The organism is Photobacterium toruni (genome assembly GCF_024529955.1).
GTDB classification, from domain to species: Bacteria; Pseudomonadota; Gammaproteobacteria; order Enterobacterales; family Vibrionaceae; genus Photobacterium; species Photobacterium toruni.
Genome location: NZ_AP024855.1, coordinates 57672 through 173014, shown reverse-complemented (window position 1 = coordinate 173014; position 115343 = coordinate 57672). Strand labels below are relative to the sequence as shown.

Below are 115343 nucleotides of genomic sequence, written 5' to 3'. Positions count from 1 at the left end.
AAGTCATTGTTTCTGAATAAGTAAATAATTCACTAAGCCACCTATTCAACACTAATAATCAAACAAAGCATTATAACACTTTGTTATATCAACACGTCAGTCATTAATCTATTGACCGCAACTACCTAAAAGAGAACTACGTGAATAAAACTAATATTATTTTATTTAGTGTCGCGCTATTACCGACGCTTGCATTTGCACAATCACCACAAGGTAATACCACCAACCAATCATTCAGCAAAGCTAAAAAAATCATGCAGAAGCAGATTTATACTAATCCTGTTGATATGAAAACTATTTATTGCGGTGCAAATTTTAATAATAAGAAATACGTAACATTACCATCAGGTTTTACTACTGACGTATATAAAAAACGAATTAAACGTTGGGAAGCAGAGCATGTCGTACCTGCGGAGAACTTTGGTCGCTCATTTAGTGAATGGCGTGATGGGGCAAAAGTTTGTGTGGATAGCAAAGGTAAGTCATTTAAAGGTCGTAAGTGTGCTGAAAAAGCTAATGCTGAATATCGTTTAATGCAATCCGATCTTTATAACTTATATCCAGCGGTAGGTGCAGTTAACGCTGCTCGTCAGAACTACAATTATGTAATGTTGCCTAAAACAGCCAGTAAAGATTACCGCTCATTTGGTAGCTGTGACATGATCATTGATAAGAAAGATCATGATGCTCAACCACCAAAGCGCGCTCGTGGTGTTATCGCACGTACTTACATGTATTTTGAAGCAGTATATCCAAGCTACAAAATGAGTCGTCAGCAGCGTCAATTAATGACAGCATGGGATAAACAATACCCTGTATCAAAATGGGAGTGTGAACGTGCTGCTAAAATTCAAAAAATTCAAGGTAATGTTGATCCTATCTTAGCTTCACGTTGTAAAAACATCGGCTAATACTAGCTTTATACCATCCTATAAAAATCCATATTTCACGATGTGGATTTTTTATTTGCTCTATGCAATCTCACAATAGTACATCCAAAAAAAGAATGACATCATCACAAATAGAAGGGTTCACAATGTCTGAATCATATTCATTTAGCCATCACCCCTCATTTTTTTGTTTGTGCGAGCAGTTAAAGCTTAGAGAGTTTAAGACTGTATATTTTTATCATTATCTTAAAATTGTTAACGATTAGCAGTACTCGTAACGCTAATGTTGTGATTTTAGTGAGCTTATCGACCACAGATAGCACCAATAACAAGCGTAAGTTATCAAAAGCAAACTAAACTCTATTAATATTTCATTATTTGCAGCCTTATATGCTACGCTATAACGGTAACGAGCTAGAAATACAATAGCATTAACCGTTAAGTTAATTAACCTGTTGTAATGATATATAATTTAATTGTAGTCACACAGCAGATAACATCATTTATTGGAGTACCATTTATTAATGAGCAGCAATCGTAGAACCCAGAACCAATTAGCAACACTTACAAAAAAACTTTCTAAGTTACAAGCTATGTCTAAGTCTACTAGAGATGGTGCAAGTAAAGCACGTTACACTGCTGATATTGAAAAGATTGAAATAGAGCTTAGTAAGCTTAAAGCGACTGAAGAATAGAATCTTTCTATTTATGACGTTTGGCCTGCTGCTATTTCTACAATAGTAGTAGGCTAGTCGGTTATTATAAGCAAAATCCCGCTATTACAATCTAGAACACTAATAACGACTCCCCATACCAAAGCGGTTTGACATATCATCATCGATTCGACCACCTTTCCATCCACCGTAAGCCAGTAGGTTGAGTACATCTTGTCCTGTGTAATCATTATCGTCAAAGAAATCGTGTGATACATCATTACGTATTGATTTCAGAGTAGGGTTTTGTGCAAGATTAATATCTTGCGGATCAACATACAAAGCGACTGCAATTTGTTGCTGACGAGCACTACACTCACTGGTACTTGCTGTAATTTGACCTAAAGAGAAAAAATCGCGACTGCCATAGCCTTTTATCAACCTTGCAGAAAGTAACTTAATAACTTTTTTAATACGACGACGCTGAATAACTCTAAGCAAAGAGATCTCCTTCATAAAACCAATCAATGAGCTGTCATATTACCATGTAATCAAACGCAGATTCTGATCACTATAATTTTAGCTTTGCAGGAAAGAGACACTTTACCTTGGGAGCTACACGATTCTGTCAGTGCGCATTATGTACCTTATGTTAAATACGATCTCGGTAATTAATACTCTTTGTTTGATTATTTAGTTTGTTGATTAATAATGTATAAATACACCTTCTCGTGATTTTGCTTTGTGTGTTTAACTAGGTTATCTATTTACCATAAATATTTTGTCTCATTACACTTTGCTCAGTGCTTAAAGTTCGTCTTAATTGTATAAACGAATATTTAACCGCATTATTAATAATCACACTAGTCGTTACAATAAAGATCATTCTATTCATCATTAAATTGGGTATATTGATAGTTCAATCTGTATAGAGACAATACAACAATGACAAACTCGCCTTTAACGACACCGAAGAAAACAATTGGCTTAACCAGTGACAATATTGCCGGTGTTTCACCTCAAATATTACAGCACTTAATTGAATTTAGTGCTGGCGATGCGACACCTTATGGTAATGATGAGTTATCGTTACAACTGGATCGTAAGATGAGCGCATTGTTTGAAACTGAGGTTTCTGTGATTTTAGTGCCTACAGGAACTGCGGCTAACAGCTTATGTTTAGCTGCAATGTCTCCTGCTTGGGGGGCGGTACTTTGTCATCCTAATAGCCATATTAATAATGATGAATGTGGCGCTCCAGAGTTTTTCAGTAATGGCGTTAAGTTACTGGCTATCGATGGTGATGATTGTAAGATCGATCCGGCAAAGCTTATCCAACGTGCAACCTTAAAAATTGGTGATGTGCATACAGTACAACCAGCCGTTGTTAGTGTGACGCAAGCAACGGAAACAGGAAGCGTTTATACACTAGATGAACTTCGTGCTATTGGTGATGTGTGTAAAAGCCATAATTTAAAATACCATATGGATGGCGCACGTTTTGCTAATGCTATTGATGCGTTAGGTTGTACGCCTGCAGAAATGACCTGGAAGGCAGGTGTTGATGCCCTTTCTTTTGGTGCCACAAAAAATGGTGCTTTTGGTGTCGAGGTTATTGTCTTATTTGATACGAGCCTAAAAAATGAGATTGAATACCGTCGCAAACGTGCAGGCCACTTAATGTCTAAGATGCGCTTTCTATCAACGCAAATAGACGCTTATATCAGTGATAATTTATGGCTCAAAAATGCACAACATGCGAATGCAATGGCAACGAAGTTACGCAACGGCATTATGACTATTGACGGTGTTGAACTACTACATCCATCAAAAACTAATATTGTATTCTGCAAAATGTCACCAGTGACGATTGCTACCTTACATGAACATGGCTTTGAATTTTTGGCTAATCGCTGGGGTGAAGGTGTCGCCCGTTTAGTGACTAACTTTGCAACAAATCCTGACGATATTGATACTTTTATTGATGTTTTAAGCCGCAGTGATAAATAATAAATCACTATAAAACAATATGATAAAAGAATAGCAGCAATCACTCAACCGATTGCTGCTTTTATTTATTATGCTTTACCTTGAATAATACGGGTAAGTTTGGGCGCAATGAGTAATGTAAATAGTGCTATAGCTGCGGTGACATACCCTATTTCACCAAAGACTTCAGCATAAAGCATGAGAGTTTGGTTTGGATCTATAATTCCTTCGGGAGCGGCGGTTAAACTGGCAACCCAACCCGCTAAAATAGCAGCTGTAGCTGACGTTAAAAACCACATTCCCATCGCAAATCCCATCATTCGTTGTGGTACTAACTGTGCTATCATCGCTAACCCCAATCCTGATACTAATAACTCCCCTAGCGACTGTAATAAATAGCTCGCTACTAACCAATTTGAATTGACTATTCCTTGTGAATTAGCAAACCCTGTTGAGAATTTTAGAATTAAGAACGCTAAACTACATAGCACCATCCCAAATGCAAACTTAAATGGCATTGCAAATCGTTCACCTAGTTTATTGTAAAGCACAGCAAGTAACGGACTCGCGATCATGATCCAAAATGGATTTAATGCTTGGAATTGTTCAGGCTCTACTTTAAACCCTAATAAATCATGGCTGACATTATGAATAGCAAAAAAATTAAGTGACGTTGGCATTTGAAAATACAGCGCAAAGAAAACAATACCTTGTAGCATTAAAATAAAAGCCACAAACATTTTCGCTCTTTCAAGCCCTTGAGTTTTAAATGCTTCTTTAAAATAAATAACAACAATAGTTATTCCAATAACGACCAAAATAGCATGCGCATAGAATAAATGTTGTAATAAAAAAGCACTTAGAAAGCTCAATACTACCGTTGCAACTACAACCATAAAATAATAGCGTTTATTTACAGGCTGCATATCAGGTTTAGAACCAATATTCTTAACGATTCGCCCCATCACCATAAAGTTAATCATAGTGATCAATAATCCAATGGCACTGACACCAAAAGCCATGCCATACCCCATCTTTTCTGCAATCCAAGGGCTTAATAACATTGAAAAAAATGATCCCAGATTAATAGCCATATAATACATGGTAAACGCCCCATCAAGGCGCGGATCATTTTCTTCATAAGACTTTGCAAGTAAACTTGATGGATTGGCTTTAAATAGACCATTACCCATGGTGATAAAACCCATCGCTATATAGATGAGTTCTTTTCCACCGAACTCACCTGCGGCAGATACCCCTAATAAAGAGTAACCAATTGTTAGCACTAACGCCCCAAGTGTAATTGTCCGCTTAGTACCAAGAATTTTATCCCCAACCCATCCACCAATAGCGACTGAACCAAAGATTAAAGCAGAAAAGGCACCAAATAGTGTAAATGACTCGGCTTCCGACATGCCAAGAATATTAACCATGTATACAGTAAGAATGGCCTGCATACCGTAGAAACCAAACCGCTCCCAAAACTCAACTGAAAAAATGAGATAAAATGGTTTAGGTTGTTTAAATACATTCACATCTGACATGCAGTATTCCTTGATCAGTCGCAATTGTTTTAATACTAGTCGTTATATTTCAATCTTGGTAAGTTGCTGTGGTTCAAAAATTAGACATTATAAGAGATAGTCAGTTTATTTTAATAATTACATGTAAATTAACACCACTATTAAGTATCTCTAAATATATAATTAAAAAAATCAAAATATTATCGTAAAAGTAAAACAAAAAGTTATTTTTTAAATTTCATCGTATAAGATTCATAATAAATATCTTATTCTAAATAAATTAGAATTATTTTTTGGCTATTAAAAAAAGCGGTGATTAATATGGGGCATTATTGTTAATAATAACCATTTGACAACATAATTAACACGTTACGATAGCTTTACAGTTTAATTTTAGCTGCATTTATAAGATTATAAGCACATTGTATACAGTGCGTTTTTCTCTCATAACCATTAGCATTTGAGTTGGAGATAAATATTATGAGAGGTCAACATATCTCTTATTGTAAAAATAATATTGAGCCATTATATTTTAAAAAAAATAATATAACAGATATTGCACTCGTTACTGAAGGTGGTGGTCAGCGAGGAATATTTACAGCAGGCGTTTTAGATGCTTTTATTGAAAATGATTTTAATCCATTCTCATTATTAATCGGCACATCAGCAGGATCTTTAAACATTGCATCCTACATTTGCCAGCAACATAGACATGCCTATCGTGTTATTACTGAAATAACTACCACTCATGAGTTTTTTAGCTATTCTAAATTATTTACTGCTCGTGGCGGAATGAATCTTGATTGGTTAATAAAGCAAACTCAAACCAATTTAAAACTAGATTGGCAAACGGGTCGTAAAAACATGGTGAATCGTACAGTGTTAGCAACGGCATCAGGATTAGATAATAATCAAGCCGGATTTTTTAATCTCAATGCTAATGATTGGGACCAAAAATTAAAAGCATCTTGCGCTATTCCGCTATTAAATCGTCAACCAATTTATACAAATCATCATTATTGGGTTGATGGCGGTTTACATGCTCCAATTCCAGCAAAAGCAGCCTATGATCGTGGTTATAAAAATATTGTCGTCATTCGTACCAACCCCATTGGTACTGCGGCAAATCATCAATGGCTTAAAACACTTAAACGGGGATTAACGCATACTAAAGCTGCATCATTAATTGATATGTTGTTGTTACATGAACAAAAATATAATGAAAATGAGCATTTTATAAATAACCCTCCTGATGATGTGAATATTTATGAAATTTACCCACATAAACAATTAGAATCAAAACTTATTGGAAGTGACTTAACAGAACTAAATAATGATTATGAATTAGGCCATCAAATGGGATTATATTTTTTAAAAACCATGACGAGTTTTTGTCATACATCTAACGTAAAAAAAGAATCAACTGTTGCTTCTTTATAGATAAGAATAAGATTATAAATAAACTACTAGATAACCGAATAATTTCATTGTGTATTTATCTGACGTTCAAAAATAAAATGAAAAAATAGGCAGTAACATGACGTATTACTGCCTAAAAAAAGTGGCTAAATTTTATACATTCGTATTCAAATCGTGATTAACCGCCAGCTAATTTAACCGTATGACCTTTCTTTTCAAGATGCGCTTTGATTACATCACGCTTATCACCTTGAATTTCAATTTTTCCATCTTTCACTGAACCACCACAACCACAGACTTTTTTTAATTCCGCAGCAATCAGTTTTAATTGGGTATCTTCAACATCAAGTCCAGAAACAATACAAACACCCTTGCCTTTGCGCCCTTTTGTTTCACGCTGAATACGAACAATACCGTCACCTTGTGGGCGTACTGGTTGTACTTTTTCTTCTTTAATTCGACCGGTTTCGGTTGAGAAAACTAAACGACTATTATCACTCATTGTGCAATCTATCTCACTTGGTTGCTTGATTGTGTGAATACCATTAAAAGTTAGCACATCAATCTTGCTAAATACTCATGAAGCAATACTATCAATAAATGGTACTCTAACGGAACATCTTATGATTCGTAATGTGATTTTTGATTTTGGCGCCGTGATGTTTGAGTGGAATCCACTCCAAATTGTGAATAGTTTTACTGTATCACAACGAGAACGAGAAATATTACTGCGTGATGTACTCCAACATCCTGATTGGCTATCACTTGATCGCGGTACAATGCTTATTGCAGAAGTGATCCCTAAATTTTCAGCTCGTACTCAAATCTCACCCCAGCGGATAGAAGATTTTATTATCCACATTCAACTTAGCCTGACAAAAATACACCAAACTGAAACATTGTTCCATAAATTAACCCACCACCCCTATTCCCTTTATTACCTTACCAATATGAGCAGTGCTTTTTTTGATACTCTTTATGAAAAACATCATTTCATCTCATTTTTTGATGGCGGATTAGTTTCAGGAAAAGAGTTGGTAATGAAGCCAGAACAAGAAATATTCATGAGGTTATGTGAACGCTATCAATTAATGCCACAAGAAAGTTTATTTATTGATGATAATAGTGAAAATATTAAAATAGCATCTACGCTAGGTTTTAATACTGTTCAATTTGACCAAACACAAACTTGTTTTCACCAGATAGAAAAACAACTGTTAAGATATTAAATTAAACTTATTCACTAAAATTTACATAAAATTAAACATTGTTATCGCTACTCGGTCTATCATCTATGGATAAGTACCAATAATATCAGGAGATTATGTGAAAAAAATTTTTCTTTCTACCCTCTTAGTTGTAGCAGCAACGGTATCATCAATGACCTATGCCGCCAACGAATGTAATGGGAAATACATTGTAGGTCCAATTGAAACTATTCATGTTAAAGATCTTAATATGGATTTTAAAGCGCGTATTGATACCGGTGCAAATACAACATCTATTAATGCTTATGATTTACATGTCATTGATGGTAATAACAATCCGGAAAATAACAAAGCCAGTTGGAACCAAAATTTAGGGAAAATGATCAGTTTCAAAACAGAAAATGCTCAAGGACAAGAAGAAACACACACAGGTAAAATAATTAAAATCAGTAAGATACGAAACGCACAAGGTGTTGAACGTCGTTATGCTGTTGTTATGGATTTAGTTTGGAATGGTAAGAGCCATGCCATTCCGGTCAATTTACGTGATCGTAAAAAATTAGTGTATAAATTGTTGATTGGTCGTAATTGGTTAGATGGTCGCTATTTAGTTGATGTTTCAAAGCATGATGACGACGATTAATCTTTTAATAAAAATGTAATAAATAAAGCAGTGCCTGTCATCAATAGGCACTGTTTTTTAAAATACGACCACTTTATCTAAATATTTCTTAATTGAAATTAGATCACCCTTGACTAACTGGCCTCGCACAAAGGCATACCATTGATTATCTTTACCATTATCATTTTTTAAAATAATCCCTCGATACTGTTCAGTGCGAACAGCTACTGATGGCTTCATTACTTGCTGAGAAGAATTAAACCTTTCAGGTGATATAAAGGCATTCGTATCGCACCACCAGTCAATACTCTTTTTTATATTGGTTATCATTCCTTTCACTGTTTGCCCATTGATAGTGGCTTTCCAGTCTGAAGTGAGTCCCGTACTATTTTCAATAACGTAACCACGATGAAAAAGACGTTTTTTTATTGTCATATCCCCTACCTTATTAAAGTCGTAGTTTCTTTAATAATCATTATCTTAACTGCACATATAATAATAATTCTTCTTTTGTGAAGCTAGCTTTTTGTAATTATTCTTTTGTTTTTCGATGATCGTTGCTATTATTTAAGCATATAAAGTTATAGTGCATTAGGTGTTACAGTGGCAAAGAAAATTACCGTTATTGAAGATGAAACACTACGTAATGCAAGTCTTGCTGACTTTTCAACCATTGCTGAGTCTATTACTGTTTGGCAACGCTTGACGCATCAACAGTATGCTAAAAATACGCTGGTTGCGTTTAAAAATGATTGGAATAATTTTTTGCTTTTCTGTTCACAACACAACGCTTCAGCATTACCCGCATCAGCGGATATTGTGCACCGTTATATAGAAAAAATGGCGCAGACTCGAAAATTAGCCAGCCTTAAACGTTACATTGTCACTATTGGTTTGGTTCATCGCTGTCATGCGCTACCAAACCCGTGTTTAAGTAACGAAATAAAACTCGCTATGCATAAACAACGTCTTGATAAACATGATGATTACACCAATGCTCATGGCTTTCGCGATAATCATTTACATGAACTGCTTGAGTCTTTTATACGCTCAACTAAGGCAAAAGATGTACGAGATATGGCTATTTGGGCAATGACCTTTGAAGCCATGTTAAAACGATCTGAAGTAACGGCATTAACCATTAACGATATTGAAGTCACCCCTGATGGTTTAATCACACTTTCAGTTAATGATACTTTAATTGCGTTAAGTGATGTCGCCTCTCAAGCGGTCAACCGTTGGCTAACATTATCGATGATAGATAGCGGTTTCGTTTTTCGCCGAATAGATAGACATAATAATATTGGCGATAACCCTCTCGACCACTCATCTATCTACCGAATATTTAGACGTGCAAGCCAAGAGCTGGAACTTCCGACTGATGTCATATTTTCAGGCCAGTCTCCTCGTGTTGGTGCGAGCCAAGATTTAGCAGATGCTGGACTTTCTATTCATCAGATACAGCATCAAGGTCGCTGGCGAAGTCCTGCCATGCCCGCTCAATATATTGGTCAACGGGCTAAACGTGATAGCACGTTGAAGAAATTTGCCAATAAAAATAATAAATAAAATAGCTGATATAAAAAAACCAACCCTAATATGCTTTCTTATTGAAAGTGTATAGAGGTTGGCTTAATAACCGCTAACTTAATATTTATTTAACTGCGTTTTTAATCGCTTTTTCAATAAAATCAGTAAAGCTATGTCCGTGATTTTCTAACATTTTAGGGAACATTGAAATTGGAGTCATACCAGGGAATGTATTGATTTCATTTAATAAAATCTCATCATCTTCACTTAAAAAGAAATCAATACGTGATAAATCTTTAAGCTTCATTTGCTCAAACGCTTTACGTGCATAATGCTGAATAGCTTCAATTTGTTCTGCTGTTAAATTATGAGCTTCAACTTGCGTGGTTGATAAACTATCAGTGCTATATTTCTCTTCGTAGCTATAAAACTTATCATCAGGGCATGATACTTCACCCGGTTTGGTAATAATTAATTGGTCACCAAATTGATAAGCAGCAACTTCAAGTTCACGCGGTTTAATGGTCTTTTCAATTAAGACTTGGTTTGAATAACCAAATGCATTATTTACAGCAGTACGTAATTCTTCTGCATTTGTAACGCTATAACAACCAACAGATGAGCCTTGACATGCCGCTTTAACAAACACTTTACCCCATTTGTTTAATGCGGCTAATGCTTGTTGATGGGCATCTTCTGTATTTTCACTTAAGAAAACATAAGGTGTATTTGGAATATTTAACGCATCAAACCATAACTTGGTGGTAATTTTATTAAAGCAGTTGGTACTAGCTTCAGCACCACAGCCCAAATAAGGCAAACCTGCTAAATCAAACAGTGATTGTAAGTCTCCGGTTTCACCAGGAAAGCCATGCACACAAGGGATCACGTAATCAATTGTAACGGGTTGCTCACCATCAACAGATAATGTTTTATCTAAGTTTAATTCACAACATTGTTGATTTTCATTTAACCAACCTTCATTTTTTGTCATTTCGACACGTGTATAGCTAACACCATCAATCGTTTTTAATTGTTGTTCAATGAAATTTGCTGATACAAGAGAAACTTCATGCTCAGCGCTGCCGCCGCCGCATAATAATAAAACGTGGATAGAACTCATTATCGTTCCTTAATTAGACCAATCACAATACAATGCAGATTACAAAACCTTGACACATTACCAAGATCAAAAAGAATAAGGCATTCACTGCTGAATATAGTAATCAAAAAAGTAATGTGAATGTACCCTCTATCTCATCATATTGTGATTTATTTTAAAATCATGTCAGGTTTATACTGCAAACGGTGAATTAACCACCATTTATATACGACTTATCACTGATATTATTGTAATTGCTTCAATTGTGGCGAACCTGTATGTTCAATATCATAAAAATTCCGCACAAATGCACCATTTTGTTGTAAAGCTTCAGGTAACAATGCCAATGCTGCTTTCGCTTGCTCATGATCAGAGTAATGGCCTAATAATAAAGTATAAACCTGACTGCCATTGATCATTTTCTTATTCAGCCAACCTGGTTGCTGACTGTCTAATAATGATAATAATGTTACTAATGATTGCTCATCTCTTGATGCTGTGACTTGAACACTATAACCGTGCATATCAACTGTTTGGTAGCCATTATCCGCAATAGGCGTATTAACAGTCGATTCAGTGGCAATAGGTTCATTAACTGCAGCTTGAGTATCCACTGTAGTTTGATCATCAACGGTTATATCATTGGACAACACTATTGATTCAGGTGCATCGATAGCCGTTTCATCACTTGCCGCGACGACTGCCGTAGGTACTGTCGTTTCATTGTCTGCATTAGTTGCTGCATTAATCACTGACTCAATAGCTGCTGCATCAATCTCATGGATAGCATTCACAGTAGGCTCTTCGGTTATAGCATTAACATCTATTATGGTGTTCACCGCGGGCTCCGCGGTTATAGCATTAACGTCTGTATCGGTATTAACAGCTGACTCTGTGGAGTTTTCTACTGTTGCTGTTGGTTTATCTTCAATAACCTGCTCACTTACAGCAATTGAATCTATCGACTGATAAAGAGGCTCTGTCTTAACTGATGGATCTAATTCAGCAACAACTGTTGGCTCAACAAACGTCTCAGTCGATGTTGTGCTACTGATAGTTTCAATCGGCACCTGTAATGGTGTTTTAGGAGGCATCAATTGAGCACAACCCACCAAGCTCGATAACAGACTCAATGTAATGATTTTTTTCATTTTATTCTCTCTTATTCCATAGTCGAACAGTCAGTGTGCTAATGATAAAAACAATTGAATGACATATAGTTAGTCGTAGTTTGCCGCAGCTTTTAATTACAATCAAACAGATCATAACGATAGAACCATCGAAAAGTATTTATGTTACCATGATCACGACAAATAGGGTTTTTCTAACAATAATATGAACCCTATGTTTATTCTTTTTCTGCTGCTACCGAGGAGCCTCAATGGCTGATCCACATATTAAATGCGAACTTGATATTCTTGATAAACTGACAGTTATCCTATATCGCACTGCATTCACTCTTGCCGCTATTATCATGATGGTAATTGGTACAGAACCCCATGCTGCAACCCCTTTTCTTATCGTCGTTGCTTTATTGGCATCAACAACTGTTCATATTTATGACAAGCGTTTTCGCTGGCTAATTCAAGGCGCAGGGTTATTTGCTGCGATCTGGTTTATTGCTGGACTCTGGCAACCACTAGCCTTAGGCGCTGCTTTGTTTGTTTTTAGCGCGCTTTCGATAAAAGAATACTTCTGTTTTCAAGTAAAAATACTTTTATTAACTCCGCTTGCTTTAGCGGGATTTTGGTTTTGCTTAATCTTTAATGTGATGAATATTGCGATTGGATTAGCAATGGTCGGTGCAGCATTACTGGCCTTTGCTGCTTTTAGTAAATGGCGCATGCCACTGCATTTTGATATTGGCGATAAAAGTCGTTACCAAGTGTAAAGTATAATAGGTTTTCTATTCCACCAGCTTATTATCCACCAGCAAAAGAGATCATTTGATCTCTTTTTTATTATCTACTGCTTACGTGCATATTTTTGTTTATACATTGCTTCATCGGCTTTCTTCAAAGCACTTTCAATACAATCATTCACATCAACAATGCCATAAGAAAAGCTTAAATATAGATCTTTTGCTAAAAAATAAGCCTCAATATTATCTCTAATTATTTCAATGCGTTGCTGCACTGCATTTAATGAAGAACTATCAAGCAATAATACAAATTCATCGCCACCAAAACGTACTATCACATCACGCTCACGTAACATCCTCTGTATACTTTGAGAAAAATCTTGTAAAACCTCATCACCTTTATTATGACCATGTATATCGTTAATTAATTTAAAGCCATCAAGATCAATGAATACCAATGTTTGATAAGCACTCGCATACGTTGATTTTAAATAACTTTTTTGATAACACCCCGTTAACGTATCAATATGAATACTATCGTTCGCTTCATAAACACTACAAATAATAAATACTTGATCGAAATGGGTTATTTTCTGTCGATATGTGTGGAAAAACTGCTTACCATTTTCAGTCTCGACGGTCTCATTTGATACAATAAAGCAAGTGTCACTGTTAAGTAATTCATTATCTAAATCAAGACACGTACGATAATCAGGAAACTTTTCACAAGCTTGTGCAGCAGTATAATCAACAAGATCAACACCTAAATAATTAATATGTTTCTCATTATTATAAATAGCATTACCGTCACTATCACGCATAATCACTAATGCATTACATGTATTGAGTAAAGATGAAACTAATAAGAAATGAGGGCTACTCTTACGTTCAAGCAACTCATTATAATTTTTATTAATTCGACATTGCTCACTATAAACATCAAAAAAATTAGGGCTTATTCCTATAATATTATAACGATCAATTTTAATAAGATGATTAATAGCCGCTTTAATCGCTTGCGGATTAGGGGCTCGATTCATCTCATAAATGGCCTGATCAAGTACATTACAAAATGATGGATTATCTACCTTACAAATATCTAGATTTGTCTTTGTTGGCTTAATATGTCCAATATCAAGCGGCTTTGAAAAATAAAAACCTTGATAAGTCATATCTCCTAATTGCTTTAGTAAATTTAATTGTTCAAATGTCTCAACACCTTCAACAATAATATGTTTACCAAGCACTTTAGCTATCTTTTCATACTTTGTTTTAACTAATGAATAAGCAACGTAACTCTGACTAATATTCTTAATTAGCTTTCGATCTAATTTTATATATTCAATATCAAGATGCAGAAATAATTCACTGTTAGCATAGCCTTTTCCATAATCATCCAATGCAAATTGAACATTCTTAGCTTTCAATTGCTTAATTGCGGCTTGAATACGCGCAAAATCGTTGGTTGTATCATGTCGAGTCAGCTCTAAAACAATATTTTTTTCATGCTCAAAGATTTTCTTACATGCTTCAATAAATTCATCATCTAATAGACTTGCTATAGATATATTAATTGCCAATTGTGTCTTTTCAGGATTAGGCAATAGTGATCGTTGCTTAATAATAGACTCAATAATAGCTAAATCAAACTCAACATGGTCTGTAATACTTTCAATATAGTGTTCGATTTCGAGGTGAGAGATTCTAAGCAGTGCTTCATAAGACGATATCTCACCATTGTAATAACGAGGCTGAAATTTAAAATAACAATTTGATAACATCATTTATTCTTTTTATCGTTTTTTTGGAGAATAATCGAAAACATAATTAATCTCTAATGGAATTTACAACTAATTTAAACCTATTCTAAGAAAGCTTTATACATGCTATTTAGGAATCTTAAATACTAATATCTGTATCAATACCCTTTCAAGATGAAATAAACCCTATTTTAAAAATAGATAGGATCTACATCACTTAATAAATAATTTATCAAATAATTCATCCTCTTTTTTAGATCACATTATGACAATAAAAAAATCAGCGCTGTCATATTTAGAGATAAAGTATCAATATTATAAATATAGGAATGACTATCTTATGAGTAATATGGCTGCTTTTTTTAAACCAACCAGTATCGCAGTGATTGGCGCATCAAATGATCCACACCGTATCGGCTATATCGTTGTCAGTAATCTCTTATCTGGTTGCTTTAATGGTCCTATTATTCCAGTTACACCTAAGTATACCTCTGTTGCAGGAATTCTGGCTTATCACAACATTGAAGCAATGCCTATAATGCCAGACATTGCAATCGTGTGCACTCGCGCAGAGCTGATACCAGAGATAGTTAATCAATTAGGACAAAAAGGCGTTAAGGCGGTGATTGTTATGGCCGCAGGTATGATTCCGTCAACAAACAACAAAGGAGGCATTAACCACCAGCAACAAATGCTTACTAATGCTCAACGCTATAATATGCGCATTATTGGTCCTAATAGCCTCGGGCTTATCTTACCTTGGCTTAACCTTAATGCGTCAGTCTCTCCTATTGCAGCAAATAAAGGTAATATCGCGTTTATTTCACAATCAGCAGCCGTCTGTACCACAATCCTTGACTGGGCGCATAATAAGCAAATAGGCTTTTCTACCTTTATCTCATTAGGAGATGGCTGTGATATTAATTTTGATGAGCTACTTGATATATTAAGCCAAGATACAAAAACAGATGCTATCTTACTTTATATTGATAATATTAAAGATGCTCGACAGTTCATTTCCGCAGCCCGCGCAGCTGCACGTAATCGTCGAATCTTAGTCTTAAAAAGTGGTCGCACCAACATGGGACAATCAACAACATTATTGCCCTTAACTAATGCGGATAGTGTTGATGAAGTTTACGATGCCGCCATTCGACGTTCAGGTATGTTACGAGTGCATACAACGCATGATTTATTTGCCGCAGTTGAGACACTCGCACATTCAGTACCATTACGCGGTGAGCGATTGGCTATTCTCTCGAATGGTGCAGGCCCTGCTATTATGGCTGTCGATGCATTATCTGATCGCAGTGGCAAATTAGCACAATTAAGTACTGAAACAATAGCAAAGTTAGCTCAAGTCTTACCCGCTTATTGGCCACACACTAACCCAATAGATATAATGGGTGATGCTAATACAGTCCGTTACCAACAAGTCATTAATATTCTGCTTGATAGTGATGATTTCGATGCCCTGCTTATCATTCATAGTCCTTCAGCTATTGCCACTAGTACCCACACAGCACAGATAGTTATTGATACCATCCACCAGCACTCTCGCAGTCAACGATTTAATATTCTAACTACTTGGTCGAGTGAAAATAATGCTACCGATGCTCAAACTCTTTTTACTCAAGCCTGTTTACCCACTTATCGTACACCTGAAAGTGCGATCTCAGCTTTCATGCATTTAGTCGAATACCGTCGTAACCAACGCCAATTAATTGAAACTCCCGTATCAATGGGTGAAATTATGGCTGATCCTCATTATGTTCGTCAGGAAATCCAACGTTTACTGGCGCTAAAGATATACCATCTTGAGACTCATGAAGTACGCCCGTTATTTGAAAGCTATGGTTTTACGACGCTTCCAACTTGGATAGCCTCTGATGCAGCTGAAGCAGTTTATATTGCTGAACAAATTGGATATCCCGTTGCTGTTAAATTACGCTCTCCCGATATTCGCCATAAATCAGATATCCATGGCGTTGTGTTATATCTGCGTAATGCCAATGAAGTCGCTAATGCCGCTGATGCTATTCTATCCCGCGTTGCTTTACATTATCCAAGCGCTCGTATTGATGGCTTATTGATTCAACGAATGGCCAATCGCTCTGGTGCACAAGAATTACGTATTGGTGTTCATCTCGATCCCGTCTTTGGACCTGTGATCATGCTTGGTGAAGAAACGATCCATTGGAATATTGAACGTGATGCTGTTGTTGCATTACCACCGCTAAATATGGCGTTAGCCCGTTATATGGTGATCAATGCATTAAAGCGTCACAAAATAAAACAGCGTAGTAGCTTAGAGAAGATCGCTATTCCTGCGCTGTGCCGATTTTTAGTCACTATTTCACAAATGATCATTGATTGTCCTGATATAAAAGCCTTAGATATCCACCCCCTACTAATATCAGGTGATGAGCTAACGATTATTGATGCCTCGATGGACATTGCCGCGTTTAACGGTGATATTCAACAGCGGTTAGCGATTCGTCCTTACCCTAAAGAATATGAACAACAATGTCAGCTTAAAGATGGCACACCAATATTGCTTCGTCCCATACTTCCAGAAGATGAGCCTATTCATAAAGCCTTTATTAACCAAGTATCAGAAGACGATCTTTATAAACGTTTTTTCTCAGATATTGGAGAGTTAAACCATGAGGCATTAGCAAAGTTTACCCAAATAGACTATGACCGTGAGATGGCCTTTGTCGCTATTTATGATGACATGATTATCGGTGTAGCAAGAGCATTATCAGATGCCAACAATAACGATGCTGAGTTTGCAATTTTAGTTCGTTCGGATTTAAAAGGCGCTGGTTTAGGCGGTATTTTAATGGTTAAGTTAATCGATTATGCTAAACAACGTGGCCTACGTACCTTAACAGGAATGACCATGCCAACCAATCGCGGAATGATCACCTTAGCGCAAAAAATGGGGTTTAAGATTGATGTGCAATTAGCCGATGGTGTCGTTGATATGCAGTTATTATTAAAATGATCGCCCCAATATAAAACAACATGCAGTGAACCATAAATAGTTATTAATAAGGTGTTTTAATGCTTTTACAGCGTTACATTTTGTCTCATCCGCTATAATTATCATTTATGATACAGCTATAGCAGTAATGAGGTGGCAACGTGCATAGATATTATTTCACTTTTAATCAGGCTATTGATGCAATCTCTTCACATTTATCATTATTAATAAGAAGACTTATATATAGCCTCCTTTGGCTGACAATCTCTTGCTTTAGTTATGCTGGTACAGAACAACCTACAGGTGGCAGTTATGGTTTAGCATTAGATCCTGTTCCTACCGTGAATTTTGTTTTCATTACGCCAATTAACACACAACAGCAGCAAGCAAAAGACATTGTTCAACACTCATCGATTCTTGCAACCATTAAGCAGCTAAGCCAAACTCGCTATATTTTCGCCCCCAGCTTAGAGATCGTTTTTGGATGCACTAAAGGCCCTAATTTCAATTCATCCCAACAAGAAATCCAAATCCCCTATCAATATATTACTCAGCTCTTACAACATATAACAAAAACAGGCGCTTATACGACCCAACAACAACGTTATCAAGCAACAACGGATGCACTCTTGCTAACATTACTGCATGAGATCGGCCATGCTTATATTCTTGATCGTGCAATCCCCATATTAGGCAATAATGAAACCATGGTTGATAACTTCGTGACGGTATTACTATTGAATGATATTGAGCGAGGCGATGAAATTGCCATTAATAGTTATCAACTGTTTAGTGCGAGTAAACTAAATGGTACCCCTTTAAGTGATAACCATTTTATTCAGCAGCATAGCCTTAGCCAGCAGCGTTATCAGCATATTTTGTGTTTAGTATACGGCAGCAATCCCACCCGTTACCAACACCTATTTGACTCATACCCCCTCGCACAACGTCAGCAGCAACAACGCCAATGTAATGATATTTACTCAACCACAGAACAAGGTTGGCTTTATTATTTAAGCGATTAAAAAACAATAAAGTGAATATAAATTCAAAACAAAAGATGTAACACCGTAAATTTCGCAACGATACGCATACTTAATCAGTTTTACGCGTAATTATATAAAATTATTGATAGTTATAATCCACGAATAATAAAATCTGGTATATGTTTAAAGATGAGATTTGTGTTTATCCTTTAAATGCATGGTTTATTACTGAACTTAACTTATTCTGTTATCAATAGGTAAACTATCGTTGTGAAATCAACCACAGGCAAGATCGAGCCATTACCACCCGCAAAAGCTAAAAAATCGCGATTACGTAGTAACAGTACCAAAGTCGGTTTATCGTTATTGGGGTTCGTATTTCTAATACCTATAGTGGGATTAATATGGCTTAATATCCATGGTGTAACAATCACTGGAGTGAAAGGACTACATTATGATAATGGTATACAAGCAGAACAAATTTCATTACGTCTTTTTAATTACCATGTCACTTTTCATCAGCTCTCTTTGCAGCACCAGATTGATCCTGACAACCAGCTAGATACTGGAAGCTATCGACTGTTTGCTAAAAAATACGACATTGAGTTAGCCCCTAAAATAACAACCCTATTAGCAACACAAGGTATTTATCTACGCTATATTCACTTCTTTGATGCTACTTTTAGGTTTGTTGATTTCTCATCCCCATTAACAATTAATGCTAGAGCACGTAAAGTAACAGCCTCTGCTGCACACAGCGATGGTAAAGAATCAGCAGCGACACAAATTATAGAGCAGGTTGATGTTACCATTACCAATACACCCCATTTGGTGATCTCAGGGCATTCAAATAAAGGTAAATTAAACGTCTTTTTTCCACATGATCAACCCTCGCCGCATTACCCAATACGGTTTGTTAACAGTCACTTTTCTATTGCTTGGCAAGATAAGCAAACCCCAATCTCTGTTACTATTGCATCGCTTCATCCTCAATGGAAAACACTTAATAGCACCTTATCTGAACAAGTCATTACTAAATTATCCTTAGCGTTTGATCTTAAAAACAGTTTACCAACCATGAAACTAACGGCTAATACCGTCAAACTGGAACAACCAAGATATTTACCTGACTTCGTGAATCGTACTGACATCGATAATAAAGGATTCCATCTAGGACAAACCATTGCTAACCTTGCTCGCCTACCGATAAAAAAGCTTAAACTAAAATCACTCACTTACGGCGACTTATTAATTGATGCTAAAGTGATTTTAAAAACGCCACTAAACACCATCACAACACCGCCAGTAGATCTTGAGCACACAAAACCACACCACAAAATAGCAACTGAAAAAGCAAGGAAGAAAATAGAACAGCAGGCTAAAAATTTAAATATTGCAACAGACAATAAAACTAAAGCGAGATTTATTATAAAAGGAAACGCGCTGGCCCCTAATCCATATCAACTTGATGTTAATATCTATCACCTTTCAAAAACAAATGCGCGGGCTCATACTATTATGACTCGTAGTGATGGTAATAATCTTAACTGCGATATTAAAATAATTTTCCATCAACCATTACCACAATATTTAAATTGCAATGCTAACTTTAAAAATACTAAAGAATTTACCGATCGTTTAGGGCTTAAAGATGTTCCTAATGCTCAAATAAAGGGACCTTTACGCTTTTATGCTAAACAAGTGCTGAGCAATGAATCAACGACTGCAAACCAAATGGTGATGAATAATAAAATTGTAGATGCTCATTACTTAATAGGTATTGAATTACCCCCCTCTTTTACTATTGAGCTGAATAAATACGCCTTTGAAGCCCCTTTTTTTAAGGCTAAATATAAAAATCCTCATCAACATCATACGCCAAAGCATATTGCTAATATTCAAATGAACAGTGACGGTAAAATAAACTTCAACCTCAGTTATCAAAACACATTATTGAAAATGGCTCTCAGTGATAAGGATGAGACGATCAGTTTTAAAAATGCGAATACAAACTCTGAATTTAATTTTTTTATTGATGAACTCAATTGTTTATATCCCAACCTTCAATGCCATATTAACGCCAATATCAAGGCTAATATCAATACATTGCAACCGGTCATCAAGAGTAAAATTGACAGCGTAAGTTTTAACTCAAACATAAAAGCGACATGGGCTAATAATTATTTAATTACCCAACTACAACAGGCACACTTTCAAGCAAATACACTGTTTTTCCATGGCAGTCCTACCTTAACCAACAATAAGATCAGCAATATTGATTTCAATATAAATCAATTAATGGGCATTATTGAGAAAAAAGAAGACCGCTTAAACTTAATGGTTTATCAACCTAAAAACACTCAAGCACAATTAAGTGCTCAATTATCGACACGCCACCAGCCAGAGAAAATAGCACTAAAAGCAGACTATCGTGCCAAACTAAACATTGCCGTCAATAAGTTATTATTACGTCATGAGATATTATTCAATAACGCTTCTCAAGCAACATCTATTACACCATTAATATTCTCAAGTCAGTTTAATATCACAATCGACGATGCTCAGCGTAACGATAAACAACGCTTTCCATCAGCCAACCTTGAGGGGCAATTCAATGTAACGTCCCAAAAACTACAAGCGAAAGCCACATTAACTAACCGTCACGATGATATTTTAGTAAAGCTCAGCCTTAAGACTGATTTAGCAACCCAAAAGACCCATGTAAAATTACACCGTAACACAATAACCTTCACTAACACTCGTCACCTAAAAAAGCATTACTTTCCAGAACTGCCTTTGCCATTTGATATAACTGACGGCAGCATTACTATCAGTGCCGCATTCGTTATTGACCATGATAATCAATTAACAGGAACCACGAACATCTCTACCGATCAGCTTTCTGGCAATTATGATAATATTGATATTATGCAGCTAGATAGTAGAGCCTCGCTCGCGTTTTCTCCTAAAGGGATCCGTACACTGCATCCTATTGCTTTATTTGCCCACCAGCTTAATGCTGGAATAACATTGACTAAACCCAGTTTGATCATGGATGTGAATACTCAAACAAACCACTACACATTACATCGAATGGCCACTTATGTATTAGGTGGCAGTTTAAGTGCTCATCGTATTAACCTTACTCATTTACCTACATCTGCATTCATTCCAATTACCGTTTTTGGTATTAAAATCAATGAAATCGTCAATCTCATTGATCTTGATGGCATTGAATTTACTGGGATCCTTGATGGTACGATTCCCATTGCTATTGTTAATGGAAAAATAGCAATTCAAGATGGTGTGCTTCATTCTCGCCATCCAGGGGGTATCCTACGTTACATCGCAGGATCGATGCTTGATAAAAATATCAAAGCGACAGATCATCAAAGCCCATTAATGGTAAGTGAGATACTTAAAAATTATCATTATCATACTTTAGCCATGAAAGTTAACTATGCTAAAGATGGCGTGTTAAAAACTCAATCTCATTTCAAGGGATATAATCCTGATTTTCAGTACGGCCGCCCAATCAATATAAACGTAATGATTGAAGATAATGTGCTTGAGATTATCAAAACAATAAACATACTCAATGCATCCAATATCGAAAGAAAAATTAGTGAGTATTTTAACCACCAATAGTATTTAAGGTTATTAATATGAATAGGTTACAACAAGCACTCTCACTATCAGGTTGTTATAGCGGCATCTTTTTCGTTGCTATACTCTTACTCAAAGGGTGCACACCAACCATACAAGTTGCGACATCAGATAAACCGATTGAGATTAATCTTAATGTTAAAATTGAACATGAAATTAAAATAAAGGTTGATAACGATATAGAACAGTTATTTGATAACAAAACTGTATTTTAATCATCATAACAACTCGCCATTAAGGTTATCGTCCTATGAAAGCTATAATCCTAAAAAAAAGACTCCTTAGTTATGGGCTATTACTCTGTTTATTTTCACCTTCAGCATTAGCAATTACATTACAACAAGCGAAACAACAAGGGCTTGTAGGTGAAGCTAATAATGGCTTAATTGCCGCGATTAAACCAAACAATAATACGACTATTAATCAGCTTATAATCTCTGTAAACAACCATCGCCAAAAAACATATCAAGCTATCAGCCAATCACATTCAGTATCACTTAATACTATAAAATTACGGGCATACCATAAGGCAATAGAAAAAACACAATCAGGGCATTTTTATCAAGACAGTCGTGGCTCATGGAAAATGAAAAAATAATAACCACACATTAAATTACTCTTAACCCGTGTTTAAAAATATTTAACTAAACGAAATAGAATGTCATAGGTATAATTCGAAAAATTATAAACAACCTGATGTCAACTATATAATATGACGTTAAATCAAAAGATTAAAAATTTAAAACCCGTAGATATCATATTTACAATTACCGCAATTATCTGTTTAGCTCCTTTCATTAGTTCACCCATCGCTTTAATTCTTGGCTTTACGTTAGCCAGTTTAGGGTTAGTTCCTACTCAATTTAATCTCGCAGCATTAACCAAAAAACTTTTGTCGTACTCCATTATTGGTTTAGGGTTTGGGATTAATTTAAATGAAGCCATTGAAGCTAGCCGCCAAGGACTTGGACTGATTATCTCTTCAATTTTCTTTACGTTATTTTTAGGATGGATCGCAACCCACTTTTTAAAACTTGATAAAAAAACTGGTCATTTAATCGCAGCCGGTACGGCTATTTGTGGCGGTAGTGCCATCGCCGCAGTATCACCTGCGATTAATGCTCGCGATGACCAAACCTCACTCGCTCTCGCTACTGTGTTTGTACTAAATGCTGTGGCTCTGTTTCTTTTCCCTGCGGTTGGTCACTTATTAGAAATGAGTCAACATGCCTTTGGTACTTGGGCAGCCATTGCTATTCATGACACATCATCGGTTGTGGGTGCTGCCGGATCTTATGGTGATGATGCATTAAAAACAGCAACAACGTTAAAACTCGCTCGTGCTCTATGGATCATTCCGGTTGCTTTTGGCAGCGCATTAATGTTTAAAGGTGACAGTAAGAAAATCACTATTCCTTACTTTATCGTTTTTTATTGCTTAGCGATTTTAATTGCACATTTTATTCCGCAATTTCATTCAACTTATATACTGATTTTTGATGCATCAAAGCGTTTATTAGTGGTGTGTCTATTCTTAATCGGATCAGGTATTACCGTTAATAAATTACGCAATGCCGGACACAAACCATTGCTACTCGGGGTTGTGCTTTGGTTAGCAATTGGTACGGCATCATTAACTTACATTGAGCTATTTCTGTAACTGATATTATAAAATAGTCCTTTATAGCGACATAAAAAAACCTCTATTCTTCAATATTCAACATGAAGATATAGAGGTTTTTTATTAAGCTACTTTATTTTTTATAAGGCGCTACTGCACTTTAATAAACACGATTACAAGACAAAACTTGCAAAAATAAAGCCAAAGATAATACTAAATACCATACTTAATAAGCCAGGTATCATAAAACTATGGTTAAAGATGTAACTACCGATCTTGGTTGTTCCTGTACGGTCAAAATCAATTGAGGCAATAATTGGACCATAGTTAGGAATAAAGAAGTAACCATTAACCGCAACAAACGTCGCAATAATCACTTCAGGTGGCAGACCAAGTGTAATGCCGACAGGAACTAACACCGCCGTTGTTGCTCCCTGACTATTCACCATCACAGATAATGCGAATAAAGCAAATGCAAAAGTCCATGGTGCAACTTCTACTAAGCCAGATACCGCTTCTTTCACCATTTCACTGTGACCTGCAATAAACGTATCACCTAACCATGCGATACCAAAGATAGCTACAATCGCACGCATACCTGCATGAAACACAGATCCTTGTGTAATTGCATTACCATCAGGCTTACAAATTAAGATAATCAATGCTGCAATAGCTAACATCACGATCTCAATCGTATGTGCCATACCCATCGCTGATCCATTGAAATTAGGACGTAATGATGGAAATGCGCCCATAATAACAACCGCCAAAGCACCAAATAAGAATAAACCAACCGCTTTCTTTGCTTCTGGCTTAATCACAATCTCTTCTACTTTTACTTCTTGTTCCATTTCTTGACGGAAAGCAGGATCTTGCATACGGCGTTGATATTCTGGATCGTCTTTTAAATCTTTACCTATTTTATTAACGACAACACATGCAAGTGCTAGGCCACAGAATGTACCGGGAATTGTTACCATTAATACATCAGCTAATGTAATACCTTGAGGCTCAAGGAATGCAACTAAAGCAACAACCGCAGCGGCAATAGGACTAGCAACAATCGCAAACTGAGAAGCAATAACGGCCATACCTAATGGACGTTCAGGACGAATACCACTACGGCGACTTACTTCCGCAATAACAGGTAATACCGAATAAGCAACGTGACCAGTACCGGCTAAAAAGGTAAACATATAAGTCACTAACGGTGCAATAAAGGTAATATGACGTGGATTTTTACGAAGAATATTTGACGCTATTTTAATTAAGTATTCAAGACCACCAGCCGCTTGCATTGCAGCCGCTGCCGCAACAACAGCCATGATCATTAACATTACATCAATTGGTGGGCTGGTGGGTTGCAGACCAAAAACAAAACTTAAAATCGCAAGACCGATACCACCCATTACACCCAAACCAATACCACCGATTCGAGCACCCACTAAAATACACACTAGTACAATCAAAAATTCTACAATAAACACATTTATACTCCCTAATAACAGCGTTTATATTACTGAGCAATATTCAGTAAAAATTCGTGCTGATAATAAAGTTTATATAGGAGCAATAATTAGCTATTAATCACATTTATTAAATTTTGTATCAATAAGTGTATTTTTATAAAAAGTTTATCCGTTTTTGTTCTCAATAAGACTTTAAATAGATAACAACACGTTAATAAATAGTTAAAATTAATGATGCTTTTTTTACTGTGGCAATTTGAGTGACTATTAATAATTCATCTTCATTACTGTTTTTTTGTAATCAAAGGCTCTCTTATTTTTAACCATAAAACAAACAATAAAAGAGAAAATGCCATTAAGTCACATAACGCACTGGTAAGTCCCGATGTAAATAATGAAATAGTCATTAGTAATATAGTGATAATGACACTTATAATTTGTCGTTTACGATCACTCATTCTAAGTAAATAGACTTTCATAATAACGATCCTTGCTCAACATTGATTGTTTCTAATATGTTAACCAAGCATTGTGATTTTAAAAATACCATTTACCTCTATGAAAGAGTAAAAAAGTCTATAACCCTATGATCTCACTAATTACGAAAGCCAACATAATGTATTCTCATTTAGCATGGCTAGTTTGTTCAAAAAACACACATGTAACCATTAAAGCGTAATTATCATACCAATATCTTGTCATTTTTCGCTACAATACACCCAAGTATAAAGACATTTATTCATCGTGATATTTACGTTATTACCTTTATAGTAATTGATATCATATTGATAAATCATTACATATTTTTCGGAGAAAACAATGGCATCTCGTACGCTAAAAGCAGCAGTTGTCTTAGGTCTATTTGCATTATCTGGTTGCGCTTCATCTGACAGCCCTTGTGATACAGGTTACCTATTACCATCAAAACTTGATAATGAAAACCTTCAATGCCAACAACAAGCCGCTGCAACTGTTGCCCCAGAAACAACAATAACTAGCGAACCCGTTGTTGATAGTGACTACATTAACAATGACAACTCTCACCTTGCTGATGAGGAGTCAATGACCAATGATCAAGCATTTGGTGATATTAACCCCTCACATTTTACCATTCAAATTTTAGCATTAAGTGAAGAGCGTAACCTACGTGGTTATCTTCAGCCGATCACGGGTGATCAACCAATTTGGGTTAACTGGAAACACGCATTAGGCCGTAACTGGTATGCCGTTACTTACGGTAATTTCGCAACTCGTGAACAAGCAAAACAAGCAATTCAAACATTACCAACTAATGTTCAAGCACAAGGTCCATTTGTATTAAGTTTTGCCGCAGTTAAAGCAGATAAAGAAGGTCAAGTGTACCAATTACGTTAATCGTACTACGGCACTAAATACTACAACTTATACTGTAGCCAAAAAAAACCAGACACTCAGTCTGGTTTTTTTATTTCATCCTATTTATTAATAATTAAGCTTATTAATAAATCAACAATTATTGATCGTCTTGACTCACATCAGTATTGCGTTTTTTCTTAGGGATAAAGACATCATTACCCACCGCTTGGTTTTCGTAAAAACGCTTATCAACTCTCTTTTTCGCTTTAGGTGCTTGAGTTCGTTTCGCCGTACCTGTTGCGTTGGTTGTTGTTTTCTTAACAATTTTCTTTTTCGGTGCAGGCTTAAGACCTTTAAACTTACCGACTAGACCTTCAATCGTTGTGAATTCAATCTTTTGTTTTAAGAATGCTTCAACGGCTTTAAAGCTCTTCCAGTCTTTTGGTCCAACTAATGATACAGCATCACCTTTATTACCCGCACGACCAGTACGACCTACACGGTGAACATATTCTTCAGCATGTTTTGGCATATCAAAGTTAATGACTAATGATACGCTATCAATATCAAGGCCACGAGATGCGATATCTGTAGTCACAAGGATCTTATGACAATTACGCTCAAACTGACTCATAATGCTATTACGTTGCGTTTGATTCAGATTACCACTTAGTGCAACGGCTTTTAGTTTACGTTCGTTCAGCTCAGCGGTTAAACGATCAGTATCAGCACGCGTTGCAGTGAAAATAATAACTTGATTGTAATCTTCTACTTCTAACACTTTATCTAATAATGCTTGTTTGTGATCTAAGTGATCACACAAAATAAAGCGTTGTGTAATATCGGTATGCTCTTCTGCTGAGTGACCAATTGAAATGCGCTTAGGGTTATCCAACATTTCAGATGCCATATCAAGCACATCAACATGATCCATCGTTGCAGAGAACATTAATGTTTGACGACGACGGTGATTTGCAGCTTCGTTAATACGACGTAGTTGCGGCTCAAAACCAAGATCAAGCATACGGTCGGCTTCATCAAGAATAAGCATTTCTAAACCGTCAAGGTGTGTACTACGGTGCTCTAGGTGATCCGCAAAACGACCAGGTGTTGCAACTACAAACATTGGGTCATTACGTAATGCTTTTACTTGGTCGTTAAAGTTTTCACCACCAACGATCAATGTACCATCGTAAGGCGTACCTGCATTAAGCGTACGTAATTGTGCAAAAATTTGTTTCGCTAACTCACGGGTTGGTGTCAAAATCAAAACACGTGGATCACGACGAGTAAATGGCTTACTGCGGTACATACGTTGCATCGCAGGTAATAAAAATGCCAGAGTTTTACCGGAACCCGTTTTCGACGACGCCAAAATATCTTTGCCTGCAATAGCAACAGGGACTGCCGTTTGTTGAATTTCGGTTGCTCGATCAAACGCCAAATGATTTAGTTTCTTTAGTAGGCGTGGGTCTAAGCCAAGATCTTTAAAATGCAAAATGATGCTCCGGTAAAAACAACTCAATCTATGAGTGTATACTGTCAAATATGATGTATATCACAATATTGTGAAAACATTAGCTGGAAATTATAACACAAACCAATTTTAAAAAACCTAAAATAAGTCATCACATTGACGTTAACATATTGATAATCATTCTTGCTATATATGCTGCAAAAACGTATCAAAACCCCAAATAGTTTGTTGATAGCAGCTAAAAGGAAGCATTAGTGTGTCATTCCTTTGTCAGGTTTCAATATATAAAAAACCCAACAAATACTGTTGGGTTTTTAAAATAGTCTATTTATATAACTAAATATTACTCTGCGTCTGGGTAACCATTAGGGTTAGTTGACTGCCAACGCCATGTATCTTGTGTCATATCGTCTAGAGTCAGTTTAGCTTCCCAATGCAATTCAGCTTTTGCTTTTGCAGGATCTGCCCAACATTCCGCAATATCACCCGCACGACGTGGTGCTATCTTATATGGAATTTCAACACCTGAAGCGATTTCAAATGCTTTTGCCATTTGCAATACACTATTACCGTTACCAGTGCCAAGGTTGTAAATGTGTAAACCCGCTTGACGACCTTTGTGCGTTAATGCCGCAAGGTGACCATCAGCAAGATCAACCACGTGAATGTAATCACGAACACCGGTACCATCAACTGTTGGGTAGTCGTCACCGAAAACAGATAAAAACTCACGACGACCAACTGCTACTTGAGAAATAAATGGCATTAGGTTGTTAGGAATGCCCTGTGGATCTTCGCCCATAGTACCTGATTTATGTGAACCTACTGGGTTGAAGTAACGCAATAATGTTACGCTCATTTCAGGATATGCATATTGAATATCAGCAAGACACTCTTCAACCATTAGCTTACTACGACCATATGGGTTAGTTGCACTGGTTGGAAAGTCTTCAGTAATCGGCACAGATGCAGGATCGCCATAAACAGTTGCTGATGAACTAAAGATAATTGCATTCACACCTGCTGTGCGCATCGCTTCAACAAGTACTAACGTTCCACTTACATTATTATCATAATATTCAAGTGGTTTTTCTACTGACTCACCAACGGCTTTAAGGCCTGCAAAGTGAATCACAGCATCAATTTCATTTTCAGCAAAAACACTGTCTAAAAATTCACGATCACGGATATCGCCTTTATAGAAGGCTGGCGTTACACCGGTTAAGTTCTCAATGCGCTTTAATACTGTTTCTTTACTGTTATACAAATTATCAACAATAATCGGGGTCATACCCGCTTCAATCATTTGTACACAAGTATGACTACCAATGTAGCCCATGCCACCAGTAACTAATACACGCATGATGTCTCCTAGTCGTTAATACGTAGTTTTAATCTAAATATTAATACATATCCGTATAGTAATAACACGATATTGTATAAAAATTCATTATCTTGAAATATTATGCTATCAATTGCTGTCTTTAGCAATCTATTGATTCACATGACATTTAATTTTGACATAATGTTAGCTGAAAAGACAAAGACGCATATCACAGTTTTATATTTCAGTTGCCATAAAATAGCTTTAACCATTATAAATAAAACATTGTATAATTGAAAAGAATTACAATCAGTTGAGTAAGCTATGAAACGATTTTTACATTATTCTATCCTGTTTTGGGCATTTCTTGTCATGACTACGGGTTGCGAGGTTGTACGTTGGAAAACAACACATGATCAGGCTTCTTTAGAAAAAGAAGGATTCAGTAAGCATAAAATGATGCTTCGAGAAGGTGGTCAGTTAACCTATTGGGAAGGAGGACAAGGAGAGCCGCTACTACTATTACATGGTTTTGGTGGTACGGCAGCCGCTACATGGAAAGCTGAAATGCTACAGCTGAGTAAAAAATACTATGTTATTGCGCCAGATTTGCTCTGGTTTGGTGAATCATATAGTGATAATACTGCCCAATTATCGACTCAAACGAATGCTATTTGGCAATTAATAGATAAATTACAGCTTAATAAAATTAATGTCGCAGGTATTTCTTATGGTGGCTTTATCACCTATGACATGATGCTAACACCTGAGCGAATAAATAAAGCAGTGATTATCGCCAGCCCTGGTCCACAATTTAATGATAAAGATTTGCATGACTTAGTTAAACGCGCAGGTATTCGATCACCTGAAGAATTATTTGTTCCTAATAATGGTGATGATGTTAAACGCCTTTATGACAATGTTTTTATAAATAAAAAATTTATTCCTGATTTTATTGCAAACCAAATCTACCTTGATTATTTTTCGGAGTGGAAACCCCAACGAACTCAATTAATTCAAACATTACCTAATGATAGAGATCGAATTCAGCAATATGACCCTAAAAAATTACCTCAAGCACTCATAATATGGGGACAAAATGATCAAATATTCCCACTCAATAACGGCATTAAATTAAGTCAATATATTCAATCTCCAATCATTGTTCTACCAAATACGGCACACGGTATTACCAATGAAAAACCTAACGTAACGGCTGATTTAATTGATAATTTTTTATCCTCACTATGACTATCATATAGTCATTACAAAAAAGAGAAGCCAAAGCTTCTCTTTTTTTATTATTGCGACTTTTGCTGTAAATAAACAAAGATTTCGTCTTTTAATAACAGTTTTTCTTTTTTGAGCCGCTCTATAAGCGTCTCATCAAAGCCATTAGCCGATGTCATAACATTAATTTTATCATCTAACTCATTATGCTTTTTAAATAGACGATCAAAGTGCACATCATGACCTTTTAGTGATATTATTAAGCTTCTATACTCTGGATACATTGTCACCTCTCTTCATTTTTAAACACCATTTACCTTTAACTAATCTGAATAATTATTCATAGCAATAGATCTGGTTTTTAATCATTTAAGCTAAACAATCAGTCTTATTCCATATAACAAAACATAAATCATAAACTTTTATACTTATGTATCATTTAGTTACATCTAATACTGTTTATTCCCTGTTCATCAAAAGATAGCAACATCTCTTTTAAAGATATTATTTTACATTAAAGTAGAAAAATAATTAGACATCAATCACAATACTGATATGCTTCCAAAAAAACACTCGATCTCTTGTATTTATCTTAATGTTGTTATAAAGGTTTTTTTTATATCATGGCTACATTGATTAAAAGCACTCAGCTACAAGCAACAAACTTTGCCTATATTGAACTTAGTGAGAAAACATTAAAAAAACAACTTTCTTTGTTATTTCCTTTTGCTGGTGCTATCTGTGCCATTATTGCTTTTACTTATTTTGTCTCACAGCAAGACCATTATTTTACTATTGTTGGTATAGTTGGCATGGTGTTATGTTATATTTTAGCGGCATTAAATCGAACCCTCTTCTCGGCAACTATTCTTTTTTGGATCTTTTTAATTGCAACAACTCTCGTATGTTCTAGTGGTTTTTATTTTACTGGTGCACGCCATATCAGTAATACTATCGGCTTAACTATTCCACTATTAAGCTTTTTTGCATTAAAAATTAAAACCGCTACCTGGTATAGTGGTATTTTTGGCTTGATCTATATTGTGCTAAGCGTATCTGAAATAGCCGACAAACATATACAGATTTCTTCTGCCCTTCAAAATATTTGTGCTTATTCTATTATTTTTGTGATGGCATTTTTATTATCTCGTCATCGATACGATGCTATTTTGCAAGTTAAAAAAACCACGACTAATGATTTTCTGACTGGGCTATTAAACCGCGAAGGGCTATTACCTTTTTATCAAACCGAATCAGCTCGATGTAAGCGTTACCGTCGAGATATTTCGATGCTATTAATCAATATTGATAAATTCAGAGATGTTAATGATCGCTTCGGCCTTGATGCTGGAGATAAGACTCTGATGATGGCTGCAAAATGCCTCCGTGAAATTTGTGACAAAAATATACATATTGCACGTTTGAGTAGCCAAGAGTTTTGTATCATTATTCCTGATGCAAATATTCAAGCAGCAGAACAATTTGCAATTAAAATTCGAGATGAAATTAGTCAATGGATCTTAGAATTAACGACGGGGCATCAAATAAAGATCAGCGTTAGTATTGGTATTACTAATATTGAATATCAAGATTTTAGATACGATTATATCAAAGCAGAAAGTGCATTGATGCGAGCCAAAAGCTGGGGTTCAAATCAAATAGCAACCAATGAATAGAGAATAATAATGAGCATAATAAAACACTATCAATGGAAATGTTTTAGTATTGAAGAGCAACCACACTTGCTTCCCGATGGTCGAGAAATACCTTATACCAGTATAAAACATCCAGGCGCGGTGGTTATTGTTCCTATTGATCATAACGGTGATCTGGTACTTGTTCATCAATATCGTCCCGCGGTAAGCCAATGGTTATTTGAGTTCCCTGCAGGTACCATTGAAACCGAAGAAGATATTTTCATTTGTGCGCAACGAGAATTAGCAGAAGAGACAAACTTAGCCGCAAGTCAATGGCAGCCTATAGGTCAGTTACTGCCTGTACCTAGCTTTTGTGATGAAATACAATACCTCTATGTGGCTAAAGAGCTATCAGCAACTCAGGGTGAACTTGATGATGACGAAATCATTAATGTAGTTACTCTATCTGTTGCTGAAGTAGAACAAAAAATTGCCGCTAACCAAATTCAAGATAACAAAACATTAGCCGCTTTTCTAAAAGCACGTATTCTTGGTTTTATTTAAATTAAACGCCAATAATCATAAACATGTTACGGTATTTAAGAATAAAAATCGTAACATGTAGAACATCGCTCATATCTGAAAAATTACTATTCATACAAATATATCGCGTTAAGCTTCATTTCAGTTTATAAAAACATTTTTAAAAGATGGTATATCGTGTCTTTCTTACTCGCTTTAATATTTTCTCTTTCATCAAACCTCGATAATTTTGTTATTGGCCTTAGTTATGGTGTGAAAAATGAAAGAATTCCTTTTACCGCTAATGCAATAATTGCTTTTATAACAGCGTTAATTACCTTTATTTCAATGCTAGGTGGTAAGTTAATAACTCAACTGATTCCTAATTATGTATCAAATGAATTAGGCTCAGTGATTTTTATTTTAATGGGCGCTTGGTTCATTGGCTGCGATCTTCTAAAAAAACAACAACAGCAACAAAAACAACGCACCGTACTTAATTTTAAAGGGGCGGTCATGTTAGGTTTATTATTGTCGATTAATAATGTTGGCGTAGGTATTTTAGGTAGTATTACCCACTTAGACATTACACTGGTTGTTATGCTTACTTTTACCACGGGTATGTTCTTAACATATGTCGGTAATCATATTGGTCATAGTGTTATTGGCAACATTGTTGGAAAATATAATGATCTGATTTCAGGTAGTTTACTTATTCTTTTAGGTATTTTATCGCTATTATTTAAATTTTAAGTGTGTTTGATTTATCTATAAACCCAATAAAAGCCCAGTCATTAACTGGGCAATATAAATCACAAATCATGGCAGCTGCACATTAATTTGCCAACGCTTAAGCGGCTCCATTTGATTAATGCCCTCTCGCCCCCAACGATCAATACTGTCAATAACCATCACATTGACATCTTTTGGCAATAATGCCTGTTGAAATACTGTTAATTTCTTCGTTGTTAATAACCACAAGCTATCATCGTCAGCCAATAACGCGCTTAATTTTTGCTTATCTTTGTCTGTCCACTCTAATGCTGGTGTCGTTAAACGATCGACAACAAACAGTTGGTTACCTGATGCAAAATCTTCAAGCTCCTTAGAAAGTAAGATGACCGAATCAATACCAGCCTCAATTAGCATTTGTTGTTGATCATTAATTAACGAGCGAACATCCCCCATTAATTGCTGCTGATTCTTTTCTATTTGTTGCGCTTTTTCAGGCCATAAACGTTGTAAATCATCGCTGACAATTGCCGCCATACGACTAAGATTAGTTGGATTTAACCATGAATAGATTGAGGTTGAACCATCTTCTAAACGCAATGCCGCGACACCTTGTGCGCGAGGAGAAATCGCTTGAGATGCATCAATCTCGACGATGTTAATATTACCTTGTCGAGCATGAGCATAGAGCGGATCTTGCGGCCAAATAGCCCCTAATGTGATCACAGTTTGCGCTTTCTTGCTCGCCTCTTTTGTTACCACGTCACCTTTTGAAGCAAACCAATTCGGTAACCGTGATACACCATAACGTTTAGGCGGTAAATATTCCGTCGTTAGCCCTGTATTATATGTTAGCTCTGTTGCTAGCATATAAGTTACAGGGGTTGCGGTTAAAATATCTTGCGCATGAACGGCGCAGGTATAACTCCACCCTGCGGTAAGCATTGCAACAACGCATAGTGATTCTCTCAGAAAACGTATTGGTTGTTGCTGAATATATCTCATGGGGATTCCTTAAAAAATACAGCGACTACCCTTTACGAATAATGCGGTAACAAGTGGCCGTTAAAAAGAAAATAGCAGCAACAATAATAATCGCAGCGCCCGAAGGTACAGGAAGTTTAAGCTCCATTGGTAATACCGTACCAACAACACAACTGATGGTAGCCAATAACGCTGATAGCAATACAAAACTGCCCATATTTTTAGTTAATAGGCGAGCTGTAGCCCCAGGAATAAGCAATAAAGCACCAACTAACACAGCACCGACAATCTTAACCGAGGCTATAGTGACCAGCGTAATCATCATCACAAACAAATAGTCATAAAAGTTGGTTTTATAACCGCGAACACGCGCTATATCAGGACTAATACAAGTTAATAAAATGCGGTTAAAAGTCGGTATTAACAGCACAATAATCAAGCTACAGCTTATTGCTAATACCCATAGATCTTGATCAGTAACCGTAAGAATCGAGCCAAACAGTACATTTTCTAGCATGTGAATATTAATTTTACGGGCTACATACATTAATAATGCCGCGCCTACTGCTAATGCCAAGGCAAGAAACACACCAACGAGCGTATCGTAAGGCACATTGGTTCGATTACGAACAAAATGCAGTAACAGGGCAAAAATCATGCAAAAACTAAATAAACCAATGAAAGGATTTTCAGGCGGCTCACCTAATAACACCCCTAATGCGATCCCTGTTAATGCCGCGTGACCAACAGCTTCAGAGAAAAAAGCCAATCGCTTGGCAATCACTAATGTCCCTAGCCCGCCTAATAATGGACCTAATAACAATGCAGCGACAATAGCATTCACCATAAAGGCGTATGAAAAACTGTCACTTAGAAAACCCGCATCAACACCTAGTTGTGCCCAATGACGTAATAACTCCATTACGCGATCTCATGTTGCTTTGCCGCAATCGGCACATGACTATAGTGATTAAATAATCGTTCAATTTTTTCGGGGATCAACACATCAGAATGATGACCTGAATCGACAAGAATACGATTAACAACATGCACCTGTGCATTCAAACGACGTACAGCAGTAACATCATGGTGCACTGCTAACACTGTTTTACCTTGGGCGACAAACTCATGAATTAGTGCTTCTAGATAACGTACACCTTGTTCATCCATACCCGTTGTAGGCTCATCAAGGACTAATAGATCTGGGTTATCTAATAATGCTTGGGCGAATAAAACCCGTTGTTGTTCACCACCCGATAACTGCCCCATGCGACGATCAGCACGATTCGCCATGCCAACACGTTCAAGCTGGCTTAATGCAAATAACTTATCTTGCTGACGCTTACGCCAAAATAGCGGTGAACGGGTTAAATTCAATAAAATAAAATCCATCACCGTTAACGGTAAACTTTGTTCAAACATCGCTTTTTGAGGCACATAACCGACAGAACCCGGTTTACCATTATTAGCGATATCATCCCATAAAATATCAACCTGACCTTTGAATGGTGTTAAACCTAAAATTGAACGTAATAACGATGTTTTTCCACCACCATTAGGCCCCATAACCACATGGCATTGACCTGCTTCAAAGGTATGATTGATGCTAGATAAAATCTGGTTTTCACCGTATTGCAATTCAAGGTTTGCAATCTCAATTTGAGGGCCAACACTCATGCTTGATCCTTTTTAGCAGCAAATTGCATTGCTTCTACTAATGTGTCTAAATTTTGCTGCATTTCGATTTCGACTTTTTTAGCGTCATATTGACCATGCGTCATGTGTGAGAAACGGTATAACTTCACTCCAGTCGCTTTTTCTATGGTATCAACATAACGGTTAGGCATATTTAATTCATAAAACAGCACATCAATACCTGATTGCTTGATTTTCTCAATCGTGCCCTGTAACTGGCTCGCACTTGGTTCAACACCATGAGCAGGTTCAATCACCGCTGCAACATCAACACCAAATTCTTGTAATATGTAGCCGTAAGCATTATGGGTTGTGGCAACTTTCATTCCCGCGGTATTTAAGTCCCCCAGCGCTAACATTGATTTACGCTTCATTAATCGAAATTTTTTCGCATAATCACGAGCATTTTTACGGTATTGACGTGCATTGTCGGGATCAAGTTCAGCTAATTTATTGGCAATGGTATATACCTTTTGAATTGTGGTTGATAAACCAACAAAGGTATGTGGATTAACAGCGCCGTTACCAACAGACTGCCCCATAGCAGGAAGTAACGGCACATCATTATTCGCTTTAAGCACCACTAAATCATCACGGTTAGCAGCATCAATCACTTTAAGCGCAAAATCATCATGACCAATACCATTAACAACAATAACGTCCATTTGTTTTAGACGGCGTAAGTCATTTGGTTGTGGTTGATAGTTATGAGGATTAAAACCGGCATCAACTAACGGTAAAATATCAGCCTTATCGCCCACTACTGCTTTTACATAGCTATAATAAGGTTGCAGTGTGATACCAATAGTTAGTTTTTCAGCAGCAGCGCAACTAAAACTAACCAATAAAGCCGCAGCGGTTAGCGCCGTTTGAATGACTTTTTTCATAATATATTTACTTCAACGTTAGAGAAAAGAATAACCGCCAGCGATATACCAACACCTCAATGCGCTTGAGACTGCTCATTACTGTCGCTATGAAATACAATTTGTGTCCAACCATTATCGATAAGTTGCTGAGCTGTAAAATCTGCGTCTTTATTGATAACTAATGGTGTCGTGTTTCGAGAAAGTGCCAACCAAATATCAGGTTCAGGGCTATTACTGTTGAGAATGACAGACGATGCACCTTGCTTTTCAACACGAATGCCTTGATAAATAGCCCCTGTCAGATGTTGCCACTGATGACGACCTTTTCGCTCCCAGCTTTTATCTTCGATGAAAGGTGCGAGCCATAATTCAGATAATTCCGCCATATTTGGCCATCTATTTTGATTATCAAACTCACGACTATCTTGATTTATATTGCGAATTTCTTCATGAGCGAGGCGTAACTCAGCGACCATCGCTAATTCATCAGGGCTTAACTCAGTGACTGCTATTTGGTGAGCATCTAATGGTTGTGATTGGATTTTATCTTGATGAAAAGGCAATAGCCCTGCCGCGACCAATAAAATAGCAACGATAATACCGCCAACCCATTTGCCTTCTTTGCCACCATTGTCTGATGCTACAGATTGACGGATCATTTTTCGCTAATCTCAACAACGTCGACTTCAACAGGGCTTTCATGTCCAGAGTCAAATACTAAATAAAAATCAGTATCAGGTTTAACAAACTCAGCAATCGAGCGCTTATCGGTATTTACTTTAGCAATAAGATTATCGTCGTAATCATACATATTAACGCTGTAATCAACGGCTTTGCTGCCATCGCTATAGCCAGTCTCACAAGCTACTTTATCACTCTCAAACCAACAGCTCATTAATGGGAAATGCGCTTGAGCTGCAGTTGAAAATAAGCCTAATGTTAATAACGATAACTGAATAACTGATGTCTGCTTTTTCATAACAATCTCGAATCTGCCCATATTATTGATAACTGTAATAAGTGACATATAAAGGAATAATACGGCTGCCTTCTGTCAGAAAGCAGCGCGCTAGATAGTCTTACTGTAGTGATGCTTCAAAAGTGATATGCACATTAACGTTAGCAGTATCAACCATTGGGTTATTGGCGATTTCACCACGGTAATTTGCTTTCATGATATAGCGGCCCGCCGTTGCTGGTGTAAAGCTCACCATGCCATCTTTATCACTCACAACATCAATTTGTTCTTGGTGATTACGATATAGTGTTCCTTCACGGGTCACTTCAGCTACAACACCCGCTTGTGGCTTACCATTAAAGTAGAATTGAAAAGTAACAGGCTCACCTTCAATAATGTCAGCAGGATGAGTGATTGGCAGTAATTCTAAATACTTACCGGTAATTTCCATTGCTTTAGTACTTGGCTTACCAACGGTGACATACGTTTCTGCACGGGTGTAACCCACTTGCGTAATAACATCACGAGATTTTTTAGGTAACACACTATCACGTTCAACTTTATTGGCCGCAATCCATTTAACCGTATCACGACGACCTGCTTTATATTGCGTATAATAGACAGGCGTTTGATTTACTTGAACTTTATGCGTACCTTGCTCTTCAAAGTAGAAGTCAAAAATAGCACGACGCTTACCACGAATAGTAAAGTTAGGACGCTCTGTACGACCATCAGGCATCACAACTTCTGCAGTTTCCGTGCTCGCTGGCTTATCATAAACAAAGGTACCGTGTGACGCTGTAACATCAAAAGATAACCAATCGCCACCTTCCTTTGATACCGTAAAATGTGACGGTAATACCCATCGCGGATGCGCATTTGCCGATGCTGAAACAGCCAAGCCTGCAATAACAGCACATGCCAGAGAAAACGCTTTCATTTTATTATTTTTCATAATGTTACTATCACTCAAAGTTTGTAATTAAGCTGAATAGCACCGGTTTCTTCCGTTGGTGCAATAACATGGCTAAACGCGTTTTCGCCTAGCTCGATTTTTTGACGTAAGTAGTTTCGGCCACCGTGTTCACGTACAACTTCTACATAAAAGGTGTAATTGCCCTGTTCAACAGGCTGCCCTTTATCATTTAAGCCATCCCAAACGAACTTATATTCGCCCGCAGGACGTGTTGCCGATGTAACCGCATCAACTAACTCACGATCGTAACGACCGACTTTGCGCCACCAGCTACGTAAATCTTTTAACCACTCATCTTTACCAACCCACAACTGCACAGTGCGTACAGGTTTACGGTTGGCATCTTCAACCCATACAGCAACATATGGACGTGCATACATGGTGGTTTCAATCGCAGGTAGTGTAAAATTCACCTCAAGCTGAGCATTTTCAGGCACAGGTTTGGCAATCGCACTCGCCAATGGTGTTAACAATAACGCGGCTAATAATGGTTTTTTTATGACGTTAAACATGGTGATAACTAACCTTAGATAAAAGCGACAATCAAATACTGCTATGGCACAGCAAAGATATAAATCAATAAACTAATCACAGAACCGAGCCCCATCCACTTCAAAGAAGTATTGAAGGTTTTCTTTTTAGGTATTAATAAACACACGCCGGTTAATACAAACATCACCATCAATAAAGCTGTAATATCAATAAACCAACGCCAAATTTCACCACTATTACGTCCTTTATGGAGGTCATTCAGCACTGCAATTGTGCCGTAATGGGTACTTTCAATTGTGGCTTGCGCTGTTGTCATATCAATAAACACCGTGGCGTTATAACCAGGGCCTTTATAATCGAGTGAAATTTCGCCTTCTAATAATTCAGCGCCATCAACATCAGTAAATATATCAATCGCAGAAGGTGTACCACTGACATCACCATGCTTAGCAAGATAAGCGATCAAGGCTGCACGATCTGGAGCAAATGGCCCTTTATCAGAGCGCAATAAATCTGTCGGTATAATCAATTGCTGCTCAACCACATTAGGCGCTTGGCTAACAAAAAGATAAGGCCGATTTAAAGTGATCCCAGTAATGGCAAAAAATAGCACCACCAGCAGCAGTGCCATTGAAATATAAATATGTAATCGACGCGCCCATAGTTGCACTGCTTTGTTTTTTAACACCATTACTAACATCATGTATAAAGGAACTGGAATAATGATAATTTAATTGATAATCGTTCTTATTGGCATTCAATTTACATTATTTACGTTGGTTAGAAAAATGAGACAAAAGAAGGAAATTAGGTGCGAGGTGCGAGGTGCGAGGTGCGAGGTGCGAGGTGCGAGGTGCGAGGTGCGAGGTGCGAGAATAATAACGCCTATAAAAAATAAACCCCTAATAAAACATCATTAGGGGTAATTTATAAGGTTTAACATCAAACCGTATATTGCCAAATTAACTATACCACTTCAGTTATTTATTAGTACGGCACTGGCGGAAAATATCTTGTTGAGGTTTATACACAGAGGTATTTACATTCATAATACCTAGCATAGAACTAAATATATTATCTTGTGAATAATCCCCTTGCTTAGCATTCGTTGCCAAGTCTTCAAGACAAGTTAAATTTAAGTCACGATCTTGAGTAAAGCTTTTTGAAAACCACATCATCATTGGTACTGTTGTTTGGTATTTAGGTGCCAAGCTATAAGGAGTACCGTGGAGATATAATCCACCTTCACCTAAAGATTCACCATGATCTGAAATATAGAACAATGCTGTATTATATTTATCACTATAACCTTTTAATTTTTCAATCAATTGGCTGATAACATAATCAGTATATAAAATAGTATTATCATAACTGTTAACTATCTGTTCTTTGGTGCAATTTTCAATATCAGAACGCTGACAATCTGGCTTAAAGAATGCGTGATCTTGAGGGTAACGTTTATAATATGTAGGACCATGACTTCCCATTATATGTAGCGTAATAAACTTATTCCCTTTCATATTCGCTACATCTTGATCAAAGTTTTCTAATAACGCCATATCAAGGCATGATTCACCATCGCATAAAGGATTGGTAGCGCTATGACTTAAGGTTATTTTTTGAATACGATCGCCAGCACCTTTATCACCACCATCATTTTCTTTCCACAACATAGAAATACCTGCGCGATGTAGAATATCAATGAATGTATCTTGATTATAAGCGATTTCTTTTTTGTAATTACGACGATCCATTGCCGAGAACATGCAAGGAACCGATACGGCTGTAGCAGTACCACACGATGAAACATTTTTAAATGAAATCATATCATCAGGCTGAGTATATCGGTTTGTTGGACGAGGATAACCATTAGCTTGATAATTTTGGGAACGCGCGGTCTCCCCTAAAACAAATACAAATAAGGTTGGCTTACCGTTTGATGTTGCCGTAGTAACTAATTTAGCATCAGTACCAATTTCTTGGTAAGCAATCGGCTTCATGAAATAGGTTCTATCAATATATTTAATAGCTGTATATACATAAGATGGATTGATTACACGATTAAGATATTTATTATTACGACCAACAGACGCATAATCTTTATAGAAAAAAGCTGCAATTAAGACAATAACAATAATAGAAGCAATAATAGATATTACCTTATATAGTATAAAATTCTTAACAAAAGATTGTTTTTTTACTTTTACACTGATGATATATAAACAAGGAATAACACCCAAAATGGTAATAGTGATAAGACCAGATAGGCTAAAATATGATGATGCTTCACCACTGTTAGTCTCAACAATATTTTCAATCATACCATAATCAAAAATAACGCCATAATGATATGAAGCATAAGCGGTAATAGCTGAAACAAAGGTTAAAATACCAAAAAAAACACGTCCAAAATATGGCCATGCAAAAAGTTGAAAAATAATATTAAGTGCTGCAATGAGAAATATAGGTAATGATATTACAAACCCTACATTCACCATTTCTAATTTTGATAGTATCTCATAAAAGGTTTGCCATAATGGGATGTTTAAAATAAGACCAAAATACACAGCAATATAAAAAATTAAAATATTATAATTTATTTCTTTGTTGAAAAAATAGGAAGAACACTTCATTTATTTAACCTAAAATAATAATATAACCCAATGCCACTCAATGGCACTCAATGGCACGTTTTAGATGCATAAGTATACTTCTAAAATAAAACATATTAAATACTCTTATCGTCTTACTAATGATTTTTAAGCATTAAATTTTAACTTACAATAATATTTTTAATCACGCCCAAAGCACCACGATAAATACTTAATAAAAGTCATATTATTATTTTATTTTTTTACATTCTTAAAAATAAGAAAAACGAGCTCAATGGCTCGCCTTTCAGACAACTAATAATATATCCAATAATTACTCTATTCGTTAAGCACTTGCATCCATTTTACGCATTTGAGCTAAATATTTAACCCAACTTTTCGCAGCAGAAGAAGGCTTAATATTATCAGCTTGCTTCGCATGAATAATCGCTTGTTCGAGATTATTCATTTTGTAATAAACCCGTACTTTGGCCAATTCTACTTCTGCACGTTTATCTTTACGCTTAACGCGATCTAACTCAACCAACGCTTGTTTATAATCGCCTTCTTGAACTAATAATTGTGCTAATTGCCACCGATAATGATTATCTTTGGCCGCAACTTTGCTCCATAGCTTGATCGCTTTATTCCACTCGCGTGCCATTTGCCAATAGTTTGCTTGCTCTATCAATAATGTCTTATCGCTATTTGCATCCTTCAATACGGCAATTTGTTCAGCTGCGCGTTCTGGAATACCTTGTTGAGCATACAATTGAGCCAATACTTTAAGATCTTGCTGACTCAGTACAACACCTTGATACTTAGCAAGCTTTAATGTCGCTAATGCATCGGCATTTTTCCCTGTACGCATCTGAATACTGGCTAACTGCTGCCACCAAATTAACTTATTCGGTTCAAGTGCAATTAAACGATTTAACGTTGCCGAAGCCCCTTGCCAATGTTTCAATTGCAGCTGTGCACCTAGCTTAATCGATAATGGCGACATGCTATCTTTAAGGCTATAACCGTCGTAACGCTTCATTGCAGTTAGCACTTGTTGCCATTGTGATTGCTGATAATGCGCTTGCGCAATACGTAACCACAACTCAGAGCCTTTTTGCTTAGCCGGAATATTTTTAGTTAACTTATAATAATGTGGTAAAGCTTGGCTGTATTTAGCCTCAGAAAGTAGAATATCCGCTAACATACGCTCAGTAGTCCAAGCTTGATCATCTTTCAACAAACCACTGTTTACCGCTTTTGTTAGCAATTTCACTGCTTGTGATGTTTTACCTTGTTGCCAATAAAACACCCCTAACATACGCTGAACATAGGCTTTATCATACGCAGCACTTGGGTTCATTTCAGCTAAGATAGCGACAGCTTGATCAAGCTTATCATTTAATTGTAAGTTATTGGCGCGCTGTACCTTATTAGCCGTTGCTTGTGATAACTGACCACCACTTGCATAAGCATAAGATAATGGCAGTGAGGCCGATAAGGTTAACGCGATAATAAAAGCGATCTTTTTCATTATTGATTCAACCTAAATTCAAGACGTACTGTCTGCCCTTGCTGCGCCATTGCAGTACCATTAACAACTTGTGGTTGGTATTTCCACTTACGTAACGCACGAATCGCTTCTTTATCAAATAAACGTCGTGGTTTAGCATCCATAACAGCAATATCAATCGGCCTACCTTGAGTATCAATGGTGAATTTAAGCACCACATAACCTTCTTTACCCTGACGCAAAGCTCGCGAAGGATAACGTGGTTCAACCCGATAAAGTGGCATAGCTTGTTGCGATTTACCTAAACCATTTCCGATCGCTGCGGCGCTACTAAAATCAGTAAATTTAGGCGCATTAACCGCTAGACCGTGAATCGATGTATCCAAACCCAAACTTGGAATTGATGCCATCGGCATTGCAGTTGATGTTGCTGCTTGTGACTGTGATGGTTGCGCTTCAGGTGGTGGCGTCGGTGTTTCTGGTGGCGGTGGAGCAACACGCTGACGACGTTGTGGCGCTTGCTCGTGTTCTACCATCACCATATTAAACGCTAACGACGGCGAATTATCTTGTGGTTGATGATTACCGTTATCCACCATCCATGCCATTAGCGTAAACAAACTCAAAGCCATCGCCAGCGCCAATGGCAATGCCATCAATATGCGCATCATTAGCTTTTCTCCGCCGCCAGAGCTATATTCTTCACCCCTGCACCTTTTGCAGCGTCCATCACTTTAACAACCGTACCGTTATAAGCATGTTCATCTGCTTGGATCACTAATGCAGCATCTGGTTGTTCAGTTAGCATATGCTCCAGTGTTGCTTGCACACGTTCGGCATCTACCACTCGCTTATCAATGTAAATATCATTCGCTGCGGTGATCGCCACAAAAATACCAGCATCTTTTTGACTAACAACATGGCTTGCTTGAGGGCGATTAACTTCAACCCCAGATTCACGCACAAAAGAACTCGTCACAATAAAGAAAATCAACATGATGAAAACGATATCTAACATCGAGGTTAAATCTATTTGTGCATCTTCACGCACTGACGAGCGACGACTGAGTCTCATTGCTGACTCCTTAATGATTTTTCTAATTTCAACTCACGCATTTGGCACGCTTTTGCCAATCGAGCATGAATAAACATCCCTGCTAATGCGGCTACCATGCCCGCCATGGTCGGTAATGTCGCCAGTGAAATCCCTGACGCCATTAATCGAGGTTGGCTACTGCCTTGGGTTGCCATAACATCAAACACAGAGATCATACCTGTCACAGTGCCAAGCAATCCGAGCATTGGACAAATAGCCACTAACACTTTAATAAAATTAAGGTTTTTGTTTAATGCTATTTTTGCATCAGCTAACCAGCCATCACGAATGGCATGGGCATACCACGATTGATGATCGGCACGTGCCGCCCATAATGCTATCCAGTGTTGTCGTTGTTGTGGAAAGTAAAATGCAAGGTATATCACTCGCTCAAACACTAATAACCACAACACAGCAACAACCGCAGCTAACCACCATAGGATCACACCGCCTTGCGCCATAAAATGCGACAATGAAAACCACCAGCTTTGAAATATGCTGCTATCCATTAGGCTGCCTGTTCAGTTGTCATACCAGAATTTTTGATGCCATTCTTATCGTTTTTCTCGGCTTGTTCCGCGACTAAACTAATACCCTGCTTTTCAAGAATCATACGAATATTTTCAGCTTGAGAACTTAAAATATTATGCGCCAGCAACAGTGGCATTGCCGCAACTAAGCCTAATACCGTGGTAACCAATGCCATTGAAATACCACCCGCCATCACTTTTGGATCACCATTACCAAACTGAGTGATCACTTGGAAAGTTTCAATCATACCGGTAACTGTACCCAGCAGGCCAAGCATTGGTGCTAAAGCTGCAAACAGTTTTAGCATTGATAAGCCTTTCTCTAGCTCTTGTTGCTCATCGACAATTGCTTCTAACAAACGCAATTCTAACGCTTCAACACTGCGGCTTTGCTCTTTGTTATATACCGCAAGAATACGACCTAAAGGGTTATTACTCGGCTTAGAGGGTTGCTTCAGTTGCGCTTTAATCTGTTGACGGATCATCGCCAATTTTGTGCCACGGAAAATCGCAATACCGGCACCAATAGCAAGCAGCAATAGGATCACTTTACCGACTGCACCACCTGCTTGTAGGCGATCCATTAACGTTGGAGACAGTGCTAATTGCTCAAGCATCACTCCACGCGAAGGATCAACCACTAGCATTTGATTAGCTGTTGATACAAGCTGATCGTAATTTGCCAACGTTGGTGCATATTCTGGTTGTTGTAAGTAAGATGTTGCAACATGTTGAGCACCATCCCACTTTAAATACCCGTTATCGCCCACTAAACCGATGCTACCTAGACGTAATGCTTCAACGTTACTTTGCTCACCATCGCCATTGATATATGGCACGGTCACTTTGGCAATTTGGCCGCTAGCAACAATCTGATCTGTCATTGCATGCCATAAGCCTTGTAGCTGTTCCATTGAAGGTAATGCTTTAGCGGCAACAATGTCATTTACAACCGCATTATCTTGACTGTTATCAATCGCTGTTACTGCATGTTGCTGCTCGGCTTGAACTTCTTTCGCGGTTTGACGCACCACGCCAAATAGCTCACCTAAGCTGCCACTTTCTAGACGCAATTGCTGCTCTAGCGTTGATAAGTGTTGTTCATTAGTGCTAAAAGTTGTGCTTAATACTTCAGTGGCGGCTTTGAGCTTATTACGCTCAGCCACTAATGCATCATATTGTGCTTTCACTGTTTGCTGAGTATGGTTAAAACCCGCTTCACGCTGAATATTATGCTGAGTTTGTTGGCTTTGTTCTTGTTGTGCTTGTTTTACTATCGATTCTGCATTCACGGCAAATGGCATACTTGCGACACAAAGGGCAGCAACTAACGCTTTTAATTTCATATTATTTACTCTCTACGTTAGTTGGTGAACCAGAAACAGGTAAGGTAATCAAACTTGGTGCCACTTGGTTATCGGCAATTGCAAACGCTTTATCAATATTAGCGCCTTCACTTGCATCAACGGCTTGCCATTGTTTAGCTGCCGTATTCCAACTCCAGTAATGGCTACCGTTTAAACTACGAGCAACCAGCGCAATACGCCCTAAATGAAGCACGTTCACTTCAAGGATTTTATTATCTGCAAGAGTGATTTTTGCTTGGTAAACAGCAAGCTTTGTGCCGTAGTCCATTTCAATTTGGTAGGCTTCTAAAATACGACGAAATTTCTCAGCATCACTGATATCAGCTTGTGACATCATCGCTTCAAGTTTATTTACTCGTACTAACCGTGCTTGATGTTTAATGGGCTTATCGTTTTCAACAATCGTCTTTAGGCCATCAATCATTTGATACATTAATGGCACTACACCTTGACGAGTTTGCTTAATGTCTGCAATTTGCTGATCAATAGATGTTACTTCTTGCGCCTGATTTTGTACAAGTCGTACTAAGTGATCATGGTAAACGGTTAAATTCTTCACTTCTTCTTGCAGTTGTTCAATGCTGGCTTTCATTGCCAATACCGAATCGGCACTTTTATCGATTTTATTTTGACTCACCGCAGAGACAGTATTGGTCTTGTTTTCAATCGAACGGGCGTTATCGAGATTAGATGCGTTTGCACCAGTAGTGACACTAAGAATAACAATAGCAAGGCTCGTTTTAATAAAATTCATAATATTTAATCAATCGTTATCTGTAATAACCAAAAAAACAAAAAAGTAATGTAAAAAATAAAAAACACCATAAAACTGACGAACTATAAACAATAACTATTATGATTAACAGGTTATAGACCACAGCATTTCGTTTAGAAATAAGGGGAAGTAAATACTCCCCCTTGTTTATTGGTTTTGACTAGGTTTACTTATTAATATTTAAACTCAATCGTCGCCATAAAATTACGTCCCTCGCCGAGTGTTACCCCCGTCGCTCCAACATAATCTTTGCTGGTTGAGCCACCACCTGCCATATAATCTGTATCAAATAAGTTTTCTACATTTACACGCCCAACAATATCCAATTTGTCGTCATATTTATAAGTATGAGCAACACCGACATCAACACGGGTATAGCCATCTTTCTTAAAGGTATTAGCTGCATTCCCAAAGCGAGAACCTTCATAAATTACTCCAAGGTTAACATCCGTTGCTTGTGTCACGTTATATGTTGACCATACACTCGCTGCAAACTCCGGTACATCAGCAGGACGATTACCTTGATAATTTTGATCTTTGGTGTATTCAGCATCAAGGTACATTGCTGAGGCATTCATGCTTAACTTATCAGTAATGTTACCCTGTAACGCAACTTCTACACCATTATGAACACGCTCACCTGCTTGCGTTTTTTCATACCAGCCATTACCCACTTCAACATCAATAGCGGTATTTTCTTGAGTAATATTAAATACAGCAGCAGATGCAAATAAACGGTTATCAAATAATTCCCACTTCGTACCTAATTCATATTGCTTACCACGCAACGGATCTAAATGGGCACCATCGTTTACGTAATTTTTAGAACTTGATGACACCACACCTTGTGGTTCAAAACTCTCAGAATAGGCTAAATAAATTGAACCATTTTCTGCTGGATGGAAAATAGCCGCTAATTTAGGTGATACCGCTTCTTCAGCAATACCACTCTTCACTTGACGATCAAAACGTACACCAGCTAACACTTGCCAATAGTCATTAATGGTTAGCATATCTTGTGCATAGAAACCCCATGCATCATAAGATGAATTAGAAACTTTAGGTTTTTTATTTGAATAAACAGGTGCCGGTGTTGTTTGACCAGGTTTAACTTCAACAGAATCAAATGAACGCTGGAAACGATCGTAACTATAACCTAACCAGTTGGCACCAATTAATAATTGATGCTGCATACCTAAAGTATCAAATTCACCAACGAAATCAGTATAGGCAGTTTTAAATGCCCACTCATCATGACGATCACTACCACCTTGCTTAATGGTGCCATTTTCATCAAAATGACTAAAATTAGGATAGCTTTCTTTATCATTACGCACAAAATCTTGGTAGTTAAAACCAGTATTTAATGCCCATATATCAGTCAACTGCGCTTTTACATCAAAGCCCATATTCTGAACATCGTTATCAATTTTAGACCACTGTGCATCCCACACATGATCACGTCCCATAACCGGTTTACCATCAACGATATACGCACCAGAATCAACACTGCCGTTATCTTGAGTACGATCATAATGCAATGACACTGTCACGTTGTCATTTACATCATAATCAAGGAACATTCCGCCAACAAAACGATCTGTTGACGGTGTAGAACCATCACTGAATTTACGCCATGAATCGTAATCTTCTTTAGCTAAAACAACTCGGCCACGTAATGTTTGATCAGCATTCAATGATCCACTGACATCTAACACTGTGCGCGTATGATTATTTGATCCGATGTCTTGGCTAAAATTCATTTGTGTTTCATGGGTTGGCTTTTTTGATACCATATTAACTAAGCCACCGGGTGCTGATTGCCCATAAAGCAAACCCGCAGGGCCTTTCATCACTTCAACACGTTCTAATAACTCGACAGGTTGACGATAATGTGACCAATGCTGATGGCCGTCACGTAAGAAACCACTACTGCTGCCTAATTCAAAACCACGTAAAGAAAAACGTTCACGGTTACGACTTGTGCCACCCGCAGAAATACTGGCATCATTTTGTAATACTTCACCTAAGGTACTAGCGCGTTGCTCATCAATTAGCTTCTCATCAATAACGGCTACTTGTCCTGGTGTTTCTAATTGGGTCATCTCCATTCGCATTGCTGTCGAATTTGTGTCAGCTTTATAGCCATAATCACGTCCAGTGACCACCATATGCTCATCTGTATCTGTGATTTCCGCATAAGCAATAGGCGCTGATAATACCGCACCAATTAATAGTGTTAGCTGACTTTTAGAAAACATATTCCGTTATCTCCAATTACCGTATCTTTGAGAATAAAACCAATTGAATTGTGTTGTGACTAAATACTGCATTGTGAAAAGCGAACTTATATAAGCTTTAAGAATACTTAGTATCAACACTGACTGATCATTCAAATGATCTTGATTGTTTGGCACCATCACATGATGCTGGCAAACTTAAAACAGGAATATAAGTGATAACCATTACCATTTGCATTTAAATTTACATTCTTTGCATTCGTGAATTTTTTGTCAATAAATAGGATTGATAATCAATTCACAACAATTAATGGTGTTCCTCATAAGAGAAGAAGGATTGGCGTAAAAATATTCAAAATTATTCCGTACTCAATACTGTTTTTTCAAAGACATTCAAAACAAACGGGCGTATAATCCTGCCGTTTTTATTGATTTCTGCGGTATTAAAAGTGACTCAATTAAGTCTTGAAGCTATTCATCAACAACTAGAAGAACGCAATTTTATTGCCGAGAAAGTCCGTATTGTAACGGTAGAGGCAATGGATCCAGAGGCATTAGCAGCCTGCACTACAACTGAAAATGAAACATTCTATAATAGTTATATGAATGTGATTTATTGCCGTGGTGATCGCTATGTTTTGGGTTATCGCTGTAATGAAGCAACTATTATTGACCAAGCGATTATTTTTAAAGATGGTAAGTATTACGATCCTACTTTACAAGCCAATGGTGAAGGTGAATTTACCTCTTACCCATTTGCTGTATTAGCGGAATTTAAGGTCTTTGACATGATAACACATGCTAAAAACAATAAAGACTTTCCGCCTGATGTAGACTTCTTATTCACACGTAAGAAGCACTTCAGAAACGTTATTCGATAACTCTATTCGTACCCGTTACTAAGCTTTTAGTTGCGGGTATTTCTTTTTGATTTTATTACTCTATAAATTACGCTTGATTTATCATATCCCCTCGCCTTTATATAATGGCATAACGTGTTTCATAGTTGATACGTTACAAGCAAATAACCGCGTGTAATATCCATTCTGCTCAATAATTACTTGAGAATAACCATAATAAATATACTATTTTTATATATAGTTCTTTCTATAGGATATCAGTATATGGATCAGGCAAAAGGATTAAGAAATTACTTTATTGATAGTAAACGGCAGCATATTTTTATCCAACAAGAACGCGTTCGACAATTAATCATGCAAAAAAAAGGCAGTGCGAAAATCGCTGCAAGTCTGGTTGAGTTAGAAAAAGCGTGGATTGAATTTGAATATGAGAATAATCAGTAACCGTATTTTATGCATAACATAACGTCTGGTCTTTACTGGACGTTATGCTCAACGTTTTAATCTTTGCTCTACTACAAATAATTCGATGCAATTCGTCATTATCGTCAAATTTTTCTGTCTCATTATCTAATAAGCTACCTGTACGGCAGCTTAGAAAGCGAACTGTTAACGTGTAAGCGCCAATAGGTAGTTCACTGCCGCGTAGGCAGCTTTAATGACTTACAGCAGCCATTGCTTCTTTAATTTCATCAGAGTCATAACCCTTTGATGATAGGTAAGCATAAGCTTTACTTTTTTCTTTAAAGTTCGACAGATCAAACCGTTTTTTAGCTAAGACTAATTGGCAATTTTCATAAAAATCAATGTCACCAGCTTCAGTTAATTGATCAAATACTTGCTCAAGGTTGGTAATATCCACATGCTTCATTTTAAGCTCTTGCTTAATGACGGTTTTACCTTTGAGCTTACGGACTAATTTCAACACTTCTGTTTCTAAATCTGCATTCATGCCTTTAATTTTAGCTTTAGTTAATAGCGTATCAGCAGCATCATGCTCTGCAATCGCTCTTGATATATTCTGGAAACCAAAGCCACGTTTAGTAAGATCGTTGGTGATTTTTTCTTTCGTTGTTTGACTAAAGTCTTCATAACTATTTAAACGACTTTTGATCATATCAATTTCAGATACTTGTCTCTTCTCAATGATCTCGGCCAATGCTTCTTCAATAACAACAGCCGGAATACCTTTAGTTTTTAACTTCTGCTTTATATATTGCTGACCATGTTCATTAGAAAAAGCCATTTCGCAAAAATGTAATGCAAATGGAAGATCATCTTTTAAATAACCAAAGCCTTTCATTTGCTGCAATACTGTTTCGATCCAATCTTGCTGCTCCGTTTTGGCTTCTAATTTTTTTCGTAATTCATACTCGGTATGATCCCGTAAATTTAGATGATAGATAGCACTATTAATAACATTTTGAATTGTTTTTGCAGGGTATGGTTTCTTCATTTTCTCATCTTCACTATTTAATGCTAAAACGAATAGTCGCTCTTATTGTTATAACTGTTAACGCAATATAATAAATTGCGATTAATACTGCAGGCAATGCATCACGCTCAAACGCTGAACTTACCGCAAAAATACAATAACCAATAATAATCACTGGAATAATAAAGACTTTATTACTTCGTGGGTATACATTCCAGACTAAAAGTAATTTATGAATGCCAGCTAATATAAGCGGCAAGGTAATCATTAAAAACCACAACATAACTCGTCTCTTTAAAAGAAAAATACTTTTTTATTACTATAAACTTCCACTAAAATCGCTATTTTCATCTAAAAGTCCATTAATTTTATAAAAATAACCTCTTGTCAGTTGATTGTACAATGACGAATAAGAAGAGCAATTGTATGCAACTTGCATTCGAAAATCTCAAATAATGAACTAAAATAGTGTAGTAATGGGCACTGATATTTTTAAAATGAAGCGCGCATTATTAGAACAAAAATGGATCAAATAATAGCCTACAGGCGATTTATTGCACTTGTTATTATCGTTATGTGATTAATATCGCAGACGATTAACCATTTGGTAGATATAACCCATAAGCAAATCATTCAATAATGAAGGAACTACTATGAATAACGTTGCCAATCTTATTTATGACACTCTGATAGATCTATCGAATAATGCACCTGAGCGACATTCAGAAATTTGCCAAAATTTATATAACCAATTAGATCTGCCATTAGATAAGCAACTAAGCTTATACTCAAATGCTCTTGGGCCAGCAAGCTCAGGAATGCTTGAAAACCATGCAGATTTTAACAACACTTTGAATATTGCAGTCAGAGCCCTTGAGTTGTCTGAAAAATAAATACAAATTAGCGGGCTATAATATTTTGTAGACCGCTAATGTTCATTTGGAAAATAACGAATAATTTCATCATCAACCTCATCTAAATGTGTGCTAATGACAACTACAAGTCAGTCACTGTATTTATTCATTACGGGTAATAATAACTGAATACTCAATCCTTGAGGTTGACGGTTTTCAGCTCTAACTATGCCATTCATTACTGTTATTGCTTCTTTAACAATCGCTAAACCAAGACCATAACCACCCGATTGCTTATCTCGCGCCCCTTCAATACGAGTAAATGGATCAAATATTCGTTTTAAATGTTGCTCAGCAATACCTCCGCCATCATCTTCAACACTCAACTGTACAAATTTCTGCCCCTCAATAACCACCAGCGATGAGATTAACTGAATATGAGCATGCTCTCCGGCATATTTAATCGCATTTCCCAATAAATTGCTTACAGCTCGTAAAATCAGACGAGTGTCTCCCATGACAAATGGCATATTGTTATCAATATCAGTAGTAAATGTTTGTTGCTCACCTAATAATGCCTCTACATTAGGGATAGTCGTTAAACATAAGCTCTCAATATCTGTCGGTATTAAATTCGCGTTATCCGTCATATTTTGAAGTTGGTTAAACTCTAAAATTTCATTAACCAGTTGATTCATTTCTTCAGATTCACGCTCTAAGCGATCAATTAGGTGATGATGCTCTAACGCTACTTTTTTTCTAATTAAATGTAATGATAAATTATGGCGGGCTAATGGCGTGCGTAACTCATGCGATACATCTCGAATTAGTCGTCGCTGACGTTCAGATAAACGTTGAATTTTTTCTGCCATTTCATCGAAATCAGTCGCTAGTGATTTAAATTCAATGGTGTTATCACTCACTGCATTTGCAACTCTGACTGAAAAATCACCATTAGCAAGACTGCGGCTAGCCTCTTGCAATGTATTTAACGGCCGTTGTAAATATCGCGCAATAAGAAATGAAAACATCAATAAAATTAATACCGCAATCACCACTTGAATTAAGCCAAAATAAAATGAAAAATATTTTGCTGGATGTAATTGATGCGGCAGTTGCACCATTAGTTGATTGCCATCTTTTAATGGAATAGCAAAAATCGGTTGATTAACGCGTGAGTCTAAAATTGACTTTATTTCACGGGCATAACTCAATTTGAATGCAAAATGAGGGTGCATTTTTCTATCCCCCATTTCATGCTGATCTTTATCCAAAACGAATAAATAATAAGGCTGTTGCTTTTCCCATTGTCCTAATTGATGCTTATTGCCCGTATCAATAAGCTGTTGAGCTTGATCGGCCATTACTCGTATCTTTTGCTGCACCTTTTCTGGAACATGGAGCATTGTTTTAACCAACGCAATTTCAGCTAAATTTTGCAGCAATAAAATCAATAATAAACTCACTGTAAAATATGAAAAAAGCCGTACAACCAAGCCATGTTGTTGATGCAACTTATACCATTTTTTACGCAGGGAAAAGCTTTCCACGCTATAATCCTTTCATTAATGATTAACACATTCAGAATAACTATAGCCTCTACCTCGAACGGTTTTAATATGTAACTTAGACATTCCGGCTAATACAATTTTACGACGTATGTTACTGATATGCATATCAAGATTACGATCAAATGGACTTAATTCTTTTTTAAGCACTTGCTTTTGTAATTCGGCTTTTGATACTACTATGCCATCATGCTTGATTAAATAATCTAATAATTCGGCTTCTGTGCTGGTTAATGGCAAACGCGACATCGCTAGTGCCATCTTTTCTTCCCCTGAACGAATAGTATGACGCTGACGTTCAAGCCCAACACGACGTAAAATTGCACTGATTCGTGTCAGTAATTCAGGTACTTTAAATGGTTTAGTTATAAAATGATCAGCGCCCGCTTGTAAACCATCAAGCATGGTTGCTTCATCGCCCAATGCGGTTAACATCAAAATCGGCGTTGCAAACCGCTGACAGACACGACGCGCAACTTGCATACCATCTAAATTTGGTAGCATCACATCAAGTAATACTAAATCGACACCTTTATTTTGCAGATACTCAATCGCTGACTCACCACAATGAACACAACTGACATCATGACCTTCATCTTCTAGCACTTCCGTCAGTAATTCACACAACTGTACATCATCATCAACAACTAATATTTTTGACACAAAAATCATCCCAAAAGAAAACCATCGGCATAGTAATATGCTTAACCTGTCTATATCAACCCTTCTAATTACAATCTGTTAATAGCTATAAGTAGTGGAACCGTTGCTGATTGTGGTGTCAATATTTCGAGCAGATCACTGTATTTTACTTGTAAATTCTTATATGGCATATTTTTGCCATTTATCATATGAAATTCTGTCATTACATAATTACGACTGCATTCTAGAAACAAAATAGTAACATATGGACTAAGCTGAGTATTTATCTATAGCTTTATATTTTAAATATTAAACTTAATTTGAATGTAAAATACATAAAATACGCTTTCTGTTTGAACATTGAACTAAATCAATAAATTCAAAGTTATTAATATATTTTAATTAACTATATGTTGACTTTGTCAGAGGCTGCACCAAATCTAGCTTTAGCGAATTTCCCACAGAGTTATGCACAGCTTCTGTGGATAAATAGATTTTAGGGGATAAAATAATAAAACAGGGTACTATTCATTTAAAAATTCTCACTCCAATCAAAAAAAATCATTAATATGATGATTTTAAAGTAAAAAAACAAATTACGTTTATACGAGAAATTTAAAAAATAAAATAATTCGATCCTATTCTTATTTTATTTATCATTTAAAACCTCTTTTTTGTTAAACATATGTAAGTTATACATTTGTTTTTCATCTTATTCCAAAAAAGAGAATCGCTATATAAGGATCTTTTTATACCACCATAAAAATAAATGATTAACGTTAATGATTTAATCTTAAAAAAAGTAATCTCTTGTTTAAGTTATAAAAAAAATGGAAGCGAGATAAAAAATCGGCTTCCATGTTCATAATGTCTTTATCGGTGATTAATACTGCTTCAACTTACAGCTTAATTACTTATTATCTCTTATTTAGTCGGTTAAACGTCTAACAAACGCACCATAACAAAGTAATAATAAGCTAATAAAACCAAAACTACCGCCTCCATCACGATCTTTACCTATATTACAATTGTTTGCTGAAATGCTGTCATTACAGTCTTCATCACCACCGTCTGTACCACCACCGTCTGTACCACCACCGCCTGTGCCACCACCGCCTGTGCCACCACCGCCTGTGCCACCACCGTCTGTGCCACCACCGTCTGTGCCACCACCGCCTGTGCCACCACCGCCTGTGCCACCACCGTCTGTGCCTCCACCGCCTGTGCCACCACTATCTTGATCAATAATGAAATCTGGTGGCGTAATTGGATTCGCTGGCACTTTACTACTGTTATCTACAATCCAATCGGTATAGTGACCAACACGAGCATAAAAACCAGGACGTGTCATTGAGCCACATATAGGATCACCGTTAGTACCACCGCTGACTATGCCTACCTGCAACTGATTACCGTCACTATCAGTAGCAAAAATAGGGCCGCCGCTATCACCTTTACAAGCGTCAGCACCAGTAGCATCGGAAATAACAACAGGAGGCAAAGCACATAATTTAGTAAAATCTCCAAGTACAGGGTTATTAATAATTAAGCCCGGATTATTATGAGATTCAATACGCTCGTAACACAAATCTATAGGGAAAAAGCTCAGCTTTGCCTGCTTTAGAGTTGGTGATGGTTTACTTCCTTCTACTGTCGTTGCTCCCCATCCTAAGACGGTAATATTTTCAGGACGATGATCAGTTGGAATAGGATCATTAGCCACTTCCCATTCTGTTTTTAAGCGTTGCTCAATCAGCTTTGTTTGCGATAATGTTGGTAATGTTACTTCACCTAAATCATCAAATTTACGGTTTACCCGTATTAGAGCAACATCATTATCTAGTGCCGAACTAACAATTTCAGTAATCACTTGATCATTGACTGTTGTCTCTTTTATCACTGCTACCGGACTATAATCAGGATGTATAATCACATGCGTGGCTGAAAATATATGTTTTTTTTGTGGGTAGCTATTATCAAGTAACCCTGCGGTAATCGTAATATCAGATGGAGCCATCACCACTGCATTTTTACCACTCCCATTAACAACACAATGGGCTGCGGTTAATACCCACTGCTTATTGATAATCGTTGCACCACAAAATGGTTCTTCTCCTGCTTTATTATTTCGCAGTGATGCCATAAAATTTTCACTTGCAGGGGTATTATTATCAACATCATCGCCACCAACTACATACGGCGAAACAATATTTGATGATGCATATACGGGAGCGCTCATACTGACAATAATAGCTAACATCAAAGCACTGTATTTATACTGGAACATCCTTTTTCCTTTACTTAATGATAATGGCGATAGTTTACCCCTCTCATTTTTTTAGTGCTGATCGAAACTGACACACTGCGATAAGCTTCATTTTTTGATGTAACTACACAACATATTACGTCATCATTTTCATAAATGGCTGTCACCCTTTTACTTACAATAAGTGTATCTATATTGTTAAATATGAAACAACAACCAAGTAATTGCGTTAATAAAACAAAGCCGACTGGATATTAAACAGTCTGTTGTACTATAAATTTCGTGATCAGGGACATGTTTGCTTTTCTTCTGTACAATAGAACGGCATAATATTGGCACAATAAATCAATGGACAATTCCCATGACTATCGAACAAGCATTAAAAACGCGTAGTGAATCAAAATGTGAGCTATGTTCTTCTGAAAACAATCTAGCGGTATACGCTGTTCCTGCTTCTGAAGACAAGAGTGCAGGTTGTTGTGTACTTCTTTGTGATACTTGCCGTGGTCAGCTTGAAAATCCAGAAACAACTGACGAAAACCATTGGCGTTGTCTAAATGACACCATGTGGAGTCAAGTTCCTGCAGTTCAAGTTATGGTATATCGCCAGCTTAAGCGTCTTTCAACTAAAACTGATTGGGCAATGGATCTCGTTGACATGATGTACTTAGAAGATGACGTTAAAGAATGGGCTGAAAAAGGTCTTGTTGAAGAAGAACAAGCATCAATCCCAACTCGTGATGCAAACGGTGCCATCCTTCAAGCTGGTGATAGCGTAACTATCATTAAAGATCTACCAGTTAAAGGTTCAAGCATGGTTATCAAGCGTGGTACACCAGTACGTAACATCAGCTTGACTGATAACCCACTTCACATCCAAGGTCGTGCTGACGGTGTGCAAATGGTAATCATCTCAGCTTACACTAAGAAGTAATTCTTACTGTATTTGAGAATAAAGAAAGCCCCTGTTGATATTATCAGCAGGGGCTTTCTTGTATTACTTTGTTATTTATCATGCCAATCTTGTTTTCTCTTATCCCACCCGACCCACATCAACCCACGCCCAAACAGTATCGTTAACACAAAATAGCCTCGATAATATATAACTAGTTGTGTTGTCGTGAGTTTGGTTCTTTATTTATATCGGGATAACTTTCTATTTATAATAAAATTAATCAATCGTTTACCTATTTTACTATAAGGCGCATAAAAGTATTTTGTTGTACTTAATGCTGCTTGATAGGTAATCGGGCGTAATTTAGACAGCCGTTCAAAGCCATCTCGGCCATGATAATGCCCCATTCCACTATGCCCAATGCCACCAAACGGCAAGTCATCTTGAGCAACGTGTAACATAACATCATTGATAGTAACTCCGCCTGAACGTGTTTGGTTTATTACCTGCTGTTGAACAGTTTTATCATTACTAAATAGATACAGTGCTAACGGGCGCTCTCTAGCATTAATATAATCCACTGCTTGTTGTATATTTTTATAGGTTATTATTGGTAATAAAGGTCCAAAAATTTCACGTTGCATAACAGTCATTACATCTGTTGGTTGGCAAATAAGTTGTAATGGAAATTTCCGCTGTTGTGGATCAGCGGCTGATTTAGGAATTAAATTAATGACCTTGGCCCCCAGCTCAACAGCATTTTCAACGGTATCACACAAACGACTAAAAGAGAGATCATCAATGATCGAGGTGTAATCAGGATGCAGAATATCCGTAAACCGTTGTGCCATGATTGCTTGAGATTGACGAATAACTTCACTTTCTAATGCTTGTGGAACCAACAGATAATCAGGAGCAACACACGTTTGGCCACTGTTATACATTTTACCGCCTAATATGCGCGATAAAGCTAAATGTACATCATAATCATCAGCTAAAATAACGGGGGATTTACCTCCTAATTCTAACGTGACAGGCACTAAATGGGTTGCAGCAGCGGCCATCACCGCTTTCCCTGTCGTCGTCGATCCGGTAAAAATAAGATGATCAAAGGCTAACTGTGAAAAGGCAATCCCTGTCTCTCCCTCTTCTGCAACGATATAAATCTGTTCGGCACTAAAGTCATGTGCAAATAATTGTTGTAATAACTGACATAAATGTTGCGAATTTTCTGACATTTTAACCATGACACGATTACCCGCAGCAAGTGCTGCAACCATAGGTGCTATAGTTAAAAAGAGTGGATAGTTCCATGGCACAATAATGCCTACAACACCTAATGGTTGTGGAATTACACTATTTCTTGCTGGCTTAAACCATAAAGAGGTATGCCGATGCTGAGGCTTCATCCACGCCTTAACATCTTTAATTGCACCATTTATCGACTCTAAAGACGTGAAAATTTCTAATAATGCTGTTTCAGTTGTAGAACGACAACCAAAATCGGCTGTAATTGCTTGGCAAATCTGTACCTGATGCTGAGTAATTAATTGCTTTAATATTTTTAAGTTCGTAATACGTTCTTCTACCGTTGGCATCGAATGCTGCATAAAAGCATCATATTGCCGCTGCCGATATTGTTCTAATTCCGTAACCGTTGTCATTAATAAGTTCATCATACCCTTCTTATAAAAAAGGCTTATAAAACGCAGTGTTCCCTATAATACTCACAACGTTAGTATTATAAATAGCCTTCTTTATTATCATATCGAATCGTGACACAACTATAATAGATTTTAACCTCTTATCTCTAGAATTTAGGCTAAACTTTATTACGTTAAAGGATAGCATTTTTCGGAGGGATAAAATGACACAGCCAATACTTTATACACTACGTCAATGCCCTTATGCCATTCGAGCACGTCTAGGGTTACGCCTTGCTGAACAAGAGATAGACATACGTGATATTACACTTACCGATAAACCCGTTGAAATGCTCAGCATTACGCCCAAAGGTACTGTTCCACTATTAGTGTTAAATAACGGCGATTATATTGACGAAAGTTTAGCTATTATGATTTGGGCATTAAATCAAAGTGATCCACACAACTTATTATTAGCCGATAGTACACATTTATTCCCAGAGATGATAAATCTCATCGCACGAAATGATTGTAAATATATTGCAGCATTAGAACACTACAAAGCTGATATTCGCTACCATAATTCAAATAGCATCATCTACCGTAATTTATGCCAATCTTTTCTTGATGATCTTGAATTGAGATTAAATAAGCACCGCTTTTTTATCTGTGATCATCCAAGCCTTGCTGATTACGCTATTTTGCCATTTATTCGACAATTTTCTCATGTTGAACGGCAATGGTTTCGCCATGCGCCTTACCCTAAATTAAAAGCGTGGCTAGAACAGCATTATCAAGACCCTATTTTTTCACGAGTAATGGAAAAGAGATCATTATGGCAATCAACGTCTTCCACCATAACTCACTCAGACAGCATTGCACTGTCTGAGTAAAAAAAAATTATCGACTACGACTAGCAAGATACTCATCTTGAAGCATATACATACGTTTAACGTCAGTATATTGCCCGTTGATGAAGATTTCTTTAACTAAATGACCTTCTTCAATAAAACCACATTCTTCATATAAATAAATGGCTTTTTCGTTTGCAGTAGCAACATGCAAATACACTTTATGAAGATTTAAGATAGTAAATGCATAGTTCAATGCACGATTAATCAATGCTCGAGCATAACCGCATCCTTGAAAATCAGGTGCAATAATGATTTGAAATTCAGCACTGCGGTGAATGCTATTAATTTCAACTAATTCAACTAAACCAATTGACTCGTTATCATTATTTTCAGCAATAAAACGTCGCTCAGTACTGTCATGAATATGCTTACGGTAAAGTTCTTCAAGCTCATAAAATGACTCATACGGTTCTTCAAACCAATATGACATAATGGCACGGTTATTGTTTAATTGATGAATAAAACGCAAATCAGTTTGTTCTAAAGCACGAAGACGAATTTCATTATTCATTATGGTTATCCATTTCCTAAAAATACTATTTTAAATAATATACAAATAAACAAATTACGCGTTAGAAAGTATCACTAAAACATAAAAATAAAAGATCAAAAATGTAAAACTTTACGTCAAATGAATCAAACTATAATTACTTGCTCATTCTCTGTTCTAATAAATCAATGAATCGCCGCACTTTTGCTGATAAATGTTTGCGACTTGGGTAAACAACGTACACATTCACTTGTGTATTATCAAACTCAGGAAACAATATCGTTAACTCTCCACGTTGTAGTTGTGGCTCAATATAAAAAGCAGGCACATGACAAATTCCCATACCATCAACAGCCATCGCAACAGTCATCGGAGTATTGTTACATCGTAACTTTTGCAGAACTTCAACGTTAATTATTTTGCCTTCTGGATCTGAATATTGCCAACGATTTGCATGTTTTAAGTTACTGTAACAAAGACAATGATGTTGATGTAATTCAGATGGGTGCGTTGGAAAGCCATGCTGCTGTAAATATTCAGGAGATGCTACAGTATGAATTTTACAGCTAAATAATCGCTTACAAATCAAACTAGATTCGGCTAACATTGCTGAAGTACGAATAGCTAGATCATATCCATCACCAACAACATCTACAGTTTTGTCACTTAAATCAATATCTAATTGCATCTCTGGGTAACGCGTTAAAAACTCACTAAATACCTGCTGTAAGTATTGGGATCCTAGCCATACTGGACAACTTATTTTCAATGTTCCTCTAGGATTTAAACTATTTTGTGACATCAATCCTAATGCTTGCTCTGCATCCATAATTAATTGCAAACATTCTTGATAATAAACCTCTCCCTCAGGCGTTAGCGCAACTGTTCGCGTAGTACGATTTAGTAATCGAACACCTAACCGAGCCTCAAGCTTATTAATTTCTTTACTGATATATGAATTTGAATGGCCTAAAACTTCAGCAGCGGCACCAAAGCCACCACTTTTGATAACTTGAACAAAAACAACAATACCGTCAAACAATCTATTATTAGTCATATGGAAATAGTTAAAACACTTATGCGCTATTAATTATATTTAGCTACTAATATACACTTAATCCACGCAATAAGAGCATTTATTATCTAACCTTATTATTCATAACAACATAATGTACGTCACAAGGAAATCAAATGAAATTACTGACCTTAGCAGCAAGCAGCAGCCGCCAATCAATCAATAAGCATCTAGCTATGTATGCCGCATCATTAGTAACTGGGGCCGAGGTGGATATTTTAGATATTAATGATTTTGAAATGCCGCTTTATAGTATTGATCGTGAAACAGAAACCGGCATTCCAGTATTGGCGAAAGACTTCTTAAACCGTATTGCTCAAGCTGATGCCATCATTATATCATTTGCAGAACATAATGGTTCATACACTGCCGCATATAAAAACCTCTTTGATTGGGCATCACGCATCGATCCTAAAGTGTACCAAAATAAACCTATGCTACTATTAGCAACATCCCCCGGTCCTAGCGGCGCTAGCACAGTATTAACAGCGGCGGTTAACTCAGCCCCTTATTTTGCTGGTGATGTAAAAGCATCACTCTCTATCCCTAGTTTTTATGATAATTTTGATCTTGAAACGCAGCAATTAACGAATACTGAATTTCATCAAAAATTACAAACACTAGTAACTACATTATAATAATACCGTTCTAAATAAAGGCAGTATCCGATTAATAATACTGCTTTATAGCATCAAATATTGATATTAAAATAAACTTGGTTGTGAGTGATTATCAGCATTTAATGCTTCAATTGATGACACTCCATCAAAATGAACAATCCATGCCATGTTGCTACGAGGGAACTCTTTTGCAATCGATTTTTTAAGTTGTTTAAGTAAACTAACACTATTAAAAATCATTGTTTGATTATCAAAACCAAATTGATTAAATACAAAATGTTCAGCATCTTGCTTTAGTACAACAATACCACGATCTTTTTTAAACGTTCTGGCCTCTATCGCCTCTCCTGCCGCCATCGTAGGTAACGCACGTTGAACAGTTTGAAATAATTGAGATATATGAACTTTAGCCATGACTAACCGACCTTCACTAATAATCTTAAAAGTAATGGTATATCATAGAGTGTTATGATTCCTATACACCATTCAATTATAGTTAACGTAAATATAAATAAGACTTACACTGCCATTATCCTATTCATTTCCAAGTCATTAATCGCCTGTGTTACAGTTGTTATCATTACGTAGCAACGATATAATTTACAGAACTTTTTTTACGAGACTCGCTAATAATGTCACGTTTTAGCCAATTTTTTCATACACACTGGAAATTAATAAGCCTACTAATACTTGCTTTAATTACCGTATTATCTTTAACACCTCAAACTGAACTGCCTGTAGTCGCAGGAACAGATAAAACTCATCACTTTATTGCTTACGCCACATTAATATTTGCCGTCGCTTTTGTTAAACCAAAACAATGGTTCTTGATTGCTGTCTTTTTCTTTTGTTGGAGCGGTGCAATTGAGTTAATTCAACCTTATGTTAACCGCTATGGCGAATGGCTTGATCTTGCAGCAAATACCGGAGGATTAGTCTGTGGATTTATCGTTGCTAGAATAATGGCGTATCTTTGCAAAAAAGTAAGTTAACTATTAATACGAGTAATCTCTACCTAACAGTAAACATAATAATGGTTATTTACGCTTATGTTGTCTATATATAACTATATCGTCTTAATAAGACTTTTTTGACTATCTTAAACAATAAAAACAGTACCATATAGACTGATAATTCAGCATTTTTAAGTACCCAACATCATCATAATTCAATATAAGATTACTATTTTCAATACTCTAATTTATTACCACTCATAAAATTACAAAAAAAAACATTTTCAATCAAATAGTTATATCGCACCTCATACTTTTTAGATGAAAATCAAAAGCAATGCTTATGATTCGTAAACTTGTATTACATAAAAAATGCGAGCAATATCCAAAAAATTATATCTAACTGGAATGTGATGTTTCTATGTATATCGTCATAATAAAAAATGACATAACGAGACGGATACTCAGATAGCATAGTAATAGCTAATTTGTTAACTTAATGTTTTTACAATCAACAACAAAACAAATAAAGCATTACACTAAGGTAATGTGGGGAAGAAAAATGAATCCTGAAGATAAACAGTTTGCTGTTATTGGCCTTGGTCGTTTTGGTATGTCGCTGTGCGAAGAACTTAGCGAGCGTGGTGCACAAGTATTAGCGATTGATATTAATGAAACATGTGTTCGTCAAGCAGCCGATATTGCGACTCAAGCTGTTGTTGCTGACTGCTCAAATGAAGCGACCATTTCAGAACTAAAACTTGATGATTATGATTTAGTAATGGTAGCTATTGGCGATGATATTAATGCGAATATATTAACTACGCTATTATTAAAAGATGCTGGTGTAAAAACTGTCTGGGTCAAAGCCAAAGATGCCCCTCATTGTAAAATTCTTTCAAAAATTGGCGCTGATAAAATCATAAGACCAGAACTTGACATGGGCATTCGTATCGCACGCAACATGCTAGACAAACGGGTATTTGAGTTTTCAGAGCTAGGCAGTGGTATTTCACTCGCTGAAGTTGTTGTAACGGCACGTAACATGGGTAAGCCCATTTCTAAACACCCTTGTGCAAGTAGCGATCAAACACAAGTGTTGGCACTTAAGCGTGGTCCTGAAGTACGTAAGGCACCAGATATGGAAATGGAAATGCAAGTTGGTGATATCCTTATCATTACAGGTCCTGAAAATGTTCTATCAGAAACATTAAGAAAGTTATGAGTTTTATCCCTAACCGGACAATGTATGTCCCTATAAAAACAAATAAGCGCGATAAGCGATGGTCTGAGCCAAAAATTATCATTTTTAGTTTTTTGGCTATTTTGATCCCTGGCGCTATTTTACTAACGTTGCCTATTTTTTCAGTTTCAGGTCTCAGTTTTGTTGATGCGCTTTTCACAGCGACATCTGCGATTAGTGTTACTGGACTTGGTGTTGTTGATACGGGCACTCACTTTTCCACCAGTGGCAAAGTACTGCTAATGATCTTAATGCAGATTGGTGGCCTCGGGCAAATGACCTTATCTGCTGTTTTGTTATATATGTTTGGCTTACGCGTTAGTTTACGTCAACAATCGCTAACAAAAGAGCAACTCGGGCAAGAGAAATTTATTAACATTCGCCTACTTGTAAAACATATCATTATCTTTGTGATCATATGTGAATTGATCGGTACATTTTTCCTTTCATTACGCTGGGTGCCGATGATGGGATGGGATAAAGGGCTATTTACGGCTGTTTTCCATGCAATATCAGCCTTCAATAATGCCGGATTTTCACTTTTCTCTGATAACTTAACCCAATATGTTGATGATCCTTTAGTTATTATTACTATTGCAATGCTTTTTATTTTGGGTGGTTTAGGCTTTACTGTTATTTCAGATTTACAGCGTAATTTGCATCGAGGTTTTCATTTCTTATCTCTGCATTCAAAAATAATGATTATCGCAACACCTATATTATTATTCGCAGGTACGATAATGATTTGGTTACTTGAACACGATAATATGCAAACTTTGGGCAGTTTAAACACCTCAGGGCAATGGCTTGCTGCATTTTTTCAATCAGCAACAGTACGTACGGCTGGCTTTAATAGTGTCAATATTGGTGCATTTACAGAACCCGGTTTATTAGTGCTCATGTTATTAATGCTAATTGGTGCAGGTCCAACGTCTACGGGAGGGGGGATTAAAGTATCAACCTTTATTGTGGCCATTTTAGCAACTTGGTCATTTTTAAAGCAACGTGATCGTGTCGTTCTTTTTAAGCGTACTATCTCAAATCAAACAGTGACTAAATCATTAGCGATTATTGTTGTAAGCGGTATTGTATTATTAATCGCAATGTTTGCTTTAATGCTTACAGAAAAAGCACCTTTCTATGAGGTGATGTTTGAAACTATTTCAGCCTTTGCAACTGTTGGTGTCACTGCAGGGTTAACTGCAACATTATCTGAACCCGGTAAATACATCATCATTATTGTAATGATTATTGGTCGTCTTGGTCCATTAACACTGGCTTATATGTTGGCTCGTCCAAAACCAACATTACTGCGTTATCCTGAAGATAACGTTGCTACGGGTTAATGCCCACAACCGCACAGTAATTATTACTCTATAAAATAGCACTCTATAAAAAGGCGTATTTTCTAATTAAAGAAATATGCCTTTTTATTTACAACTGATCACTATCGAGGAATATCTAAGGATAAATGATCGTCAAATCCAGTCGCGACTAAATGCTCATAAGCTTGCCACACTACCGTTGGAATAACCTGTTCAGTAGAAAAACCTAATGCTGGATAATAACGAATTCGTTGTAAATCCCCTACCATCACATTTACCATATCACCGTAGCTAATCACATCATTCGCAAACTCATCAAATGTTAATGGTGGCGATGTAACCACAGCGTTCTTATTCAACCATAACTTTTCAAACGTTGCGAGCGTTCGACGTTCCATAAACGGCTTTTGAACCAAGATAAATCGCTGAGGATCAAGCTTTTTAAGAGCAAGTAATTCTCGCGTTTTTATTATATTATCACCCGTATTCGTTGCGAGAGGCTCAATATAAATACATTCACTCGGAACCCCCATTTCACGAGCAATATTCGCAAAATGTTCCGCTTCAGAACATGGAAATAGTCCCTCAGAGATCTCACCAACATTACCAGAGAACACTATATAAGGTGCATACCCTTTCAAAAAAAGTTGCGCGGCATATTCTGCAACTCGAATATCATTGCTACACAATACAAACAAGCAATCACTGTTCACTAATGGTTGATGTAGTACATGATAGTCCCAAACAATGTTAGCTGAACGATAAATTCCTAACGACATACGCAGTCCTTTTGGTATCAATCTATTATTTCTATAAGATACGCGATCTCAATAAAAAAATCATAATGCGAATCAATAATTACCAGCCTATAACCCTTTTAACAACTATAAAAAAGTGGAATAAGCCTTCACTTATTCCACTTCTTTAGTTGTACTAACTATTAACTAATTAGCGTTGCCACCATTCTGGTAAAATAGCGATACTCGTACCGTGTTGATCACTTAACCATGCTTGTTCACTTTCAATCGTTAACTGTAACTGCATCGAACGCTCAACCAATGTTTCTAAGCTTTTTAATTCTTCATCACGGATAAAGACAACTGATACATTATTTAATGCACTAATTTTAGTCTTATTCGCTTGCCACCACACAGGAGCGGCATGATCACCATAAGCATAAACAATTACTTTCTTAGCGCGATGTGATGCTTTACGAATACGTTTTTCGTCAGGTAAGCCCAACTCTACCCATAATTCAATGTCATCGACTAAGTTTTTAGTCCACAAATCAGGTTCTTCTGCAGAACTTACACCTTTAGTGAATTGTAATTCTGTATCTGCATTTAATCCCCAAGCAAGCACTCGCAGCATAAAGCGTTGTAATGTTTCTGATGGATGACAAGCAACAGTGTGCTGACCATCCAGATAAACATGGCGATCCATGTCTGCTACGTTCATGTTTACTTTATATATAGTGGCACTGATCGCCATGGGTAACCCTTTCTGTTTATTACTAAATAATAGTGCAGGTAAATAACTAATATCCTATTTACCTACACAAAAAATACCGATATAACCTTAATCAGAAAATAATGTATATAACGATATATTTTGCTGAATAAGATCTTCTTTTTGTGCTTTTGTTAATCGTTTTTTAATTCGATATTCAAATTGCATTGCATCACGTTTAGAGTTAACTTTTTGCGACCATGTTAATGTCAAAGGCCCTTTCCCCTTAAGGTATTTTGCTCCTTTTTTACTATATTGATGTTCTTCAAAACGACGACAAACATCAGTAGTAACGCCACAATAAAGCATTCCTTTATGAGTACGAATAAGATAAACAAACCAAGCCGTGGTCGACATAATAACAGGCCATAAAATAAACAGGCCCAACACATAATGTTGAGCCTATATAAACAATAAAACTGCAGTAATACAGGCAGGATAATCTACCAGTATTCATTAATAATAGAAACTACTCAGTCAATGATTCTAACATTTCTTGCAACTCAGCAAGCTGTTGCTTTAACTGTTCTACATCTTGCTCTAATACAATAATTCGCTCTTCACTCACAATACTACTCGTGGTTACAGATTTTACTGGCGAATAATTATTAATATCGATCTCACCACTGAGTAAATGCATGTAGCGGCAATCACGCTTACCTGACTCTTTAGGTAACTTAACAACATAAGGCCCATTATCTGTTGATGCTAATTTTTCAAGTACGGTTTCAGCTTCTTGTGTATCAGAAAAGTCACATAAGCGGTTAGTACGAGTACGAATTTCGCCCGCGCTTTGTGGACCTCGTAATAATAGAACAATAATTGCAGCTAATTCTTGCTTAGTAAATTGTAATGAACCGAACTCAGTATTACAAAAACGATGCTGAAACTTAGATACACGACTACCAAAACTGGATACGTCGCTTACCATACGTTTTTCTTTAAGCTCTTCAAGAGTATCAAGTACCGTAGCATCATCAAGCGCCATTACAGGCTCCCTGCTTGATTTTTGATTACATGCTGTCGTCAACGCATTAAGCGTTAAAGGATATTGATCTGGAGTAGTAATTTCTTTCTCTAGTAAACAACCAATCACTCGAGCCTGGTGTTCTGTTAACTGCATATCCATGATCATCCTCTTTATCTTACTTAGATGGCTTTCTAGCAAACGTAAGATCTCGACACTTATTACTCAATAAAAACGTTGCGACAAGGCAGTGTCAAAATACTTTAAGAAGACTAGCACATTTATCTTTGCCAGCAAGTAGTTAGCTTATAAAATATGCAAATTATAGACATAAACAACTAAATATTAGTTTTCATTATGACTAACTAAAGAATGTGAGTATTCTGCGGTTACAAATTGATCGCGTCCATTTTCTTTTGCTTGATATAATAAGGTATCAACAGCTTGATATAAATTTTCGACCAATTCCAATCCGGTAGGTACCCATGAGATAGCACCTTGACTTACCGTTAATTGATCACTAATTAATGAATCATCATGTGGTATTGCTAACCGCTGAATCATATCTTTTAAACGCTGGCACTCTTTAATTGCGCGTTTCTCATCACAATTACAAATAAGTATAATAAATTCTTCACCACCATAACGACCACAAATTTCCCCCGCCCTATTGAATGTTTTTTTCAAGTTTGATGATAATAACTTTAAACAATTATCTCCTTCTATATGTCCTTGATAATCATTAAATAATTTGAAGAAATCGACATCAAGCAGGATGATTGTTAATGGTAAATTATTACGCCCATGTAATGCTATAAACTCTTTTAATTTTTGGTCAAGATAACGACGATTAGCAAGTTTGGTTAATGGATCTTTATTAGCTTGTTCTAACAATAGCTTATTCACTTTCTGCAATTGTACAGTCGTATGTTTTAACTTCTGTCGCATTACAGCAATACGGCTCATTGCTTGCATTTTTGCAGCTAAAATAATTGAATTAACAGGCTTAACTAAATAATCATCACCACCAATATCAATTGCTTTCGCTATAATATGAGGATCATTAAGACCGCTCAAAAAGATAATCGGCACCCACTCTGGATACCGGTGTCGAAGGATATATACTGATTCAATGCCATTTTTCCCTGGCATTTCAATATCAATTAATAACAAATCAGGCTGAAAAACTGCGTAACATTCCAACAATTCAGCACCTGATGATACTGACTTAACATGATGACCAAGATTTGTTAAACATGCAGCTAAATATAATCGCTCACTAGCAACATCATCAGCAATTAAGATCCGCATCGCTCCCATATTAAATCCTTTCACGGTAGCCAACATACAATATAAAACACATTGCACTCTTCATGCCATAAATTCATATTATCAAAAAAAAAACTTAACAGCGTGATTACACCACGACTATTCACTAAAATAAATTTTATTATGACTTTTATAATCATATATTGACATTTATCAGTAGGAATATAGGATTCCTCCTCTCAAAACACAATGCGTTAGGAAAAACTATGTCTGAAATTAATAATAACGAAGAACAAATCATCGAAGAAACTGTATTTACATTAGATGATTGTTCTCCAGAACTTCGCCAAGTAGTCACATTTGAAGAAGTACCAGCAGAGTTGATTGATATGCTTGTCAACGTTTATAAGGTATCAGAGCCGACTTCACGTGAAGCATGGAACGCATTACCAGCAAGTGCACAAAATGTTTTGGATAATTTTGAGCAATTTCATTCTTTAGTTGCACTAAGCCAAAGTTACTCTGGCGTTGATTTTCTTGGTGAAATGCAAGATACAAAATTCCCAGAAGATATGGGCGCAGAAGAACAAGCTGAATACAAAGCATCAATGCTGGATAAAGTATTAGGTAATTGCGTGAAAGACATGTGTAAGCAATTGAAAAAAGCACGTCGTAATCCACCAATGAAACGTGAGTTTACTGAAATTTTTCAAAAGTAATTATTATTACACTCATTAATATGAAAGAAAGAGTGACTCACTCTTTCTTTATTTTGATCACTCATATTTGTTAGATAATGTATCGCCATTATTACTTATTTTCCGCTGTTTAATTTAAAAATTAATAACTAAAAAGACTATGCTATACACTAACTATAGTCATTAATGTTGAATGACAATTTTAATACCACTCAGTTATGTTATCATTGTTTTATAAAAATAATTAAGGTTTATAAATGGCAAATACTGAGCAAATAATATTTCAAACAAAGGTGTGCTTCATTGTCAGCCAAGGTGTACTTAAAACATCTGAATCTACGCTCAAGTTAAATTTGTCAGAACAATATATTCTTAAGCACCTAATTAAACACCACAACACACCAGTCACTAAAGATGATTTACTTAAAGTTGGCTGGCCCGATAGTATCGTTACAGAAGCATCATTATTTCAAGTAATTCGAGCATTGCGTGTCAAGCTTAATGAAAAAAACAAAGGTGATGTAATTGAAACATTACCTCGAATTGGTTATCAAATTCAAGATTTTACTCGTGAATATATTGATCTTGATGCACAAAAAACAAATATTAATAAAAAATTTATTATCTCTTTAAGTATAATAACTACCATATTATTTAGTAGTTATGTTTGGTATATGTTCCCCTCTCAAATAAAACCTACACATTTTTTAATTAAACATATAAGTATAAATTCTAATAATATTACTTTTATTAGTCATAATTTAAAACAACAAGTTGATCTAATAGGTAAAGCTAAATTTATTCTTACATCGCCTATTATTAAAAATAAAAAACTATTTTTTTACAAATCAGATCAATTCTACTCTATTGCTGGTTGTACTATTAATTTAAATACAAAGCAATGCAAACCAATGAGTGATTTCAATTACAAAATAGCCCTCAATGCATGGGGCAACTTTACACAACTGATAATTAAGAATAATAAAATATTTCATACTTACAATAATGTTGAATTACAGGAAATTCAAGAACCTTTGTCTATCGCCTACCGTTTAGACATTACCGATACTAATATAGTATTAAAAATGTCAAATATTTATATTTCACCAACAGAAAAAAATAATACTTTCGATTACTCAAAAATAAAATTTATCATGAATAAAAAAACGGGACGTTATCAGGCTTCATCACTTTCTGCAGAATCATTAATAATGATAAAAAAAGATTCTCAATTTATAACAACATTAAAAATAATGCCAAAAGTTTTTCATTGGAATTATTCAAATAATAATGAGTTTAGTAATAACGACCTTTATTATAAATATATAGTAGCAGCTCAAAAACAATTACAACTTATTTTAAGTGAAAAATCAGGTCTTTATTGGTTACATAGTGGTAAGAATAATCCATTAACATGGCTACCAACTAAATATTACAGTTAGCGCGTCATTTACTGAGCTCATGAGACACCATTAAAAATACAAATATTTTACAATAAATATCACGAAACGATCACATTATTAACCATTCCCATTTAGTATATTGACAACCAAAATAATAATACTTAAATAATGATGAAAAAAAACACAACGACAACCCTTATTGGGTGCTTACTTTGTTTACATTCAACTTTTGTGATTGCTAATGATTTAATCACACCACCAACAGATATCAAACCATATGCGGCTAAGCGCCAAGTTGTTGATAAGCTGCTTACAAATGCACTTATTGCCTTTCAGGCTCCTACTCATAGCTCTCAAGCAGATTTTACAGTACAAACACCAAACAATCTTGATATTGTGACTTCACAATTATTACAAGCGTATGAACTTGAACCTTATCGAACTGACTTACTTATATCTGCTGCAAATGCCCAAATATACAAGGGTGATGTCAATCGTGCGATTGCACTCTTTACACAAGCTCAGGCAGTCGCTCCTGATGATATTGATATTCTTTCATACCTTGCTGTATGGCAAAATTTTAAAGGTAATAATGCTGAATCTATCAAACAAATGGCTAAACTTGCCTCTCTTAATCCAGGACGTCAAGCTGATATAGAACACATTATAAATACCGTTGATCATGTTATTGCGATACCACTTAAAACAATGCCATTTAAAACTTATAGTGGCAATACCGCTATTATTTGCTTAGGTTATGCATCACATTCTGATGGGACCATGAGTGATATTCTAATTCAAAGGCTTAAGCTAACACTAGCCCTTGCAAATCAGGCACCAAAAGCCGTTATTATTGTTACAGGAGGTGTACCTAACAATCATAATACAGAAAGTAAACTGATGGCTAACTGGCTTATTAAGCATGGAATATCTCCGCATCGAATTATTGAAGATAACTATGCGCGAAGCACTGTTGAAAGTGCACTATATGTCAGTTATACATTAGCCCGTCATAAAATTGACCATGCAACAATTGTCAATTCAGCTAACTATGCTCGACACAGTCAAACTCTATTTGATATTGCCAGTTGGCAAACAGGTCCTCGCGGTATTCTTTTTGATAGTGTAAGTGTTGAAGAAAAACCATTATCAATATTAACCGTTCCCTCCAATAAAGAATTAATCAGCATATATCGTGATGCACTTCGTGTTTATGGTTTACGGAGCTACCGCTCATACCCTTTAGATCAACGCTAAAATAATCTATTTATGCTTTGAATATTAAGGTTGCCGCTTAATAAATATGACTACAACATAACATTCACTATAGAACGAACTATAATAATAAAATATTCCTATGGTTACATATCACGAATTGAATAGCCTTTTATAAGCATAAGAGACATGTATGATATGGTATGATGTAATTTATAACTCTTTCTAAATTATAACAAAACATAAGGAATGCATCATGCCACTTGATTTTATTATTAATTTACTCTCAAGCCCACAATTATACCTACTCGTATTTATTGTTATTACACTTAAATTAAGTATTATTTTTGTGCCACAAAATGAAGCATGGCTCATTGAGCGGTTTGGAAAATACCGCGCAACAAAAGAAGCTGGCTTAAATTTTATTATTCCGTTTATTGACAGTATTGGTGCCAAACGAAGCCTAAAAGAAACGGCTGTCGATGTACCTTCACAATCGGCGATCACTAAAGATAATATCAGCCTTGTAGTCGATGGTGTGCTTTATTTCCGTGTATTAGAACCTTATAAAGCAACCTATGGTGTTGATGACTATAAATTTGCTGTCACTCAACTTGCACAAACGACCATGCGTTCTGAATTAGGTAAAATGGAATTAGATAAAACATTTGAAGAGCGCGATCTTTTAAATGCAAACATTGTTGCTGCTATAAACACAGCTTCTGACCCTTGGGGCGTTCAAGTTCTACGTTATGAGATTAAAGACATTGTGCCGCCAAGCTCTGTTATGGAAGCAATGGAAGCTCAAATGAAGGCAGAACGAGAGAAAAGAGCACAAATTCTTGAGTCAGAAGGCGATCGCCAGTCAGCTATCAACGTAGCTGAAGGTAAAAAACAAGCTCAAGTATTAGCCGCAGAAGCGGATAAACAGGAACAGATTCTTCGAGCAGAAGGTGAAGCGGCGGCTATTTTGGCGGTTGCAGACGCACAAGCACAAGCATTACGTAAAATTGGTGAAGCGGCTGATACTGAACAAGGTCAAAAAGCGATTCAACTTGAATTAGCAACTAAGGCCATTGAAGCCAAAAAAGCCATCGCTAAAGAATCATCAGTTGTTTTATTACCTGAAGACTCAACCAATGCAAGCTCTATGGTTGCGCAGGGTTTATCAATTATAAACTCAATTAATAAAGCGCAGAAAAATAACGCTTAGAATAATTAAGGTGTTGTATGTTTAGCAATATCTCACAAACATTAATGGTATTGGGCTTACTTGCCCTTATCATTGAAGTACTAATACTTGGTTGCAGTACATTGGTCTTGCTATTTTTCGGCATTGCAATGCTACTCACCAGTGGTTTAATTTATATTGGAATTATTGAAGCTAACTGGATAAGCACGCTTTCAACTTTAGCCATTATAACATTATTGTTAACAATCGCTCTTTGGAAGCCCTTAAAAAAATTACAAAACAAACCAACTAAAACTGACGTAAATACTGATTTTGCCGTTATAACATTTAAACTAGAAAAAGATTTATTACCATCAGAACGCTATACCTTTAATTATTCTGGAATCCAATGGTTAATTAAATCAACTGCAACAATAGAAAAAGGCGTAAAGGTTAAAGTGGTAAAAAAAGAAGTGGGTGTTTTATGGGTTGAACCACTAGATAACACCATACTGTAAAATAAACACATAACATCTATTTACAATATAAACATATAAGCCGTTAATATTAATTGACGGCTTATTATTTTATTTTTTTGATTATATTATATTGATTAATCGACAAGTTCTGTATTTTCTAATAGCTTACAAAATTGCTGTTTAATGATTGTTTGACTAATATAAATAACATTAATAGTATCATTAGAATATGTATAAGCTAACCGAAAGACAGCATCTTTAGCCGCAATAATCTTATACTCATAAATTTTTAGACCATTATTACGAAACTGTTTTGCCGTTTTAATCTTTGCTGATTGCGCTGTAATTAATTTAGGTAAACGCTCCCTGACATCTTGACAGATAATCGATTGATATTGCTCATGTAAATGGAAAAATTTACGTAAATGTCTATTTTCACTATAAATAATATTCATCATAAATGCATCTTATTGTTTTTATAATAGTATATTACTGTAATTTACAAGATCATAGTTTGAGTACATTAAATCCCCCTTAAGAAAAAGTGAACATTATTTACAATTTCACTATCATACTGGACATAACCCACCAACCTGTACCACAATTAAATTGTACCAGCGAAAAAGGAATACGCTAATGAGTACAAGACTAAATGATACGATAAGTATCGAACTGCATATTCAGGCCGCGGTTAGGGAAATAGCGACATTTACAGAATTAACCGCTCGTTCATCATCTATTGATGCTCGTATGAATGAAGCAATTCATCAAACTAAAATATTTTTTACTCTTTATTTAATGGTGCAATCACTTCACAGTGAAGCCAAAAACACCACTGCACATATTTTGTCAAACCAAGATATAATCGTACCAGAGAGCCATTTCGAATGGGTTATTCAACATTGCTTTGATATGTTTTATGTTTCGAATCATGACACTGCAATTAATAAAACTGACACATTGGGTCAAATAACAACAATAACATCAAATGATATATTGCGGTGGCAAAGTGTCCCGATGGCTGAAAATCTCGAAAATATGATTGCGGCACTCGCAACTAAACATGTTAAATTTCTAGCGTCACTGTTTTCACAAACCGAAGATATTGATAACGAGCTACTCTCTGTTTTTAGCCATGCCATGACAAATAACAGCCTTGATTTAGGTCTTAAATTATCATCCAAAGCTGGATCGCGATTACTAGAGCAAGTGATTCATTCTCGAACAGGTACAGTGTGTCTTATATTTTTAAATATGACAAAAAATAGCGAAGAAAAGCAGGCAATAAATCAATATTTAGCAGATATTGATGATTTTTATGACGTCTTAATATCTAATGGGCTAAAACAAGGATTAGTTTTGTTAGATCAATTATCGGAATAGCAACTAGATTAGTACATTTATAATATTTAATATGATTTTAATCTGTACTATTTATATCCTACTCATTCATTTCTTGATTGCATAAAAAGACATGCTGCATAACAATAGCTATATTCTATGATTCTTAATGTAAGAACCTCATTATGACTATTGACCCAACAACATTACTAGCCATTGCAATGATCTTTGTCGGGTCTTTTGTACAAACAGCAATTGGTTTTGGTCTGGCTATCGTTTCAGCTCCTATCCTTATTATTATTGCACCACAGTATGTACCAGCTCCAATCTGTTTGGTTGCGCTCTTTATCTCATTACTTAATAGCTTAAAGCATCGTAACAGTATTGAATTAGGCGGCTTAAAAATGGCAATTCTTGGACGTATTCCAGGATCAATTGCAGGGGCAACCTTGCTCATTTTTATCTCTAGCCAAACATTATCACTGTGGGTCGGCTTATTAGTATTACTGGCCGTATTTATTAGTGTTATGCCTTTTAGAATAGAACCAACACCAATAAGAATGGTGATTGCTGGATTTTTCTCAGGATTATTTGGCACAAGTTCAGCCATTGGTGGTCCACCAATGGCTATTTTATTACAGCATCAAGAAGCCAATCAATTACGTGGAAATCTATCAGCATTCTTTGTTTTCAGCTCGATAATTTCATTGCTGACTCTGATACCAGTCGGCTTTTTAAATAGCGAAAAATTATGGTTAACCCTGCCCTTACTTCCGGCAGCTTGGGCTGGCTATTGGTTAGCATTAAAAACTACACAATCACTACCTAAACAAACAATTCGCTATGGTGCATTAGTTTTATGCTTTATTTGTGGCATTATTGCTATTTACAAAAGCTAATAATTATCCACATCATAAAATTTAAGGATCATAAAATGGCACTGACTAACAAACTACTACTCTTTGCTGATATTGTGAATCTAGGCTCATTTTCTAAAGCGGCAGCTTTGCATGACATGGACAATTCATCGTTATCAAAACAAATAAAAAAACTTGAATCTGATCTTGGTGTCCAACTGTTAAATCGTTCCACTCGATCTTTTTCATTAACCTCTGCTGGTGAAGATATTCTTAAACAAACAATTAAACTCAACGATGTTTTAAATGATATTCAGCTTATTGCTGACTCATACCAATCACACCCTAAAGGCATTTTGCGTATTACTTCACCTGTTTATTTTGGTCAAGGCTACCTACAACCTGTCATTTCTCGCTTTATGGCACAATATCCAGACGTACAAATTATCCATTCACTCAATGATAAAAAAGCCGATATTATTTCAGAGCAATTTGATATCGCATTTCGGTTAGGACAGTTAAATGAGTCTAATTTAATCGCTAAAAAAATTGCTGACACCCATTATATTTTAATTGCCTCGTCGTCTTTTGTCGATCGTTATGGCTACCCAACATCACCGCAGCAATTAATTGCACTACCATCTATTGTTTACAGTAATATTGATGTTACTCTTGATCAATTACAAATAAAAAGCACCAAGCAAGATCCTGATTTTACTGCTTATAAAATGCAGGCTAAATATAAAGTTAGTGACGTGAAAACCATGATAAATGCAGTAAAAGATGGAATAGGCTATGCATTAATAGATTTATCAAACCTAGAAGATTCACTGGAAAAACTAGACTTGGTGCAACTGTTACCTGACATGATAATATCACGTTCTAATACCGCAATTTATGCTATATACCCGCATCGAAAGCATACTATGCTTGTGAAAGAATTTATTCATGCCGTTCAATGTTATATTGGTACGCCACCAAGATGGGAAGTCTATCTATCTTAATAAAAAATCACTCATCACATAAAATAAACATGATAGTTATTCGAATATTTTATCGCATTCAAATAACTATCACGCTATTTATTAATGCTATTAGATAACGGTAATAACATCAACTTCAGCCAAACGTGCTTTTGGTAAACCATAGTTATAATCTTGCTCCTCTAAAGCATATCCCATCGCCAGAGCAACATCACAAATATAACCGTCAAGCTCATCCTTAAAAATAGACCCAATTAATTGCGAATCAACCCCTTCCATTGCTGTTGACGCAATACCTAAACGTGCTAGTACATGTAATGTATTTCCCAATGCGATATAGGTCTGTGCTTTTGTCCAATGACCATTAAACCCTGTAGCATCAGTATTGAGTTCAGCAAAACTATAAGCACCATTTAACATATCATTATATTTTTCTGCGGGTAAATGCCCTGCTGATACTTCTACATCAACGACATTACGATAATCATTTTTTGTATAATATGGATTATATGCAAATAAAATAATATGCGATGCTTCTATTGCATGATGCTGATTAAATTGATATTTATTTTCAAATGTTTGATAAAATCGTAACTTAGCCTCATCACTTTCAAGTACAATAAACTTCCATGGCTGAGAATTGATCGATGAAGCTGATAAACGAATAGCATCTTTAATAAGATTTATATTATCAGCACTGATTTTTTTAGTTTTATCATATTGTTTTGTAGTATAGCGATTATTCAAATCGGTAATAATTTGATGTTGCATAGATACTATCTCTTAATTAACATATTGATGTAACAATACTAAAGAGGAAATCCATTTTGATAAATAGCCTATACAGCCAAATATTATGGACATTTTCACCCATAATAGAACTGAAAAGTTAAACCTTCCTCACACTAATACATCATTTTTTATATAATTTTATCATTAATATTTGTCTCAACACTGGCTAAACATACCAACAAGCGATAGATTAGAAGTTCTTATCTACATTTTTAACTATCGTGCTAACAATGATTCAATCAAAAATTTTGCTTCGTTATCCATCACTACGAACGTTCTTTAATTTAAGAACAAATATTGCCGCATTTAGCTTTGTGAGCTGTTCTATTCCATTATTTTTAATGGGGCATGTCACGATGGGGATTGCTTTTTCACTCGGCAGTATTAGCTGTGGATTTGCTGACACCTCTAGCGTAACAAAATACCGCATTTTTGACTTTCTAATTGCCTTACCTCTCTTTTTCTTCATCAGTTTAGGTATCGAAGTCGTATTTCCGCACTCGTTATTATTTATTGCTTCATTAGCAATAATAAGCTTTGCGCTGTTTATGTTAGCAGTATTGACGCCTCGATTAGGTGCTATTGGTTTTTCAGCCATCCTCTTAGCCATCTATGCAATGTTATTACATCTTGAAGGACGCCCAGTATGGCTAATACCACTTTGGTTAACTGGCGGTGCAATGTGGTATATTTTCTGGCAAGCTTTAGCTATTTATTTCCTTCCAAATCAAGAATCCAAAGACCTTTTATCCGATCTTTATCAAGTACTGGCTAAAAAGCTGATGCTTCATGACAAAGCATTTGTTTTAGCGACAGATAAAAACCAATTATTCATTAAATCAGCCCAATTTCGCTCACAAATAGCGACGCTATCCCATACCCTTGAATATCGTATTCATCAGCAATTTTGCTGTGGTGAAGATAGTGCAAAACTACAAGACATTTACCGTTTTTTAAAAATAGCGGAACGTATTAATGAACAAACACGGTTAATGTATTTCACTTCAACACCATTATTAAAACAATACAATCCACAATGGTTAGAAAGTATTCATCATGCAAACCAACAAATTAGTCAGTATTTATCACAAGTAACTGTTAATAATGTCCATTTTTTAGATATACCAGAAATTGATTTTAAAACCTTACGTCAATGTCAAGTTGCAGAAAATGCACAAGATGAAGCAATAGCTGCACATGCTTTCATTAATAAATTAGATATCATTTATCTTTTATTACAAGAACTTAAAAATAAATCCACAACGGTAGAAATAACGAATAAGATAGTACCTAAACCAATAGTTTTAACGTGGAAATGGCATGATATCGCGTCTAAATTAACAAGCCAAATGACGTTAAAATCAAGTTATTTCCGCCATGCCCTTCGAGGAACATTAAGTCTTACTACTGGTCTTATTATTGTTCGTTTGTTGCATTTGGATTTTGGCTTTTGGACATTAATGACCAGCCTACTGATTCTCCGTCCAAATTTATCAATGACATGGATAAGGCTTCTACAACGTCTAACCGGTACAATTTGTGGACTTATTGTAGTGGGCGGTTTATTACACTTTCAAGTATCTACTGATATTTTACCCTTTGTATTTTGCATTGCGGCAGTACTATTTTTCCATACTTCCGCGCGTCACTATGGATTTGCGGTATTCTTCGTTACTTTATTTGTATTTGCAGGCTTCTCCCTTAATGGTCAGGGAGACAATATCATGCTGCCACGATTAGATAACACCGTATTAGGAGTCTTTATTCCACTGATATTTGTGTTTATTTTAACGCCTGGTTGGCAAAAAAAATCATTCCCGACCCAACTTTCAACAACAATTAAAGGCTATAAAGATTACTTGATTAGCTTTAATCTTTATTTGTCCCATAAAGATCAACAACACACAGAAAAATTACAACATCACTTCCAAGATTGTGTTGTCTATGACACTAACCTATTTGACCATTGGATGGGATATTTAGGTGAGCCACAACGTAACTCACAAACAAGCGAACATATTCTTCTATGTAGCCGTAGTTCTAATATTATTTTACGAATATTAACTCAACTAAATGAAAACAAAGAGAATATCGTACCAAGCGCTCAAGTTGAATCTGAATTAAAGAATGCTATACACTCATTAGTGCAACTTCAACAACTGTTACAACAATCATTAAATCACACAGAACTGTTTAAATATATATCCAAGCAAGAGCAGTTTATTTATCAATCATTTACTTATATAGAAGACGAAATATATCGGCTTGATAATAATGAATTAATAGCATTACTTTCAAAAGAAATTACATTATTTCTTAATGCTATAGATCACCAACCCGCATAGTATTTCTTTATCACTATGATTTGTCTTTAAGCCAGCCCATAAAAGCTGGCTTATTGATAACGACTATTAGTATCAGAATTGATGTAACGTTATTTAGCGATAAAACTGTTAGAATAATGAGCCTAAAGCATCAGACGTTAAGGACATAACAATGCTAAAAAAGACTCAACTGTGCAGTATCATTATTGCATTAATCGCTTCACATTCAGCATGGGCTGCTAATCAAACGCTAACCCTTGATGATGGCCGTCAAGTTATTCTACATGATAACTTTACTTGGCAATATAAACCTCAAACCAATGATTCCTTAACAACATCAGCCGCTCAAACAACTACAGCAATTCCTGTTATAGCAACATCTACAATGGCGATTCCCGTCATTAGTGCCTCAAAAGGTGTTGTAATTAAACTGGGTGATAAAAAAGCAATTCAACAGCTTAGTGACAGTGGCCTAGATATTTTATTAACGGCAGCACATTATGAAAATGGCACTCTCGTTATTCCAACCATGATGACAAACCAGAATTCAAAATCCGTCACTGATGTCACAATGAAAGTTCATTTAAGCAATGCCCAAGGTAAAACAATTGCAACTGACGATTTTACTGTATGGCACTCAATTAACCGAATGCCAGAGACTTATTTCCGACCTAAAACACAGCAAAAAGGTAAACCTATTACCTTTGATGTCCCCAAAGCCGACAGTTATTTTATTAATGCTGAAATCACTAATGTTGATTTAAGATAATAAGATTCATAGTAAAAAGCTCAAATTATCTTTGAATTTGAGCTTTATTAAGATCTCACAATAATACGAATTAGTATCTATTCAGTGCTAATACTAACTTCTGTAATAACACCAAAGTGATCAGATACCACATCATAAAAATGGCCATTAAAAATAACTTGATGTTGTTTTACAGCGAGTTGCTGATTACTAAAAATATAATCTAACCGTAATGCTTGGCTATTTTGCTGCCAGCCATCAATATTTTTAACAACGGTTATTCCCGCATCCTTACTTTCAGCCATGGTATAACAGTCAAACAAGTGACACTGTAACGCACAATCATAGCCTTGATGACGAACATGGCTAGGATTATTAAAATCGCCTAACAAAAAGCTCAAACGGGATGATAATGTCGCTGTAATTCGATTTAAATGTTCCGAAAACGAACTTTCTTCATCATTCCACCAGCCGCAATGGCAATTATAAAAGTCTAACTCCTGTTGCTGATAAGCGACTTTAATCCGTACAGCACGACGATGTTTCCAATTACTCTCATTATAATTATCATTTAGATCAATAACCTGATGTTCAATAATGGGCAACCGACTTAAGAATGCAAGTCCTTCTTGATAAACCTCATAACTTTGATGAACAAAATCCCACGTTAATTGATAATTATGACCTAATTCAGCTAACTTTTGCTGTAATAAATAACCATAATTGTCTGTATGTACAAGAGAATTACTATATATTGATTCATTTACAACACCGCTAAGCTGATGCTGATTAACTTCCTGTAGCGCAATAACATCACAGTTTTGATCAATAATAGCTTGAGCAACTATCTCTAATTTTTGTAATTGTTTATCTTCTTGCCAGCTATGGGTATTTAGTGTCAATAACTTCATAAATCATTCACTTATTGATGAAAAATTGAGATAAAAAAGCGCAGCATCAGTACTGCGCTTATCTATAATATTAAGCTCTCGCTATGGTCTATTACGCCATCGCAAACTTATCTATCAGCGCAGACTTAATCACATCAACACCAGGACCATAAATAGCTTGTACGCCTTGATCTTTAACCACAACCCCTAGTGCACCCGTTGCTTTCCACAATGTATAATCAGCAACTAATGCAGGATCTTTTACGGTAATACGTAAACGTGTCATGCAGGCATCAATTTCAGCAATATTGTCACGACCACCAAGGTTTTGAATAATGATTTCAAGCTTGTCATCTTGTGACATACCTTCCGCTTTTTCATCAATATAATTACCTGCACGTCCAGGGGTTGGTAAATTAAATTTAATGATGAGTAAACGGAATAAACCATAGTTAATCGCAAAGAAGGCAATACATACCATCACAAAGCTAATTAAATCCCCACCGATACCGGCAGAAATCATCATCGGAACACGTGTAATTAATTCAATAAGGCCGAAAGCATGCACGCGTAAATCAATCAAATCCACCAACGCAAAAGCTAATCCAGTTAATATTGCATGTGCTACATACAGTACAGGTGCAACAAACATGAACATAAATTCAATAGGCTCAGTAACACCTGTTAGTAATACAGCCAAACACGCAGAGAAGAACATCGGCTTATATTGCAGACGCTTATCACTATCAACACAATGGTACATTGCCAAACCGATACCAATTAAAGACGATGCTGCAATAATAACTTGACCTGCTTTAAAGCGCGCAGGATGAACCGTCGCAAGTAGGTGTTGGTAAGCAGCTGGATCGGTTAATTTAAGGTTATTTAAATCACTCACCCATGCAAGCCATAACGGATCTTGACCATAAACACTTGAGCCTGCGCTTGGTCCTGTTAATAGCTGATACGCGCCACCCAGTTCGGTATAGTTCATTGGAATCGTTAGCGTATGGTGTAAACCGAAAGGCAGTAATAAACGTTCTAATGTGCCATAAACAAACGGAGCTATAATTGGTGCGCTATCTTTTGAACTTGCTATCCATTGACCAAATTCATTCAATGCACCTTGTACTAATGGCCAAACAACCGCTAATACAAACGCAATAATTACCGAATAGAAAATAACCATGAACGGTACAAAACGTTTACCATTAAAAAATGCTAATGCTTCAGGTAAACGCGCATAATCATAGTAACGGTTATATAAATTAGCTCCAAGATAGCCAGAGATAATACCAATGAACACGCCCATATTCAGTGCTGGAGCGCCAAGAATAGTGGTGAAAAATTGAGATACTGGCAACTCAGAACCAAACAGACTCATAACAGTCGCATGAGGATCATTCATCATGCCACTATTAACACCGAAAATAACTCCGGTTGTACGGTTAATCAGTATAAAAGCAATAATTGCAGCAAATGCTCCCCCTGCTCGCTCTTTTGCCCATGAACCACCGATAGCAACCGCAAACAATAAGTGCAGGTTAACAATAACACCCCAGCCAATATTTTCCATAATATGACCAAGAGTTTCGATAGCGCCGATACCACCAGCATACATGGCAACCACTTTACCAAGTGATATCATAATACCAGCCGCAGGCATTACAGCGATTACAACGATCAATGATTTACCAAATCGTTGCCAAAAGTCAAACGAGAGCAATTTACTCATAACTAATTCCTTGATTGAGATAGCAGGTTTACGTCATCACTGACCTGCCATAAATATAACTATTGTTTTTTCACAAACACATAAGCGGCATAAGGTGGCGCTAATTGTGTGGTAATAAAATCGGTACGTGCATTTTTATTATTTGAGGTTTGATTATCTAGTACTAACTCCCCTAGCAGATCACTGTCGAGATTAACTCTTGCCTCGCGATCACTTAAATTTGTAATAATTGTCCATGTTTTATCAGATTCAATTCGTTGATAAGCATAAATACTGGCATCATTTTCAAGTAGTAATTGATAACGACCAGTAATCAAACTGTGATTATTTTTTCGAAGAGTAATTAATTTTTTATAGAACTGTAAAATCGAATATGGATCCTGCTGTTGTTGTTCAACATTAATACCAGAGTAATTAGAGTTAACGACAAACCAAGGCGTTACTTCAGAAAACCCACCAAAAGCACTATCATTCCACGGCATAGGTAAACGGCTATGATCGCGTGAGACTTGATTTAATAACGCTAATATTTGGTGATCCGTTTGTCCTTGTTGCTGCAATTTAATGATTAAGTTTTTAGCTGATACATCATTAAAATCATTTAATGACAGAAACTTATTATTAACCATGCCAATTTCTTGACCTTGATAAATAAATGGCGTTCCTTTCATTAAAAAATAACAAGCTGCTAATGCTGTTGCGCTGCCATACCAATAATTGGGATTAGCAAAAGTATTAATGCTACGAGCCTGATCATGATTTTCTAGATATAAAGCATTCCAACCTTTACCTTCTAACGCATTCTGCCAACGGGTTAAAATTTGTTTAAATTCTACCAAATCAAACTGATCACGATGTTGTTCTTCCGACCACAACTTCATATGTTCAAATTGGAAGATCATATTAAAGATGCCACCTTTATCATTCTCTGTAGGCTCAGCAACCCACGTTAACGCATCTTGAGCATCAACCCCATTTGCTTCGCCTACGGTGACAATATCAAAAGGAGCAAAAGCTTGGTCGCGCAATTCATACAAATGTTGTTCAATCCCCTCAACATTCATGTGATAGTCAAATGAAGACACATAATCATCACCATTTGGGTTTGGTAGCGAAGGTAAATTAGATTGCTTTTGAATATGACTAATTGCGTCGACTCGAAATCCATCAATACCTCGAGCTAACCACCAATGGATCATATTAAACAGTGCTTGTTTTACTTCAGGATTTTGCCAATTAAGATCAGGTTGTTTCTTAGAAAATAAATGCAGGTAATATTGAGCGCTGTCAGCATCATATTGCCATGCACTTCCATGAAAGATACTTTCCCAATTATTAGGATCATTAGTCGGTTTTTCAGGGGTAGGTTCGCAACCATCACGCCAAATATACCAATCACGTTTAGGACTGGCTTTACTTTGACGTGATTCAATAAACCACGGATGTTCATCACTAGTATGGTTAATAACTAAATCCATGATGATACGAATACCACGTTCATGTGCAGCACTGATCAAACGATCAACATCAGTAAGGCTACCGAAATCAGGATGAATAGCTTGATAATCACTAATGTCGTAACCGTTATCATCATTAGGCGATTGATAAAATGGACAAATCCACACCAGATCAATACCCAAATCAGCTAAGTAATCTAATTTGGCAATAATCCCATTAATATCACCAATACCATCTTGATTACTATCAAAAAAACTACGTGGGTATATTTGATAAGCAGTGGCTGTTTTCCACCAAACAAGTGATTTTGATGAAGCGTTATTCGTCTGATTCATCCATTTAACCTTATTGAAGTTATCATTCATTGCTCATGTGTTACCGATAACACACAAGGTAAAACTGAATCAAAACATATGCAAAAGGTTTTTAAATAAATTGAGAGCTTTCTCTAATTTTTAATTCAAATTCTCCTTCACAAGAACTTGAATCTCGCTTAATGAGTTTTTTTACTGCCTGAAAGCCCATTTGATAATGATTAAAAGCCACCGTCGTTAAACTAGGTACTAATAAATCGCTATAATCATAATCACCAATACCTACAATCCAAATATCATGTCCTATTTTTAAATGTTGTTCTTTTGCTCGGCGATATAAACGAATTGCAATATTATCGGTAGCACAAAAATAAATATGATTAGGCTGCAGTATAATTGATTGATAATCATCTTTTTTTTCAGAATCAGCCAATGCTTGTAATGTGTTAGGTAATGTAGGAGCAATATCAGAAATAATACTTTGTATAAGTTGAGTACGAGATGAAAGCATCCGTGCATCATAAATATATTGAATAGCTATCAATGGTGCTTGCTGTTGTTGCAGTTGATAAATAGTGTGAGAAACTAACGCAGTGATAGCCGCTTGCTCAGGATAATATAGGCAACAATGGGCGGGAATTTGTTTTCCTATAAAAATTATATTTTGTAAACCGTTATAAAAAGGCTCTTCAAGACTGTGCTTTGATGCAATAACAATTGTACCAAGGGCGTTAAGACCATTAAATTCACTTACCGCTTGGCGTTCAGATTCATGACTAAACCCTGTTGCATGAAATAGCATTCGAGCATTAGATTCATTTGCTGCAGCTAAAGCACCTTTGATCACTAAACTAGTAGTATACGATTCAATTCGCGGCGCAATAAAGCCAATAATATTAGATTGACTTCGAATAGAGCGAGCAAATTTGTTCGGTGTATAATGGTTTTCTTTTACGATCGCATCAATTTTAATACGATTTTCTTCTGAAACATAACCACCATTAAAATAACGTGACACTGTCATTTTTGAAATTCCAAGCTGCTTTGAAATATCAGCCATAGTCATCTTTTGCGTCATAATATCTTCATTACTCTATACTTATCATTTTTATAGTATCCAATATATTCGTAGATTACACAGTAACTAAATACAAAACCCAATCTATTATTATCAACATTGCTACCCCCTTCTTATAAGCTGCAAACAACATCATAAAAATGTCTACTAAATAACCAATAAATCAAAAACTTTTTTCAAAAACACAACACAGGTATATTTTTTAACATTTTTAGTACATTTAAGTAAAATAAGCATTTTATTACTCGCTTAAATTGATCAAGAATAGAGTAACAAAACTTACAATGCGATAACAATCAGGGTGTTTAACTTGCCAAAAATGTTAACAAAATAACTTTTTAATGCTTTTTTATTACTTAAATACAATTAAATATTATATATCAGAGCATTATTTTTTATTATTTTGAATGGTAAGATAGCTACAAACTGTTAATTATTAAGTAACAAAAGAATCATTAACCAGTAACGATTATTGCTTTGTTATGAGTGATCGAGTTCACGGAGGAAAAATGAAAATAATCCAAAGTAAGAAGATGATCATCATTCTTCTTACACTACTCGCAATATTACTTTTAGTTGCACTATTTGCCAACAGCAACATGGTGCTATTTGACTCAAAAGGTAGCATTGGTGAAGCCCAGTCATCATTAATCATCACATCCGTTCTGCTGATGGCAATTATTATCATACCAGTGTTATTTATGGCGATTTACTTTCCTTATAAATACCGTCATAGCAACAAAAAAGCGGAATACACGCCAGAATGGGAACACTCAACCAAAATAGAAGTGGTTGTATGGACAGTCCCTTGCTTGATTGTTTTAACACTCGGATGGATCACCTACCAAACATCTTACTCACTTGATCCAAGAAAAGAGATCGTTTCTGAGGAAGAACCATTAACCATTCAAGTCGTTGCTATGAATTGGAAATGGCTATTTATTTATCCAGAACAACAAATCGCTACAGTCAATGAAATAGCAATGCCCATTAATCGTCCGGTTAAATTCTTAGTTACTTCAGATACCGCCATGAATTCATTTTTTATTCCACAACTCGGTAGCCAAGTTTATGCAATGGCTGGTATGGAAAACCGTTTAAATCTCATGGCCAAAGAAGAAGGCTCTTATCGAGGAATTTCAGCCAATTACAGCGGTTATGGCTTTGCTAATATGCGCTTTAAGGCTCATGCAGTTAAAGATGTGGCCTTTAAAGAATGGGTTCAAAAAGTAAAAACCTCAGATCTTGTTTTAAATAACAACAGTTACGATCAACTCACAGCCAATGCTAAAGAGCAAATTATAAAGCCACATCCCGTAACATACTTTGCTTCTGTCGCACCGCTGAAATTTAAAGATATTATTGAGAAACACGCAGGAGTCCAAAATGGCCTATAAAGGAGATGTATACGCCGAAGCGGATCCAATTTTCGGCAAATTAAATTGGGATGTTATTCCCTTTACCGATCCAGTCGTTTTTCCCGTCATGATGGCCGTAGTGCTTGGTGGACTAGGATTATTAGGCTTGATCACATATCAAAAGAAGTGGCACTACTTATGGAGTGAATGGTTTACCTCTGTTGATCATAAAAAGATTGGCATTATGTACATCATTGTATCCATGGTCATGCTTGTACGAGGGTTTTCTGACGCGATATTAATGCGTTCCCAACAAGCAGCTTCTACTATTGATGCCGGTTATCTGCCACCAGAGCACTATGACCAAGTCTTTACCGCCCATGGCGTGATCATGATTTTCTTTGTTGCGATGCCATTTGTCGTGGGTCTAATGAATATTATCGTGCCATTGCAGATAGGTGCTCGCGATGTTGCCTTTCCATTTTTAAATTCCTTAAGTTTTTGGCTATTCGTTGTTGGTGCTATTTTAATCAACCTTTCACTATTTGTTGGGGAATTTGCGGCAACAGGTTGGTTAGCCTATCCACCGCTTTCAGGTATGGATGCAAATCCTTGGGTTGGGGTCGATTATTGGTTATGGTCGCTGCAAATATCAGGTATCGGTACATTATTAACGGGGATTAACTTTGTCGTTACGATTATCCGTATGCGAGCACCTGGCATGAAAATGATGCAAATGCCTGTATTTACATGGACATCACTATGTGCAAATGCACTTATTGTACTGGCCTTTCCTATTTTAACCGTCACCCTGACCTTACTTACACTGGATCGTTATATCGGCACCCATTTCTTTACCACTGATATGGGTGGTAACCAAATGATGTATGTCAACTTAATCTGGGCATGGGGTCATCCTGAGGTTTACATTCTAGTTCTGCCTGCTTTTGGCATTTTTTCAGAAGTTACAGCGACGTTCTCGCGTAAGCGTCTGTTTGGCTATACATCATTAGTGTGGGCAACAATGGTGATTATGGTGTTGTCATTTATTGTTTGGCTACATCACTTCTTTACCATGGGTGCTGGCGCAAGTGTTAACGCTTTCTTTGGCATCGCAACGATGATTATCTCAATTCCAACGGGAGTGAAGATATTTAACTGGTTATTTACGATGTATAAAGGACGGGTCGAGTTCAGCGCTAGTATGTGGTGGACGATTGCATTTTTAATTACCTTTACTATTGGTGGTATGACTGGAGTAATGCTTGCAATACCTGCGGCAAACTTTGTGCTGCACAACAGTTTGTTCGTTATTGCCCACTTCCATAACGTGATTATTGGTGGTGCATTATTTGGTTACTTTGCCGGTTTAACTTACTGGTTCCCTAAAGCCACCGGATTTACTCTTGATGAACGTCTTGGCAAGATTTCATGTGCACTTTGGACTGTTGGCTTCTTTGTCGCCTTCATGCCTGTATATGTACTTGGTTTTAATGGAATGACACGTCGCTTAAATGTTGCAGATAATCCCGAATGGGCACCTTATTTATGGGTTGCTGCATTTGGTGTTTGTATTATTGCATCAGGTGTCGCGGTTCAGTTTTATCAGGTTTACGTCAGTATTCGTGATCGTAAGCAAAATCTAGATCTTACTGGTGATCCGTGGAATGGTCGTACATTAGAATGGGCGACATCATCCCCTCCTCCATTTTATAACTTTGCATTACTGCCTAAGATTCATGATCGTGACGAGCATCATTACGCCAAAGAACAGGGTTTAGCTTACCAAGAACCTGAACGTTATAAGCGTATTCATATGCCGAAAAATACGTGGGCGGGTGTCGTTATCAGTATGTTCTCATTGATGTTTGGTTTTGCTTTCATCTGGCATATTTGGTGGATGGTTATTGCCGGATCCGTTGGCATGATTGCTTCTTGGATCATTTACAGCTTTCAGCGTAGTAAAGATTATTATGTTGAAGTCTCTGAGATTGAAGCGATTGAACGTAAACATCTCGCTAAAGCTCGTGGAGAAAAAACCTTTGAACACAAAGATGGTGAAGACGATGATGATTTCGATCCATCTAATCTAAAACCTACTGATTCTATGGCATAAGGGGCGAGAGCAGTTATGACGACAGAAATAAAAGACACATGTAATCTCAACGTCCCTGTTCAGTCTAATGATGGTCACGAGTTCGATGATCATGACCATCATGACTATGCTGGTGATACTATTTTTGGTTTTTGGATTTATATTCTTAGTGACTGTTTATTATTCGGTACATTATTTGCGGTTTACGCTGTTTATTCAAATAGCTTTGCCGGCTTAATTGAACCTAAGGAACTGTTTAATCTTAGTTTTGTATTAACTGAGACGGCTTTATTACTGTTTAGTAGTTTTACATTCGGTATGGCAATGCTCAAAGCCAACCATGAAGACATCAAAGGAATGTTCAAATGGTTAGGTATTACATTTGGGCTTGGTTTGTCCTTTTTAGTAATGGAATTGTACGAGTTCTATCACTTTAGTAGTGAGGGTGCGACGTTCCACAGTAGTGCTTATTGGTCTGCATTTTACGGCTTAGTTGCAACTCATGGACTACACGTCTTTGCTGGCTTGATGTGGATGATTGTGTTGGTGTTCCATTTTAAACGTGACGGTTTTTCTGCAGAGAATAAAACCCGTTTAGCCTGTTTAAGCCTATTTTGGCACTTCCTTGATGTTATCTGGATCTGTGTATTCAGTGTGGTTTACTTAATGGGGGTATTGTAATGAACAATTCAACTAACCAACACTCAACTAACCAACATACAATTGGACATGGTCAAGGTGGCCAAGCTCACGGTAGCGTAAAAGAATATGTTCGAGGGCTTATCTTCTCTATTATTTTAACCATTGTACCTTTTGCGATGGTCATGGCTGGTGTAGGTTCAACCCAGTTCATTATTGGTGTGATCATGGTTTTTGCTGTCGCACAGATATTAGTCCAACTGGTATTCTTTCTGCATATGAATACCTCATCTGAACAAATGTGGAATACATCATCAGCGGTATTCGTGGTTGTTATTGTTGCTATTATTCTTATTGGTTCGTTGTGGATCATGGATCACTTAAATCACAACATGCTAATGGGTCATTGATCAAGGATGTTCTATGATTAAACCTTATCTGAAACTGACCAAACCGGGTATTATCGGTGGCAATCTTATTGCGGCCATCGGTGGTGTATTGTTAGCATCTCAAGGCAATATTAACGGCTTATTGCTTGTGGCTGTTTGTATTGGTACTACCTTGATTGTCGCATCAGGTTGCGTGTTCAATAATGTGATTGATATAGATATCGATAAATTAATGAAGCGTACCTGTGAGCGTGAGTTGGTCAAAAAAGTAATCCCCGTCTCTTATGCCTTAATTTGGGCGATAACATTATGCATTGGCGGTTTTTTTACCCTTTATCAATACACTTCCACCGTGGCATTTCAATTTGGTGTACTTGGTTTTGTGGTTTACGTTGACTTATATAGCCTCTATTTCAAACGTAAATCAGTTTACGGTACTTTAATTGGAGGTTTATCAGGGGCTTGTCCTCCTGTTATTGGCTATTGTGCTGTAACGGGACAATTTGATAGTGGTGCCGCAATACTGTTTATTACATTCTGTATATGGCAGATACCCCACTCATACGCCATTGCAATCTACCGCTTCGATGATTATAAATCAGCTTCAATTCCAGTGTTGCCTATTGAAATAGGAGTCGCTCGCGCACGTTACCATATCATTGGGTATATTATTGCCTTTGCGATAGCGGCCTTAACCCTTACCTACTTGGGTTATGCTGGAAGCTGGTATGCATTAGGCATGGGATTAGTTAGCTTACATTGGTTATATATTGCCAAAGTTAGTTATCAAAAAGTTCCTAATGCTCAATGGGGCAAAAAAATGCTTCTATGCTCTATTCTCAATATCATGGTGTTTTGTACGTTGATTTCACTCGATTTTTCGTCTAATACTATTGTTGATGACCATCAGGTTAATGCATTACCTACCACAGTAATGGAGCCTCATTCATGACTAAAAATCCAACTAAAATAATTCTCCTTTTCGGCGCACTGTTTCTTGCAACCTTAATGGGATGTTACATCTATAACACCACCACCCCTATTGGTGAAAATATAAAACCACTGAAAGATCTTGGTGGTCCATTTGAGATCAATAGTCTTGATAGCACTGTAAGCCTTGAGCAATATAAAGGTAATGTTGTGGTGCTCTATTTTGGCTTTTTAAACTGTGCTGAAGTATGCCCTTCTTCAATGGGCGTATTATCTGCCGCGTTTTCCCAACTGCCACCCGCAACTTATCAACATGTGCAAGGGTTATTCATCAGTGTTGATCCCGAACGTGATGATTTAGTGTCATTACATCAATTCGCCAAGTATTTTGATGATCGGGTTATCGGTTTAACTGGCACTCAACAACAAATAGACACGTTAACTAAACAATATGGTGTTTATTTTGACATTATTGATATGGAATCATCTGAATTAAGCTATACCGTCGATCACTCTTCCCGTTTTTACATTATTGACGAAACAGGCAAGTTAGTCGGCGCGATGAGCCACAATACGACCCCAGTTGAATTAGCGGCAGGCATTGAACGTGTTTATGCAAAAAGCATGGCTAAAAAATAGGAGATAACCATGAAAAAGAATTCTTTATACCTAGCATTATTAATGAGTTGTTTTCATTCTACAGCGTTTGCTACAGATGTGATCCATGCTGATAATCACCTACAATCTCAACAAAAATACACTAATATTCAAAAAATAAATTCAGCATTAACCATTGAAAATGCGACTGCAAAAGCCACAATTCCGGGTACTAATATCAGTGCTGGCTACATGAAAATTATCAATAATAGTGATACCGCCATTACTCTTGTTAGTGCTAGTAGCACTATTGCCAAGCATACAGAATTTCATCGTATGTTTATGCGTGATAATACGATGGCAATGCGAAAGCTAGAGACACTTGAGATCCCTGCTAATGGGGAACTCATATTGGCGAGTAAAAGCTACCATCTGATGTTTATGGGTGTAAAACAAGATCTTAAACCAAATCAAGTGATCACGGTAACTATGCAACAGAAAAATGGTAAACAGTTTGATGTACACCTTTTAGTGATGCCAATTAAAAAGCATTGATTTGGAGATATTCTATGAAAGGTGTGCAGATTTTAGTTATCGGTCTTTGTTTATTACCAAGCGTGTATATCGCACCAATTAATGCTAAAACATCAATGGACAGTGTGGTCAAGGATCTCCCTCCCCCTTGTTCGAGCGAATTAATACAGTTAGCAGAAGTGGCATTAAAGACTAATCCACATCGCATTTTATCTTATACTGACAAGTCTACTGATATTCATCTCTTTAATGCGCTTGCCGTCACCAGTTATCGAGATCGTGATAGCCATATCACCTTTCACGGTGTGAAAAATACAGCAGGAGGGTGTGATACATCTGTCACTGAAAGTTACGTATTACAAACATCATGCTCAGACGCTCGCCATGAAGCATTCAGTAAGTGGCGTTTTCAAGGCAAACTTAATAATAGAACTTACGTCTTAAATAGCAAACGTATTAAAGGTAAACAAGCCATTCTTACGGATCAATTACCCGATATTTGTTTAGTAACAACACGGCAAGTCATCAATAATAAATAGTATTAATTAGTAACTTAAAAAGGCTCAAATAAGAGCCTTTTCTTTATTCTTATAAACCATCGTTCTTATTGATGAGTAACTTTCTTTTCAATTACTTTTTCAAAATGGAAAAATGCTTCTTTAATACACTCATCGAGATTTACATTATGAGCTTTAGCTGTCACTTTATTAAATTCTTCTGTATCCATTTTTAAATCAACAGCATAACCTGTATCTTCTTTAATAATATCGACATGAATATGTTTAAATTCAGGATCGATAACCATCATTTCTACAATATAACCGGCAACTGATGATTTAATTGAATCAGTTAATTCCATATGTTCACATTTGATTTTTAAGCTCATGATACACCTCGGTAGTTATCTTAAATATCTGGAACTGACTATAATCCTAAATATTTAATTTGTCGTCATCATAAAAAAGTAATATTAATAATCAAATTTTGATATTTATTATAATTCCACTACCAAGGTATAAAAATAATTAAGCTAATAGTAAACACGCAATAAAATAGTTGAAGTCGCATAGTTAGGTTGAAATAGCATGGTTAGATTGCGTTAACTCGAAATTCTACGTTAGAAATGCTAGAATCACCGCCCTTGTTCGTAATAGATATTATCATGCACGCATCTGACCTTAATTTTACTCGCTTTATTGCCGCTATTGATACACTACCGCTACCTGAGCGCTTTACTTTCCCTTTTTGTTATACACCTCATCCTCTGTGTGTATTGGCAGCTCAAGAATTACAACAACATATCGAAACTCAACATCAATGGCAGCATAATTTTGGGTTGAATAATGATGACGATACAATAGGTCACATGTTTGGAGTTTTATTGGTTCAAAACCAGCAAGGTGAACTGGGTTATTTATCTGCCTTTTCAGGAAAAGTAGCCAATCAAACACATCTACCCCATTTTGTTCCTCCGGTATTTGATGAACGAAACATTGATCCTACAATTAAGGATCAACAAACTTTAGTTGATATTGTTACAACTAAAATTACTGCAATTAAATCCAACCCAAACTATATTCAATTACAACAGCAATATCAGCAAGCCCAAAGCCAAGCAGAACTAGCCTCTGAATCATTTCGCTTACAAATGATAGAACAGCGCAAGCAACGTAAATTACAACGTACAGCGGCAGAGAAAAGTAACGATAGCGAATTTATGACTCAAGAATTCCATCGTTTAGCGCGAGAAAGTGCGTTTGACAAACATCAACAAAAATTAATTCGTCAGCAATGGACTCAAACACTTACCGATATTAGCGATAAATTACAAGCTGATACCACAGCTCTTACTTTACTCAAATCAGAATACGACACCTTAACAGCATTATTGCAACAACAACGCTACGCGCAATATCAATTTCTAAATCAGTATGGTGAAACAAAAGATTTAAGTGCATTGTTTGGTAATACCACACCACCACAGGGTGCTGGAGATTGTGCCGCCGTCAAATTGCTACAGCATGCCTTTAAGCAACACCTAACACCTTTAGCGATGGCTAAATTTTGGTGGGGCGCTTCTCCTGCTGCACAAATACGTAAGCACAAATACTTTTATGAAGCTTGTAAAAACAAATGTGAGCCGATTTTACAGCATATGCTCGCTGGCCTTAACATTGATGCTAACCCATTATTACAAAACCCTGCTGAAGGCAAAGAACTAGAGATTGTGTATCAAGACGATGCGATGGTCGTTATCAATAAGCCAGCAGAGTTTCTATCAGTACCAGGCAAAACCATCACTGATTCCGTTTATAGCCGTATGCAAGCGATGTTCCCCAACAGTGATAGTCCACTGATTGTGCATCGTTTAGATATGTCAACATCAGGACTTATTGTGATTGCATTAACTAAATATGCCCATAAAGCGTTGCAAAAACAATTTATTAACCGTACAGCAGAAAAGCGTTATGTCGCGCTATTAGATGGAATTGTGAAGCAGGATCATGGTGAAATCGACTTACCAATGCGAGTTGATTTAGACGACCGTCCTCGTCAGTTAGTCTGTTATGAACATGGTAAACCCGCACTTACAAAATGGCAGGTTATTGAGCGAAAAAATGGTAAAACCAAGGTCTATTATTATCCTAAAACAGGCCGTACTCACCAATTACGTATTCACTCGGCACACCAAAATGGTATGAATATGCCTATTGTTGGTGATGACTTATATGGTCAAAAAGCCAATCGCTTACATTTGCATGCGCAATATCTTGGTCTAACCCACCCTGTTAGTGGCGAGCCAATGATCTTTGAAGTCGATGCCGATTTTTAAGGAAAAAAGCATCTATGTTATAAAGCTGACAATATAACGTCAGCTTTTATAACTGATTATAATTTAGAGCATAAACTAAATAAATGCCGTTCTATTTATAAATAAAAAAATCCGAGAATATAACTATTCTCGGATTTTAAGGTATAAACCAATTAGAACAACATGATCATAATACTATTGTTTAATGGCTCTAGAGTTAATAGCGTTAACCTTTTACGCCACCGGAAGTTAATCCACCAACAAGGAACTTCTGTGCAAGCAAAAATACAATTGTAATAGGTAATGCAGAAAGTACTGCCGCTGCTGCAAAATCGCCCCATAGGTAGTTTTGAGGGTATAAGTATTGCTGCATACCCACTGCCAAGGTGTAATTATTCACATCCGATAATAACGTTGATGCAACAGGTACTTCTGTTACCACACCAATAAACGAAAGAATAAAGACAACGGCAAGGATCGGCACTGATAATGGTAACAAGACTAATCTAAATGCTTGCCATGGTGTCGCACCATCTAACGCTGCCGCTTCTTCCAATGAGCGATCAATCGTCTCAAAGTAGCCTTTAATCGTCCAAACATGTAAAGCAATACCGCCTAAATAAGCAAAGATCAATCCACCATGTGTATTTAAACCTAAGAATGGAATGTATTGCCCTAAACGATCAAACAGTGCATACAATGCCACCAATGCTAATACTGCAGGGAACATTTGAAATACCATCATTCCTTTCAAAATATTCTCTTTACCTTTAAAGCGTAATCGAGCAAACGCATAAGCACTGGTTGTCGACATGGCAACAATTAATACCGATGTTATTGTTGCAACCTTAATCGTATTCCATAGCCATAATAGCACTGGAAATGGTGGTGGGGTTACTGAACCATCAGCATTTTCTACACTAAAACCTAATGCCAATCTCCAATGATCTAATGTTGGATTACTGGGTATTAACTCTCCCCCTGAAAAATTACCTTCACGGAATGATATTGCAATAATCATTAATAATGGAAAGATGGTAATTGCTAAGAAAAGCCATAACACTGCATGTGTTGCCCATAACCGATATTTTAATGATTTAAGCTGAACTATCGCCATGACCTTCTCCTTAGTCTTGTGATAACTTAGTAAATTTCAAATTAAGTAATGCCATACCAGCAACCATGACAAAAATAATTGTCGCAATTGCACCTGCTAAACCAAAGTCTTGACCACCGCCACCTTCAAAAGCAATACGGTATGTGTAACTTACTAATAAGTCTGTATAACCTGCAGGTTCAGAAGTATTAATCATATTTGGACCACCACCCGTTAATAACTGAATCATCACGAAGTTATTAAAGTTAAAAGCAAATGATGCAATTAATAGTGGCGTTAAAGGCTTAATCATTGATGGTACAGTGATCTTCATGAAGTTCTGAACAGGACCTGCGCCATCAATGGCTGAAGCTTCATATAAATCATCCGGAATTGATTTTAATAACCCCATACATAAAATCATCATATAAGGGAAGCCTAACCATGTATTAACAATAACGACCATTAGACGTGATAATACAGGATCAGAAAACCATGCGGGTTTAATACCAAAAATAGAACTTAACAACATGTTTATCTCACCAAAACTTTGGTTAAATAAACCCTTAAAGATTAATATAGAAATAAACGAAGGCACAGCATAAGGTAATATCAATAATATACGGTAGAAACCACTGCCTTTTAATGGTTCCCATTGTACGATACATGCTAAGATCATTCCTAAAATAAGCGTTAAAGCAACGGCTAAAAATGCAAATACAACCGTCCAAATAAAGATCCCAATAAAAGGTTCTTTAATACCATCATCTTGAATAACACGTTTAAAGTTATCGATACCCACATCAACAACAAACCCTGGAGATATTGACTCACCGACAAAGTTTCCATTATTGTCAACCGGTTGATAAAAACCTGTTTCCATATTAGGTTTATAAAACTGATCCGTTTGATTATTTAATAATGTACTGTTATCAGCTTGCTTGGTAAATAATGGATAATCAGAAGCAAATTTTCGTAATCCGCTCATTCGAATATCTTTACCATCAGGTAATTCTAAAATTAAATTTGAAATTTGATTACGATTTTTAACAATTTCTTTAATCGGTAATTTTTTACCAAAAGCTTGATTAATCGCTTCTAATTTAATAGCAACAGGATGAGATTCATCATAATTTTTGATCGGTGTTGTATTACCAAATGCTTCTGCTACTGGCTTTAATTTTACCGATTTATTATTAAAATCAATTAACCCTGTAGATAATAACTGCCCATTATCATTAATAATAATTTGATAACCATCATCTGCTTTGTAAAAATCAAATTTATAGCTTTTTCCTGACTGGAATGTACGTTGCTCTAATATTGACTGCGTTCTTTCCAATGTTAACTGGTTGGTTGCACTATAATTAGTAAACGCTAAACTTACGGTATATAACAATGGAAAAATAATAAATACGATCATCCCTGCAATACCTGGATAGATATAACGCTGGGCATAGGTTTTACTACTACCAAAAATATAAACTGCTAATGCGGTAAGTACTACCGTTAATAATGCAAAAGCGACTTCACCTTGTGCATACATTAAAACTGTCGCGTAGCCATTTACTAAGGCAATCAAACTTAAAATAAACCATTTAATTTCTTTTTTATATTTAAATGATTTATTTTTATTATTTGATTCAAATAGCTCGAGATCTTGAACTGACTCCATATCAATATCCTGCATTCAGATAAAAATATAGGGGAATCACTTCCCCTAAAAAAGAAATTACTTAAGCATCTGTTTCGCGCCAGCATCTAACGCATCTTTAACACTTTGACGACCATCAACAACATTTTGAATAGCATTACCTTCGGCATACCAGAAAGCGGTCATTTGAGGAATATTAGGCATAATGTCGCCTTGCTCTGCATTCTGCATAGTGGCTGCAATACGGCTATCTTTACCGATTTTTTCTTGGTACGACTTTAGGGCAACAGCACCCAGCGGCTTATCTTGATCAACTTTGGCTAAACCTTCATCCGTTAATAAGTAATTCTCAAGGAATTCAATCGCTAAATCTTTATTTGGAGATGCGGTACTAATACCTGCGGTTAATACACCGACAAATGATTTAGATGGATGACCATTAAACATTGGTAATGTTGTTACACCGTAATTTAATCCAGTTTTATCAATATTACTCCATGACCATGGACCATTAATTGTCATTGCGACATTACCTTTATTAAATTCAGCTTCTGAAATGCTGTAATCCATATCAGGTGATATTACTTTTTGATCAACTAACGATTTAATAAAGGCCATGCTACGTTGTGCACCAGCATTATTGATACCAACATCTTTTGCATCATAACCATCAGATGTTTTCTTGAAAGCATAACCACCATCAGCAGATAAAAGAGGCCATGTAAAATACGGTTCACGTAAATTCCACATGATGGCTTTTTTACCTTCTTTTGCTAGTTTTTGATCAATAGCGGCTATTTCTTCCCACGTTTTAGGAGGATTAGGAATAAGGTCTTTATTATAAATTAGAGAAAGGGATTCAACAGAAACAGGATAGCCATAATATTTACCATTAGATTTTACAGCGTCCCATGTAAAATCAGAAAACTGCTGTTTAAATTCAGCTGATGGCTTAATTTCTTGTAACAAACCAGATTGAGCATAACCACCAAAGCGGTCATGAGCCCACATAACAATATCAGGGCCATCACCAGATGCAGCAACTTGAGGAAATTTATCAGCAAGGTTATCAGGGAATGCAACCGTTACTTTAACACCAGTATCTTCCTCAAACTTTTTACCAACTTCAGCAAGACCATTATAACCTTTATCACCATTCACCCAAATAGTCAGCTGCCCTTCTTCAATAGCCGCTGAAACATGAAATGAACTTAACGCTGCAATGGTGCATAAAGCAACTGTAGTGAGTACCTTAGTCATTATCTAACATCCTTCATTATTGTTATTGATCTTATAACGTCATGCAAAGGTCATAACGTTTTTCTATGCCTATTTTCTATAGTTAATGACAAAGATACATCCTCCTACACTCTACGCCCCCACTGACCTCTATTCAAAAATGTGAACTCAACCAAATTTAGATGTGAGCTATATCGCAAAAAAATATCAATATGTGATGACATGCACATCTTACAACAGTAAATCATCTGTTTTACTTCATAATAATTAAAACAGTACCCACCATACTCCTCCCCTATCATCCCCCTTTATAAAGGTATAAGGAGGAGGATGTAATCACCATGCACTCTCACGTAAACTCGGTCATATTAAAGCTAGTTTTGTTTAAATAACAAAAATATTAGTCGGTTATAACCAATAGAGGAATAGACACAATGACGAGTGTCACTTTACGAAATGTATGTAAAGCATATGGAGATAACTTAATTTCCAAGAACGTTGATCTAGAAATTAAAGATGGCGAGTTTGTTGTCTTTGTTGGTCCGTCTGGTTGCGGTAAATCAACTTTATTACGTTGTATTGCTGGATTAGAAGATATTACATCCGGTGATTTATTCATTGGCGATAAACGCATGAATGATGTTCCACCCGCACAACGTGGTGTCGGTATGGTGTTTCAATCATACGCACTTTATCCTCACTTAGATCTGTATGACAATATGTCATTCGGTTTAAAATTGGCTAAAGCAAATAAAGATGAAATTAAACGTCGAGTATCAAAAGTCGCAGATATATTACAATTAACGCCCTTACTTGATCGTAAACCTAAAGCGCTGTCAGGCGGACAACGTCAACGGGTTGCTATTGGTCGTACATTAGTCTCTCAGCCTGCAATCTTCTTACTTGATGAGCCGCTCTCTAACCTTGATGCTGCTTTGCGTGTACAAATGCGAATTGAAATCGCTAAATTACACAAACAACTTGGCTGCACCATGATTTATGTTACTCACGACCAAATTGAAGCGATGACAATGGCAGAAAAGATCGTCGTGCTAGATGGTGGTTATGTATCACAAGTTGGTAAGCCATTAGAGCTTTATCATTATCCTCAAAACCGTTTCGTTGCGAGTTTTATTGGCTCACCAAAAATGAATTTTATGAGCGTAACCGCGATCGAAGCAGAAAAAGATCAAGTAAAAGTAAAAATGGATAACGGTACTTCATTTTGGATCCCTGTTGATGGTACTACCATCATTCCAAATACACGTATGTCATTAGGTATTCGTCCTGAGCATCTTGTTCATTGTGATCATAGTGATATTTGCATTGAAGGTATGGTACAAGTTGTTGAGAAGTTAGGCTATGAAACGCAAGCTTACATTAGTTTAAATGATATTGATGCCGAGTTCGTATGTCGTCATAGTGACACTTTAGATATTCATGCGGGTGATACTTTCCGAGTCGGTATTCCACCACAACGCTGTCACCTATTCCATGATGATGGTAAAGCGTGTCGTCGTTTATATCAGGAAGTGGGATCTTAATATTCCCTCAGCTGAATAAACTAAAAAGCTCACATCATTCTACAATGAGGTGAGCTTTTTTATTTTTTATCTTTACTCATTCAAAAACACGCTAAAAAAATATAGCTTCTTTGAAGTGTTTAATCCTAGTTTATATTATTGAATTTGTTTTACTGCGGTATCTAATGCATCTTTAACACTTTGCTTACCTAATAACGCATTTTCAATTGCCGCTCCTTCAGCAAACCAATATGCTGTCATTTCAAGTATATTAGGCATAATTTCAGTATTTTCAGTATTTTCAGTATTTTCAGTATTTTCAGTATTTTCAGTATTTTCAGTATTTTCAGTATTTTCAGTATTTTCAGTATTTTCAGTATTTTCAGTATTTTCAGTATTAATAATTGTTCATGCATTGTGATAAAGAGCACTATTTGTACAACATATTTTCACTCATAGTTGAAGAATATAACAATCAAGTTTATCTAATGATAATATTATTTCCCCTTTGCCTTTTTTAACTGAAAATTTAATTTTACGTGTTGGCTCTAATATATCATTTAATAAATAATCACCATCGTTAAGAGACCACCGACTAATTAATTCTACTGGAATAAATAACGAACTTAATTTACTTTGCTGATTTTCAAAATTAACCAAAGTGATTATTTTTTCAGTTTCGTTATAACGGCTAAAAGCAAATAATTTATCCGTATAATTAGCATTTATCTGACGATTATAACTATGCAAGTCATAATACTCTTCCATTACCGCCTGGCTATTTTTTGCAAAATTTAAAAGTCGTTGATAAAATAGCCGTAAATATTTTTCTGATTCAGTTAGCAGACCACCATCAAATTCTCCATTATTCATCCAACGTTGATGATGAGGTACGCCAAAATAGTCAAATATTGTTGTTCGCGACGCCAAACCAAAACCGGCATCTTCAGCGGCGGGTTCTCCAACTTCCTGACCAAAATAAACCATTGTCGGTGAACTACTTAATAATGTAGACACAACCATCGCTGGCTTACCATTTTCAGCAAAACTCGCAAAATCAGGACTTGGTATTCGTTGCTCATCATGATTTTCAAGGAAATTCAACATCTGATGTTCTATATCAATAAGGTCAGATTTTACACCCACTAATACGTCGGTTGTTTTTTCTCCTCGAATAATCGCTTTTAAAGTGTCATAGAGGTCAATTTTATTATAAAGATAATCCATTTTTCCTAGATGTATATAATCTCGATATAACTGAGGTTGATATACTTCAGCCAGTAAAAAGGTGTCTGGTTTTTTATTTTTAATCGCTGAATTTAAAAAACTCCAAAATTCAACAGGAACCATTTCAGCCATATCATAACGGAAACCATCAACACCCAATGCTAACCAATACATTGCAATATCATAAAATTTCAACCATGAATCAGGAACGTCTTTACGCTGCCAGAATAAATAATGGTCTTCATAGCCATACTGAGCATACTCCGCAGGTAAACAAGCAAAATCTTTGCTTCCATCAGGACGTATACCATAATTAATTTTTACCGTTTCATACCAATCATCACAAGTAGGCTGGGCTAATCGAGAGCCGTTCCCCGTCCATTTAGCAGGAAATTCAACAAAAGGAGTCAATAATAATGGCCGTTTTTCACCCCCAAGAGGCAAAGAAAAACGATCAAACTCAGGTAAATGAAAGCTGGTATGTGGAATATAATAAAAATTATTATCACGATGATACGCCACAGTTATATCATCATTAATACCAAAATCTTTAATAAATGTAGGGTTAGTTAATCCCTGATATTCTCTAGCAACATGGTTAGGAACAATATCAATAATAACTTTCAATCCATGTTGATGACTACGTTCAATCAGTGCAACAAACTCATTTAATCGTTGTGCAGGATCTATCGCAAGATCAGGGTTCACATTATAATAATCTTTCACTGCATAAGGCGAACCCGCTCGCCCCTTAACAACAGCAGGATGGTCATTAACAATTCCATATTGAGTATAATCCCCCACTAAGGCGTGATGAGGGACTCCGGTATACCAAATATGCGTGACACCAAGATTTTTAATTTCAGCTAAAGCTTTATCTGTAAAATCAGAAAATTTTCCAACACCATTTTCTTGACGTGTTCCCCACGGCTTATTCGTTGTATTTTTATTACCGAATAATCGCGTAAAAACCTGATAGACAATCGCTTTACTCTTTAATTGTGTCATTAAACATCCCTGTAACGATCTTTATTTACGTTGTAATACTTTATTATTGAACTAAATCAACAAAGACAGCCTCTGCAGAAGTAGAACCTGCACGTTTCGCTTCATCTAATAACTGCAGTGCTTTTTTGATATTCTTCTGTTTAATTGCGCTTGTTATTTGTTGATTATAAAACGCTTCTGTTTCTGGCAGCATGACACTACTAGCGACAGCAACAGCCGTTGGTGCTTTTGCGACAACTTTAGGTGTTACAGAGGAATCAGCAATTATTGCTTGTGGTGCTAAAGCAGGAGTCGATACCTGATAGCTTTTTAATTGCGTTGGCTTAAATGCTAAGTGTAATTGCCCTGTTAATGCATATTTTATTTCAGGATCGGTAACAATAGGACGTGGCAAGCCTAATTCTTCAGCGCGTATACGTTCAGGATGCGGAATAGTGATCGTATCACCACGGCATTTTTCTGATGAATAAACAATCATATAAGGCGTTTTTGTTGCGGTCATCATGATTGTTTTTTGATAGGCAGCACGTTGTAATAAATTAGAAGATGTTAATGTGAAATCTTTTAAATCAATTGTTTTTACTGGTTGAAAATTGGCATTTAATAAAATAACCGTAGGAGCAAAAACCTGATCCTTTCTGATAATACTATCCAATTTCACTTGCATTTGTTCTACATGGCTAGGTAAAGAAAACGCAGCAAAATAACTTTTTCCATCAGGAAATTGACCAATTTGTGATTGAGCATTAATTGCGACAGAAATATCAGTACCTTGCAACGGTATCCATGAAAATTGGGAATAAGATGAGCAACAAGCAGCCTGATTAATCATTGGCGACACGTTATTTGTCGACACAGTATCGGTATTACTACATCCCGTAATACCCAATAGCGCCATGATCAAAACTGTACGTTTTTTTATAATTTGCATATTTTATCTCCTCGTTATAAATACAAAAGGCAGCAATTAAGCTGCCTTTAATAAATATGTCGTCTTAGAACCAGACTTCAGCGTGAATACCAAACACAAATTGATCTTTCTCATTTGCATCAGTGATCCCGATAGCACCAGCAGCCGCGGCATCAGAAGTGCTAACCCATGTTACGTAAGGCTTAATCTGTGGACGTCCAAAGTAATCAGCATTAACAGTAAAGACAGGCGCAAGCTCTAAGCTATAGAAGTTAGTAGCATCATCTTCACGCCCCCAGTTATTACCATTTATTTTTTCAATTGCGTATGAGCCTGTCATTTCTAAACGGAAATTATTATTAACTTTGTAAGTAGGACGGAATGCGGCAATAAAACGAGTCACTTTATCTTTACCATCAGCCGTTGCTCCCCAGTTCATGTCTTGTGGTGCCCAGTACGTTAATTCAGAACCCATCTGCCAGCGATCATTAATATTTAACACACCGTATGATGTTGCAAACCAGGATTTAGAATCTTTCAGCCAATCACCACTCCACTGACCAAAGTTCACACCACGGTTAGAAGCCATACCATGTCCATAAGCCAATGCCGTTTGGGTCCAGCCATCTAAACCGTAGTAATCACGGTTATATGTTACTGCAAAACCATAACCATCTTTAGCTTGATCATCCGTTAGTTTTTCATCTGCGCGTTTCATGATTTTAGCGTCAAAATCAAAACTACCACCTAATGCTTTTACATTGTAATAATACAAATCTAGTGAGTGCACCGTGGTACGATCGCCGTCAGCTGGACGCGCTGGTTGAAAATCTGGGTTTTCCCAATTAATCCCATAACCCGCTTCTGGATCCGCAGAGACTAAAGCAATACCCATTTTATTTTCATTGGCTAATGTGGTTTCAAAACCAGCACCCATACCTGATGATTGTTTCCAAAACTCACCGGTTAGAATACCAGCTGCACGATTAAAATAACGACGACCAGCCCAAATTTCAGTACCATCACCTAAATAAGGTAAATTAGCTAAAGCAATATAAGCCTCTTTAACTTCAAATTGAGCAACAGTGTTGGTCTTTTCTGCACCTGGTGAGCTGTAGTAGTAAGAATCACCGTTACCATACTCAGCACGAACAACAAAATCACTCTTAACGCCATTTGAAAATGATGTTTTCTTCTTAACTACAAATTCAACTTGGTTAGCACTCTTACCTGACGTACCAGCCGTTCGGTAATCAGGCTTTCCTAATTCAGAATCAAATGATTGAAAATCGGAATTTGAACGATAGTTCATTGAACCATAACCATTCACTTCCCAGCCATCCGTCAACATTTCAACCGTCGATTGTGATTCAATAGGTTGAGTTTCTGCAGCAATAACATCTGCATCAACATTATTAGAGTCTTGTGTATCTGCGGCAAAAACAGTTGTCGACGTAAGTGCGACTAACAATGCTGCTGCGATTGGCATCAATGTGAATTTCATCCATGTGTCCCTTTATGTTTGTAATAATAAATAGTCGCTGTAGGGCAACCCTTTAGATCTAGTATTCCCTAGAACCATGAACGTAAACATCCTCCTCTTTTAATTATTTCTAAGGGTGATATTTAGGGCGTAGAAATATCTCACTTAACTTAGTTGGTGATATTCATCACATTAATGAGGATGATAAGAAATATAAAATTTAGTAGTAAAATAGGAAGCAACAATATATATAATAAAAATCAGAGATAATTAAATGAAAAAAGAACACGGCTCGCCATTTCCTTTAGGAGCAACTTTACATAAAGATGGCTGTAATTTTTCTGTTCATAGTCCAGATAATATTATTTCATTAATTATATTTGAAAATGATAATGACTTTTATGAATATAGTTTAAACACTGATGACCAAATTATATATTATGTCTTTATTCCAAATATAAAATCATCTACAAAGTATGGCTATAAAATTACCGATAACAATGGTAATAGTCGTCTATTACTCGATCCTTATGCTCATAAACTAAGTAAACCTCTAGTATATCACTATCCTTTAGATGCAGAACAAAGTTGGACACTATCCAAATCAGTGGTTGTTGATCATTGTTTTGATTGGGAAGATGACTACGCCCCTAATCACCCTATTGAAAAAACAATACTGTTTGAATTGCATGTTAAAGGCTTCACTCAGCAACACCCTACTATTGCACCGTCTTACCAAGGAAACTATTTAGGTCTGTGTCAGCCTGATATTATTGAATTTTTTAAACAACAATCTATCACTAGCATTCAATTATTACCCATCGTTTCATTTGTCACTGAACCACACTTAATTGATAATAACTTAACCAATTTTTGGGGGTATAACAGTGTCTGTTTTATGGCACCTCATCCTGATTATGCAAAAAATGATGCGGTGACAGAACTTAAACTGATGGTAAAAGAATTGCATCGACATGATATTGAGGTCATTTTAGATGTGGTCTTTAATCATACGGCCGAAGGTGATAATAATGGTCCATGCTTTCACCTAAAAGCCCTTGATCAGGAGTATTACCTTCGTAATGAACACGAACGGTGTATGAATTATACCGGCTGTGGTAATACCTTAGATTTAACCCACCAAGCTAGCTTAACCCTTGTTTTAGATAGCTTACGTCATTGGGTAAAAGAATATCATATCGACGGTTTTCGATTTGATCTTGCAACGACACTTGGACGCGATCATGAAAACTTCTCGGCACATAATGCGTTCTTTATGGCTATAGCCCAAGACCCTATTTTACAAAAGGTAAAACTTATCGCTGAACCTTGGGATATTGGACCTAATGGATATCAATTAGGAAACTATCCTGATAATTGGCATGAATGTAATGATAAATTCCGAGATATAACAAAAAGTTATTGGTTACAACAACCTAATTTAGCCAAAAATTTTGCAACACGCCTAATGGGTTCTCGAGACATATTTAGTGCTAGTCGTTGGCCTCAAAAACTACCAGTTAACTTTATTAGTTACCATGATGGTTTCACCCTTCAAGATCTTGTGTCTTTTAATAATAAACATAATGATGCGAATGGTGAAAATAATCGTGATGGACACAGTGATAACCGTTCGAATAATCATGGCGTTGAAGGTGATACCGATAATCCCGCTATTTTATTATTACGGGATCAACAAAAACGTAATTTAATGGTTTCTTTATTATTTAGCTTTGGTATTCCACATCTACTTGCTGTTGATAGTTTATCTCATAGTCAACAAGGTAATAATAATGCATATTGCCAAGATACAACGATTAGTTGGGCAAATTGGAATTTATCTAAAATAGATAACGCTTTCCAAAAATGGCTTGCTGATATGATCTCTATTCGCCAACAAATCATGCCGGATGTTATTCGTGCATTCAGTAATGAAAATAGAACAAAAAATAGTATTACTTGGTCAAACGCTAGTGGTATCCAAATTACACCACAACAATGGCTCGATATTGATCATTTTTCTTTATATATTAATCTATTTAATAATCATGGCGAATTGCTCTATTTAGTTAATGGAACAAATAGGCCCCTAACCTTTAATTTACCCGTCGGCAGCAAGTGGAATATTGTGTGTGATACCAGCACCAAAAACATAATTATCGATGATATTAATGTTTCTTATCTTCAACCCGCGCATTCCATGTCTATCTTGTATCGTTCAAATTAAATAAATCAAAAAATAAAAATGCCGACGAAATTAACGTCGGCATTATTATAACCAGTTATTGATTAACTAAATAATTAACTAAACAATTAACGCAGCAAATGATTCATAAGGTTGTAGTAACAGTTTATTAGTAAACTGAACATGTGGTTCATAATTATTAATTAACGTTTCTAAGCACCGATGCGATAAAGTGTCAGGCAATATAATCTCTACTTTCTGATCACTAAAGTTATTCATAACTACTATTTGCTGATGGTCATCTTCTCGTATGTAAGCAAAAACCTGCTCATGCTGCTCTAATAGCGGTACAAACCGACCACTCACAATCAACGGAAAGGCACGTCGTAACTCAATAAGTCGTTGATAATGATAAAAAACAGATTCTGTATCATGCAGTGCCGCTTCCACATTTATTTCTGGATAATTCGGGTTGACCTTTATCCAAGGCTTCGCAGTTGAAAAACCCGCATAATCTGAACGATTCCAATGCATTGGCGTACGAGCATTATCACGGCTATTTTCATGTATAGCCGCTAACATCGTTTCTTTAGGTACGCCATTTTCAGTGCGCTCATGATAAAAATTCAATGTTTCAATGTCACAATAATCATCAATAGAATCAAACGCAACATTGGTCATGCCAATTTCTTCACCTTGATAAATATAAGGCGTGCCTTTCATCATATGCAATGTTGTCGCTAGCATTTTTGCTGATTTAACCCGATATTGCCCTTCATCACCATATTTAGACACAATACGAGGCAAGTCATGATTATTCCAAAATAGAGAATTCCAACCTTCATTATCTAATTCAACTTGCCATTTAGTTAACACTTGTTTTAATGCTGGCAAATTAAAATCAATCGGTTGCCACTTATCACCATTTTTCCACGTTAATGTAATGTGCTCAAACTGAAAGACCATGGATAACTCGTCGCGCTGTGCGCCACTGAATAATTTAGCAATGTCAGGCGTTGCTCCCCATGTTTCACCCACCGTTAACAAGTCTTTACTACCAAATGTCGCTTTATTCATTTTTTTCAATAATGGGTGCAGGTTTTGACCATTGCCTGTGATACCCTTATCTACTTCTTTACCAATCAGATCAATAACATCTAATCTAAAGCCGCCAATGCCTTTATCTATCCACCAATTCATCATATCAAATACAGCATGATGAACCGCGGGATTCTCCCAATTTAGATCTGGCTGACGTTTGGAGAATAAGTGATAGTAGTATTCGCCTGATTGTTCATCATATTGCCATGCACTACCCCCAAAGAGTGATCCTTGCTCATCTGGGGGCGTACCGTCTGCATTAGGCTTTCGCCATACGTAATAATCTCGATATGGATTATCTTTTGATGATTGAGCAGCAACAAACCATGGATGTTCATCTGAGGTATGGTTAACCACCAAATCCATAATGATTCGAATCCCTCGATACTTGGCTTCATCTAACAATTGCTGCATATCAGCCATAGTGCCAAATTCAGGCGCAATATTCTGATAATCAGAAATATCATAGCCGTTATCATCCATTGGTGAGCGATAAACAGGTGATAGCCAAATAACATTAATCCCTAAGTTTTGTAAATAATCTAACTTAGAAATGATGCCCTGAAGATCACCGATACCATCATTATTTGAATCACAAAAACTACGGGGATATATTTGATAAACAACGGCATCATGCCACCAATTTGTTAATATACTCATGATTGTCACTTCCTATCACTGTATCCGTTATGCGGGATTAGGTATGAATCGATAAAATACGGTTGCTAATGGCGGTATAACCATCGCGATTGAATAAGGGAGGCCATGACTGCCCTTTACTTCAGTTTTAATTGTTGTAATCAGTGAATAATCACTGCCACAATATAGAGAATTATCAGTATTTAATATCAGTTCATATGTTCCCTCTAATGGCACACCAATTCGATATTGTTCTCTTGGAACTGGTGTAAAATTAGACGCAACTAATACCTTATTCTCAACAATATCAAACCGTTCATGCACTAATAAACTGTCATCGGCTGCATCACTAATTCGCCATTCAAAACCAGCAGGATCACAATCTAATTGGTATAGCGCAGGGTAAGCACAATACATATGATTTAAATCTTTAACTAACTGCTTCATACCCTGATGACGTGCAAATTGCAGTAAAAACCATTGCAATTGATCATCATGATTCCATTCCGCCGTCTGCCCAATTTCTGTTCCCATGAAGTTTAATTTTTTGCCTGGCTGACCGTACATATAACCTAAATATGCCCGTAAATTTGCCGTTTGTTGCCACTCATCACCTGGCATTTTATTCATTAACGAGCCTTTACCATAAACCACTTCATCGTGTGATAGTGATAAAATATAGTTCTCACTGAAAGCATAAAGTAACGGCATCGTAATAGTATTATGATGATAACGACGATAAATAGACTCTTCTTTTATATAAGCCAAACTGTCATGCATCCAGCCCATATTCCATTTAAAGCCAAAACCTAAGCCGCCTAAACTTGTTGGTTTAGAAACACCAGGAAAAGCGGTAGATTCTTCAGCTATCATCATCGCATTCGGGTAATGGGAATAAACTTCTTCGTTGATCCAGCGTAATAAACTGATCGCATCATAATTATAATTACCACCATCAGCATTTGGGATCCATTCACCGTCATTACGGGAATAATCTAAATACAACATCGATGCCACAGCATCAACGCGTAAGCCATCAATATGAAAATGCTCAAACCAAAATAATGCATTTGATACTAAAAATTGGCGTACATGATCACGCCCATAATCATAAATATAGCTTTTCCAATCTTGATGCCAACCTCGACGAGGATCGGGATCATTATAAAGTGCTGTACCATCAAAATTAGCAAGGCCATGCTCATCAGCAGGGAAATGAGCAGGAACCCAATCCAACACAACACCCAGCCCAGCTTGATGGCATTGATCAATGAAATATTTAAAATCATCCGGCGAACCAAATCGGCTTGTTGGTGCAAATAAACCAATCGGTTGATAACCCCATGAGCCATGAAATGGATGCTCTGAAACCGGCATTAACTCTAGATGGGTATACCCCATTTCGGTTAGATATGGGATCAATGTTTGAGCCAATTCACGATAGGTATAAAAATCACCATTATCGTGACGTCGCCAAGAGCCTACATGCAATTCATAAAAAGATAATGGTTGCTGATGTTTAGCGGTTACAGGTCGCGTTTGCCACATTTCATCTTGCCATTGGTAACAAGATTGTTGATAAGTTAATGAGCAAAACGACGGATACTGCTCTGCATAATATCCCCAAGGATCAGTCTTATCAGGTAATTGATTACCATACTGATCGCTTAATTGGTATTTATAGCGTTCACCAGCCTGTAGATTAGGAATGAATATTCCCCATAAACCACTATCAATATTAGATTGCTGCAACCGAGTTAATTGACACTCTTTAGCATGCCAGCCATTAAAATCACCAATAACCGCAACACTGGATGCATGCGGGGCGTACACTAAAAAACGAACACCAGCAACAAGCGCACCATTAATCGTAACTTCACGAAATTGAGCTCCCATTTCGTTACACATAGCAGCAGGATCACGTAATAATTCAGCGCAAGGTAATAATGTTACTATTTGATTTAAATCACAGTAAGCAGCCCTTTCGAGCTGCTGTAAATTATCACTGTGAAAAGTCACAGACAAATTCATATAATCCTTTACCTTAATCTGCTTTATAACTCGCTTTTTCACGGGCTTGATTTAAACGCTGAGTTAAACGTTTGATCGTCTCTCGAGTAAAAATATCGTCTAGATTTGTTGATAACTTACGACGCCAGTTTGGATATTCATTAACCGTACCTGGAATATTAACGGGCTTATCCATTTCTAACCAATCTTCTAATTGCAAACTTAATAATGCACTAGAACTGCCCGCTAAATGAACTTGCATTGCCTCACTTAATTCACGATCCATAGGAACGTAAGCTGCATCTAAACCAATATTTTCGGGTAAATTACCATGCCAATTAAGGCTATTTAGAATATGTTGCTTACTCTCTGCACGAGAATTAAAGAGTTGAGTTAACTGTTCACTATTAGGATAAAGCCCTAGTTCTTTGCCCATTTTAAGATCATCACAATGCCAAAAACCACGCAGCGTTGGCATATCATGGGTACATAATGCTGCCATTGATTGTGGTGCATAATGTGCTGGTGAATAGAAACCACCATCTTCTGCGGTTTCAAAGAAAAAGACTTTATAAGAGTGAATACCTGCGGTAGCCAATTTTTCTATAATTTCATCCGGTACTGTACCCAAATCTTCACCGATAACAGTACATTGATGACGATGACTTTCTAATGCAAGAATTGCCATCATGTCATCAACAGGGTAATACATATAAGCGCCCTGTTTGGCAGTTTCACCTTTAGGGATCCACCATAATCGTAATAGACCTAAAACGTGATCAATACGCAGTGCTCCACAATTACGCATATTGGCACGTAATAAATGAATAAAAGGCAAATAAGCCGTTTGTTTTAACACTTCAGGATTTAATGGTGGCAAACCCCAATTTTGACCTAGCGGACCTAAAATATCAGGTGGCGCACCAATACTTACATCTTGACATAGCGCACCATGATCCGCCCACGTCTCAGCACCAGAATCACACACACCAACGGCTAAATCTCGGTACAAACCAAGAGTCATTCCTTTTTCATTTGCTAATTCGTGTACTTCTGCAAGCTGTATATCAGCTAACCACTGCAGATACATATATAATTCAACTTGCTCATATTCTTGAGCAATAAAATCTTGTACTGCTTGGTTGCCAAAGTGACGATATTGCTCAGGGAAAACAGGCCAGCCCCATACATCATCATTCTCTTGCTTTAAATGAGCATGCAACGCATCAAACGTCGCTTGATGTAATAAACTCTCACCACCATCAGAAACAAATTGCAAAAATTGCTTAGCTCTTGCCGTGTGCTTATCCAGATGACGACTAACAAATGTCTGATATAACAACGGTAATACAGCCATTTTTAATGATGAGACTTCGCTGTAATTAACCCAACAAGTATCACGAACCGCATTTAATCGTTGTTGGAATTCAGCACTGCCCACTAATTGCTGAGCTTTATCATTTTGAGCAAATTCAGCAACTGAACTCACATCAATATAAAGCAGGTTTAACCAGCGACGAGATGAAGGGCTATATGGACTCGCACCTTCAGGGTTAGCCGGAAACAGAGAGTGGATCGGATTTAGACCAACAAAATCTCCACCAGCGTTAGCAACATCAATAACTAATTGTTTTAGATCGCCAAAATCACCAATACCCCAGTTATGGCTGGTACGAATAGAATAGAGTTGAACGCTTGTTCCCCATATTTTTTCCTGATTACCACTATTTAACAGCCACTGTTAAATTATCTCCTATACTTTAAGATATTGAAGTATAGGAGTGACGTTATGCCTAAGAATTCAATCCAATTTCAGAAAGGCTTTTCTATACCCGAATTTATGCAAATGTATGGGACAGAAATTCAATGTAGAGAGCGTTTATTTAATATTCGATGGAAAAATGGTTACGTTTGCCCTACCTGTGCTTCTAAAAGTTATTGTGAACTTAAATCGCGGTCATTATATCAATGTAATAAGTGTCACCATCAGACATCATTGACGGCAGGTACTTTATTTTCCCATTCAAAATTACCGTTAACTACTTGGTTTTTAGCTATTTATCTCATCACACAAGATAAAAACAGTATTTCAGCATTAGAGCTAAAGCGTAAATTAGGGGTTTCTTATAACGCAGCATGGCGAATAAAACATAAGCTCATGCAAGTGATGAAAGAGCATGATGATAATCGAAAGTTAGGCAATATCGTGCAATTGGATGATGCATATATTGGAGGTAAACAAAAAGGAAAGCGAGGACGTGGTGCCAAA

Annotated in this window: 107 protein-coding genes and 2 pseudogenes (2 of these 109 cut by a window edge); 50 read left to right on the top strand and 59 right to left on the bottom strand. The window is 36.5% G+C overall.

Annotation, left to right across the window (positions count from 1 at the left end; translation table 11 throughout):
- Both OC457_RS14955 and OC457_RS14950 read left to right on the top strand, forming a co-directional pair.
- Positions 1-20, top strand: partial view of a YwbE family protein gene (locus tag OC457_RS14955; RefSeq protein WP_080174124.1) — the final stretch only. 178 nt of this gene lie to the left of the window's left edge; 20 of the gene's 198 nt are visible here — the last part of the coding sequence; its start codon lies off the left edge, out of view; the stop codon is at positions 18-20.
- 120 nt (positions 21-140) lie between these two features.
- The gene (locus OC457_RS14950) at positions 141-911 is read left to right on the top strand and encodes an endonuclease (protein ID WP_210436071.1); all 771 of its coding nucleotides are present in this window, start codon (positions 141-143) and stop codon (positions 909-911) included.
- Between the two features lie 773 nt (positions 912-1684).
- Here OC457_RS14950 and OC457_RS14945 read toward each other — a convergent pair.
- A complete protein-coding gene (locus OC457_RS14945) occupies positions 1685-2044 on the bottom strand; it encodes a DUF6559 family protein (RefSeq protein WP_080174123.1) in 360 nt (119 codons plus the stop codon).
- 444 nt (positions 2045-2488) lie between these two features.
- Between OC457_RS14945 and OC457_RS14940 the strand changes: the two genes are divergently transcribed.
- Positions 2489-3553 carry a threonine aldolase family protein gene (locus OC457_RS14940; protein ID WP_096777825.1) on the top strand — a complete coding sequence of 355 codons (1065 nt, stop codon included), beginning with the start codon at positions 2489-2491 and terminating at the stop codon, positions 3551-3553.
- Positions 3554-3621: 68 nt separating this feature from the next.
- On the opposite strand, the gene dtpA is transcribed toward OC457_RS14940, so the two are convergent.
- Positions 3622-5076, bottom strand: coding sequence for a dipeptide/tripeptide permease DtpA (gene dtpA / locus OC457_RS14935; RefSeq protein ID WP_080174121.1), 1455 nt, complete (start codon positions 5074-5076; stop codon positions 3622-3624).
- A gap of 459 nt (positions 5077-5535) precedes the next feature.
- On the opposite strand from dtpA, the gene OC457_RS14930 reads away from it, so the two are divergent.
- Positions 5536-6495, top strand: coding sequence for a patatin-like phospholipase family protein (locus OC457_RS14930; RefSeq protein ID WP_080174120.1), 960 nt, complete (start codon positions 5536-5538; stop codon positions 6493-6495).
- 157 nt (positions 6496-6652) lie between these two features.
- Here OC457_RS14930 and yciH read toward each other — a convergent pair whose 3' ends face one another.
- Positions 6653-6976 carry a stress response translation initiation inhibitor YciH gene (yciH, locus tag OC457_RS14925; protein WP_080174119.1) on the bottom strand — a complete coding sequence of 108 codons (324 nt, stop codon included), beginning with the start codon at positions 6974-6976 and terminating at the stop codon, positions 6653-6655.
- A 121-nt stretch (positions 6977-7097) separates the two neighbouring features.
- Here yciH and OC457_RS14920 point away from each other — a divergent pair, with 121 nt between their 5' ends.
- Positions 7098-7703, top strand: coding sequence for an HAD family hydrolase (locus OC457_RS14920; protein WP_080174118.1), 606 nt, complete (start codon positions 7098-7100; stop codon positions 7701-7703).
- Positions 7704-7800: 97 nt separating this feature from the next.
- Positions 7801-8325, top strand: a complete 525-nt coding sequence (locus tag OC457_RS14915) for an ATP-dependent zinc protease family protein (RefSeq protein WP_080174117.1) — start codon at positions 7801-7803, stop codon at positions 8323-8325.
- 57 nt (positions 8326-8382) lie between these two features.
- Here OC457_RS14915 and OC457_RS14910 read toward each other — a convergent pair whose 3' ends face one another.
- Positions 8383-8739, bottom strand: coding sequence for a DUF3319 domain-containing protein (locus tag OC457_RS14910; RefSeq protein WP_235866916.1), 357 nt, complete (start codon positions 8737-8739; stop codon positions 8383-8385).
- A gap of 168 nt (positions 8740-8907) precedes the next feature.
- Between OC457_RS14910 and OC457_RS14905 the strand changes: the two genes are divergently transcribed.
- On the top strand, positions 8908-9873 hold the full coding sequence (locus OC457_RS14905; RefSeq protein ID WP_080174116.1) for a tyrosine-type recombinase/integrase: 966 nt from the start codon (positions 8908-8910) through the stop codon (positions 9871-9873).
- Between the two features lie 85 nt (positions 9874-9958).
- On the opposite strand, the gene OC457_RS14900 is transcribed toward OC457_RS14905, so the two are convergent.
- Together OC457_RS14900 and OC457_RS14895 are read right to left on the bottom strand one after the other, a co-directional pair.
- Complete coding sequence (locus OC457_RS14900; RefSeq protein ID WP_080174115.1) at positions 9959-10957, bottom strand: D-alanine--D-alanine ligase; 999 nt, start codon at positions 10955-10957, stop codon at positions 9959-9961.
- 224 nt (positions 10958-11181) lie between these two features.
- On the bottom strand, positions 11182-12087 hold the full coding sequence (locus OC457_RS14895) for an SPOR domain-containing protein (RefSeq protein ID WP_080174114.1): 906 nt from the start codon (positions 12085-12087) through the stop codon (positions 11182-11184).
- 230 nt (positions 12088-12317) lie between these two features.
- Between OC457_RS14895 and OC457_RS14890 the strand changes: the two genes are divergently transcribed.
- Positions 12318-12827, top strand: coding sequence for a DUF2301 domain-containing membrane protein (locus OC457_RS14890; RefSeq protein ID WP_080174113.1), 510 nt, complete (start codon positions 12318-12320; stop codon positions 12825-12827).
- Between the two features lie 74 nt (positions 12828-12901).
- Here OC457_RS14890 and OC457_RS14885 read toward each other — a convergent pair whose 3' ends face one another.
- Positions 12902-14581 (bottom strand): GGDEF domain-containing protein, encoded by a 1680-nt coding sequence (locus OC457_RS14885; protein ID WP_235866915.1) that lies wholly within the window; start codon positions 14579-14581, stop codon positions 12902-12904.
- Between the two features lie 316 nt (positions 14582-14897).
- Here OC457_RS14885 and OC457_RS14880 point away from each other — a divergent pair, with 316 nt between their 5' ends.
- From OC457_RS14880 to OC457_RS14855, 6 genes are all read left to right on the top strand, one after another.
- Positions 14898-17567, top strand: coding sequence for a bifunctional acetate--CoA ligase family protein/GNAT family N-acetyltransferase (locus OC457_RS14880; protein WP_080174111.1), 2670 nt, complete (start codon positions 14898-14900; stop codon positions 17565-17567).
- 140 nt (positions 17568-17707) lie between these two features.
- Positions 17708-18571, top strand: coding sequence for a DUF4344 domain-containing metallopeptidase (locus OC457_RS14875; protein ID WP_235866914.1), 864 nt, complete (start codon positions 17708-17710; stop codon positions 18569-18571).
- 231 nt (positions 18572-18802) lie between these two features.
- A complete protein-coding gene (locus OC457_RS14870) occupies positions 18803-22180 on the top strand; it encodes an intermembrane phospholipid transport protein YdbH family protein (RefSeq protein ID WP_080174110.1) in 3378 nt (1125 codons plus the stop codon).
- Between the two features lie 17 nt (positions 22181-22197).
- The gene (locus OC457_RS14865; RefSeq protein ID WP_080174109.1) at positions 22198-22413 is read left to right on the top strand and encodes a YnbE family lipoprotein; all 216 of its coding nucleotides are present in this window, start codon (positions 22198-22200) and stop codon (positions 22411-22413) included.
- 35 nt (positions 22414-22448) lie between these two features.
- Entirely contained in the window at positions 22449-22796 is a 348-nt protein-coding gene (locus tag OC457_RS14860; protein WP_080174108.1) for a YdbL family protein, read from the top strand.
- Between the two features lie 114 nt (positions 22797-22910).
- Positions 22911-23858 carry a YeiH family protein gene (locus tag OC457_RS14855; protein WP_080174107.1) on the top strand — a complete coding sequence of 316 codons (948 nt, stop codon included), beginning with the start codon at positions 22911-22913 and terminating at the stop codon, positions 23856-23858.
- Positions 23859-23992: 134 nt separating this feature from the next.
- On the opposite strand, the gene OC457_RS14850 is transcribed toward OC457_RS14855, so the two are convergent.
- A complete protein-coding gene (locus OC457_RS14850) occupies positions 23993-25306 on the bottom strand; it encodes an anaerobic C4-dicarboxylate transporter family protein (RefSeq protein WP_080174106.1) in 1314 nt (437 codons plus the stop codon).
- 801 nt (positions 25307-26107) lie between these two features.
- On the opposite strand from OC457_RS14850, the gene OC457_RS14845 reads away from it, so the two are divergent.
- On the top strand, positions 26108-26662 hold the full coding sequence (locus OC457_RS14845) for an SPOR domain-containing protein (RefSeq protein ID WP_080174104.1): 555 nt from the start codon (positions 26108-26110) through the stop codon (positions 26660-26662).
- Positions 26663-26780: 118 nt separating this feature from the next.
- Here OC457_RS14845 and OC457_RS14840 read toward each other — a convergent pair whose 3' ends face one another.
- Together OC457_RS14840 and galE are read right to left on the bottom strand one after the other, a co-directional pair.
- Positions 26781-28121, bottom strand: a complete 1341-nt coding sequence (locus OC457_RS14840) for a DEAD/DEAH box helicase (RefSeq protein WP_080174103.1) — start codon at positions 28119-28121, stop codon at positions 26781-26783.
- 322 nt (positions 28122-28443) lie between these two features.
- Entirely contained in the window at positions 28444-29463 is a 1020-nt protein-coding gene (gene galE, locus OC457_RS14835; RefSeq protein ID WP_080174102.1) for a UDP-glucose 4-epimerase GalE, read from the bottom strand.
- Between the two features lie 285 nt (positions 29464-29748).
- On the opposite strand from galE, the gene OC457_RS14830 reads away from it, so the two are divergent.
- Positions 29749-30675, top strand: a complete 927-nt coding sequence (locus OC457_RS14830) for an alpha/beta fold hydrolase (protein ID WP_080174101.1) — start codon at positions 29749-29751, stop codon at positions 30673-30675.
- A 50-nt stretch (positions 30676-30725) separates the two neighbouring features.
- Here OC457_RS14830 and OC457_RS14825 read toward each other — a convergent pair whose 3' ends face one another.
- Complete coding sequence (locus OC457_RS14825; protein WP_080174100.1) at positions 30726-30938, bottom strand: DUF465 domain-containing protein; 213 nt, start codon at positions 30936-30938, stop codon at positions 30726-30728.
- Positions 30939-31277: 339 nt separating this feature from the next.
- Here OC457_RS14825 and OC457_RS14820 point away from each other — a divergent pair, with 339 nt between their 5' ends.
- The 3 genes from OC457_RS14820 (at position 31278) to OC457_RS14810 (ending at position 33566) form a co-directional block, all read left to right on the top strand.
- A complete protein-coding gene (locus tag OC457_RS14820; protein ID WP_080174099.1) occupies positions 31278-32330 on the top strand; it encodes a GGDEF domain-containing protein in 1053 nt (350 codons plus the stop codon).
- Positions 32331-32339: 9 nt separating this feature from the next.
- The gene (locus OC457_RS14815; RefSeq protein WP_080174098.1) at positions 32340-32855 is read left to right on the top strand and encodes an NUDIX hydrolase; all 516 of its coding nucleotides are present in this window, start codon (positions 32340-32342) and stop codon (positions 32853-32855) included.
- A 156-nt stretch (positions 32856-33011) separates the two neighbouring features.
- Positions 33012-33566 (top strand): manganese efflux pump MntP, encoded by a 555-nt coding sequence (locus OC457_RS14810; RefSeq protein WP_080174097.1) that lies wholly within the window; start codon positions 33012-33014, stop codon positions 33564-33566.
- Between the two features lie 66 nt (positions 33567-33632).
- Here the strand turns inward: OC457_RS14810 and OC457_RS14805 are convergent, their stop codons facing one another.
- The 17 genes from OC457_RS14805 to OC457_RS14725 form a co-directional block, all read right to left on the bottom strand.
- Positions 33633-34490, bottom strand: a complete 858-nt coding sequence (locus OC457_RS14805) for an ABC transporter substrate-binding protein (RefSeq protein WP_235866920.1) — start codon at positions 34488-34490, stop codon at positions 33633-33635.
- A gap of 85 nt (positions 34491-34575) precedes the next feature.
- Positions 34576-35451, bottom strand: a complete 876-nt coding sequence (locus OC457_RS14800) for a metal ABC transporter permease (protein WP_080174095.1) — start codon at positions 35449-35451, stop codon at positions 34576-34578.
- Positions 35451-36206, bottom strand: coding sequence for a metal ABC transporter ATP-binding protein (locus OC457_RS14795; protein WP_080174094.1), 756 nt, complete (start codon positions 36204-36206; stop codon positions 35451-35453). The genes OC457_RS14800 and OC457_RS14795 overlap by 1 nt, the downstream gene beginning before the upstream one ends.
- Complete coding sequence (locus OC457_RS14790) at positions 36203-37111, bottom strand: metal ABC transporter solute-binding protein, Zn/Mn family (RefSeq protein WP_080174093.1); 909 nt, start codon at positions 37109-37111, stop codon at positions 36203-36205. The genes OC457_RS14795 and OC457_RS14790 overlap by 4 nt, the downstream gene beginning before the upstream one ends.
- 56 nt (positions 37112-37167) lie before the next feature.
- Positions 37168-37752, bottom strand: a complete 585-nt coding sequence (locus OC457_RS14785) for a DUF6162 family protein (RefSeq protein ID WP_065176788.1) — start codon at positions 37750-37752, stop codon at positions 37168-37170.
- Entirely contained in the window at positions 37749-38072 is a 324-nt protein-coding gene (locus tag OC457_RS14780; protein ID WP_080174210.1) for a hypothetical protein, read from the bottom strand. The genes OC457_RS14785 and OC457_RS14780 overlap by 4 nt, the downstream gene beginning before the upstream one ends.
- Positions 38073-38172: 100 nt before the next feature.
- The gene (locus OC457_RS14775; protein WP_200813397.1) at positions 38173-39009 is read right to left on the bottom strand and encodes a DUF4198 domain-containing protein; all 837 of its coding nucleotides are present in this window, start codon (positions 39007-39009) and stop codon (positions 38173-38175) included.
- A gap of 11 nt (positions 39010-39020) precedes the next feature.
- Positions 39021-39539, bottom strand: a complete 519-nt coding sequence (locus tag OC457_RS14770; RefSeq protein WP_065167441.1) for a DUF2271 domain-containing protein — start codon at positions 39537-39539, stop codon at positions 39021-39023.
- A 41-nt stretch (positions 39540-39580) separates the two neighbouring features.
- Entirely contained in the window at positions 39581-40210 is a 630-nt protein-coding gene (locus tag OC457_RS14765) for a PepSY-associated TM helix domain-containing protein (RefSeq protein WP_080174092.1), read from the bottom strand.
- A gap of 289 nt (positions 40211-40499) precedes the next feature.
- Positions 40500-42152: a phosphoethanolamine transferase gene (locus OC457_RS14760; RefSeq protein WP_080174091.1), complete on the bottom strand. Its 1653-nt coding sequence runs from the start codon at positions 42150-42152 to the stop codon at positions 40500-40502.
- A 304-nt stretch (positions 42153-42456) separates the two neighbouring features.
- Positions 42457-43644 carry a tetratricopeptide repeat protein gene (locus tag OC457_RS14755; RefSeq protein WP_080174090.1) on the bottom strand — a complete coding sequence of 396 codons (1188 nt, stop codon included), beginning with the start codon at positions 43642-43644 and terminating at the stop codon, positions 42457-42459.
- On the bottom strand, positions 43644-44294 hold the full coding sequence (locus OC457_RS14750) for an energy transducer TonB (protein ID WP_080174089.1): 651 nt from the start codon (positions 44292-44294) through the stop codon (positions 43644-43646). The genes OC457_RS14755 and OC457_RS14750 overlap by 1 nt, the downstream gene beginning before the upstream one ends.
- On the bottom strand, positions 44294-44698 hold the full coding sequence (locus tag OC457_RS14745) for an ExbD/TolR family protein (protein WP_080174088.1): 405 nt from the start codon (positions 44696-44698) through the stop codon (positions 44294-44296). The genes OC457_RS14750 and OC457_RS14745 overlap by 1 nt, the downstream gene beginning before the upstream one ends.
- A complete protein-coding gene (locus OC457_RS14740) occupies positions 44695-45228 on the bottom strand; it encodes a MotA/TolQ/ExbB proton channel family protein (protein WP_080174087.1) in 534 nt (177 codons plus the stop codon). Before OC457_RS14740 ends, OC457_RS14745 begins: the two co-directional genes overlap by 4 nt.
- The gene (locus OC457_RS14735) at positions 45228-46595 is read right to left on the bottom strand and encodes a MotA/TolQ/ExbB proton channel family protein (protein WP_080174086.1); all 1368 of its coding nucleotides are present in this window, start codon (positions 46593-46595) and stop codon (positions 45228-45230) included. The genes OC457_RS14740 and OC457_RS14735 overlap by 1 nt, the downstream gene beginning before the upstream one ends.
- 1 nt (position 46596) lies before the next feature.
- Positions 46597-47370: a DUF3450 domain-containing protein gene (locus OC457_RS14730; protein WP_080174085.1), complete on the bottom strand. Its 774-nt coding sequence runs from the start codon at positions 47368-47370 to the stop codon at positions 46597-46599.
- A gap of 194 nt (positions 47371-47564) precedes the next feature.
- Positions 47565-49652, bottom strand: coding sequence for a TonB-dependent siderophore receptor (locus OC457_RS14725; RefSeq protein ID WP_080174084.1), 2088 nt, complete (start codon positions 49650-49652; stop codon positions 47565-47567).
- Positions 49653-50080: 428 nt separating this feature from the next.
- Here OC457_RS14725 and OC457_RS14720 point away from each other — a divergent pair, with 428 nt between their 5' ends.
- Positions 50081-50512 (top strand): hypothetical protein, encoded by a 432-nt coding sequence (locus OC457_RS14720; RefSeq protein ID WP_080174083.1) that lies wholly within the window; start codon positions 50081-50083, stop codon positions 50510-50512.
- Positions 50513-50755: 243 nt separating this feature from the next.
- Positions 50756-50935, top strand: a complete 180-nt coding sequence (locus OC457_RS14715; protein WP_080174082.1) for a hypothetical protein — start codon at positions 50756-50758, stop codon at positions 50933-50935.
- A gap of 211 nt (positions 50936-51146) precedes the next feature.
- Here the strand turns inward: OC457_RS14715 and OC457_RS14710 are convergent, their stop codons facing one another.
- Both OC457_RS14710 and OC457_RS14705 read right to left on the bottom strand, forming a co-directional pair.
- Positions 51147-51947 carry a regulatory protein RecX gene (locus OC457_RS14710; RefSeq protein WP_080174081.1) on the bottom strand — a complete coding sequence of 267 codons (801 nt, stop codon included), beginning with the start codon at positions 51945-51947 and terminating at the stop codon, positions 51147-51149.
- A gap of 13 nt (positions 51948-51960) precedes the next feature.
- Positions 51961-52209 carry a hypothetical protein gene (locus OC457_RS14705; RefSeq protein ID WP_080174080.1) on the bottom strand — a complete coding sequence of 83 codons (249 nt, stop codon included), beginning with the start codon at positions 52207-52209 and terminating at the stop codon, positions 51961-51963.
- Between the two features lie 370 nt (positions 52210-52579).
- Between OC457_RS14705 and OC457_RS14700 the strand changes: the two genes are divergently transcribed.
- Positions 52580-52819: a PAS factor family protein gene (locus OC457_RS14700; RefSeq protein ID WP_080174079.1), complete on the top strand. Its 240-nt coding sequence runs from the start codon at positions 52580-52582 to the stop codon at positions 52817-52819.
- 110 nt (positions 52820-52929) lie between these two features.
- Here the strand turns inward: OC457_RS14700 and OC457_RS14695 are convergent, their stop codons facing one another.
- From OC457_RS14695 to OC457_RS14685, 3 genes are all read right to left on the bottom strand, one after another.
- Entirely contained in the window at positions 52930-54330 is a 1401-nt protein-coding gene (locus tag OC457_RS14695) for a sensor histidine kinase (RefSeq protein ID WP_235866913.1), read from the bottom strand.
- Between the two features lie 15 nt (positions 54331-54345).
- Positions 54346-55011, bottom strand: coding sequence for a response regulator transcription factor (locus OC457_RS14690; protein WP_080174208.1), 666 nt, complete (start codon positions 55009-55011; stop codon positions 54346-54348).
- A 907-nt stretch (positions 55012-55918) separates the two neighbouring features.
- The gene (locus tag OC457_RS14685) at positions 55919-57277 is read right to left on the bottom strand and encodes a trypsin-like serine protease (protein WP_080174078.1); all 1359 of its coding nucleotides are present in this window, start codon (positions 57275-57277) and stop codon (positions 55919-55921) included.
- 340 nt (positions 57278-57617) lie between these two features.
- Here OC457_RS14685 and OC457_RS14680 point away from each other — a divergent pair, with 340 nt between their 5' ends.
- Positions 57618-58190, top strand: a complete 573-nt coding sequence (locus OC457_RS14680; RefSeq protein ID WP_065176687.1) for a PhnA domain-containing protein — start codon at positions 57618-57620, stop codon at positions 58188-58190.
- Positions 58191-58390: 200 nt separating this feature from the next.
- On the opposite strand, the gene OC457_RS14675 is transcribed toward OC457_RS14680, so the two are convergent.
- Positions 58391-59830, bottom strand: a complete 1440-nt coding sequence (locus OC457_RS14675; protein WP_235866912.1) for a coniferyl aldehyde dehydrogenase — start codon at positions 59828-59830, stop codon at positions 58391-58393.
- 188 nt (positions 59831-60018) lie between these two features.
- On the opposite strand from OC457_RS14675, the gene OC457_RS14670 reads away from it, so the two are divergent.
- On the top strand, positions 60019-60687 hold the full coding sequence (locus tag OC457_RS14670; protein ID WP_080174076.1) for a glutathione S-transferase: 669 nt from the start codon (positions 60019-60021) through the stop codon (positions 60685-60687).
- 7 nt (positions 60688-60694) lie between these two features.
- Here the strand turns inward: OC457_RS14670 and speG are convergent, their stop codons facing one another.
- Both speG and OC457_RS14660 read right to left on the bottom strand, forming a co-directional pair.
- On the bottom strand, positions 60695-61219 hold the full coding sequence (gene speG, locus OC457_RS14665; RefSeq protein WP_080174075.1) for a spermidine N1-acetyltransferase: 525 nt from the start codon (positions 61217-61219) through the stop codon (positions 60695-60697).
- A gap of 136 nt (positions 61220-61355) precedes the next feature.
- On the bottom strand, positions 61356-62255 hold the full coding sequence (locus OC457_RS14660) for a LysR family transcriptional regulator (protein WP_080174074.1): 900 nt from the start codon (positions 62253-62255) through the stop codon (positions 61356-61358).
- Positions 62256-62389: 134 nt separating this feature from the next.
- Between OC457_RS14660 and OC457_RS14655 the strand changes: the two genes are divergently transcribed.
- Positions 62390-62911, top strand: a complete 522-nt coding sequence (locus OC457_RS14655; protein WP_080174073.1) for an NADPH-dependent FMN reductase — start codon at positions 62390-62392, stop codon at positions 62909-62911.
- 66 nt (positions 62912-62977) lie between these two features.
- Here OC457_RS14655 and OC457_RS14650 read toward each other — a convergent pair whose 3' ends face one another.
- Positions 62978-63307 (bottom strand): hypothetical protein, encoded by a 330-nt coding sequence (locus OC457_RS14650; RefSeq protein ID WP_080174072.1) that lies wholly within the window; start codon positions 63305-63307, stop codon positions 62978-62980.
- A 218-nt stretch (positions 63308-63525) separates the two neighbouring features.
- On the opposite strand from OC457_RS14650, the gene OC457_RS14645 reads away from it, so the two are divergent.
- The 3 genes from OC457_RS14645 (at position 63526) to OC457_RS14635 (ending at position 66435) form a co-directional block, all read left to right on the top strand.
- A complete protein-coding gene (locus OC457_RS14645; RefSeq protein WP_080174071.1) occupies positions 63526-63885 on the top strand; it encodes a VanZ family protein in 360 nt (119 codons plus the stop codon).
- A 523-nt stretch (positions 63886-64408) separates the two neighbouring features.
- The gene (locus OC457_RS14640) at positions 64409-65071 is read left to right on the top strand and encodes a potassium channel family protein (RefSeq protein ID WP_080174070.1); all 663 of its coding nucleotides are present in this window, start codon (positions 64409-64411) and stop codon (positions 65069-65071) included.
- Positions 65068-66435, top strand: a complete 1368-nt coding sequence (locus tag OC457_RS14635) for a TrkH family potassium uptake protein (RefSeq protein WP_080174069.1) — start codon at positions 65068-65070, stop codon at positions 66433-66435. The genes OC457_RS14640 and OC457_RS14635 overlap by 4 nt, the downstream gene beginning before the upstream one ends.
- 101 nt (positions 66436-66536) lie before the next feature.
- Here the strand turns inward: OC457_RS14635 and OC457_RS14630 are convergent, their stop codons facing one another.
- From OC457_RS14630 to OC457_RS14610, 5 genes are all read right to left on the bottom strand, one after another.
- A complete protein-coding gene (locus tag OC457_RS14630; RefSeq protein ID WP_080174068.1) occupies positions 66537-67193 on the bottom strand; it encodes a YdcF family protein in 657 nt (218 codons plus the stop codon).
- Positions 67194-67362: 169 nt separating this feature from the next.
- Positions 67363-67905 carry a YaeQ family protein gene (locus OC457_RS14625; protein ID WP_080174067.1) on the bottom strand — a complete coding sequence of 181 codons (543 nt, stop codon included), beginning with the start codon at positions 67903-67905 and terminating at the stop codon, positions 67363-67365.
- An 87-nt stretch (positions 67906-67992) separates the two neighbouring features.
- Positions 67993-68280 (bottom strand): GIY-YIG nuclease family protein, encoded by a 288-nt coding sequence (locus OC457_RS14620; protein ID WP_080174207.1) that lies wholly within the window; start codon positions 68278-68280, stop codon positions 67993-67995.
- Positions 68281-68392: 112 nt separating this feature from the next.
- Positions 68393-69052, bottom strand: coding sequence for a YceH family protein (locus tag OC457_RS14615; protein ID WP_162841681.1), 660 nt, complete (start codon positions 69050-69052; stop codon positions 68393-68395).
- Positions 69053-69235: 183 nt separating this feature from the next.
- Positions 69236-70210: a GGDEF domain-containing response regulator gene (locus tag OC457_RS14610; protein WP_080174065.1), complete on the bottom strand. Its 975-nt coding sequence runs from the start codon at positions 70208-70210 to the stop codon at positions 69236-69238.
- Between the two features lie 215 nt (positions 70211-70425).
- Here OC457_RS14610 and OC457_RS14605 point away from each other — a divergent pair, with 215 nt between their 5' ends.
- From OC457_RS14605 to OC457_RS14585, 5 genes are all read left to right on the top strand, one after another.
- Complete coding sequence (locus OC457_RS14605) at positions 70426-70878, top strand: DUF3069 domain-containing protein (RefSeq protein WP_080174064.1); 453 nt, start codon at positions 70426-70428, stop codon at positions 70876-70878.
- A 236-nt stretch (positions 70879-71114) separates the two neighbouring features.
- Positions 71115-72299, top strand: a complete 1185-nt coding sequence (locus OC457_RS14600) for a winged helix-turn-helix domain-containing protein (RefSeq protein ID WP_080174063.1) — start codon at positions 71115-71117, stop codon at positions 72297-72299.
- Positions 72300-72431: 132 nt separating this feature from the next.
- A complete protein-coding gene (locus OC457_RS14595) occupies positions 72432-73517 on the top strand; it encodes an ElyC/SanA/YdcF family protein (RefSeq protein ID WP_080174062.1) in 1086 nt (361 codons plus the stop codon).
- Positions 73518-73731: 214 nt separating this feature from the next.
- Positions 73732-74688, top strand: coding sequence for an SPFH domain-containing protein (locus OC457_RS14590; RefSeq protein ID WP_210436070.1), 957 nt, complete (start codon positions 73732-73734; stop codon positions 74686-74688).
- Positions 74689-74705: 17 nt separating this feature from the next.
- Positions 74706-75164 (top strand): NfeD family protein, encoded by a 459-nt coding sequence (locus OC457_RS14585; protein WP_080174060.1) that lies wholly within the window; start codon positions 74706-74708, stop codon positions 75162-75164.
- Between the two features lie 95 nt (positions 75165-75259).
- On the opposite strand, the gene OC457_RS14580 is transcribed toward OC457_RS14585, so the two are convergent.
- Positions 75260-75583 carry a hypothetical protein gene (locus OC457_RS14580; protein WP_080174059.1) on the bottom strand — a complete coding sequence of 108 codons (324 nt, stop codon included), beginning with the start codon at positions 75581-75583 and terminating at the stop codon, positions 75260-75262.
- Between the two features lie 178 nt (positions 75584-75761).
- Between OC457_RS14580 and OC457_RS14575 the strand changes: the two genes are divergently transcribed.
- From OC457_RS14575 to OC457_RS14565, 3 genes are all read left to right on the top strand, one after another.
- Entirely contained in the window at positions 75762-76508 is a 747-nt protein-coding gene (locus OC457_RS14575) for a hypothetical protein (RefSeq protein ID WP_080174058.1), read from the top strand.
- Between the two features lie 143 nt (positions 76509-76651).
- A complete protein-coding gene (locus OC457_RS14570) occupies positions 76652-77365 on the top strand; it encodes a sulfite exporter TauE/SafE family protein (protein ID WP_080174057.1) in 714 nt (237 codons plus the stop codon).
- A 35-nt stretch (positions 77366-77400) separates the two neighbouring features.
- Positions 77401-78327, top strand: coding sequence for a LysR family transcriptional regulator (locus tag OC457_RS14565; RefSeq protein WP_080174056.1), 927 nt, complete (start codon positions 77401-77403; stop codon positions 78325-78327).
- Positions 78328-78417: 90 nt separating this feature from the next.
- On the opposite strand, the gene OC457_RS14560 is transcribed toward OC457_RS14565, so the two are convergent.
- The gene (locus OC457_RS14560; protein WP_080174055.1) at positions 78418-79077 is read right to left on the bottom strand and encodes a nitroreductase family protein; all 660 of its coding nucleotides are present in this window, start codon (positions 79075-79077) and stop codon (positions 78418-78420) included.
- Positions 79078-79328: 251 nt separating this feature from the next.
- On the opposite strand from OC457_RS14560, the gene OC457_RS14555 reads away from it, so the two are divergent.
- Both OC457_RS14555 and OC457_RS14550 read left to right on the top strand, forming a co-directional pair.
- Positions 79329-81443: an FUSC family membrane protein gene (locus OC457_RS14555; protein ID WP_235866911.1), complete on the top strand. Its 2115-nt coding sequence runs from the start codon at positions 79329-79331 to the stop codon at positions 81441-81443.
- A 151-nt stretch (positions 81444-81594) separates the two neighbouring features.
- The gene (locus OC457_RS14550; protein ID WP_080174054.1) at positions 81595-82191 is read left to right on the top strand and encodes a DUF3157 family protein; all 597 of its coding nucleotides are present in this window, start codon (positions 81595-81597) and stop codon (positions 82189-82191) included.
- Between the two features lie 77 nt (positions 82192-82268).
- Here the strand turns inward: OC457_RS14550 and OC457_RS14545 are convergent, their stop codons facing one another.
- From OC457_RS14545 to OC457_RS14530, 4 genes are all read right to left on the bottom strand, one after another.
- Positions 82269-83081, bottom strand: coding sequence for an endonuclease/exonuclease/phosphatase family protein (locus OC457_RS14545; RefSeq protein WP_210436069.1), 813 nt, complete (start codon positions 83079-83081; stop codon positions 82269-82271).
- A 91-nt stretch (positions 83082-83172) separates the two neighbouring features.
- A complete protein-coding gene (locus tag OC457_RS14540) occupies positions 83173-84795 on the bottom strand; it encodes a PTS transporter subunit IIBC (RefSeq protein ID WP_080174053.1) in 1623 nt (540 codons plus the stop codon).
- Positions 84796-84854: 59 nt separating this feature from the next.
- Entirely contained in the window at positions 84855-86588 is a 1734-nt protein-coding gene (locus tag OC457_RS14535; RefSeq protein WP_080174052.1) for an alpha-glucosidase, read from the bottom strand.
- A 91-nt stretch (positions 86589-86679) separates the two neighbouring features.
- Entirely contained in the window at positions 86680-87645 is a 966-nt protein-coding gene (locus OC457_RS14530; protein ID WP_080174051.1) for a LacI family DNA-binding transcriptional regulator, read from the bottom strand.
- Between the two features lie 509 nt (positions 87646-88154).
- Between OC457_RS14530 and cyoA the strand changes: the two genes are divergently transcribed.
- From cyoA to OC457_RS14490, 8 genes are read left to right on the top strand one after another with little or no spacing between them, the layout of a single operon-like run.
- Positions 88155-89042 (top strand): ubiquinol oxidase subunit II, encoded by an 888-nt coding sequence (gene cyoA / locus OC457_RS14525; RefSeq protein ID WP_080174050.1) that lies wholly within the window; start codon positions 88155-88157, stop codon positions 89040-89042.
- Between the two features lie 28 nt (positions 89043-89070).
- Positions 89071-91119, top strand: coding sequence for a cytochrome o ubiquinol oxidase subunit I (cyoB, locus tag OC457_RS14520; protein ID WP_167370820.1), 2049 nt, complete (start codon positions 89071-89073; stop codon positions 91117-91119).
- A gap of 15 nt (positions 91120-91134) precedes the next feature.
- Positions 91135-91779, top strand: a complete 645-nt coding sequence (cyoC, locus tag OC457_RS14515) for a cytochrome o ubiquinol oxidase subunit III (protein WP_080174048.1) — start codon at positions 91135-91137, stop codon at positions 91777-91779.
- Entirely contained in the window at positions 91779-92147 is a 369-nt protein-coding gene (cyoD, locus tag OC457_RS14510) for a cytochrome o ubiquinol oxidase subunit IV (RefSeq protein ID WP_080174047.1), read from the top strand. The genes cyoC and cyoD overlap by 1 nt, the downstream gene beginning before the upstream one ends.
- Before the next feature lie 13 nt (positions 92148-92160).
- Positions 92161-93078, top strand: coding sequence for a heme o synthase (cyoE, locus tag OC457_RS14505; RefSeq protein WP_080174046.1), 918 nt, complete (start codon positions 92161-92163; stop codon positions 93076-93078).
- Positions 93075-93695 (top strand): SCO family protein, encoded by a 621-nt coding sequence (locus OC457_RS14500; RefSeq protein ID WP_080174045.1) that lies wholly within the window; start codon positions 93075-93077, stop codon positions 93693-93695. Before cyoE ends, OC457_RS14500 begins: the two co-directional genes overlap by 4 nt.
- Before the next feature lie 9 nt (positions 93696-93704).
- On the top strand, positions 93705-94208 hold the full coding sequence (locus OC457_RS14495) for a copper chaperone PCu(A)C (RefSeq protein WP_080174044.1): 504 nt from the start codon (positions 93705-93707) through the stop codon (positions 94206-94208).
- Between the two features lie 14 nt (positions 94209-94222).
- Positions 94223-94726 carry a hypothetical protein gene (locus tag OC457_RS14490; protein ID WP_080174043.1) on the top strand — a complete coding sequence of 168 codons (504 nt, stop codon included), beginning with the start codon at positions 94223-94225 and terminating at the stop codon, positions 94724-94726.
- Positions 94727-94791: 65 nt separating this feature from the next.
- On the opposite strand, the gene OC457_RS14485 is transcribed toward OC457_RS14490, so the two are convergent.
- On the bottom strand, positions 94792-95073 hold the full coding sequence (locus OC457_RS14485; protein ID WP_080174042.1) for a methionine sulfoxide reductase: 282 nt from the start codon (positions 95071-95073) through the stop codon (positions 94792-94794).
- Between the two features lie 276 nt (positions 95074-95349).
- Between OC457_RS14485 and OC457_RS14480 the strand changes: the two genes are divergently transcribed.
- On the top strand, positions 95350-97020 hold the full coding sequence (locus OC457_RS14480) for an RluA family pseudouridine synthase (RefSeq protein WP_080174041.1): 1671 nt from the start codon (positions 95350-95352) through the stop codon (positions 97018-97020).
- Between the two features lie 205 nt (positions 97021-97225).
- On the opposite strand, the gene malG is transcribed toward OC457_RS14480, so the two are convergent.
- From malG to malE (OC457_RS14465), 3 genes are read right to left on the bottom strand one after another with little or no spacing between them, the layout of a single operon-like run.
- On the bottom strand, positions 97226-98116 hold the full coding sequence (gene malG / locus OC457_RS14475) for a maltose ABC transporter permease MalG (protein WP_080174040.1): 891 nt from the start codon (positions 98114-98116) through the stop codon (positions 97226-97228).
- A gap of 10 nt (positions 98117-98126) precedes the next feature.
- Positions 98127-99770 carry a maltose ABC transporter permease MalF gene (gene malF / locus OC457_RS14470; protein ID WP_080174039.1) on the bottom strand — a complete coding sequence of 548 codons (1644 nt, stop codon included), beginning with the start codon at positions 99768-99770 and terminating at the stop codon, positions 98127-98129.
- Positions 99771-99827: 57 nt separating this feature from the next.
- Positions 99828-101009, bottom strand: a complete 1182-nt coding sequence (gene malE / locus OC457_RS14465) for a maltose/maltodextrin ABC transporter substrate-binding protein MalE (protein WP_080174038.1) — start codon at positions 101007-101009, stop codon at positions 99828-99830.
- Between the two features lie 413 nt (positions 101010-101422).
- Between malE (OC457_RS14465) and malK the strand changes: the two genes are divergently transcribed.
- Complete coding sequence (gene malK / locus OC457_RS14460) at positions 101423-102532, top strand: maltose/maltodextrin ABC transporter ATP-binding protein MalK (RefSeq protein WP_080174037.1); 1110 nt, start codon at positions 101423-101425, stop codon at positions 102530-102532.
- 135 nt (positions 102533-102667) lie between these two features.
- Here malK and malE (OC457_RS14455) read toward each other — a convergent pair.
- The 4 genes and pseudogenes from malE (OC457_RS14455) to OC457_RS14440 all read right to left on the bottom strand — a co-directional run.
- Positions 102668-102811, bottom strand: a pseudogene (gene malE, locus OC457_RS14455) (maltose/maltodextrin ABC transporter substrate-binding protein MalE); the annotation flags it as partial.
- Between the two features lie 153 nt (positions 102812-102964).
- Positions 102965-104746, bottom strand: coding sequence for an alpha-amylase family protein (locus OC457_RS14450; RefSeq protein WP_080174036.1), 1782 nt, complete (start codon positions 104744-104746; stop codon positions 102965-102967).
- A 43-nt stretch (positions 104747-104789) separates the two neighbouring features.
- Entirely contained in the window at positions 104790-105677 is an 888-nt protein-coding gene (locus OC457_RS14445) for a MalM family protein (RefSeq protein ID WP_080174035.1), read from the bottom strand.
- A 64-nt stretch (positions 105678-105741) separates the two neighbouring features.
- On the bottom strand, positions 105742-107160 hold the full coding sequence (locus tag OC457_RS14440) for a carbohydrate porin (protein ID WP_080174034.1): 1419 nt from the start codon (positions 107158-107160) through the stop codon (positions 105742-105744).
- Between the two features lie 253 nt (positions 107161-107413).
- Between OC457_RS14440 and glgX the strand changes: the two genes are divergently transcribed.
- Positions 107414-109366 carry a glycogen debranching protein GlgX gene (glgX, locus tag OC457_RS14435; protein ID WP_080174033.1) on the top strand — a complete coding sequence of 651 codons (1953 nt, stop codon included), beginning with the start codon at positions 107414-107416 and terminating at the stop codon, positions 109364-109366.
- Positions 109367-109444: 78 nt separating this feature from the next.
- On the opposite strand, the gene OC457_RS14430 is transcribed toward glgX, so the two are convergent.
- The 3 genes and pseudogenes from OC457_RS14430 to malQ form a co-directional block, all read right to left on the bottom strand.
- Positions 109445-111079 (bottom strand): glycoside hydrolase family 13 protein, encoded by a 1635-nt coding sequence (locus OC457_RS14430; protein WP_096777829.1) that lies wholly within the window; start codon positions 111077-111079, stop codon positions 109445-109447.
- A 33-nt stretch (positions 111080-111112) separates the two neighbouring features.
- Positions 111113-113095, bottom strand: coding sequence for a 1,4-alpha-glucan branching protein GlgB (gene glgB, locus OC457_RS14425; RefSeq protein WP_080174031.1), 1983 nt, complete (start codon positions 113093-113095; stop codon positions 111113-111115).
- A 13-nt stretch (positions 113096-113108) separates the two neighbouring features.
- Positions 113109-114788 (bottom strand): annotated as a pseudogene (gene malQ, locus OC457_RS14420) (4-alpha-glucanotransferase); the annotation flags it as partial.
- A gap of 75 nt (positions 114789-114863) precedes the next feature.
- Here malQ and OC457_RS14415 point away from each other — a divergent pair.
- Positions 114864-115343 carry the 5' portion of an IS1595-like element ISPma1 family transposase gene (locus OC457_RS14415; RefSeq protein WP_080176628.1) on the top strand. Its footprint extends 465 nt past the window's final position, so only the first 480 of its 945 coding nucleotides appear in the window; its start codon is at positions 114864-114866; the stop codon falls past the right edge of the window.

Excerpts from the sequence above, each read along its gene's own strand:
- OC457_RS14940 (WP_096777825.1), top strand. The coding sequence starts at position 2,489 with ATGACAAACTCGCCTTTAACGACACCGAAGAAAACAATTGGCTTAACC.
- dtpA (WP_080174121.1), bottom strand. The coding sequence starts at position 5,076 with ATGTCAGATGTGAATGTATTTAAACAACCTAAACCATTTTATCTCATT.
- OC457_RS14930 (WP_080174120.1), top strand. The coding sequence starts at position 5,536 with ATGAGAGGTCAACATATCTCTTATTGTAAAAATAATATTGAGCCATTA.
- yciH (WP_080174119.1), bottom strand. The coding sequence starts at position 6,976 with ATGAGTGATAATAGTCGTTTAGTTTTCTCAACCGAAACCGGTCGAATT.
- OC457_RS14920 (WP_080174118.1), top strand. The coding sequence starts at position 7,098 with ATGATTCGTAATGTGATTTTTGATTTTGGCGCCGTGATGTTTGAGTGG.
- OC457_RS14910 (WP_235866916.1), bottom strand. The coding sequence starts at position 8,739 with ATGACAATAAAAAAACGTCTTTTTCATCGTGGTTACGTTATTGAAAAT.
- OC457_RS14900 (WP_080174115.1), bottom strand. The coding sequence starts at position 10,957 with ATGAGTTCTATCCACGTTTTATTATTATGCGGCGGCGGCAGCGCTGAG.
- OC457_RS14895 (WP_080174114.1), bottom strand. The coding sequence starts at position 12,087 with ATGAAAAAAATCATTACATTGAGTCTGTTATCGAGCTTGGTGGGTTGT.
- OC457_RS14890 (WP_080174113.1), top strand. The coding sequence starts at position 12,318 with ATGGCTGATCCACATATTAAATGCGAACTTGATATTCTTGATAAACTG.
- OC457_RS14885 (WP_235866915.1), bottom strand. The coding sequence starts at position 14,581 with ATGATGTTATCAAATTGTTATTTTAAATTTCAGCCTCGTTATTACAAT.
- OC457_RS14880 (WP_080174111.1), top strand. The coding sequence starts at position 14,898 with ATGAGTAATATGGCTGCTTTTTTTAAACCAACCAGTATCGCAGTGATT.
- OC457_RS14865 (WP_080174109.1), top strand. The coding sequence starts at position 22,198 with ATGAATAGGTTACAACAAGCACTCTCACTATCAGGTTGTTATAGCGGC.
- OC457_RS14860 (WP_080174108.1), top strand. The coding sequence starts at position 22,449 with ATGAAAGCTATAATCCTAAAAAAAAGACTCCTTAGTTATGGGCTATTA.
- OC457_RS14855 (WP_080174107.1), top strand. The coding sequence starts at position 22,911 with ATGACGTTAAATCAAAAGATTAAAAATTTAAAACCCGTAGATATCATA.
- OC457_RS14845 (WP_080174104.1), top strand. The coding sequence starts at position 26,108 with ATGGCATCTCGTACGCTAAAAGCAGCAGTTGTCTTAGGTCTATTTGCA.
- galE (WP_080174102.1), bottom strand. The coding sequence starts at position 29,463 with ATGCGTGTATTAGTTACTGGTGGCATGGGCTACATTGGTAGTCATACT.
- OC457_RS14830 (WP_080174101.1), top strand. The coding sequence starts at position 29,749 with ATGAAACGATTTTTACATTATTCTATCCTGTTTTGGGCATTTCTTGTC.
- OC457_RS14825 (WP_080174100.1), bottom strand. The coding sequence starts at position 30,938 with ATGTATCCAGAGTATAGAAGCTTAATAATATCACTAAAAGGTCATGAT.
- OC457_RS14820 (WP_080174099.1), top strand. The coding sequence starts at position 31,278 with ATGGCTACATTGATTAAAAGCACTCAGCTACAAGCAACAAACTTTGCC.
- OC457_RS14815 (WP_080174098.1), top strand. The coding sequence starts at position 32,340 with ATGAGCATAATAAAACACTATCAATGGAAATGTTTTAGTATTGAAGAG.
- OC457_RS14805 (WP_235866920.1), bottom strand. The coding sequence starts at position 34,490 with ATGCTTACCGCAGGGTGGAGTTATACCTGCGCCGTTCATGCGCAAGAT.
- OC457_RS14800 (WP_080174095.1), bottom strand. The coding sequence starts at position 35,451 with ATGGAGTTATTACGTCATTGGGCACAACTAGGTGTTGATGCGGGTTTT.
- OC457_RS14795 (WP_080174094.1), bottom strand. The coding sequence starts at position 36,206 with ATGAGTGTTGGCCCTCAAATTGAGATTGCAAACCTTGAATTGCAATAC.
- OC457_RS14790 (WP_080174093.1), bottom strand. The coding sequence starts at position 37,111 with ATGAAAAAAGTCATTCAAACGGCGCTAACCGCTGCGGCTTTATTGGTT.
- OC457_RS14785 (WP_065176788.1), bottom strand. The coding sequence starts at position 37,752 with ATGATCCGTCAATCTGTAGCATCAGACAATGGTGGCAAAGAAGGCAAA.
- OC457_RS14780 (WP_080174210.1), bottom strand. The coding sequence starts at position 38,072 with ATGAAAAAGCAGACATCAGTTATTCAGTTATCGTTATTAACATTAGGC.
- OC457_RS14770 (WP_065167441.1), bottom strand. The coding sequence starts at position 39,539 with ATGTTTAACGTCATAAAAAAACCATTATTAGCCGCGTTATTGTTAACA.
- OC457_RS14765 (WP_080174092.1), bottom strand. The coding sequence starts at position 40,210 with ATGGTGTTAAAAAACAAAGCAGTGCAACTATGGGCGCGTCGATTACAT.
- OC457_RS14760 (WP_080174091.1), bottom strand. The coding sequence starts at position 42,152 with ATGAAGTGTTCTTCCTATTTTTTCAACAAAGAAATAAATTATAATATT.
- OC457_RS14755 (WP_080174090.1), bottom strand. The coding sequence starts at position 43,644 with ATGAAAAAGATCGCTTTTATTATCGCGTTAACCTTATCGGCCTCACTG.
- OC457_RS14750 (WP_080174089.1), bottom strand. The coding sequence starts at position 44,294 with ATGATGCGCATATTGATGGCATTGCCATTGGCGCTGGCGATGGCTTTG.
- OC457_RS14745 (WP_080174088.1), bottom strand. The coding sequence starts at position 44,698 with ATGAGACTCAGTCGTCGCTCGTCAGTGCGTGAAGATGCACAAATAGAT.
- OC457_RS14740 (WP_080174087.1), bottom strand. The coding sequence starts at position 45,228 with ATGGATAGCAGCATATTTCAAAGCTGGTGGTTTTCATTGTCGCATTTT.
- OC457_RS14735 (WP_080174086.1), bottom strand. The coding sequence starts at position 46,595 with ATGAAATTAAAAGCGTTAGTTGCTGCCCTTTGTGTCGCAAGTATGCCA.
- OC457_RS14730 (WP_080174085.1), bottom strand. The coding sequence starts at position 47,370 with ATGAATTTTATTAAAACGAGCCTTGCTATTGTTATTCTTAGTGTCACT.
- OC457_RS14725 (WP_080174084.1), bottom strand. The coding sequence starts at position 49,652 with ATGTTTTCTAAAAGTCAGCTAACACTATTAATTGGTGCGGTATTATCA.
- OC457_RS14715 (WP_080174082.1), top strand. The coding sequence starts at position 50,756 with ATGGATCAGGCAAAAGGATTAAGAAATTACTTTATTGATAGTAAACGG.
- OC457_RS14710 (WP_080174081.1), bottom strand. The coding sequence starts at position 51,947 with ATGAAGAAACCATACCCTGCAAAAACAATTCAAAATGTTATTAATAGT.
- OC457_RS14705 (WP_080174080.1), bottom strand. The coding sequence starts at position 52,209 with ATGTTGTGGTTTTTAATGATTACCTTGCCGCTTATATTAGCTGGCATT.
- OC457_RS14700 (WP_080174079.1), top strand. The coding sequence starts at position 52,580 with ATGAATAACGTTGCCAATCTTATTTATGACACTCTGATAGATCTATCG.
- OC457_RS14685 (WP_080174078.1), bottom strand. The coding sequence starts at position 57,277 with ATGTTCCAGTATAAATACAGTGCTTTGATGTTAGCTATTATTGTCAGT.
- OC457_RS14680 (WP_065176687.1), top strand. The coding sequence starts at position 57,618 with ATGACTATCGAACAAGCATTAAAAACGCGTAGTGAATCAAAATGTGAG.
- OC457_RS14675 (WP_235866912.1), bottom strand. The coding sequence starts at position 59,830 with ATGATGAACTTATTAATGACAACGGTTACGGAATTAGAACAATATCGG.
- OC457_RS14670 (WP_080174076.1), top strand. The coding sequence starts at position 60,019 with ATGACACAGCCAATACTTTATACACTACGTCAATGCCCTTATGCCATT.
- speG (WP_080174075.1), bottom strand. The coding sequence starts at position 61,219 with ATGAATAATGAAATTCGTCTTCGTGCTTTAGAACAAACTGATTTGCGT.
- OC457_RS14660 (WP_080174074.1), bottom strand. The coding sequence starts at position 62,255 with ATGACTAATAATAGATTGTTTGACGGTATTGTTGTTTTTGTTCAAGTT.
- OC457_RS14655 (WP_080174073.1), top strand. The coding sequence starts at position 62,390 with ATGAAATTACTGACCTTAGCAGCAAGCAGCAGCCGCCAATCAATCAAT.
- OC457_RS14650 (WP_080174072.1), bottom strand. The coding sequence starts at position 63,307 with ATGGCTAAAGTTCATATATCTCAATTATTTCAAACTGTTCAACGTGCG.
- OC457_RS14645 (WP_080174071.1), top strand. The coding sequence starts at position 63,526 with ATGTCACGTTTTAGCCAATTTTTTCATACACACTGGAAATTAATAAGC.
- OC457_RS14640 (WP_080174070.1), top strand. The coding sequence starts at position 64,409 with ATGAATCCTGAAGATAAACAGTTTGCTGTTATTGGCCTTGGTCGTTTT.
- OC457_RS14635 (WP_080174069.1), top strand. The coding sequence starts at position 65,068 with ATGAGTTTTATCCCTAACCGGACAATGTATGTCCCTATAAAAACAAAT.
- OC457_RS14630 (WP_080174068.1), bottom strand. The coding sequence starts at position 67,193 with ATGTCGTTAGGAATTTATCGTTCAGCTAACATTGTTTGGGACTATCAT.
- OC457_RS14625 (WP_080174067.1), bottom strand. The coding sequence starts at position 67,905 with ATGGCGATCAGTGCCACTATATATAAAGTAAACATGAACGTAGCAGAC.
- OC457_RS14620 (WP_080174207.1), bottom strand. The coding sequence starts at position 68,280 with ATGTCGACCACGGCTTGGTTTGTTTATCTTATTCGTACTCATAAAGGA.
- OC457_RS14615 (WP_162841681.1), bottom strand. The coding sequence starts at position 69,052 with ATGGATATGCAGTTAACAGAACACCAGGCTCGAGTGATTGGTTGTTTA.
- OC457_RS14610 (WP_080174065.1), bottom strand. The coding sequence starts at position 70,210 with ATGGGAGCGATGCGGATCTTAATTGCTGATGATGTTGCTAGTGAGCGA.
- OC457_RS14605 (WP_080174064.1), top strand. The coding sequence starts at position 70,426 with ATGTCTGAAATTAATAATAACGAAGAACAAATCATCGAAGAAACTGTA.
- OC457_RS14600 (WP_080174063.1), top strand. The coding sequence starts at position 71,115 with ATGGCAAATACTGAGCAAATAATATTTCAAACAAAGGTGTGCTTCATT.
- OC457_RS14595 (WP_080174062.1), top strand. The coding sequence starts at position 72,432 with ATGAAAAAAAACACAACGACAACCCTTATTGGGTGCTTACTTTGTTTA.
- OC457_RS14590 (WP_210436070.1), top strand. The coding sequence starts at position 73,732 with ATGCCACTTGATTTTATTATTAATTTACTCTCAAGCCCACAATTATAC.
- OC457_RS14585 (WP_080174060.1), top strand. The coding sequence starts at position 74,706 with ATGTTTAGCAATATCTCACAAACATTAATGGTATTGGGCTTACTTGCC.
- OC457_RS14580 (WP_080174059.1), bottom strand. The coding sequence starts at position 75,583 with ATGATGAATATTATTTATAGTGAAAATAGACATTTACGTAAATTTTTC.
- OC457_RS14575 (WP_080174058.1), top strand. The coding sequence starts at position 75,762 with ATGAGTACAAGACTAAATGATACGATAAGTATCGAACTGCATATTCAG.
- OC457_RS14570 (WP_080174057.1), top strand. The coding sequence starts at position 76,652 with ATGACTATTGACCCAACAACATTACTAGCCATTGCAATGATCTTTGTC.
- OC457_RS14565 (WP_080174056.1), top strand. The coding sequence starts at position 77,401 with ATGGCACTGACTAACAAACTACTACTCTTTGCTGATATTGTGAATCTA.
- OC457_RS14560 (WP_080174055.1), bottom strand. The coding sequence starts at position 79,077 with ATGCAACATCAAATTATTACCGATTTGAATAATCGCTATACTACAAAA.
- OC457_RS14555 (WP_235866911.1), top strand. The coding sequence starts at position 79,329 with ATGATTCAATCAAAAATTTTGCTTCGTTATCCATCACTACGAACGTTC.
- OC457_RS14550 (WP_080174054.1), top strand. The coding sequence starts at position 81,595 with ATGCTAAAAAAGACTCAACTGTGCAGTATCATTATTGCATTAATCGCT.
- OC457_RS14545 (WP_210436069.1), bottom strand. The coding sequence starts at position 83,081 with ATGAAGTTATTGACACTAAATACCCATAGCTGGCAAGAAGATAAACAA.
- OC457_RS14540 (WP_080174053.1), bottom strand. The coding sequence starts at position 84,795 with ATGAGTAAATTGCTCTCGTTTGACTTTTGGCAACGATTTGGTAAATCA.
- OC457_RS14535 (WP_080174052.1), bottom strand. The coding sequence starts at position 86,588 with ATGAATCAGACGAATAACGCTTCATCAAAATCACTTGTTTGGTGGAAA.
- OC457_RS14530 (WP_080174051.1), bottom strand. The coding sequence starts at position 87,645 with ATGACGCAAAAGATGACTATGGCTGATATTTCAAAGCAGCTTGGAATT.
- cyoA (WP_080174050.1), top strand. The coding sequence starts at position 88,155 with ATGAAAATAATCCAAAGTAAGAAGATGATCATCATTCTTCTTACACTA.
- cyoC (WP_080174048.1), top strand. The coding sequence starts at position 91,135 with ATGACGACAGAAATAAAAGACACATGTAATCTCAACGTCCCTGTTCAG.
- cyoD (WP_080174047.1), top strand. The coding sequence starts at position 91,779 with ATGAACAATTCAACTAACCAACACTCAACTAACCAACATACAATTGGA.
- cyoE (WP_080174046.1), top strand. The coding sequence starts at position 92,161 with ATGATTAAACCTTATCTGAAACTGACCAAACCGGGTATTATCGGTGGC.
- OC457_RS14500 (WP_080174045.1), top strand. The coding sequence starts at position 93,075 with ATGACTAAAAATCCAACTAAAATAATTCTCCTTTTCGGCGCACTGTTT.
- OC457_RS14495 (WP_080174044.1), top strand. The coding sequence starts at position 93,705 with ATGAAAAAGAATTCTTTATACCTAGCATTATTAATGAGTTGTTTTCAT.
- OC457_RS14490 (WP_080174043.1), top strand. The coding sequence starts at position 94,223 with ATGAAAGGTGTGCAGATTTTAGTTATCGGTCTTTGTTTATTACCAAGC.
- OC457_RS14485 (WP_080174042.1), bottom strand. The coding sequence starts at position 95,073 with ATGAGCTTAAAAATCAAATGTGAACATATGGAATTAACTGATTCAATT.
- OC457_RS14480 (WP_080174041.1), top strand. The coding sequence starts at position 95,350 with ATGCACGCATCTGACCTTAATTTTACTCGCTTTATTGCCGCTATTGAT.
- malG (WP_080174040.1), bottom strand. The coding sequence starts at position 98,116 with ATGGCGATAGTTCAGCTTAAATCATTAAAATATCGGTTATGGGCAACA.
- malF (WP_080174039.1), bottom strand. The coding sequence starts at position 99,770 with ATGGAGTCAGTTCAAGATCTCGAGCTATTTGAATCAAATAATAAAAAT.
- malE (WP_080174038.1), bottom strand. The coding sequence starts at position 101,009 with ATGACTAAGGTACTCACTACAGTTGCTTTATGCACCATTGCAGCGTTA.
- malK (WP_080174037.1), top strand. The coding sequence starts at position 101,423 with ATGACGAGTGTCACTTTACGAAATGTATGTAAAGCATATGGAGATAAC.
- OC457_RS14450 (WP_080174036.1), bottom strand. The coding sequence starts at position 104,746 with ATGACACAATTAAAGAGTAAAGCGATTGTCTATCAGGTTTTTACGCGA.
- OC457_RS14445 (WP_080174035.1), bottom strand. The coding sequence starts at position 105,677 with ATGCAAATTATAAAAAAACGTACAGTTTTGATCATGGCGCTATTGGGT.
- OC457_RS14440 (WP_080174034.1), bottom strand. The coding sequence starts at position 107,160 with ATGAAATTCACATTGATGCCAATCGCAGCAGCATTGTTAGTCGCACTT.
- glgX (WP_080174033.1), top strand. The coding sequence starts at position 107,414 with ATGAAAAAAGAACACGGCTCGCCATTTCCTTTAGGAGCAACTTTACAT.
- glgB (WP_080174031.1), bottom strand. The coding sequence starts at position 113,095 with ATGAATTTGTCTGTGACTTTTCACAGTGATAATTTACAGCAGCTCGAA.